Genomic DNA, 114,937 nt, shown 5'->3' with positions numbered 1-114,937 from the left:
GCGCCGACGCCGACGAACATCTCGACGAAATCGGAGCCCGAGATCGAGTAGAACGGCACGCCCGCCTCGCCGGCGACGGCGCGCGCGAGCAGCGTCTTGCCCGTGCCGGGAGGGCCGTAGAGCAGCACGCCCTTGGGGATGCGCGCGCCCACGGCCTGGAACCGAGATGCATCCTGCAGGAAGTCCTTGATCTCGTGCAGCTCTTCCACGGCCTCGTCGGCGCCCGCGACATCGGCGAAGGTGACCTGCGGCATGTCCTTCGACATGAGCTTGGCCTTGTTCTTGCCGAACTGCATGACGCCGCGCCCGCCGCCCTGCATCGACGACAGCATCCACCAGATCAGCAGGCCGATGAGCAGCATGGGCAGCAGGAAGCCGAGCAGGGACCACAGCGGGTTCGGTTGCGGCACCTTGTCGGTGTAGCCGTCTTTCAGCTTCGCGCCGTCGACCGCGGCCACCACGTCCTCGCCGCGCGGCGTGACGTAGAAGAAGTAGACGCTGTCGGTGCCGGCCTTCTTGTCGGCCTTCTCGAGCGTCATGTTGACGCGCTGGTCTCCGTCGACGATCTCGACCTGCTTCACACCGCCGTCGGCGAGCATCTCGAGGCCGCGCTCGGTCGAGATCTCGCGGGTGCTGCCGCCCGAGAGCAGCGACCACCCGATCAGCACGATGAGCGGCGCGAGCACCAGGTAGAGCAGCGGTCCGCGCAGCAGCTTGCGGCTCTTCGAGGGGCTCTTCGTCGAATTCTCTGCCAAGTCGGCGCCTTTCGAGATGGTCGTGCCAGAGGTCTCCGGCTGGTTGATAGCGTAACGAACACCGCTGGCACGAGCCTGATGCGGCGCCCGTGTACGCTCAGGGCGCAGCGGGGCGATCTCGCGGGGGCTGCTCGCCAGGGATCATGGCGCAGCGCCCGCCCCGGGCCCCGTCGCAGCCGCGACGCCGGCTGCTAGCCCTCTTCGGTGTAGACGTGCGGGGCGAGAATCGCGACGTCGCGCAGGTTGCGGTAATCCTCGGCGTAGTCGAGGCCGTAGCCGACGACGAACTCGACGGGGATGTCGAAGCCGACATAGGCGACATCGACCTCGACCTTGAGCGCCTTCGGCTTGCGCAGCATGGTGCAGATGCGCACGGAGCGCGCGCCGCGGCTCTCGAGGTTGTCCTTCAGCCACGAGAGGGTGAGGCCCGAGTCGATGATGTCCTCGACGATGAGCACGTCTCGGCCGGTGATGTCGGCGTCGAGGTCTTTCAGAATCTTCACGACGCCGCTCGATTTGGTGCCGGCGCCGTACGACGAGACCGCCATCCAGTCCATCTGGGCGTGGAAGCGCAGTTCGCGCGCCAGATCGGCCATCACCATGACAGCGCCCTTGAGCACGCCCACGAGCAGCGGCGGGTGCTCCGCGTCGTAGTCGGCCTCGATCTCACGCGCCATCTCCGCGAGTCGCGCATGCAGCTCGGCCTCGGAATGCAGCACGACGGTCAGTTCGTCACCCAGCTGTTTCGAATCCATGCGACTACTGTACTGCCGACTCGGGGTCGGCATCCCGGGGAGATCCTCGTTGTTCATCGAAGATCAGCCGGTCGCCCGAGCGCGACACGCGGATGCCGGGCACGAACACCGGGCCGCGACCCCGCGGTCCGGTGGCGAGCGCGGCGACGGCGAGCACGTGCCCGCGGTCGAGGTGCGCCCCGAAGCCGCGCATGGCGAGCAGACGAACGGCCCGGTTCCTGAGGGCGGCCGGAGCCGCGGCGAGCACCGCCGCCGGCACGGTGAGGCGCTCGGCATCGGAGCATGCCGCGAGGGCCCGCTCGGCGAGCTCTGCCGCGAGCGCGTCGAGCGCGTCGGCGTCTTCGCGGGCGAGGTCGGCCGAACGGGCCAGCCCGGCGGCTGCGCCTGCCCCCAGCTCGTCGGCGAGCACGGGCAGCACGCGGCGCCGTACGCGCACCCGCGCGAAGACGGCGTCGCGATTGTGCGGGTCGCACCACGGTGCGACGCCGAGTTCGCGGCACGCCTGCTCGGTGACCGTGCGCGTGATCTCGGGCGCCTCGCCGAGGAAGGGGCGCAGCACGACGGCGTGTCCCGCCCCTTCTGCGAGCGCCGTGCTCTCCGCGAGCGAACGCGCGTGCGGAATGCCCGCGATGCTGCGAGTACCCGAGCCCCGGGCGAGCGCGAGCAGCACCTGCTCGGCCTGATCGTCACGGGTGTGCGCGGTGAGCACTGCGGCGGCGGCCGTCTCGGCGGCGGCCGCGGTGAAGGCGGCGTACCGCGCGTCGCGCGCGGCGGCTTCGGGTCCGAGCCCGCCGCTGCCGACCGTCACACGGCGCACGAGCACGGGGGCGAGGCCCCACTCCCCCGCAGTCCGAGCCGCGCGCTCCGCGACCTCTGCCGTCTCGGGTTGCAGCCCGTGGTCGATGACGACGGCGCCGGCGCGCAGGCCGAGCTTCGGCGCCTCGGCCGCGGCGGCTGCGGCGAGCGCGAGGGAGTCGGCGCCGCCCGAGAGCGCGACGAGCACGAGGGCGCCGGGAGCGAGCGGTTCGAAAGCGGCGAGCGTCGGCGGTCCCTGCAGCCCGCGCCGCATTGCCGCATCGAGCGCACGCCGCACCGCGAGCCGGGTTTCGAGAATCGCGCGTTGCACCACGCCCCCACGCTACCGCGCCCCGTTCCGCAACCCGTGCCGCAACCCGTCGTTCGGCTCTCACCCGAATTTCGGAGCAGAATCGGCGTTTCGGTCCGAATGACGGGTGAGAGCCGAACGACGGGTGAGGGCTCGGGGCGTCGGGTACCCTGGAACCCGCAATGCATCATCGGCCCGGCGAGGGCCGCCCAACCGAGAGAGCAGGATCATGGCCGCAGCATTCGACGCCGTCATCGAAATCCCGAAGGGGAGCCGCAACAAGTACGAGGTCGACCACGAGACCGGTCGCGTCTACCTCGACCGCGTGCTCTACACGGGCTTCGTCTACCCCACCGACTACGGCTTCTTCGAGGAGACCCTGGGCGAGGACGGCGACCCGCTCGACGTGCTCGTGCTGCTCGACTACCCGGTGTTCCCCGGCGTCGGCATCAAGGTGCGCCCTGTCGGCGTGCTGAAGATGAGCGACGAGGCCGGCGGCGACGACAAGGTCATCGCGGTGCAGCACAAGGATCCGCGCTGGTCGCACATCCAGGACGTCGCCGACATCCCGGAGTACACCCGCAAGGAGATCGAGCACTTCTTCGAGCACTACAAGGATCTGGAGCCCGGCAAGTGGGTCAAGGTCGACGCGTGGGGTTCGGCCGCCGATGCCGAGCAGCTGATCGTCGAAGCTCAGGAGCGCTTGCAGACCGAAGGCCACTGAGCCGCCAGCACTGCTCATCAGCGCTGAGAAGCTGGCAATGTGCAGCTGGCAATGAGTAGCTGACGCCGAGCAGCGACGAGGGGCGCAGGGATCGATGATCCCTGCGCCCCTCGGTCGTTCTGCGGCGTACCCGCCTGACTAGAAGGCGATGTACCAGGCCGGGTCGACGAAGCCGTACCAGCCGTTGTCCTGGTTCGGGCGCATCTCGAAGTGGAGGTGGCAGCCGGTGCTCGCGCCGGTCGTGCCGACGTAGCCGACGATCTGCCCGGCGTACACATACTGGCCCGGAGAGACGCTCGCCCACTGCACCATGTGCGCGTAGCGGGTCTGCCAGCCGTTCGGGTGGTTGATGGTCACCATGTTGCCGCCGGCGCCGTACTCGAAGTAGGTGAGCCCGACGGTGCCTTCGGCTGCGGCGTAGATCGGCGTCCAGCACGCTGTCGCGAGATCGATGCCCGTGTGGTTGCGGGGGTAGAGGCCGAAACCCTCGGAGACGTAGTAGCCGGTCGTCGGGATGACCCAGCCGTTGCTGACGCCACCGCCACCGCCGCCACCGCCGCCACCGCCGCTCGGGGGCGGAGGCGTCCAGCCACCGCCACCGCCACCGCTATTGGCAGCGTCTTCTGCGGCCTTGCGTGCGGCTTCCTCCGCGGCCTTGCGTGCGGCTTCCTCTGCCGCCTTGCGCTGCTCCTCCTCGATGCGCAGGCGCTCCTGGTACCCGGCGACGGTCTTCGTCGTCGTGTCCTTCAGCGCCTCGAGCTTGATCTCGAGGTCGGCCTGCTGCTGCTCCTGCGCCTGCACGAGGGCGCCCTGGGTGCTCACTGCCTCGGCTGCCGCCTGCTCCTTGGCCTCTTTGTCCTGGCGCAGCACCTCGCGCTCCTCGGCCGCGGCCTGCGCCTGCTTGCCGAGCGACTCGGCGGTGTTCTTCGCCTGCTCGGCGGCCTCCGAGATCGTCGTGTTGCGCTCGGTCGCCTTCGACATCGATGCGAGGCGGTCGAGCAGCGCGTCGGCCGTCTCGCCCTCGGTCTCGAGGAAGAGCTCGGCGCTGCGGTCGATGCCGCCCGAGCGGTACATCTGCGCGACGATCGCTGCGGCCTGCTCGGCGGCGACGTCGGCCTCCTCGCGGCTCTTCGCCGCCTGCTCCTCGAGGGTCTTCGCCTTGTCTGCGGCGGCCGCGAGCGCGGCCTCGGCCGCCTGCAGCTCCTGGATGGTCGACGAGTGCAGGTTGCGCAGGCGGTCGAGCTCGACCGCGCCGTCGGCAATGAGCTTCTCGATCTCCTTCACCTTCGCGGCGGCGGCGGCCTCATTGCCCTTCGCCTGCTCGACCTCTTCCCACGTGGGCAGATCGAGGGCGTGCGCCGGGGGCGCCGCGATCTGACCTCCGAGCAGCAGCAGACCCGCGATCAGGGTCGCGCCGACCGTACCGAGCACGCTTCTGCGTCTGTCGATCCGACGGTCGCTCATAGATATCCCCTTATCCCACCGCTTGCAGGTTCTCGAACACGGTAGCACCGTCCGGGCTCCAGAGCACTGAAAGATGCGGTGCTGCGCCCGGATCAGCGAGCTTTCCGCGCTCTTCTGTGCTGCAGACATGGAGAAGCTCTGCGCGCCGATTCCGAACCCTGCGCGGCCGGAGGGCGCCGGCCGGCGACGACCTGCTCGCCGCTACCGGCGCCGCGAACCGAGCACGACCCCGGCACTCGCGACGACGACGAGCAGCATCGCGAGCAGCTGCAGCGGCAGCAGCCGCTGATGCAGCACGACGAGGCCGGCGAGCGCCGCCATGACGGGGCCGAGGCTCGACAGCACTCCGAAGACGCGCGACGACATCCGCTTCAGCGCGATGAAGTCGAGGGCGTACGGAATCACCGAGGTCATCACCGCGAGCAGCAGGAACGCGAGAAGCAGCGCCGGGTCGAGCGCGACGGCCGAGACCGCATCGGCCGCGCCGAACGGCACCACGAAGAGCGCGGCCGCGACGGTGGCCATGACGAGGCCGTCGACGCCGCGCACGCGGGCGCCGAGCTTCGCCGAGCTCAGAATGTACATCGCCCAGAACGCGGCGGCCGTCGCGGCGAACGCGACACCGGCCGCGGTCAGCGTGTCGCCCCCGTCGAGGCCGAGCAGCACCACGCCGAGCACCGCGAGCAGCACCCAGGCCGCGTCGAGAACGCGCCGGATGCCGATGGCCGCCACCGCGAGCGGCCCCATCAGTTCGATCGTGACCGCGACGCCGAGCGGAATCTGCTGGATGGCGAGATAGATGAAGACGTTCATGCCGCCGAGGCCGAGGCCGAGCAGCAGCACCCCGAGCCAGGTGCGGCGATCCCACCCGCGAATGCGCGGGCGCACGAAGGCCAGCAGGATCACGGCCGCGAAGCCGAGCCGGCAGGCAGCCGCGCCGAGCGGCCCGACCGACGCGAAGAGCGACCCGACGATCGCGTTGCCGAACTGCACGCTGCAGATGCCGACGAAGGCGAGCAGGCTCGCGGGCACGCGCTGCAGAGGCGCGGAAGAGTGGGGCACGGAAGAGGATTCTACCCGTGCAACGAAACGAGCCGCCGCCGGGGTCGATCAGAGATCAGCCCCGGGCGGCGGCTCGAGTACAGCAGGCCTTAGAGTGCGCGAATGTTCGCAGCCTGGGGGCCCTTGGGGCCTTCCTCGGTGTCGAACTCGACGCGCTGGTTCTCTTCGAGGCTGCGGTAGCCGGAACCGGAGATCGCGCTGAAGTGCGCGAACACATCACGGGACCCATCATCGGGAGAGATGAAGCCGAAGCCCTTCTCGGAGTTGAACCATTTGACGGTGCCAGTTGCCATAGCGCCTTTCCTTACAGTGTCGTGGACCACGGGAGCAGTCCGGATGACCGCGCCGGCGATGCCGTCGCGGAGTTCATGGCACCGGTGATCCGGTGCGGTGCGGGTTCCGCACGGCCGAGCGTCGAGGTCGAGGAGCCCCGAGAGTCTTGCGTGGAGAAGATGAGAAGTCGATCCGATCGGAACAGCAGCCGAAGCCTGGGGTGAATATTCAAGATGGAGTGCTCGGTCGCCCCTCGGCTCCGGGCATATTGCGGAGGCGGGTGCGGGTGCTGCACTCGAGGCTTCAGTGCTTCGATTTCAAGACTACACGGATGCGGGAGATTTGCACCCCCTCTAACGCGGATTGCCCGGGCACGGGCGAGGCCCCGCCCCGGCGGTCGCCGGAGCGGGGCCTCGCTGCGAGCGACTACTCGCCGAACTTCACCGTGATCGGCTCGAAGCCCGTACCCTTCGTGTCGAAGCCGTCGGCTTCGAGCTCGGAGAGCGCTTTCTCGATGTACTCGTTCGTCCAGGCCGTATCGGCCGGTTTCTTCGTGATCGGGGTCACGCCCTGCTCGTTCTTCGCGATCAGCGCGTTCTCGACCGTCGCATCCCAGGCGGCCTGATCGATCATGCCGAAGCCGCTATCGGCGGGCCAGACGAGCTTGTTGCTCTCGTTGGTCATCCACAGCTCGTGCACCGGGTCCCAGCCCGAGCCCGCATCGATCGTGAACTCCGAAGCCTGCTCGGGGTCCTCGGCCGAGGCCGCCCAGCCCTTCGCGACGGCCTTGAGCAGCTTCACCGCGGTGTCGGCGTACTCGGGCTCGTCGGCGAGGCGCTTCGTGTCGGCCCAGATCGCATCCTGCAGCATCGCGCCGCCGGTGTCGGCGTACGAGATCACGTGGAAGTCCTCCGGCTGGTAGAGCTCGCCGGTCTCGGGGTTCGTGGCCTCGAGCAGCTGCGCGTACTCGTTGTACGTCATCGCCTGGGCGGCGTCGATGTCGCCTTCGAGGAAGGCGTTCATGTCGAACGACTGCGTGATGATGTCGACCGTCGTCGAGTCGAGGCCCTCCTGCGCCATGGCGGCGAAGATCTCCCACTCGTTGCCGAAGCCCCACGAACCGATGCGCTTGCCCTCGAAGTCGGCGACCGACTTGATGTCGCTGTCGGCCCAGGCGACCTGGAGGGTGCCCGAGCGCTGGAAGACCTGGGCGATGTTCGTCAGCTCGGCGTCCGAGGACTCGAGCGTCTGCAGCACCTTCGGCACCCAGGCGATGGCGAAATCGACCTGGCCGGTCGCGAGCGCATCCTGCGGCACGATGTCGCCGCCCGACGGGATGATCTCGACGTCGAGACCCTCCTCTTCGAAGTAGCCGAGCTCTTGCGCCGCGAAGTATCCGGCGAACTGGCCCTGCGGCAGCCACTGGAGCTGCAGGCTGACCGGGGTCAGCTCTCCGCCCCCGTCGCCGCCCGAGTCACCGCTGCCACCGCCGCCGCCGGAGCAGGCGGCGAGCGCGGCGATGGCCGCACCGGCGATGCCGATCTGCGTCCACCGCTTCAGCTTCGATGTGGCCGACGTCTTTGTAAGCCTCATGTTCATTACCTTTCTATTGCCCTGCTGGGAGATTCACTGCGTGATGTATGTCGGAGATGGAATCTAGGGGGTCTTCGCCGGCCTGCCGCGGTTCGCGAGCCGTTCTAGGCCCAGCGTAACGAGGTAAAATAACAGACCGAGAACGATTGAGGCGAGGACGTACGCCCACGCTCTCGCGTACTGGCTCGACGATGCCGCCTGCGAGATGATGCCGCCGAGGCCGCCGCGCGGGCCGCCGAAGTACTCGGCGACGAGCGCCGAGATGACCGCGAGCGACGAGGCGATGCGCACACCGGTGAAGATGAACGGCACCGCGGTCGGCAGGGTGATCGTGCGGAACGTCTGCATGCCACTCGACGCATACGCCCGCATGAGGTCTCGATGCTCGGGGTTCGTCTGGCGCAGGCCGCGCAGGCTCGAGATGAACACCGGAACGAACGAGGCGAGGGCCGCGATCGCCTGGCGGGGGAACTGGGTCGTGCCGAACATGCTGTTCAGGATCGGCGCGAGCGCGACGATCGGAATGACCGCGAGCCCCGCCACGATCGGGTTCACCATGTAGTCGACGGGGCGGATCGCGGCGGCAAGGGCCGCGATGCAGACGCCGAGCACGGTGCCGATGATGAGGCCGATGAGCGAGTTGGAGCCCGTGATCCACGTGCCCTCGACGATCGAGTCGAAGTACTCGCCCGCCTGCTGCAGGATGTCCTGCGGCGTCGGCAGCAGGTAGCTGCTGACGCCGACGACGCCGACGAGGAACTGCCAGAGGGCGAGGATCAGCACGCCGACGATGACCGGCGCGAGGATCTTGCCCCAGGTCTGCGCGCGGGGACTCATCGTGTCTCCACTCCGCGCGCTACGGGGGTGCCCCCGTGCAGGGCTTCGCGCACGGCCGTGATCATCTCGAAGTAGCCGGTGTCCTCGCGCAGCTCTTCGCCGCGCTGGGACGTGTCGGCGAGCTGCATCTGGACGATCTCGGCGATACGGCCGGGGCGCGGCGACATCACGACGACGCGGTCCGAGAGGTACACGGCCTCGGGGATCGAGTGCGTCACGAACACGACCGAGGCCCCGGTCTCGGCGCAGATGCGCAGGAGCTCGGTCTGCATGCGCTCGCGCGTCATCTCGTCGAGCGCGCCGAACGGCTCGTCCATGAGCAGCAGCTTCGGGCGCTCGACGAGGGAGCGGGCGATCGCCACGCGCTGCTGCATTCCGCCCGAGAGCTGATCGGGGAAGTGGTCTCCGAAGTCCTCGAGCGCCACCATCTCGAGCATCTCGGCCACGCGCTGCTTGCGCTCGGCCGCGCCGATGCCGTGCAGTTGGAGGGGCAGGCCGATGTTGTCGCTGACGGTGCGCCAGGGCAGGAGGCCCGCGCGTTGGAACGCGATGCCGTAGTCCTGATCCTTGCGCGCCTGCTGCGCATCCTTGCCGAAGACCTTGAGTTCGCCGCGGGTCGGCGTCTCGAGGTCGGCGATGATGCGCATGAGCGTCGACTTGCCGCAGCCCGACGGGCCGATGAGCGAGATGAACTCGCCGGGTGCGACGGTCAGGTCGATGTTCTGCAGCGCGTTCACCTGGCCGGCCGCCGTGTTGAAGATCTTGTCGACCCCGGAGACCTCGACGGCGGGCGTCGAATCGGTGTCGGGGCGACTGTGTGTGTTCTGCGTCATCGGAATCACGCCTCCGTTCGTCGGTACTTCTTCAATGTGGCGCCGAGCAGGGCGACGGATCCGGCCGAGAGGAGGCCGAGAGCGATCGCTCCGAAGATCGGTGCCCAGGCCTTCGCCGGGTCGCTGCTTGCCTGGCCGGCGTACTGGATGAGCAGTCGGCCGACGCCGCCGCCCATACCGGTCGAGACCTCGGCGACGACGGTGCCGATCACCGCGTTGGCGGCTCCGAGGCGGAGCGCTGCGAGCAGGAACGGAACGGCCGCCGGGAAGCGCAGCACGAAGAGCGTGCGCCACCAGCCCACGGCGTAGGTGCGCATGAGTTCGACGTGCGCCGTCTCCGGGGAGTTCAGGCCTTCGAGCGCGCCGACCGCGATCGGGAAGAAGGCGAGCCACGATGCGATGAGCGCGACCGACATCCAGTCGGTCCATTCGAGCGGGCCGATCTGTATCTGCGCGCCCCACGATCTGACCACGGGGGCGAACGCGATGAGCGGCACGGTCTGCGACAGGATGATCCAGGGCAGCAGGCCCCACTCGGCGAACTTCCAGCGCAGCATCACGAAGGCGAGCAGCAGGCCGATGATGGCTCCGGCCGCCCAGCCGAGCAGCGAGATGCCGAGCGTCACCAGCGACGCCATCATCACGGTGTACCAGAGCGGATCGGCGCGGGACGAACGCGTCGTCCCCTCCATGAGCCGGCTGAACATGTCCCAGATGTGCGGCATCGCGAGATCGGTGGTGCGCGGCAGCACTCTCGTGTCTCCGATGACCAGCCCCTCGGCCGGCCCGAAGGCCTTGTAGCCCTCCCAGAGCACGACGAGCATCAGCAGGCCGACCGCGCCCCAGATCACCATTTTGAAGTCGAACGGTTTGCGCTGCCTGCGCGGTTTCGCCCCAGCCGGTGGCATCGTCGACACCAGCTGAGTGGGGGTGATCGTCATCCCGCGTCTCCCCCCGCTGCGGGCTCCTCGGGCATCGCCCCGGGCTGCAGAGCACGGATCGGCTCGGCGAGGTCGTTCTCGAAGAGTTCGAGGAACCGGCGCTGATCGTGGCCGGGCCCGTGGAACACCAGGTGGTTGAACCCGGCGTCGGTGTACTGCTTGACGGCGGCGACGATCTCGTCGGGGTCGGAGCCGACGATCCACCGCTTCGCGACCTGCTCGATCGGCAGCTCGTCCGCCGCGCGCTCCATCTCGACCGGGTCCTCGATCGAGTGCTTCTGCTCGGCGCTGAGCGAGAGCGGCGCCCAGAAGCGCGTGTTCTCGAGGGCGGCGGCGGGATCGGTGTCGTACGACAGCTTGATCTCGATCATGCGGTCGACGCTGTTCGGGTCGCGCCCGTTGAGCCTCGCCCCTGCGGCGACCGCCGGCATCAGTTTCTCGGTGTAGAGCTCCATGCCCTTGCCCGAGGTGCAGATGAAGCCGTCGCCCGCGCGCCCCGCGTACTTCGCGACGACAGGGCCGCCGGCCGCGATGTAGATCGGCACCTCGGGGGTCGGCCGGTCGTAGATCGATGCGCCGCGGGTCTCGTAGTACTCGCCGTCGAAGTCGACCTGCTCGTCGCGCCACAGCTCACGGATGAGCCTGACGGCCTCGCGCAGGCGGGCGAAGCGCTCCTTGAACTCGGGCCACGGCTTCGCCTGGTCGCCCGCGCCGGCCCAGCCGGTCGCGATCTCGTTGAGCGCTTCGCCGGTGCCGACGCCGAGCATGACGCGGCCCGGGAAGAGCATGCCCATGGTCGCGAAGGCCTGGGCGATGACCGCCGGGTTGTAGCGGTAGTGGGGGGTCATGACAGAGGTGCCCATCATGATGCGCTCGGTGCGCTCCCCCACTGCCGACATCCAGGCGATCGAGAACGGCGCGTGGCCGCCCGTGTGCCGCCAGGGCTGGAAATGATCGGAGACCGTGGTCGAGTCGAAGCCGTGCTTCTCCGCGAGTACTGCGTACTCGACGAGGTCACGCGGCCCGAACTGCTCGGCCGAGGCCTTATAGCCGATACGAATATCACTCATACATTCCTCTCGGGCCGCGTGGCCGGGGCTAGGACTTCGCGAGAATCTGATCGGCGAAGGCAGGGATCACCTTCTCGCCGTACTGGCGCAGCGTCTCTTCCTTGTTGTCGTGCGCGAGGTAGCCGGCGAACTGCGTCATGCCGATGGCTTCGAGCCGGCGCAGCTTCTCCTCGTGCTCCTCGGCAGTGCCGATGAGGCAGAACCGTTCGACGATCTCGTCGGGCACGAAGTTCGCGTGCGAGTTGCCCGCGCGCCCGTGCTCGTTGTAGTCGTATCCCTCGCGGCCCTTGATGTAGTCCGTGAGCGCCTTCGGTACTTCGCTGTCGGCGCCGTAGCGCGTGACGATATCGGCGACGTGGTTGCCCACCATGCCGCCGAACCAGCGCGACTGCTCGATGGCGTGCTTGCGGTTCTCCTCCGTGCCGTCGGTGATGTAGAACGGCGCGGCGACGCAGAACGCGATCTCGTCGGGGTCGCGCCCCGCCTCGACCGCCGCGTTCCGCACCGACGTGATCATCCATTCGGCGATCTCGACATCGGCGCACTGCAGAATGAACCCGTCGCCGACCTGACCGGCGATCGCGAGCGCCCGGGGGCCGTAGGCGGCGACCCAGACGTCGAGCTCGGAGCCCTTGCTCCACGGGAACTGGATGTGCGCGTCGTTGATGAGTGTCGAACGCGAGTTGCCGAGATCCTTGATGACCTCGATCGACCGTTTGAAGTCGCGCAGCGTGACGGGCTTGTCGTTGAGCACGCGCACAGCCGAGTCGCCGCGGCCGATGCCGCAGATGGTGCGGTTGCCGAAGTGGGCGTTCAGCGTGGCGTACGTCGACGCCGTGACGGTCCAGTCGCGGGTGGCGGGGTTCGTGACCATCGGGCCGACCTTGATGCGGGCGGTCTGCTCGAGGATCAGCGAGTACAGCACGTAGGGCTCCTGCCACAGTACGTGCGAGTCGTACGTCCAGAAGTAGTCGAACGAGTGCTGCTCCGCGAGCTTGGCGAGGCCGAGCGTGCGGGCGGCGGGCGGGTTCGTCTGAACAACGGCACCGAATTCCATGTTGTCTCTGTCCTTTCGAAAGCTGCGGGTCGACCTAGATGAGGTACTGGCTCAGGCTGCGCTTGACGAACTGGCCGTGGCTCTTCGAGCCGTGGTATTCGCCGTTCTCGATGAGCACCTTGCCGCGCGACATCGTGACGTCGACGTGGCCGTCGATCTCGAAGCCCTCCCAGGCCGAGTAGTCCATGTTCATGTGGTGGGTCTCGTTGATGCCGAGCTTCGTCTTGCCCTTCGGGTCGTAGACGACGATGTCGGCGTCGGCACCGGGCTGGATGACGCCCTTCTTGCCGTACATGCCGAACATGCGCGCCGGGGTCGTCGAGATGAGCTCGACCCAGCGCGGCAGCGAGATGCGCCCGTCGACGACGCCCTGATAGAGCAGGTCGACGCGGTGCTCGACCGAGCCGATGCCGTTCGGGATGAGGCGGAAGTCGTCGCGGCCGAGCTCCTTCTGATCCTTCATGCAGAAGGGGCAGTGGTCGGTCGACAGGGTCTGCAGGTCGTTGGTGCGCAGGCCCTTCCACATGGCGTCGAGGTGGCCCTCCTCCTCCGAGCGCAGCGGCGTCGAGCAGACCCACTTGGCGCCCTCGAAGTCGCCCCACTCCTCGCTCTTCGCGCCGAGCTGCTGCTCGATCGAGAGGTAGAGGTACTGCGGGCAGGTCTCGGCGAACACGTTCTTGCCCTTGTCGCGCGCCCAGGCGACCTGTTCGAGCGCCTGCTTGGCGCTCAGGTGCACGATGTAGAGCGGCGTATCGGCGACATCGGCGAGCATGATGGCGCGGTGCGTCGCCTCCTCCTCCATCTGCCAGGCGCGTGCGATGCCGTGGTAGTACGGGCTCGTCTTGCCCTTCTCCACGAGCTGCGCGGCGAGCAGGTCGATGGCGGGGCCGTTCTCGGCGTGCATCATCGTGAGCATGCCGAGCTCCTTGGCCTTCTGCATGGCGCGCAGAATCTGCGCGTCATCGGCGTAGAAGACGCCCGGGTAGGCCATGAACATCTTGTACGAGGTGACGCCCTCGTCGACGAGCATGTCCATCGCCTTCAGCGAGTTGTCGTCGACGCCGCCGATGATCTGGTGGAAGCTGTAGTCGATGGCGCAGTTGCCTGCCGCGAGCTCGTGCCAGTGCGCGAGGCCGTCTTCGACGCGCTCGCCGTGGCGCTGGATCGCGAAGTCGATGATGGTGGTCGTACCGCCCCACGCCGCGGCGCGGGTGCCGGTCTCGAAGGTGTCGCTGGCCTCAGTGCCGCCGAACGGCATCTGCATGTGCGTGTGGCCGTCGATGCCGCCGGGCACGACGTACTTGCCGGCCGCGTCGATGATCTTGTCGGCGTCGGCGTTCGAGGTGCCGGGGCTGACGACCGCGACGATCTTCTCGTCCTCGATCAGCACGTCGGCTGCGACCGTGCCGGTCGCGTTGACGACGGTTCCGTTGATGATGAGCGTTTTCATCGGTTGCTACTCCTCTTCATGTGGTCCGTTCAGGCATGCGGTGCTTACGGGGCGACGATCGGGCCGTAGGCGTCGGGGCGGCGGTCGCGGTAGAACTGCCACTCGTCGCGCACCTCGGTGATGAGGTCGAGATCGAGGTCGCGGATCAGCAGCGTCTCGTCGGTGGTGTTCGCGCGTTCGCCGACGAAGTTGCCGCGGGGGTCGACCATGTACGACGTGCCGTAGAAGTCGACGGCGAGCTCGCCGTACTCGTTGTCCTCCTTGCCGACGCGGTTCGGCACGACGACGTAGTAGCCGTTCGCGCCGGCCGCGGTCGGCTGCTCGAGATCCCACAGGCGGTTCGACAGGCCGGGCTTCGAGGCGTTCGGGTTGAAGACGATCTGCGCGCCGCCGAGGCCGAGCACGCGCCACCCCTCGGGGAAGTGGCGGTCGTAGCAGATGGTGACGCCGATCTTGCCGACGGCGGTGTCGAACACCGGCCAGCCCATGTTGCCGGGGCGGAAGTAGAACTTCTCGTAGAAGAAGTCGACGTGCGGGATGTGGTTCTTGCGGTACTTGCCGACGATCGTCCCGTCGGCGTCGACGACGACGGCGGTGTTGTAGTAGACGCCGGGCATGTCCTCTTCGTAGATGGGCAGCACCATGACCATCTGGTGCTCCTTCGCGAGCGCCGCGAAGCGCTGCACGATGGGCCCGTCGGCGGCTTCGGCGTAGCGGTAGTACTTGCGCTCCTCGGTGATGCCGAAGTAGGGGCCGTAGAACAGCTCCTGGAAGCAGATCACCTGGGCGCCCTCTGCGGCGGCCTGGCGCACGAACTCCTCGTGCTTCTGGATCATCGACTCCTTGTCGCCGGTCCACTTCGCCTGTGTCGCGGCTACACGTACGGTAGTCATCAGCTATGTCACTCCCTTGTGCGTGGGGTCCGCTTCGCAGCGCGCCCCGGTTCGGTTGAATATCCACCACCACGTGGCGAGCACTCCGTCCGCCGGTCGCCGATCCGCACCCCGCACATGCCGCCCGCGCGGCGCGACTTCGCTGTCGTGCCCGTTCGGGTCGGTGCGGCGTTCGGAGCGTCCGTCTTCAGGAACCCTCGTTACCGTGGTACCCATGTTGGTCGGCCCCGATGGGGTCCGGCAGGCTCAAGCCGTCAAAGTTGACGTACCGTTTTTTACAATTTGCCAATCCGCCTCTCCGGCCCCACTCCGGTTGAATGAGGGGGTACGCTGGGTGGCTCCCGCAGTACCCGGCGGAGTAGCCCGACAAACGCGAGAGGGGGCGGTGCGGTGCCCGACGAACAGCGACCCGGCGACTGGACGGTCGTGATCCCGATCCGCGACCCCCGCACCGGTAAGAGCCGTCTGCGCGCCGGCGCCGCCGTGAACGCCGCCATCGCCCGCGACACCCTCGCCGCCGCCCGCGCCTGCGGAGCGGTCGGGCGCGTGCTCCTCGTGACCGACGAGACCGATTGGCTCGGCCCCGAACTGCTCGCCTCGTCGAAGGTGCATGTCGTGCAGCAGCACTCCACGGGCCTCGCTGACGCGATCGAGCTGGGCCTCGAACGCGCCGGTCGAGGCCGGGTGGCGGTCATGCTCGGCGACCTGCCGAGCCTCGCCGCGACCGAGCTCGAGGCGGCCCTGCGCGCGGCCGACGACGTGCCGCTCGGCATGGTCACCGACCACTGCGAAACGGGCACGACGCTCATCACCGCGCCCGACGCGGCTGATCACCGGCCGAGCTTCGGCCCGGGTTCGGCGGCGCTGCACCGGGGCCTCGGCTACGAGGAGCTGCCGGTGCCCACGGGGTCGGGCCTGCGCCGCGATGTCGACACCCCGGAGGATCTCGACCGCGCCCTGCGGCGCGGCATCGGCGCCGCGACGAAGCGGGCCGTCGAACGTTCCGAGGCGCTCGCGAGTTGATCGCCGCCCACCGCGCCACCGCGCACCGCACGCACCGCACGCACCAGGAGGCCACTGCATGAAGATCGCCCTGCTCGCCGGAGGCGTCGGCGGCGCCAAGTTCGCCCAGGGCCTGCGCGCCGAGCTGCGCGCGCAACATCCGGAGGCCGAGCTGAGCATCGTCGCGAACGTCGGCGACGACATGTGGCTGAGCGGGCTCAAGGTGTGCCCCGATCTCGATTCGCTGATGTACGCCCTCGCCGGCGCGAACGACGAGGTGCGCGGCTGGGGGCGGGCGGGCGAGAGCGAGCGGGTCAGCGCCGAGATGACCGCGTACGGCGCCGGCTGGCCGTGGTTCACCCTCGGCGACCTCGACCTCGGCACGCACATCGCGCGCACGGGCTTCCTGCGCGACGGTCTCACGCTCACCGAGGCGACAGCGCGGTTGAACGAGCGCTGGGAGCTGGGCGTGACGCTGCTGCCCGCGAGCGACGACGACGCCGAGACCTGGGTCGTGCTCGACCCCGAGCACCCGGGAGCCGCGGGCGAGCCCGAGGCGCTGCACTTCGAGGAGTGGTGGGTGCGCCTGCGCGCCACTGTGCCCGCGGTCCGCTTCGAGCGCCGCGGCCGGGAGGGCGGTGGGGCCGTCGCGAGCCCGACCGCGGTCGCCGCGATCGGCGCGGCCGACGTCGTCATCGTGGCGCCGTCGAACCCGGTCGTCTCGATCGGCACCATGGCGGGCTTCCCGGGCGGGGCGGGCCGCGCGGGCGTCGCGGGCCTGCCAGGGATCGCCGAGGCCCTCCGCGCCTCGGCGGCCCCCGTCGTCGGCGTCTCCCCCATCATCGAGTCGAGCCCACTGCGCGGCATGGCCCGCCAGTGCCTCGAGGCGCTCGCCCAGCCGTGCACGGCCGAGGCAGTCGGTCTCGGCTACGGTGCGCGCAGCCGGGGCGGCATCATCGACGGCTGGCTGGTCGACACGGTCGATGCCGCTGCGCTTTCCGCGCTCGAGGCAGCGGGGCTCGCCGCCTCCGCCGTGCCACTGTGGATGCGCGACGAGGCGACGAGCCGGCGTCTCGCGGCCGATGCCCTCGCCTTCGCGCTGTCGCTCGGAGACTAGCGGGCGCCGAGCCCCACGCTGGCGTTCGCCGCTGCCTCGGCGAGCGCCGCAGCGAGCTCAAGCCACTCGCTTTCGGAGAGCGCACCGCTCGGGGCGGCAGAACCGAGAGCGCCGACGACGTCTCCACGATGCCCCCGCACCGGTGCAGCAGCAGCTGTCACGCCTTCTTCGAGCGTGTCGTGCACCATGGCCCAACCCTTCGCTTGCACTCGGGCGATCGCCTCCTCGAGCTGTTCCTGCGTCGTGGGAGTGCGTGAAGCCCGCTTATCGAGCGGCTTCTCTACTACATGTTCGAACAGCGATGCGTCCGAGAAAGCGAGAAACACCTGCCCGGAAGCGCAGCCATGGTAAGGCAGTGGCGTGCCGGCCGGAATGAACTCACCGCGACCGAATTGCGGCACGCGCAAGGCTTCGAAAACCGCATCGCGGCTCGGCATGTTCAACGTGATCACTACGTGAAATCGTGCGTACAGACTTTCCATGAATGGCCGAGCGACATCGATGAGGCTTGTAGATTCGATCGCGCTCTGCCCGAGGGAGATCGTCATCGGGCCGAGACGGTAGCGCTTGCTGTCTGCCTCCTGTGCGACCAGGTCGTCTTGCATCAAGGTGAAGAGCAGCCGGAAAGTCGTGGACTTGTTCAGTCCGATCCGCTCGGATAATTCCTGCAGAGTCTGCCCGGGTTCAAACATCAAAGCATCGAGCACACGCGCAGCGCGCCTCACCGACTCGATCGTGTAGTCATTCATGGGCTACCTCATTCACCGGCCACACCTGAGGGGCGGCCTTGAAACAGCGCAGCGAATGCGCATTTGGCCGTATTGACGCTGTCTGAACCATCGACTAAATTAAAATGATACTTGATTTCACTTAGTAAAACCAGAAGGGTGGCGAATTCGTCATCCGGAAGCACTGACTTAGAGGATTACGATGAAGAAATCCATGCTCACTCTCGGCATTCTGACCACGAGTCTCCTCGTCGTCACCGGCTGCAGCAGCGCGAGCAGCGAGGAGGCGCCCTCGAAGGCCACCCTGGCTCCTCCTGCGTCGGTCACCGAAGCCGGAGAATTCAAGGTGTGCGCCAATATTGCGTACCCTCCCTACGAGTTCTTCAAGGACGGTACACAGGAGCCCGACGGCTCCGACATCGCCGTCGCTCGAGCGATCGGTGATCTGTGGGGCGTGCCAACGACCCACCTCAATGTCGGTTTTGAAGGCCTGATCGCCGCGGTCCAGACCGAGAAGTGCCAGGTCGCCCTCAGTGGCATGTCGCCGCTCCCCGAGCGCCTCGAGGCGGTAAGCTTCGTCGTCTACCAGCAGAACGGCACACTGATCCTGGTGCCGAAAGGCAACCCCGAGGGACTCGATTCGCTCGAGTCCCTGAGCGGTATGCGCGTCGGCGTCATGCTGGGCAGCTCGCAGGCCAAGGTGCTCGAGGACTTCAACACCGAGCTCGAAACAGCGGGCAAGCCTCCCGTCAAGATCACCACCTATTCGAAAGACACCGACGCGCCGGCCGCTCTCATATCGAACAAGCTGGACGCATACTTCGCGGCAGGCCCCTCGGTCATGCAACGCGTCAAGCAGGCATCGGATCAGCTCGAAGTCACGGGTGAGCTCGTGAACCCCGAACTACTCGCGGTGACGGTACGCAAGGACGACGCCGAGATGCTCGAAGGCCTGAGCGAGGCGATCAAGGAGCTCTACGCGAATGGGACGATGACTCAGATCCTGGAGGAATGGGACATGGACAAGGAGTCACTGCCCGCCGACCAGCAGGGTGAGATCGTCGAGTGATCGCGTTCGACGGCCAGCAGAACTAGGAGCGCACCGACTACCGTGCACGCATTCGACATCCTTCTCGCAGCAGGCCCCGGCGATATCGACTGGGGCCTGCTGGTCAAGCGAATCTTCAACCCTACTCCGGCGTTCTGGTCGGCTCTCGGCCTCACTGTGTCGATCGCCGTGTTCTCGCAGCTGCTCGGGATCATCCTTGGAACGATCTCGGCGCTCATGCAGCGCTCGCGCTTCAAGATCCTGCAGTTTTTCGCAGGCGCCTACATCTATATCGTTCGCGGCACGCCGGTCATCGTGCTGGTGTTCTTCATTTATTACGGCGCGAACATGATCTTCGGTGTCGACCTCTTCCCGGAATCGCTGAATCTCGGACTCTTCGTCATTCCCGGCGCGGTACTCGCCGGCATCGTCGGGCTCGGTATCGCCGAGGGCGCGTATATGAGCGAGATCATCCGCTCCGGAATCGCCTCCGTGGACCTCGGCCAGTTCGAGTCCGCTGCGGCTATCGGCATGACCAAGCGCACCGCCATGCGCCGCATCATCTTCCCGCAGGCCGCCCGCACGATCGTCCCGCCACTCGGCAACCAGTTCAACGGCATGATCAAGATGACCTCGCTCCTCGCGTTCATCGGCATATACGAGATCTTCCTCGATGCCCAGGTCACGTATTCGAACACGTTCAAGCCGGTCGAGGTGTTCATGGCGGTGGCGGTCTGGTACATCGTCGTGACGACGATCTGGAATTTGATCCAGCGGATGATCGAGCGCCGTCTATCGCGCAGCGAACGCGAACCCGCCGAAGACCGCAAGCGTGCTCGGGCCATCGAGAAGCAGAGCAAGGAAGTGATCTGGTGAGCGATCAGAGCAGCCCCGCCGCTGCGACTCCGGTAGTCGCAGCGCAGAATGTGCGCAAGGCGTACGGAGGCAATGTTGTGCTCCAAGACGTCTCCCTGACGGTCGAGTCAGGCGAAGTCATCTGCATCATCGGCCCCTCCGGCTCGGGCAAGACCACGTTTCTGCGCTGCATGAATCACCTTGAGGAGATCGACGGCGGTCGCATCTTCGTCAACGGCGAACTCGTGGGATATGTCGAAGGCCCCGACGGAGGCCTCGTCCGTGACAAGGAGACCAATATCGCTCGAAAACGCCGTGATATCGGGTTCGTCTTCCAGCGCTTCAACCTCTGGCCGCATATGACCGTGATGCAGAACATCATCGAGGGACCGATAAGGCTCCTCGGCGTCTCGAGAGAGGACGCCGAGGCACGAGCCGAGGCCCTGCTAATGAGAGTCAATATGAGCGACAAGCGGCACGCCTACCCGGCGAAGCTCTCAGGCGGTCAGCAGCAGCGAATCGCAATCGCCCGCGCGCTTGCGATGGAGCCCAAGGTCATGCTCTTCGACGAGCCCACTTCGGCCCTCGACCCGGAGACAGTCGGAGAAGTCCTCGCCGTCATGAAGGACCTCGCTTCACGAGGCATGACGATGGTCGTCGTGACCCACGAGATGGCCTTCGCCCGAGAGGTGGCGGACCGCGTCGTCATGATGGACGGCGGCTATGTCATCGAAGAGGGCGCCCCGGAGACCCTGTTCGGAGACCCGCAGCACGAGCGCACCAAGCGCTTCCTGTCGCGGCTGAGCTAGTGCACCTATGAAAGCAAGAAAGGCAATCAACGAATGAATGAGATGACCGCGGCGATCCACGCCGGCGAGAAGGTCGACCCCGCCACCGGCGCGTTGGCTGCACCGATCTATCAGACGGCGACGTTCTCGTTCGAGACCGCGCAGGCCAAGGAGGACGCCGTCGACGCCTCGATGGCCGGCGCCCCCGATGCCTACTTCTACTCGCGCACCTCGAACCCGACGAACCGCGTCTTCGAGGAGAAGGCCGCAGCTCTCGAGGGAGCCGAGGACGCGCTCGCCTGCGCCTCGGGCATGGGTGCGGTCAGCGCTGCACTGCTCAGCCAGCTGAAGGCCGGGGACCACCTCATCATCTCCGACAACATGTTCGTGATCACCGAGATCCTGATCACGCAGACGCTCGGCGGCCTCGGCGTCGAGGTCACCCCGGTCGAGATCACCGATCTCGATGCCGTTCGCGCCGCCGTGCAGCCGAACACCCAGGTGATCTTCACCGAGTCGGTATCGAACCCCTACATGCGCTTCGCCGACCTCGATGCGCTCGCTGCGATCTCGCGCGATGCCGGCGCGAAGTTCATCGTCGACAACACCTTCTTCACCCCGTCGCTGCTCAAGCCGCTCGCCTTCGGCGCGGACATCGTCGTGCACTCGGCGACGAAGTACATCGGCGGCCACGGCGACGCGGTCGGCGGCCTCGTCGCGGGCAGCGCCGAAGACATGGGGCTCGCCCGCATTCAGATGGACGCCGTCGGCGCCGCCGCGGCGCCGTTCAACTCGTGGCTGCTCTCGCGCGGCATGCGCACGATGCCGCTGCGCATGCGCCAGCACTCCGAGAACGGTCAGGCGATCGCCGAGCTGCTGCGCGAGCACCCCGAGGTCGATTGGGTGCGCTACGCGGGGCTCGATACCGACGCGGCCCACGAGGTCGCTTCGAAGTACATGAGCCGCGGCTTCGGCGGCATGATCTCCTTCCACATGACCAAGGGTCAGCCGGCGATGGCGACCTTCTGCGAATCGCTCGAGCTCGCCGGCGTCGCGGTGAGCCTCGGCGATCTGCACACGCTCGCCTACCCGATGCCGAAGCGCGACTTCATGGTGCGCCTCTCGGTCGGCTGCGAAGACCTGCCCGACCTGATCGCCGACGTGAACCAGGCGCTCGCGAAGGTCGCCGCGCTCTGACCCGGAGCTTCGCGGATTCGCGGCAATGGGAAAGCCCCCGCCTCGGCGGGGGCTTTCCCATTGCCGCTAACGACCCAGTACTTCGAATGCGGCATCGACGATCGAGGCCGCGTCGATGCCGTGCAGCGCATAGGCATCCGCGAGGTCGGTGGACTGCCCGAATTCGGTGACGCCGAGGTTGCGCACCCGGTCGCCCCGCGCACCGGCGAGGAACGACAGCGTGTGCGGATGCCCGTCCTGCACCGTCACGAGAGGCGCCGGCGACTCCGACGGGAACAGCGTCGAGATGATGTCGGAGCCCACAGCAGCGTCGATGCGGCCGCGCTGCTGCAGGGACCGGAAGACGAGATCCGGGCTCGTGAGGCACACGACGCCGGCGCGCACGCCCGCCTGCTCGAGCGTCTCCGCCGCGGCGAGCACCTCCGGCATGATCGCTCCCGCTCCGACGAGCGTCACTTCATCGGTCGAGGCGTTCCGCTCCGAAAGACGGTAACCGCCGGCGATCGCCTGCTTGCGTCGCCGCGCGAGGAGCATCTCGTCCTGCGGGAGACGGGCCAGGTTCTGATCGATCGCGCGCGTCGAGAGCCGGAAGTAGGCCGAGGTGCCGCCGGGCGCGCCGATCCGGGACATCGCATGCATGAGGCACCACTCGAGATCGCTCGCGAACGCGGGCTCCCAGGCGATGCAGCCGGGCTGTTCGAGGCCGACCGACGGCGTCATGATGGACTGGTGCGCGCCGCCCTCGGGGGCGAGCGTGACGCCCGAGGGCGTGCCGACGAGGATCGACTGGCCGCCCGCATACATGCCGTACGACCACGGCTCGAGCGCCCGCGTCACGAACGGGTCGTAGAGCACGCCGATCGGGATCAGCGGCTTGTTCCAGCGGCTCCACGTGCTGCCAAGCTCCGCGAGCAGGCCCACGAGGTTGCCTTCCGCGATCCCGAGCTCGATATGCTGGCCGCGTTCGCCCTCCTGCCAGCGCAGCACGCGCTGCGCCTCGTCGGCGAACCAGTCGAGACGATCCTTCACCGACCACACGCCGGTCTTATTGATCCAGCCGCCGAGATTGGTGCTCGACGCCACATCCGGGCTGCAGGTCACCACGCGCTCGGCGATCTCGGGGGCGTCGTAGCGCAAGTTGCCCACGAATCGTCCGAACGCGGCCTGCGTCGAGATCGGTTTGCGCGGCCGACTCACCGGCAGCACGAGTTCGCGGGAGGCGGCGGCCGGTTCGAACGGCTGCCGCGCGAGTTCGGTACGCCGCTGCGCGCAGAGTTCGCCTTCGGGGCTCTCGGGGCCGAAACGCTGCCACGGCTGCTCCAGGCTCATTCCGCTTCGGGCAGCCAGATCGATCATCTGGGCCTCGCTGAGCAGCGCCGAATGATTCGCCGGATGCCCCTCGACCGGCAAGTCGCGGCCCTTCACCGTGTAGGCGAGCACCACGGTCGGCCGTGTCCGGTCAGTGCCGTCGAACGTCTCGACGAGCAGACCGAGGTCGTGCCCTCCCAGATCTCGGACCGCGCGGGCGAGCTCGTCATCGCTCAACGAATCGACGAGAGCCGCGAGCCCGAGCTCCGGTTCGCCGCCGAGCAGCCGACTGCGCACTTCGACGGCGTCGGCCCGCAGCATGCGCTGGTACTCCTCGTTGCCCATGGTCTCCAGCCGCAGCCGCAGCAGGTCTCCGCCCTCGCGCCCGAACAGGGCGCTCACATAGGTGCCCCACTTCAGAGTGATGACTTCCCAGCCCTGCGCTTCGAAGAGGCGCTGCAGACGCAGGCTCTGGATATCGGGTACGACGCGGTCGAGCGACTGGCGGTTGAGGTCGACGACCCACAGCAGCTCGCCGAGCTTCGATACCGCCGGGTCTCCCAGCGCCTCCCAGATCGCGCCCTCGTCGAGCTCCGCATCGCCGACCAGGCTGATGAAGCGGCCGGCCTCGGGAGTCTCCGGATCATGCGCACGCAGGTATCGGTGCGCGATCGCGGCCCACACCGGCGCAGTAGCCCCGATACCGACGGAGCCGGTCGAGAAATCCACTGTGTCCGGGTCTTTCGTGCGGCTCGGGTAGCTCTGCAGCCCGCCCTTCTGACGCAAAGTCGTCATATAACGCTCGTCCAGGTCTCCGAGCAGGTAGTTGATCGCGTGGAGCACCGGCGACGCGTGCGGCTTGACCGCAACACGATCCTCCTGGCGAAGGGCGTGGAACCACAGCGCCACCATGATCTCGACCATGGACGCCGACGATGCCTGGTGCCCGCCGACCTTGAGCCCGGCGGGGTTCGGCCGCACGCGATTCGCGTGGTCGACCATCGCCGTAGCGAGCCACCGCACCCGATCAGCGATCGGGCGCAGCCGTGTCTCCACGGCATGCATCTCTCTGCGAAGCTCCACTGTATGCGTCAACGCGCTACCTCCTGTGCGACAGTGCTCAGATCAAAGAACTCGAGGCCCGAGAGCCTCCGCATCCCCATCCCACCGCACCGAGCGGTCGAACATTCGATTCACGCAAAGGCTGATGCGAATACACTAGAATCAAGCGCGAAGCGCCAGAAATTACTAGACTTTCGTGCACCCAACGCACGAACCGATCGCGAGCAAGATGTCAGACTCCATCGATACCGTCGACCGGCAGATCCTCGCGATCCTGCGCGGCTCCGCCAGGGTTCCCATCAGCGAGATCGCGCGCAGAGTGAACCTCACGCCGGCTCCGGTGCAGCGGCGCATCGAGCGGCTCGAGTCGCTCGGGGTCATCCGCGGCTACACCGCCATCATCGATGAGCACCGCAGCGGCACCCTCGAAGCGTTCGTCGAAGTGCGGCTCAACGGCCAGACCGAGACCGACGAGGTCGCCGACATCGTGCGGCAGATCCCTGAGGCCGAGGAGTTCCACACGCTCTCGGGCGACCCCGATGTACTGATCCGGCTCCGCGCCGACGATGTCGATCATCTGCAGCGGGTCGTCAACGCGATCCGCAGAACCGGCAAGGTCGCCGGCACCAAGACACTCATCGTCATGCACGGATGGACCCGGGGCCGCGGAACTTCCGGTGAGATACCCGCGTAGAAGCGGCGCTACTGCTCGAGCGGCTCCCCCGCGAGCGCACGCCGGTAGCCCTCGGCCATCGCCTCATCGACGCCGAGGCGGAACATGTCGTCCGGGCCCGTGCGCACGATATCGCGGGCACGGCTCGGCGATCCCTCGCTCTGCAGCAGATGGCCAGCCCCGCGCACCACGGCGACCGGCCGGCCGCTCGCCTTTCCCTTCACGAGGTCGGCGGCGGCGGCGAGCTCATCGGCGACGGCGACCTGGGTCGCGTCGAGCGGCCGCCCGCCCGCGTCGATACCGCCACGATGGTCGTGCAGCACCCGGAGCCCGGCGGCGCCGATCGCGATGTCGGTCTGCCCGACCCGCCAGGCGCGCCCCAGCGTATCCGAGACGACAACGCCGATCGCGACGCCGAAGCGTTCGGAGATAGCGTTTCTGATCTGCTCGGCCGACGCATCCGGGTCTTCGGGCAGCAGCAGCACGGTGCCCTCGGCGGTGTTGCTCGCGTCGACGCCGGCCGCAGCGCCGACGATGCCGAGACGGTTCTCGACGATGCGCGTGGAGCCCGGCCCGTTCTTGCGGCGGCGCGATGCGACGACGCGCACCGTCTCGCTGGTGATGGCGGCCTCGCGGTCGTCGGCGTGCACGATACGGCCCTCCGCCTTCGACATGATCTTGCTCGTGATGACGAGGATGTCGCCGTCGCGCAGCCGCCGTTCGGGGCGCGCTTCGGCATCGGCGGCGAGCGCCGCCCCAATCAGCTCGGCCAGGTCGTCGCCGGCACGCACCTCGGGCACGCCCGCGAGCGCCCAGATCGCGAGCCCGTCGTCGCCCGTCCCATGGTCGCCCGGTGAATGTGCACGCATGGCACCATCATCTCAAACTCCGCCGCGAACACCGCCCGGGCCGGGCGCCCGCGCGATCCCTGTCGAGGCCCCCGCGCCCCCGAGCTCCCCGAAGGTGCCCGAAGGTGCCCGTATGCACGAGAGGTGCCCTGATGCACCGCACGCAACAGCACCTCCCGTGCGTAAGGGCACCGCCGATAGCCGCGCCGGGCCGCACCCCATCGAGTACCCTGGGCTGGTGACCCGCATACTCTTCTTCGAGCCCCGCATCGCGGGCAATACCGGCAGCACCATCCGCCTCGCGGCGGGCACCGGCGCCGAACTGCACGTCGTGCGACCGCTGTTCGATTTCGAGGATGCGAAGCTGCGCCGCGCGGGCCTCGACTACCACGACCTCGCCGTGGTGCACGTGCACGATTCGTTCGGGGCGGCGCTCGAGGCGCTGGGGCCGGCGCGCATCTTCGCGTTCACGGCGCAGACCGAGCGGCGCTACACCGACGTCGCATACGAGCCGAGCGATGTGCTCATGTTCGGGCCCGAGCCGACCGGGCTGCCCGACGAGATACTGCATCATGCGGCCGTGACCGACCGACTGCGCATTCCCATGCTCGAGTCGCGGCGCTCGATGAACCTGGCGAACTGCGCGGCGATCGCCGTCTACGAGGCGTGGCGGCAGCAGGGATTCGCGGGCGGCGTCTGAGCCCGCACCGCCCCGGAGCCCGCACCGCCCCGGAGCCCGTACCGCCCGGCTACCCGAGCACCCGCCCGAGCACGCGCGCCGCCTCGGGAAACTCGCCGGGCCGCGGCCCCGAGTAGTTCAGCCGCAGGTAGCGGCCGGTCGGTTCGGCCGGGAACCAGTCGACTCCGGGGGCGACGATGACGCCCTCCGCCTCGCACTCGCGGGTGAGCCGCGCGAGGTCGGTGCCGTCGGGCAGGCGCAGCCAGAGGTTGAGGCCGCCGCGGGGCACTGATTCGAGGTGCGCGGCGGGGGCGTGCTCGCGCAGCGACGCGACGAGCAGGTCGCGGCGGGCCTCGAGCAGCGACCGCAGCGAGCGGCGGTGCGTGCGCCAGCCGGGCCCGGTGACCACGTCGAGTGCGACCGCCTGCAGCGCTCCGCTCACGTACATCGCCTGCGCCTGGGTGTCGGCGAGGATGCGTTCGCGAGCCGGGCCGCGCGCGATGATGCCCGCGACGCGCACCGCCGGGGAGATGCTCTTCGTGAGCGAGCGGATGTACACGGCGTGCCCGCCGTCGTCGAACGCCGACACCGGCACCGGGTCGCTGCTGATGCCGAAGTCGTGCGCCCAGTCGTCTTCGATGAGAAAGGCGCCGTGCTCGCGCACGAGGTCGAGCACCTGCCGGCCGAGCTCGGGCGACCACTGCGCCCCCGACGGGTTCGCGTAGTTCGGTTGCGCGTAGAAGGCGCGCGCGCCGGTCTGCGCGAACGCGCGGCGCAGGTCCTCCGGGTCGGGCCCGTGAGACCCGGTCGCGACAGGGATCAGCCGCACCCCCACCTGCGCCGCCGCCATGATGGCGCCCCAGTAGCTCGGCGACTCGATGAGCATCGGCCGGCCGGCGCCGACGAGGGTGCGGAAGAGGGTACTGAGGCCGCTCTGGCTGCCGGGCAGGATGACGACGTCGCGCGCTTCGGGCGCCGAGAGGCCTGCCGGGGTGAAGCTGCTGAGCTCGGTCGCGAACCAGGCCTGCAGTTCGGGGAGGCCGGCGCTCGGGGTGCGGCTCATAGCCGTCTCGCTGCGGGCTGCACGTGCGAAGGCTGCCCGCACGAGACGCTCGGGCAGCAGCTCCTTGTCGGGGTAGCCCGAGTGCAGGGCGATGACGTCGTTCGGGGCCGTGCGCAGGGCGGCGGTCAGCTGCGGGATGCGGTGCTGCGGGGCGCCGAGGGCCGCGGTCTGCCACCCGTAGTCGTTCGGCTTCGCTCGGCGTACGGCGCGCACGAAGGTGCCGATGCCGGGCCGCGACTCGACGAGCCCCTGCGCGACGAGCACGCGCAGTGCCCGCTGCACGGTGACCGGGCTCGCCTCGAACTGCGTGACGAGGGCGCGGGTCGACGGCAGTTGCGCGCCCGCCGCGGAGTTCGCCACCCAGCTCCGGAGTGCCTGAACGATGCGATCACTGCTACTCTGAGTCATGTCGACACATGATACCGCTACTCTTCAGCTTCGCGAACCGATATCCACGCCGCGCAGCGGCCTGTGGTGGGGGCTGCTCGGAGTCACCGCCTTCTCGTTCACCGTGCCGTTCACGCGCTTCGCGGTCGCGGACGACCTCATGTCGCCGCTCTTCATCGGGGCGGGCCGCGCGGTCGTCGCGGCCCTGCTTGCGGCCGCGGCCCTCTGGTTCACCCGACAGCGCATGCCGCGCGGCCGGCAGTGGCTGCAGCTCGCGGTCGTCGCAGGGGGCGCGGTGCTCGGCTTCCCGCTGCTCACGGCGTTCGCCCTGACGACCGCGCCCGCGAGCCACGGCGCCGTCGTGATCGCACTGCTGCCTGCAGCGACCGCCGTGGTCGCGGTGCTGCGCACGGGCGAGCGCCCGGACCGTTCGTTCTGGGTCGCGGCGGGGCTCGGGGCCTGCGCCGCGGTCGCCTTCGCGGCGCTGCAGGGCGGCGGATTCGGCGGGCTGCAGTGGGCCGATCTACTGCTCTTCGGCGCGGTGGTCTCGTGCGCCGTCGCCTACGCCGAAGGCGGACTGCTCGCGCGCGAGCTGGGCTCCTGGCAGACCATCTCGTGGGCGCTCGTGCTCGCCTTCCCGCTCATGACCGCGCTGACCGTCGTCTCGATCGTGCAGCAGCCGCCGCGCGGCGGCGCCATCGAGTGGGGCGCGTTCGCATACCTCGCGGTCGTCAGCATGTTCCTCGGCTTCTTCGCCTGGTACCGGGGTCTCGCGATCGGACCGATGGCGACGGTCAGCCAGGTGCAGCTGACGCAGCCGGTGATGAGCATCCTGTGGGCCGGGCTGCTGCTGCACGAGCACATCGGCTGGTCGACCGTCGCGGGCGGCCTCGCGGTCGTCGGCTGCGCGCTCTTCGCGGTGCGGGCGAAGAATCGGGTCGGCGCCCGCGGGTGACCGCGGGGCGGGGCTTGCATCTGTATTAATGTAGTAATACAGTGGGACACATCACCGAGCGGTGATCCCTCGCCCGCATCGCAGAAGGAGGCGCCCGTGCAGATCGATGACTCCCGGCCGATCTGGGCGCAGCTCGTCGACGAGTTCCGCCGACGCATCGCCGCCGCCGAATGGTCCGCCGGCGCGAAAGTGCCGTCGGTGCGCGAGCTCGCGCTCGAGCTCGGCGTCAACCCCAACACCGTGCAGAAGGCGCTGACCGAGGTCGACCGCCAGGGCTTCACGACCGCCGAGCGCACTTCGGGCCGCTTCGTCACGAGCGACGACGCCGTGATCGCGCGCTGCCGCGGCGAACTCGCCGCCGCATCTGCCGACGCCTTCGCCGAGGCCGCCTCCGGGCTCGGCATGCCGCTCGCCGATGCCGAGCGGCTGCTCGCCGAACGCTGGGCGCGGCTCGACACCGCACCGCGCCCCTCACCCGAAAGGACGGAACGATGACCAGTACCGCACCGGCCCGCACCGCACCCGCCGTCGAAGTCGCGGGCCTCACCAAGACGTACCGCGGGCGCGAGGCGCTCAGCGGCCTCACCCTCAGCCTCGCCCCCGGCCAGATCGTCGGCCTCATGGGCGACAACGGTTCGGGCAAGACGACGCTGCTCAAGATCCTCGCGGGCGTGCTCGCCGACTGGAGCGGCAGCGTGAGCATCGCGGGCCATGCCCCCGGCCCCGAGTCGAAGGCGCTCGTCTCCTTCCTGCCCGATGCCTCGTTCCTGCCCGACTCGCAGAAACCCGCCGACGCGATCGCGCAGTACCGGCGCTTCTTCGCCGACTTCGACGAGGCGAAGGCTCGCGAAATGGTCGACTTCTTCGGCCTGCCGTGGGATCGCACGCTGCAGGAGATGTCGAAGGGCATGCGCGAGAAGCTGCAGATCTCGCTCGCCATGTCGCGGCGAGCGCACGTCTACCTGCTCGACGAACCGATCTCGGGCGTCGACCCCGCATCCCGCGACGTGATCCTGCGCGGCATCCTGCAGAACTTCGACGAGCACGCACTGATGCTCGTCTCGACCCACCTCATCCAAGACATCGAGGCGGTCGTCGACTCCGTCGTCTTCCTGCGCGGCGGCAGCGTGCTGCTGCAGGGCGACGCCGACGACCTGCGCGCCGAGCACGGGTCGAGCCTCGACGCCCTCTTCCGAAAGGTGTACGCATCATGATCGGCACGCTCTTCGCCCAGGAGTTCCGCACGACCCGCAGAACCCTCTGCACCGCGGTCGGCATCCTCGTGCTCTGCACCGTCGTCGCGCTCGCGGCCGCCGCCCTGCGCATCCCGATACTCGGCACGCTCGGCATCGGCGGCAGCACCATCGCCGCGATCGCCGTACTCCCCCTCGTGCTCGGCATCCTTGCCGCGAGCTACTGGCGCACGATGTACGGCCGCCAGGGGTACTTCACCATGACGCTGCCCGTGCACGGTCGCGACCTCTTCACCGCGAAAGTGCTCTATGCTCTGGCCGCCTCGGTCGCGGCGCTCGTCGTGGCCGCGCTCATCCTCGCCGGGGTCGGCATTGCGGCGGCGCTCGCCGACGGGCTCGGCCCCTTCGACATCGTGCGCGACGTGCTCGTGCAACTCGGCACGGGCATCGAGCTGGTCGGCGTCGGTGTGTCCGTCTTCTTCGCCGGCGCGCTGCTGCTGCAGCTCGTCTCCATCGTCGTCACCGGCGCAGCGCTCATGTCGATCGGTTCGGAGGCCCGCTTCAACCATCTCGGCTTCGGCGCCCCGGTGATCGGTGCGGTCATCACCTACTTCGGCATGCAGGTCCTCGGGCTCGCGGCAACGCTGTTCATCCCGCTCGGCATACGCGTCGACGGCCCCGATACCGGGTCATTCGTCGCCGAGGGCATGCTCTCGGGCTTCGTCGCAGCGGTCTCGGACCCGACCGGCGAGACGCAGCCCGGCGTGCTCGGCGTCGGCATCGTGCTCCTCAGCCTCGTCGTGACGGTGCTGTTCGCCTGGCGCGGGGCGCGCTCGGTCGAGCGACGCACCTCGCTGCGCTGAGGTGCGGGCCAGGGGTCTCCGGCTGCACGCCCGGCGATCCCTGGCCGCGCATGTCAGCGGGCCCGTTTTCGGGGGCCGGAGTCAGCGGCCCGCGATCAGCATCTCCGCGAACCCGGCCGCTTTGAGCCGCAGATCGTCGATGCGGCGCACTCTCGCGGCCGCGACGTCGTAGCCCTCGTACGCCGGGGGCGGGTCGTTGCGCACGTTGCGCGAGCACTGGAACTCGCGGCAGATGAGGGTGCCGACGGTGTTGCCCCGGCGCCCGGCCTCGCCGACGCGCTTCGCACCCCAGAACACGACCTCGTTCGGCAGCCGCACGTCCTGGCACCAGTTGCACATCGCGCGCGAGCGGGGCGAAGCCTCTGCCTGGGTGAGCAGCACGCCCGCCGGTTCGGCGTCGAGCCGCGGCAACACGACGTAAGCGCGACGGGCGAACTTCGGGTCGCGCCAGCCGAAGAAGTCGCGGGCCTCCCAGTCGGCGGCCGTGAGTTCGTCGAATCCGGTCGGGAGCATCAGCTCTTTCACCTCGCGACGCGAGGCGTTGATGAAGGAGGCGCGGATGGTCGATTCGGTCAGGGGTTGCATGAGTCTGCTTTCCGGGGCGTGGTGCGAAGCGCACCGGGCTCGCGGCCCGCGCACTGGCGCTCCCGCCCCTCGTACTGTGTCAAGAAGGGTCGACGGGTCGCCATGCCCGGGGATTCGGCGGGCACGGCGGGCTGCGTCAATCACCGTCGGCGAGCGCTTCGCCGACGACCTCCTGACGCTGGGAGTACAGCTCTCGATAACTCACGCGGTCGAGTGTACCGCTCCGAGCTCCGGCCCGGCCCGGCCCGGCCGACGACCGTGCTCGCCTAGCCTGCGGCGAACGCACCGAGGAACAGCAGCGCGAACACGAAGATCGCGGCGCACAGCACCGCGACGACCGCGCCGATGACGAGGCCGGTGACAGCGAAACCCTTCGGCTGCCGCTGCTTCAGCCCGATGATGCCGAGGATCACGGCGAGCACGCCCGCGACGGCCGCGCCGATGAAGAGCACGACCCCCGCCATGCTCGTATAGAAGACCACCAGGAGCAGCAGACCCGCGAGGCCGGCGATGAGCGAGCCGAGCGCGAATCCCTTCGGCAGCGGTGCACCGGCTGGTGGATACGACATCTCGGTCTCCTTCGCACGCATCGGGCCGCGCCGACGCACGCCCATTGCGGCGCCGAAGCCGACCGCATGGCATCAATATACAGCTGCGGGCATACATCGAACACCCCTGTTCAGCGCGATTCTTCCCGTGGCACGCGAACTGGCCCGACTTTGCATGACTTGGCCCCGATTTCGGGGGCGCGGCAGACCGCTGCTCACTACGCTGTCCCCTGAATGGAGTTCATGTCACCGCCGAGGGGGAACCGTGACCGAAGAGAATCCGAGCCGCACGCTCGCCGATGCACCGCGCGCCGACGAGGGGTACTACGGCCCCGACAGCATGTCGTGGCGCGTGTTCTCAGACCCGGGGTCGATGCTCGGCGCGAAGAACGCCCTCTTCTTGCAGATGCTCGAGCCGGGCATGATGACCCACTTCGAACGGGTCTCGCTCACCAGCGAGGGGGCCGAGCAGATGGCCGCACGCTTCGACCGCACCTCGGCCTATCTGCGCGACGCGGTCTTCGCCGACAAGGCGCACGCCGACGCCGCTGCGGCCCACGTCGACCGCCTGCACGAGCGCGCGTCATGGACGAACCCCGAGACCGGCGAAGTGACGAGCGCGAAGCAGCCGGCGTGGCAGCGGTGGACGTGGTGGACGTACATCTGGTCGGCCGTGCGCGGCTACCAGGAGTTCGGCCCGGGCATGACGACCGCCGAGGCAGACCAGCTCGTACAGGAGTCCCGGCACGGCGCCGAGAGCATCCATGTGCCCGGCCCGTACTTCACCACGTTCGCCGACCTCGACGCGTACATCCGCGAGGAGCTCCACACGAAGGCGCTCACGATCTTCGCGGCCCTCGCCGGCCATTCGCTGCGCCACCCCGATGTGAAGGGCCCCATCGCGAAGTGGGTCGCGCGGCAGATCATCAACGGCGTGCTGTCGTTGCTGCCCGAGACCGCGCTCTACTTCTTTGCGGTCGAAGATCGCAGTGCGAAGGAGCTCGCGCGGGGCGCCCGCTTCACGAAGTGGATCGCGAAGCTCTCGCGCAAGAATCGTTCGGCCGAGCAGCTCATCGCCGACACGATCGGCGAATCGATCGCGAAGCCCTACCAGCGAGTACGCCCGGCGAAGCAGCAGGCCGAACGGCCCGCGAAGCAGCCGGCCGAGCAGCCCGCCGAGCAGCCCGCGTAGAGCGACGGCTTCTGCGCCCGCGTTCGCGGCCCCGGTGTTCTCCCGCCCTCACAGCGCGGTGCCGAAGAAATCGGCGCGACCGACCATCGAGGTCGAAAGGGCGCCTCGAGGGGAGATGAGCACCACGGGCGACGTGCCGATGAATCGTTCGCGCAGAGTGATGACGCTCGACCCGGTCGCCGAGGTCGCCCCACCGGTAGGAATCTCGTCTACGACGATCGAGTCGAGCGATTCGCCTGTTTCGAGGCTCACCGTCGTCAGTCGTGTTCTCGTGCGATCGCTGTAGGAGGATTCGCTGACGACGACGTATCCGCCCGCGGCTCCGATGGCATCGGAGGTGTCGGCAGGGATCAGCGGGTGCGGGTCGACGCCCACCGCTCTGAACTGCTGCGTCGCGCGCACCGGCGGTACCGGGTCGATGACCAGATCACCGCCTTCGAATCGGTGATCGGTGAGCAGTTCGGCGGCCTCGTCCGCGCGCCGCACGGTGATGCCGTCGTCGTCGATCTCGATGAGCGCGTCGCCCGCCGCAGCTTCATCGGCGGTCGGGAAGGTCGCGACGAGATCGTGGTATTCGTCGCCGAACAGCGGTGTCCAGGTGTAGCCGTCCTCCTCGGTCGCCCGGGTCGCAGCCAGTTCGCCCACGCTGATCTGCGCGAGACCGTTGCTCGTCTGCGCGAGGATGCGGTCCGTCGCGCGGTCGTGCACGAAACGACCGACGCCGATGCTCCCTTCGTCGAGCCCCGCGAAATCTTCGGGTGTCACGATAGTTCGCCCGGTTTCCGCATCGAGTACGCGGAGCCCTGCGCCGTACGCGACGTAGACGTACTCCTCGTTCGCGGCGACCACACGAGCGTCGAGAAAGTTGTCCTCCGCGATCCTCGTCGCCCAGAGATGCTGGCCCGTTTCGACGTCGATCGCGACGACGTTCTGCGGGAAGAAGTTTCGAAGCGCGATCTGCAGCATGCCCTGCGGCCCGTAGCGGTCGTAGGCTACATAGGCGACATCCCGTCCATCGCGTTCCACGACCGCTGATCCGCGCGCCCCCTCGCTCGACGGGATCGGGGCCATGAGTAGCCAGGTCAGCCCGAGGAACAGAGCGATGAAGGTCGACAGCGTACGCAGCAACGGGTAGGGATACTCGGGCTTCTCGATGAGCTCGCCGTCGGCGTCTCGCGCGCGTGAGGCGCCCTGCGGCAGCGGCAGCGTGTAATGCGGCAGCCCGACGAACGCCACGATCGCGAGCAGCACGAGCATGACGAGCCACTCGTTGTTCCACGGCATCGTGAACTGCGAGCGCACCGTGGTGAGAATCCACATGAGGACGATGAGCCCGCCCGATACAGCGAGCACCCAGCGCACGGGTGTTCGCGTCATCGGTCACCTCGCCTCCGCCTCGGGTGCCTTCACGCTACTGCATGGCTCGACGCAACGCGCTCATCCGTCACTCGCCCGCTGCTTCGACTCCGACCGTCGCCGGCCGAGTTCGGCATCAGAGAGGCCACCCTACGCGCAAAGCCGCATCTCGCCTCTCCGACGACGCGAGAGGCGTCGACCCGCCTGGATCAACGGGAGTTCGATGAAGCGGTAGAGCACCTCGGCGAGGAGGAGACTCAGTGCCTGAGAGTGCTGCTCCCCGGGGAACTGTCAGCATCGATCACAGCTCACATCACAGATCGCAGGCGTTCGGCAAGCGGCACGGACAGCGTTTCTGCGAAGCGGAGCGCGAGATGATCGCCGTCGATGAACACCGGCAGCCCGCCGATCACCCCGGAGCACATGTCACCGTCGCAGAGCCGGTCGCTGAGGTCTACCACCGGCACTCCAAGCGACACCGCCGCGGCTGCAAGATGGTCGGGCAGCAGTTGCTGACTCTGCGGCGCGACGCAGCCGCGGTCTCGCGATCCGAAGCTGAGGGTGCAATCGGGCCCGAGAGTGCCTCCGCCCTCCGGCACATCGCGGATCACGACGAGTCGGGTGCCAGAAGCTGCCCAGGGTTCAGTAACGCGTTGCAGTGCATCCCTCAGCTGGTCGGGCTGGGAACGCCCTGTCCCATCAGCGACTTCCTTGTTGGCGTGGTTCACCATGAGTACGACATCCGGTTTCATCGCTGTGACGCGTTCGCCTACCTCACCCACCCATGTCACGCACTGCGCCGCGGCATCCGCAGGGAATCTTCCGCCCCGAAGCTTCGTCACAGTGACGTCCAACGGGCTGCAGCCTGCAGCGTAGGTGTGGAAGAAGCGCCATTTCTCCTGCTGGGCAACGGGGAGGAGCGCCCCGACCATATGCGCGGCGTGAGAGTCGCCGACGAGCAGCACGGTGCGCGCATCCGCGGCACCGTCAGTGAAGTCGCAATCGATGATCGGCCCCAGAGAGAGGCCCAGGTCTTCCCGCGGCTCGCATTCATGGCGCGTCGCAAGGAGCGGCTCGTCCCTGCTCCAGTCCGCGAGAGTAGTGGCGGGGCCGAAGGGGTCGACACATCCTCGCTCGGGGTCGAGCGCTGCGGCGCCGACGCAGTTCGGGTCAGCGTGTTTCTGCGCTGCGGCCATCGAACGTTCGATGGCCGCGAGCGAGTTCGGAGCATGCACGACACCCACGTACCCTCCGAGCAGTGCGACCGTGGTGATGCTGGCAATGACGAGCAGGCCTGTCGTTCGCGGGCGGCGCGGAACGAGGAGCCGGTCTCGGAAGCGGTCCTCTACGAACACTTTCGTTGCAGCGGCGAGCGCGATACTGACGAGCAGCAGGATGACCAGATCCTTCGATGTCACCGTCCGTTTCAGTGCATAGGGTGCCACGATGAGCAGGGGCCAGTGCCAGAGGTACAGGGAGTAGGAGATGTCGCCGATGAATTGCACCGGCGGCAGCTCACCGAGTCGGCCCGGATTGAGGGGAGCAATGCCCGGTCCAGCCGCGATGACGAGCGCGGTTCCGAGCACGGGCATCAGCGCCCACGGGCCCGGGAACGCCGTCTCCGCGGTGAAACGCAGCGCTGCATACGCGATCATCCCGTAGCCTGCGAGCTGCGCCACGGCTTGCAGTACGCGATTCAACGGCTTGCTCCTCATAAATACACGGGCCAGGGATCGCACGTGCAGGGCGATCAACGCACCGGTGAGGAGCTCCCAGGCCCGCCCGAAGGTATTGAAATACGCTGCAGGCGACTGCGCAGTCTGGAGCACGCAGTACACGAGAGATGCGGCCCAGAGGGCACCGATGACCGCAGTGAGTTGCGCTCTGCTCGGCGGTGACTGTTTGAGTTTGAGTGTCAGCGCGCACAGCGCGAGCAGCAGGAGCGGCCAGAAGAGGTAGAACTGCTCTTCAACGGAGAGGCTCCAGTAGTGCTGGAACATGGTGGCGCTGTTTTGCTGCGCGAAGTAGTCGACCGCCTGCGAGGCCAACCACCAGTTCTGCACATACGCCGTACTGGTGAGTGCTTCTGTCGCGCCCGCAGCCCAGTTCGGTACGGGAAGCAGGAACACGGTGAGCCCGAGCGAGACGAGCGTTACGAGTAGCGCTGCTGGGAGCAGTCTGTTCGCGCGGCGCTGGTAGAAGCGCGCCAGTCTGATGCGGTGCGTGGATTGGAGTTCAGCGAGCAAATGGGCGGTGATGAGAAACCCGGAGATCACGAAGAACACATCGACGCCGACAAACCCGCCGCTGATTCGAAGCGGCCAGAAATGGTTCAGTACGACCAGCATGACCGCCATGGCGCGGAGCGCTTGGATGTCCTTCCGTCGGCGCGCAGTCTTCACCTGTAAATCCTTCGTAGTCGGCACAGCTGAAACATATGTGCAGCTCTGTTTCTATTGATTGACAGATCTTCTCAACGCGGTTCCACCTGAATGCCTGCTTGCGGGGAACCGCTCAACGCACGGGCAAATGACCGGTCGACCCATTCCCGGTGCCGCTCCGTGTATGCGCGTGCGGTCTCATGCATCTGCCCCAGACCGGAGATGGCGTCTGTCGTGCATCGAGACTTTGAGGCCAAGCTGACCCAGCGGCCAGGCTGAGCACCAGCGCCGCGCCAGCACCCGGCCTCACCCGCTGCAGGGAAACTGCTGCGGTATGGCGCAGATCGATGGGTACGCGCCGAGCTAGCGTGTCCAGAACTCGATCTCTCCGTCGTCGAAAGAGCCTTTCAGCGCGTTACTCATGAGTGCGCTGTCCTCCAAGTCGAGAATGTCGTCCCCATTACCCCGAGTTGAGACGCTCCAGCTCTCGGGGAGAGTGCATTCCTGCCAGCAGTACTCGGTCTTCCACAGCGAGTCCGTGAACCAGAGTTCGCCACCTGCACTGTCGGCGAAGCTCAGAGTCACGCCCTGTTCTCCGTGTGCCGCGAGCCTCACTAGCGGACCGCGGTTTCCGCCACCCGAATTCCACCCGACGCCTTCGCGCATCCCGTCCGGCCCCACCGGCTCCCACGTTTTCGAGTCGCAGGCCCCTGAGCACTTCTCAGTTAGCGTCGCAATGGCCGCCTCAATTTCCTTCAGAGCCCCGTTAGTCTTCTTCCCGCTGGGTTCAAGGTCTCGGATATCGACCGTCAGGCAGTCGTCAGCAGACTTCATCTCTGTGCTTATCGCACCGCTCTCCCCCAGTGTCACTGCTGCGATGCCCGTGCACGTCGGTTCCTCCAGATATTGGGTTGTGAAGCGCCGTTCGACGTCGTATACCCCAGGAACAACAAGCAGCGCGCTTCCGGGCTCCACTTCTTCGCCGTTGATCGAGTACTGGCTGTCCTCGGAGTCGCTGCTGCCCAGCCTCACTACCGGCAGCTCATTCGTAACGACGTAGCTCGGCTCTCCGTCGATCATCACCTGACCCAAAGTGACCTTCGTACTCAGAGCTCTATCACCGAGCTTGTACGTGGCGGCTACCGTCGGGAACCCGTCGGTATAAGACTCCTCACGGATCTGGACGTCTGAGATGCGCTGCTTGGGCGGGTCAACTTGTACCGCGTCACTGGCATCACCATGCAATTCTGTTGCAGTCAACTCCATCACTCGTTCCATGTCGCCCTTTTCCAACGCTTTGAGATACGACTGAGCAACACCGCTCGGCGTATCGGGCTTCGAACCCAGCGAGCAGGCAGTGAGCCCGACGGTCGCGGCCAACAATGCGGCGGGCAGAACGAAGGTAGTCAGTCGGCGCATGAGTTTCACGTCTCTCTCGGGTTGACAGGTACCGGAGTGGCATAGGAACACCACGTTCCTCGCACACCATACCTGAAATAACGAGCCTTAAAGTACCTGTGCTTTATTTACCAATAGCGAAGGATATGCAGAAGGGCAGCACCGATCCCCGATATGCGCGCCCTCGGTATACACATCGTCCTGCTGCGGCGGGGACGGCCCCGGCCGATCGCCGACCTCGCAGAAGCCCAAAGTGTACGCAGAAAGACGATCATCCAGATCGAAGTCGGTCGAGTAGCTGTAGGGGTCTCGACGCTGCACGCCATCGCGCACGCCATCGGCATCCCTTCTATCGAGCTGATCGCTCCCGCCTGCGCACGGCACCAGAAGTCCATTCACCGGCCGACGAAGACAGTCGAACCGCCACGCCAAAGCCGCACCCCACCCGCTGCGGGTAGACTGCGGCGGCATGAAGCAGATCGACGGGCGCACGCTCGGCAAGTGGAGCCTTCGGCTCGACGCGATCTACTGCGCGTTCCTGGGCGCCGCAGTCGCAATCTGTGCGGAACCTATCTCTGCAGCCGTGGCGCTTCCCTTCCCTCTGATCGCCGCCGTCGGCGTCGTCGTCGTACTCTGGGCCGGCATCGTGCTCTGGATGCCGACGAAGCTGCGCCTCCGCACCGCACTGCGGCTCGTGCTGGGCGTGAATATCGTGGCCGCCCTGCTCGTCGCGGTGTGCGCGCTCGCAGCAGCGACCGTACCGGCTGCGATCGCCGTTCTCGCTGTGGCCGCCAGCGTTGCGCTCTTCGCAGCGAGCCAGACCCTCGCGCTCCGCACGCTGCCGACCGCCGCGAACGGCTGAACGCACCAGTTCCGCCCCGAGCTACTGCGCTCGAACCCACCGGCGAGAATGAAAGAACCCCCGCGATGTAGAAGCTACGCGGGGGTTCAGCAACGGTGTAATAGCCGTTACGTGGCTCCGACCGGCATCGATCCGGTGACCTTTCGATTTTCAGTCGAACGCTCTACCAACTGAGCTACAGAGCCGAGCAATCATATGTCGATCGCCAGAGACGAAGAAACCCTTCCGAAGAAGGGCTCTTCATCCAGCGACCCTGACGGGACTTGAACCCGCGACCTCCGCCGTGACAGGGCGGCGCGCTAACCAACTGCGCTACAGGGCCATGATGTATTAAGTTGTGGGCGGTAGTTAGTGACCCCAACGGGATTCGAACCCGTGCTGCCGCCGTGAAAGGGCGGTGTCCTAGGCCGCTAAACGATGGGGCCGAAGCGATTTCCCGCTTGCTACCGAGATGAAATACTACGTGGAGTTCGCGGTGCGGTGCAAATCGGGGCCGAAGTTCACGGTATCCCTGGCGTGTCGCCTCCGTGAACGGGCCCGGAACCGCAGGCGGCGGGCCCGTACGGCCGACGGCCGGCGGGCACGTCTCGCCCGACGGTGTCAGCCGCCGAGTGCCCGCTGCACCCGGGCCAACGAGATGTTCTCGTGCACGAAGACGCCCGAGCTGGTGCGCTGCTCGAAGTGGTAGCCGATGCGACCCTGCGACAGCAGCCCGATGAGGTGCGGTTCGCTCGCGTTCCACATCACCCACGTGGGTTGTCCCTGCGCGTTCGGCCCGAGGAACGTGATCTCGATGTCACGCGCTCCGATGCGCTGCATGCTGGGCATGAGTCGCTCAGTCGAAAGCGCGACGCTGCCCGTTCCCGTGTGCTGCATCTCACTCATAGCTCGATACTAGCGAAATGAGTCTGCCGACGATAGGACCCGAAAATCGCGGTGCCGCGCGACCCCTCGCACCGGAATCCTGCAGGACTCCTCGCCAGGGATCGCGCCGCGCACCGCCGCGCCGTCCGCGCTGTGCGCGGCCTACGCGCCTGCGATGAACGCCGACATGACGCGGGCCAGCCCGTGCAGGTCGTCGACGTGCGCGAGCTCTCGCGCCGAATGCATCGACAGCAGCGGCACGCCCGCGTCGACCGTGCGGATGCCGATGCGCGTCGCGGTCAACGGGCCGATCGTCGACCCGCAGGGCACCGTGTTGTTCGACACGAACTTCTGCGAGGCGACCCCGGCCGCATCGCAGGCCCGCTGCCACAGCGCCGCGCCGTGCGCATCGGTCGCGTAGCGCTGGTTCGCGTTGATCTTCAGCATGGGCCCGCCGCCGGCGACCGGCCGCACGTGCGGGTCGTGCTTCTCGGCGTAGTTCGGGTGCACCGAATGCCCCGCGTCGGCCGAGATGCACCACGAGTCGGCCATCGCCCGCGCCGCCTCGTCGGCGGTCGCACCGAGACCGGCGCGCAGCCGGCGCAGCACGTCCTCGAGAAACGGCCCGCAGGCGCCCGAGCGGCTGTTCGAGCCGAGCTCTTCGTGATCGAAGGCGGCGAGCATCGAGACGGTGCCGTCTGCGGGCTCCGTCGCGAGCAGCGCCACGAGGCTCGCGACGACCGAGCTGAGGTTGTCGAGCCGCGGCGAAGCGTAGAGCTCGCTCGTCGCGCCGATGCGCGCGGGCGGCTGCGTGTCGTGCGTACGCACGTCCATGCCGGCGATGTCGGCGGCCTGCACGTCGGCGGCCGCCGCCAAGAGGCCGAGCAGCGTCGGCGCATCGGGGCCGTCGACCCCGATGACGGGCTGCGTCTGCCGCTGCCGGTCGAGCGCGAGCCCGGTATTGGCCTCGCGGTCGAGGTGGATGGCGAGCTGCGGAATGCGTGCGACGGCCCCCGTGCGCACGAGGTGCTCGTCGCCGCTCGAGGTGACGATGCGGCCCGCGAACTCGAGGTCGCGGTCGAGCCACGACGTCATCAGCGGCCCGCCGTAGATCTCGACGCCGACCTGGCTCCAGCCCTGCGCCGTGAAATCGGCCTGCGGTTTCACGGCGAAGCCGGGCGAATCGGTGTGGCTGCCCATGATGCGCACCGGGCTCGCCGGCCCCACCGAGGCGCCCGCGCGCCACGCGATGAGGGCGCCGTCGCGGCAGACGAAGCCGAGCGAGCCGCCTTCGAGGGCCGCCCACTCCTCCGACTCGTCGTGCCGCACGAACCCGGCGTTCTCGAGCGCCGCCGTGAGCGCCGCGACCGCGTGGTACGACGACGGCGCGTCGGCGATGAAGCTCGAGAGGTAGTCGATGTAGGCGTCGCGCTCCTTCAGCAGGTTCTGCGGCGCACGGGGCGAGCGGCTGCGGCGCGAGCGACGCGACGCGGCCTGCGAGGCTGCGGCGTTCATTCCGCGGTCTCGGCGCTCACGCCGCCGTCTGCCGCTTCGGGCGCCTCGAAGCCGTCGACGAACTCGGCGAGCAGGCGCGCGCCGAAGCCGGTCGACCCGACCGAGCGCCACAGGTCGTCGTTCTCGGCCTGCATGGTGCCGGCGATGTCGAGGTGGCCCCACGGGGTACCGTCGACGAACTCGTTCAGGAACAGCGCGGCGAGGATCGCCCCCGCGTACTGCCCGCCGATGTTCGACAGATCGGCCACGTTCGACTTCAGCTGATCCATGTAGCGGTGATCGAGCGGGAAGCGCCAGATGTTCTCATCGGTCGCGTCGGCTGCGAGCTGCAGCTGCTCGGCGATGCGGTCGTTGTTCGCGAGCATCACCGCGGTGCGGGTGCCGAGCGCGGCCATCGCTGCGCCGGTGAGGGTGGCGATGTCGACGATCGCGTCGGGGCGGCGGCCCGCGACCGACTCGTCCTCGGTGGCGAGCACGAGGCCGTCGGCCATGACGAGGCGGCCCTCGGCGTCGGTGTTCTTCACTTCGACGGTCTTGCCGCCGCGAATCGTGAGCACGTCGCCGAGCTTCGTCGCGCTGCCCGAGGGCATGTTGTCGGTGCACATGAGCCAGCCGGTGACCGCGGTGCTCGCACCGAGGTCGCGCAGCGCCGTCATCGACGAGAAGACGGCGGCCGCGCCCATCATGTCGAACTTCATCGCCGCGTGCATCGCGTTCGACGGCTTCAGGCTGATGCCGCCCGAGTCGTACATGATGCCCTTGCCGATGAGAGCGAGGTGCCCCTCGGGGTCGGCGGGGCGGTACGAGACCTTGATCATGCGCGGCTCTTCGACGCTGCCGGCGTTCACACCGAGGAGCCCCCCGGTGCCGAGCTCAGTCAGCGCCTCGTGATCGAACACCTCGACGTCGAGCCCGAACTCGGGCGCGAGCTGCTCGATGACCTCGGCGAACTTCACGGCGCTGAGGTGGCGCGGCGGGGTGTTCGCGAGGTCGCGCGCGATCGTGGCGGTGCGGGTGAGAATCAGGGCGCGTTCGACGCCGAACGCCGCCGCATCGTGCTCGCCCTCGCCGAGCTGCAGCTCGAGCTCGTCGAGCGCGACGGTCTTCGGGTCGTTCTTCAGCGCGTCGTAGCGGTACCGGGCGAGCACCGCGCCCTCGATGACGGCCTGCACGGCCACATCGGCGTCCCACTCCTCGGCGCCGCTATCACCGCCGGCGATGAGGTCGCGCAGGTCGATGCCGATGGTGCCGGCCTCGCGCGCGGCGCGGCTCACGGCAGCCGCGGCGTCGCGCAGCTGCGCGTCCGTCTCGACGCCGTTCGCGCCGGTGCCGACGAGCACGCGCATCGGCGCTCCGGGCAGCACGAAGGTCTGGTTCTTGGCACCGGTGAAGCCGGCCGCGGCGAGCGCCTCACGGCTGAGCGACGCGTCGCTCAGCGCTGCGGGCAGGTCGCCCTCGGCGGCGACGAATACCGCGATCGCTGCGGCCGAACTCGGCGGTTCGGCCGAGACGCTCACTCGCGGCGAGTGCTGCAGAGAAGGGACAGGATCGAATGCGGGATCAATCACAACGCTCATGCGCTCCACACTACCGTCGGCCCCCGACAACACGTCGGGCCGGTTCGTGAATTCGGCACGGGCGCACCAATACTTCGGCCCTCACCCGTATTTCGGAGCAGAATCGACGAATCGATCCGAAATACGGGTGAGGGCCGAAATTCGGGCGGGGCGGCGCGCAGCAGGGCCCGGGGCCGGCCGCTGGCAGCCGCAGGGCCAGGGATCCCTGGCCGAATGCCCTAGGAGGCGTACGCCCCGACGAGGCGCACGGCGCCGCCGTCGACGCCCTTCGCGCCCTGCTCGAAGCCCTCGAAATCGCGGGCGGACATCGACACGGTGCCGGCGACCCACACGTCGAGCTTCTCGGCGGTGAGGGCCGCGGCCACCTGCGGGGCACGGTCTGCCGCGACGACGGCGAACATGCCGACGCCGAGGTTCCAGGCGCCCTCGAGCGACTCGAGCGAGTGCCCGCCGAGGTCGGCGAGGTGACGGAAGACGGGCAGCGGCGACCAGCTCGAACGATCGACCTCGACCCATGCCCCCTGGGGCAGCACCCGGGCGAGGTTCGCGGCGATGCCGCCGCCGGTCACGTGGCTGAGCGAGTGGATCGCGCCGTCGGTCGCCGGGTCCTCGAGCACGCGCAGCAGCGGCGTCGTGTAGAGCGCGGTCGGGGTGAGCAGCGCCTCGCCGTACGAGGCGCCGAGATCGGCGGCGTGATCGGTGTACGACACCCCGCGCTCGGCGAGGATGTGGCGCACGAGCGAGAAGCCGTTCGAGTGCAGCCCCGAGGCACCCATCGCGAGCACGACGTCGCCGTCTTGCACGAGCGACGGCTGCAGCAGCTTGTCGGCCTCGACGACGCCCGTCGCGGCGCCCGCGACGTCGTAGTCGTCGGGCCCGAGCAGGCCCGGGTGCTCGGCGGTCTCGCCGCCGACGAGCGCGGTGCCCGTGGCCTCGCAGGCCTCGGCGATGCCGCGCACGATATCGGCGATGCGCTGCGGCACGACCTTGCCGCAGGCGATGTAGTCGGTCATGACGAGCGGCTTCGCGCCCACCACGACGATGTCGTCGACGACCATCGCCACGAGATCCTGGCCGATAGTGTCGTGCTTGTCCATCGCCTGGGCGATGGCGACCTTCGTGCCGACGCCGTCGGTCGACGAGGCGAGCAGCGGCCGCTGGTACTGCAGCAGCGCCGAAGCGTCGAACATGCCGGCGAAGCCGCCGACGCCGCCGAGCACCTCGGGGCCGTGCGTGCGCGTCACGGCCGACTTCATCAGTTCGACGGCGAGGTCTCCGGCAGCGGTATCCACTCCGGACTGGGCATAGATCGACGAGTTCTCGGTCACCCCAACATCGTACCGTGCCTGGGGATTGATCCCTGCCGCATATGCGACACTAGACGTTACGCCAGTTCGGCGCTCACCCCATTCCACAGGGAGCGAACAACACAGCATGTGCGGCATCGTCGGAATCGTCTCATCCGAACCCGTCAACCAGCAGATCTACGACAGCCTGTTGCTCCTGCAGCACCGCGGTCAAGACTCGACGGGAATCGCCACGCTCGACGGCGACTTCTTCCACATGGTGAAGACGAAGGGGCAGGTGCGCGAGGCGTACCGCACCCGCGACATGCGCAGCCTGCTCGGCAACGTCGGGCTGGGCCACGTGCGCTATGCGACCAAGGGGTCGGCGGCCACCGAGGAGGAGGCGCAGCCCTTCTACGTCGGTGCGCCCTACGGCATCATCCTCGTGCACAACGGCAACCTCACGAACACGCGCGAGCTGACCGCCGAGCTCTACAACGTCGACCGCCGCCACCTCAACACGCACTCCGACACCGAGCTGCTCTTGAACGTGCTCGCGAACGAGCTGCAGGCGGGTATCACCGGCATCACCCTCGACGCCGACCAGGTGTTCAGCGCCGTCGAGCGCGTGCACGAGCGCGTCGAGGGGTCGTACGCGGCCATCGCGCTCATCGCCGGCTACGGCCTGCTCGCCTTCCGCGACCCGAACGGCATCCGTCCTCTCGTACTCGGCCGCCGCACGGGCGCGACCGGCTCCGACGAGTGGGTCGTCGCCTCCGAGTCGCTCGTGCTCGAATCCGGCGGCTATGAAGTCGTGCGCGACGTCGAGCCCGGCGAGGCGATCCTCATCTCGCCCGACGGGACGATGCAGTCGCGCCAGTGCGCCGCGCAGTCGCGCCTCGCGCCATGCGCGTTCGAATACATCTACCTCGCCCGCCCCGACTCGGTGCTCGACGGCATCTCGGTCTACGAGGCCCGCCTGCGCCTCGGAGACGTGCTGGCCGAAGAGATCGCCGAGCAGCTCGAGGGCGTCGACATCGACGTCGTTATGCCGATCCCCGATTCGGGCCGCCCCAGCGCGATGCAGCTCGCGCAGCGCCTCGGCGCCAACTACCGCGAGGGCTTTTTCAAGAACCGCTACGTCGGCCGCACCTTCATCATGCCCGGACAGTCGGTGCGCAAGAAGAGCGTGCGCCAGAAGCTCAACGCCATGAGCTCGGAGTTCAAGGGCAAGAACGTGCTGCTCGTCGACGACTCGATCGTGCGCGGCACGACCTCGCGCGAGATCGTCGAGATGGCGCGCAGCGCGGGCGCGAAGTCGGTCATCTTCGCGTCGGCGGCACCGCCGGTGCTCTACCCGAACGTGTACGGCATCAACATGCCGTCGACCGGCGAGCTCATCGCGCACGGCCGCACTCCGGCCGAGATCGCCGAGGCGATCAGCGCCGACCACCTCGTCTACCTGAGCGTCGACGGCATGAACCGCGCCATTCTCGAGGGGCAGACCCGCGTCACCGAGCTCGAGCAGAGCTGCTTCACGGGCGAGTACATCGCCGGCGACATCGACGCCGAGTACCTCGCGTGGGTCGAGGCGACGCAGGAGAGCTGACGCTCACCCTCCTTTCGCCCTCCCCTCCGCGCCCTCTTCACCTCCCTCACGGCGACAATGGGTCGCGAATTGGGGTCGTCCACGATCGACACCCCCAATTCGCGACCCTTTGTCGTGCGGGCGGGGCCGGGGGGCAGGCGGGGCCGGGGGCAGACAGGGCCGGCATCTCTCCAGGGATCAACGACAGTGGGCGCCGCACGTTTCCGTGCGGCGCCCACTGCCGTTCCGGCCGGTGCCGGGAAGGCTCTTCCGAGGCTGCTCGGGGAGGCTATTCGCCCGCCTGCGAGCGCTTGTCGGCCTGGGCCTGCAGCTTGAGCGCTTCGAGCTCGGCCTTGGCGGCTTCGGCCTCGGCGCGGGCCCGTGCGATCTCGGCGTCGGCATCGGCGACCGGAGCCGCCGGAGTCGCCGGTGCGGTCGGAGCGACCGGTGCAGCCGGAGCGGCGGCCGCGGGAGCGGTGCCGGCGGTCTCGACGTCGGCGTCGGCCGAGTTCTCGGCCTTGCCGTCCTCGTCGTTACGCACTTCCTTCTTCAGAATCTTCATCGACTGCCCGAGGCTCTTCGCGAGCCCCGGAAGCTTCGGGGCTCCGAACAACAGCAGAATGATGAACAGGATGACGATGAGGTGCCATCCGGTGAGGCCTTGCAGCATGCTGAGTTCTCTCCAGTTTCGTCGAAGTCGGCTAATTATCGCACGTCAGTCTGGATCGCGACCCCGGAGCCGTGCCCCCGTTTGGCCACCGCGGTGAGCACGACCGACAGGATCGCGCCGACACCCAGGCCGACGGCCGCGCCGATCAGCGCCATGAAGCCGACGATCTGCGCCATCGAGTACTCGCTCTCGGGGTCGAGCGGCATGACGAGGCTCGCGAGCGAGAGGATCAGCGCGCCGAGCACGGCGGCGCCGATGAGCACGCGGCCGTAGCGCACCGACCGCTGCAGTTCGACCGTCTGCTCGCTCGTGACGATGACTGGCTCGTGCGGGGCCGGCGAGGCGTCTGCGGCGTCCGCGGCGTCCGCGGCGGTTCTGGCGCTCTCGACGGTGTCGGCATCCACCGCCGGAGTCGGGGTGTTCGTCGGGTTCTCCGCGGCTGCGGCGCTCTCGCCGGCTGCGGTGCTCGCTGCGCCCTCGGGGCGCGCGGCGGGGTCGGAATTGCTCATGCCTCTATTGTCTCAGCCCGCACCTGAGTGCCGGGCCGCGTCCGCGCACATCACGCCGCGGGTTCGTCACGCACCGGGATGGGTTTGGTGCACTATCGCCGCCGAATAGTGCACCGAACTCATCCCGCTGTCTCAGGGCGGTGCGGCACGGGGCGCACGAGGGGCAGCAGGCCGTCAAGGCTCGCCCGCGACCCCGACGCGGTCGCCCGCGCTTCGGCGAGGGCGTCGCTCCAGGCGAGCTGCCCTGCGGCGAGCGCGATCCACGTGGCGGGGTCGGTCTCGACGACGTTCGGCGGGGTGCCGCGGGTGTGCCGCGGCCCGGTGACGCACTGGGTCGCTCCGAACGGCGGCACCCGCACTTCGAGGGTGTTGCCCGGCGCGCGCTCGGCGAGTTCTTCGAGCAGGTAGCGCACGGCGGTCGCGAGCTCGGGGCGCGCCGCATGCTCTGCGCCGACGGCGAGCACGGCCTGCAGCGCTTCGCGCCCGGCATCGACAGGGATCCTCCGCTTCGCCATGCCCCCACCCTATCGAGCGCCCCGCTCCTCTTCCCCTTCCTCGCCAGCAGGCATCCGCGCCCAGCACGAGAACCCGCACCGTCCGACCGACGCGAGCGGCACGTCAGCGGTCCGGAGGCGGGTTCCGTCCGATTTGCGGCCGAGAGATGTGCAATAAGCGAAGCGGCACATCTCGAGAACGCAATTACCGGACGGAATCTCGCCTCCGGACCGCTGCCGTGCCGCGTCCCCGACTATCCTGAAACGGTGAAGATTCTCGTACTGGGCCCGGGCGCCCGCGAACACGCTATTGTCCTCGCGCTCCTCGAAGAGGGCGCCGATCACGAGATCGTCTGCGCTCCCGGTAACGCCGGTATCGCGGCGAGCGGCGTCGAGACGCCGGCGCTCGACTACACCGATCCGGTCGCGGTCGCGGAGTTCGTGAACGCGCGCGACGGGTTCGATCTCGTCGTCATCGGGCCCGAAGCGCCGCTGGTCGCGGGGGTCGCCGATCCGCTGCGGGCGGCGGGCGTGCCGGTGTTCGGTCCGGATCGGGCTGCGGCGCAGCTCGAGGGGTCCAAGGCGTTCGCGAAGCGCATCATGGATGAGGCGCAGGTGCCGACGGGCCGTGCCGTGCGGGTCGAGTCGGCCGCGGATGCGGGTGCGGTGCTCGACGAGTTCGGGGCGCCGTACGTGGTGAAGGCCGATGGGCTGGCTGCGGGCAAGGGCGTGCTCGTGACCGAGGATCGCGATGCGGCGCTCGAGCATGTCGCGACGTGGGCTCCGCACGGCGATGTGCTCGTCGAGGAGTTCCTCGACGGCCAGGAGGTGTCGCTGTTCTTCTTCGCCGACGGGCACGATGTCGTGGCGCTGACGCCGGCGCAGGATTACAAGCGCATCTTCGACGGCGATGAGGGCCCGAACACGGGCGGCATGGGCGCGTATTCGCCGCTGCCGTGGCTGCCGGGCGGTGTCGATGCGTTCGTGCAGGAGGTCGCCGAGACCGTGGCGCTGCCGACGGTGCGCCGGTTGGAGGCCGAGGGCACTCCGTTCGTGGGGCTGCTCTACTGCGGTCTGATCGTCACGTCGAAGGGGCTGCGCGTCATCGAGTTCAACGCCCGGTTCGGCGACCCCGAGACGCAGGTGGTCCTGGCGCGGCTCGAGTCGCCGGTCAGCGCGTATCTGCTGGCGGCGGCCCAGGGATCGCTGGCCGAGCTGCCCGCTCCCGTGTTCTCGGAGGAGCCCGCGGTGATCGTGGTCGTCGCGAGCGAGGGCTACCCGGGCGATGTGGTCACGGGCCGTCAGATCACGGGGCTCGAGGCCGCGGCCGAGGTGCCGGGCGTGCACCTGGTGCATGCGGCGACGCGGCGCGATGCCGACGGCGGCTGGGTCGCGACGGGCGGGCGCGTGCTCGGCGTGGTCGCGCGCGGGGCCGATTTCTCGCAGGCGCGCGCACGCGCCTATGAGGCGGTCGCGCAGATCGATCTCGAGGGGTCGCAGAACCGCACCGATATCGCGGCGCGCGTCGCCTGACGCTGCCGCCGCAAACGGCACGGGCCCGCAGAACTTTCGCGTTCTGCGGGCCCGTGCCGTTTGCGGGCTCCGAGTCGGGGCGCCGGCCTATTCGAGCGAGTCGCCGCGGATGAGGGCGTCGAAGTCGGGGTCGCCCGTGAGCGATTCCTCGGCGTCCCCCTCGTTCAGCTCGTCGGCGTCGTCGGCATTCTGCTGCACGCCCGGCGGGCCGGGCAGCACGAGCGGCACGATGCCGGCGTCCGGGTCCTCCTCTGCGGCGACCGGCTCTGCGGCGTCCGCCGCATTCGACGCCTCGGCGCGAGCAGGCTCCGCACTCGCGGACTCGGCGTCCTCGGGCTCGGCCGGCATCGTCGCCACTTCGATCACGACGGTGTCCGCGGAGGCGTCGTCGGTCTCCGGTTCGGAGTCGGTCTCCTGGCCGCCCGCGTCAGATTCGGCTCCGCCGTCCGCGCCGCCGCGCGTCTCCGCGGCCGATCCCGGCTCCGGAGCCGGGACCGGATCCGACTCCGGGCCGGAAGACTCGACCTCGGCGCTGCCGGCAGTGGCCACGGCGCCCCCGGCGACGCCGGCGGCCGCGGCCGCGGCGGGCGAACCGGCGTCGGCGATCCCTGGCTCGAATGCATCGACGGCCGCGACGAGCGCGGCGAGCAGCCCCTGCCAGCGCTCGGTCGCCGCCGCAGCGCGCTCGGCGGACTGCGGCAGCGCGTCGAAGCCCGTCTCGGTGACCGTCACGCCGGTGTCGACGCCCTGGGCGCGCAGCGTGAACAGCACGGCCGTCGGCCGGGAGCGCGACCCGTCAGCCGAGCCGTCGGTCGAGCCGTCGGTGCCGTCCGCTGCGGAATCGGCAGCGGCCACGGGAAGCGCCGCCCATCGGAACCCCAGAGCATGCCCCTCGACGAATACGTCGACGTCGCCCGCTGCGGAGCCGTCTCCGACGCTGCCGCCGAGCACGGCATCGAGTGCGGCAGTCGGCCACCAGCGCTCCCGAAGCGCGGGGTCGACCAAGTGTTTCCAGACGACCGCCCGTTGCGCGCGCACCCGTGCGCGTGCGACTACTGGCCCTAGCGGAATCATAGAATCTCCTCAGCCTTCGACTGGCCGGCGGAGCAGCACCACATACGCTCGCTCCCCCTCATCATGACTGTACTCGGTCTCCCATGTGCAGATGCATCGACTTCGCAGCATGTCGGCAGGCCGTGGAAGAATGGTCGCGTGACCTCTCATTCTGCTCCCGCTCAGCTCGCCGGTTGGCGCCACATCTACTCGGGCAAGGTGCGCGACCTGTACGCGCCCGAGAGCGGCTCCGACGACTACCTGCTCGTCGTCGCCTCGAACCGGGTGAGCGCGTTCGATTTCGTGCTCGACCCCGAGATTCCGGGCAAGGGCGCCATGCTGACGAAGCTGTCTCGCTGGTGGTTCGAGCGCATCGATCTGGCGAATCATCTGGCCGACGGCGCGAGCGACGCCCCGGCCGTGCCGGCCGAGGTCGCCGACCGCTCGATGCTGACCCGCAAGCTCGAGATGTACCCGATCGAATGCGTGGTGCGCGGCGCCATCACCGGCTCGGGCCTCATCGAGTACCGCGAGACGGGCGCGGTATGCGGCATCGAGCTGCCCGCGGGCCTCGAAGACGGCGATCTGCTCGACGCGCCGATCTACACGCCGGCCTACAAGGCGCCGCTCGGCGAGCACGACGAGAACATCACCTTCGAGCGCTCGGCCGAGATCGTGGGCGGCGAGGTCGCCGAGGCCCTGCGCGAGGCCTCGCTGCGCATCTTCACGCAGGCCAGGGATCTCGCGGCGGCCCGCGGCGTCGTACTCGCCGACACGAAGTTCGAATTCGGGCGCGACCCGCGCACCGGCGAGCTCGTGCTCGCCGACGAGGTGCTGACGAGCGACTCCGCCCGCTACTGGGATGCCGCGCTCTACGGCGACGAGTCGCTGCCGCGCACGGAGCGCCTCGCCTCGTTCGACAAGCAGATCGTGCGCAACTGGCTCGCCGCGCACTGGGACAAGCAGGGCACCCCGCCCCGCCTGCCCGACGAGATCGTCGCGCAGACCTACGCCCGCTACGCGGAGCTCTTCGACCGCCTCGCCGGCTGACGGGCCGCGCGCCTTGCGCGGCCCGCGGTTCGCGCGCATGCTGGGGTGATGGACCAGCGCGTCAGCTTCATCACGCTCGCGGTCGACGACGTCGCCCGCAGCCGCCGCTTCTACGTCGACGGGCTCGGCTGGGCGCCCATGTTCGAGGCGGATGACGTCGTCATGCTGCCGGTCGGCGAGCACCTGATGCTCTCGCTGTGGAGCATCGACGGCTTCACCTCCGAGATCGGGGCGCCGCCGGCGCGCGGTCTCGCACCGATCACGCTCGCCCACAACGTGCCGACGGAGCCCGAGGTCGACGCCGTGCTCGAGCTCGCCGCCTCGCTCGGCTCCGCCGTGCACCGGGCCGAGCACCGCGAATGGGGCGGCTACTCCGGCTACTTCGCCGACCCCGACGGCTTCCGGTGGGAGGTCGCGGTGAACCCCGGGCCCACCGGCGCGTACGTGCTCCCCTGATCGGAGCGCGCCACGGCCGCCGGTACCCGGCAGCTCAGCGACAGACAGGAATAGCGGTGCGACCCCGCGCGTTCTCCCGAGCATGCAGCACCTCGACGACCTCCTGCCCGATGCGACCGGCATGGGCGCCGTGACCCTCGCGGTCGCCGACCTCGACCGCATGCTCGCCTTCTACCACGGCGCCCTCGGGCTGCAGGTGCTCGCGCAGCGCCGGGGCGGCGCGGTGCTCGGCCGGGGCGGCGTACCGCTGCTCGTGCTCGATCAGGACGGCGCGCTCGCGCATGCCCCCGCGGCGGCGGCCGGGCTCTACCACACGGCGTTCCTCTTCGACACGGCCGAGCACCTCGCCTCGGCTGTCGCCTCCGTCGCCCGCGGCTACGGCGACCGCTACCAGGGCGCGAGCGACCACGTCGTCTCCGAGGCGTTCTACTTCGCCGACCCCGAGGGCAACGGCGTCGAGCTGTACGTCGACCGCCCGCGCGAGACGTGGACGGTCGCCGATGGCGGCGAGATCACGATGGGAACGCTGGCCCTCGACCCGAACCGCTACCTGCGCGAGCACCTCACCGACGCCGGCGCGACCGCCGTCGCGGACACCCCGGCGGTGGTCGGCCACGTGCACCTCAAGGTCGGCGACATCGCCACGGCGCGCGGCTTCTACGTCGACGCGCTCGGCTTCGGCGTCACCGCCACGTTCCGCGATCAGGCGCTCTTCGTCTCGGCCGGCGGCTACCATCACCACGTCGGCATGAATACGTGGGAGTCGCGCGGCGCCGGCGCGCGCACCCCCGCGCTCGGCCTCGGCGAGGTGACGATCGCGCTGCCCGATACCGACGCGCTCGGCGCCCTCGACGAGCGCCTCGCGCACCGGGGCATCGCCCGCGAGTTCGACGGGCGCGAGATCACGGTGCTCGACCCGTGGCGCAACCGGGTGAAGGTCGGCGTCGCGAGCGACCGCGCCGCTGCCGCGATCTGAGCACCCGATTCGGCGCCTGAGCCCGCCTCGCCAGGAGGTAGACTTGAACGAGGAGCGCGCGAGCCGCGCCCGCCTCACACTTCAGCCGCACTGAAACCGGAGTCACCTGTGCCCACGATTGTTGTTGATGTCATGCCCAAGGCCGAACTGCTCGACCCCCAGGGCAAGGCGACCACGGGCGCCCTCGCCCGCCTCGGTCACGGCAAGTTCGAGAACGTGCGCGTCGGCAAGCGCTTCGAGTTCACCGTCGAGGGCGATGTCACCGATGAGGTGCTCGCAGAGGTGCGCACGGTCGCCGACGAGATCCTCTCGAACTCGGTGATCGAAGACGTCGTGGCGATCAGCGTCGACGGCGAGGCCCGCTGATGGCGACCCGCATCGGCGTCGTCACCTTCCCCGGCTCCCTCGACGACCGCGACGCGCAGCGCGCGATCCGCATCGCCGGCGCCGAACCGGTCGCGCTCTGGCACGCCGACCACGACCTGCAGGGCGTCGACGCGATCGTGCTGCCCGGCGGCTTCAGCTACGGCGACTACCTGCGCCCCGGCGCGATCGCCGCGGTCTCGCCCATCATGAGCGAGGTCGTCGACGCTGCGAACAAGGGCATGCCCGTGCTCGGCATCTGCAACGGCTTCCAGGTGCTCGTCGAATCGCACCTGCTACCCGGCGGCCTGATCCGCAACGCGCACCAGCAGTTCATCCGCCGCGACCAGAAGCTCGTCGTCGAGAACGCCGACACCGCCTGGACGCACCTGTTCGAACCGGGCGAAGAGATCGTCATCCCGCTGAAGAACGGCGACGGCGGGTTCATCGCGAGCGTTGAAGACCTGAAGCGCCTCGAGGGCGAGGGCCTCGTCGCCTTCCGCTACCGCGGAGTGAACCCGAACGGCTCGCTCGACGACATCGCCGGCCTCACCAACGAGCGCGGCAACGTGGTCGGTCTCATGCCGCACCCCGAGCACGCGGTCGAGCCCGGCTTCGGCCCCGACATGCCCGCAGCCATGCGCTCAGGGGTAGACGGCCTGCGCTTCTTCGAGAGCGCCGTCGCAGCGCTCGCCGCACGGGTGTAACCCGCGCGCCGCGGCCGACGTCGACGAACGGGGGCCTGCAGGGATCATCGATCTCCGCAGGCCCCCGTTCCATTTCCCGGCGCACGGGCCGCGGAGTCACGGCCGGTAGTAGATCGCGACCCGCCGGCCCGCGTGCTCGACCACGTCGACCGGGGTCTCGAAGACCCGCTCGAGCACTTCCGAGGTGATGATCTCCTCGGGCGTCCCCGAAGCCACTACGCGCCCTTCCGCGAGCGCGACGATGCGGTCGGCGTAGGCCGCGGCGAAGTTGACGTCGTGGATGACGAGCACGACGGTCTTGCCGAGCGCGTCGGCGGCGGCGCGCACCTGCCCCATCATGGCGACTCCGTGGCGCATATCGAGACCGGTGAGAGGCTCGTCGAGCAGCACGTAGTCGGTGTCCTGCGCGAGCACCATCGCCACGAAGGCGCGCTGCCGCTGCCCGCCCGAGAGCTCGTCGATGAAGCGGTGCTCGAGGCCCGCGAGGTCGAGGAAGGCGATGGCCGCATGGATGGCGCGCTCGTCGGTCTCGGTGAGACGACCGGCGGAGTGCGGGAAGCGGCCGAAGGCGACGAGCTGGCGCACCGTGAGGCGTGCCATGAAGTGGTTCTCCTGCTTCAAGATCGATACGACCCTCGCGAGATCCTTCGACTTCGCCGACCGCACATCGAGGCCGCCGACCGTGACCCTGCCGCTGTCGGGTTCGAGCAGTCGGCCGATGATCGTGAGCATGGTCGACTTCCCGGCCCCGTTGGGGCCGATGAGCGCCGTCACTCCCCCGCGTTCGATCGTGAGGTCGACCGGCCCGAGCACGGGCCGTCCCGAGTAGACCTTCTCGACGCCCGCGAGGGCGATGCCCGGAGCAGCATCTGCGCGAGGCGCGGCGGCCGCAGCGGCTCCGACGACGGGCTCGGCGGATAGTTCGGAAGCGGTGCTCATCGGAGCCCCTTTCTCAGCAGGACGATCAGGAACAGCAGTCCGCCGGCGAACTCGATGATCACGGTGACGAGGCCCGCGGCGGCGAAGACGTGCTTGAGCACGAGGGTCGCACCGAGCAGGGTGACGAGGCCGATGCCGATCGCGAGCGGCACGATCTCGGAGTGCGCATCGCCTCGCGCGAACTGGTAGGCGAGGGTCGCCACGAGGAAGCCGTAGAACGTCATCGGGCCGACCATCGTGGCCGAGACGGAGACGAGAACCGAGACGAGCACGAGCACGATGACGACCTCGCGCCGGTAGTTCACCCCGAGGCTCACGGCGACGTCGCGACCGAGCGCGACCACATCGTAGCGACGGCGGCGCAGCCAGACGAACATCAGAATGGCGAGCACGATGACTGCGGCGATCGGCAGATAGCCGGGATTGGCCTTGCCGATGCTGCCGAAGAGCCTGGCGCTGAGCACGTCGAACTCGCTCGGTGTCAGCGTGCGCTGCATGAACGCCGAGATCGACCCGAAGCCGATGCCGAGCACCACCCCGACGAGCAGCAGCAGGTGCAGGTTCGCTCGCCTACCCGAGAACAGCCAGCCGTAGAGCAGCGAGGCGAACATCACCATGATGATGCTTTGCGCGATGATCTTCGGGATGCCCTCCATGCAGGCCGCGGCAGTGCCGAATACGAACACGAGCGCGGTCTGGATCAGCACGTAGAGCGCGTCGAAGCCGAGGATCGACGGCGTGAGGATGCGGTTCGAGGTCGCGGTGTGGAAGAGTACCGTCGCGAGCGACTGAGCGACCGCGACGAACGCGATCGTGCCGAGTGAGACGAGGCGGGTCCCGACGATGATCCAGAACCCGGGGCTGCCGGCGGGCGCAGGGTTGTCGATGACGAGGATCGCGACCGCGAGTGCGAGCGCGACCGCGTACACGATGATGATCGGCAGGGCTCTGCGCGAGCGACCGCACTGCGCTGCTGCAGGCGTCGGCGGGGCGCCCGTGCTGCTGAGATTGAGAATGCTGCTCATGGGCGTCACCCCAGGGTCTTCCGCTGGCGCAGCAGCAGTGCGATGAAGACGACCGAGCCGACGAGCCCGAGCACCATCGATACCGGGATCTCGAAGGGCATGATGACAGTGCGGCCAAGGAGGTCGCACGCGACGACGAGCGCGATGCCGCCGAGGCACACCCACGGCAGATTGCTGCGTACGTTGTCGCCACGGGCGAGCGAGACGATGTTCGGCACGACGAGGCCGATCAACGGCAGGAAGCCGACGACCACGGTGGTGACTCCGGCTGCGACCGCGACGAGCGCCGTGCCGCCGATGAGGATCGCTTCGTAGCGCACGCCCACGCTCGTGGCGACGTCCTTGCCCAGGCCGGCGACCGTGATGCGGTCGGCCATGACGAACACGAGCAGGGTGACGATCGCGACGACCCACAGCACCTCGTAGCGGCCGCGCACAACAGCGGTGAAGCTGCCCATGAACCAGGTACCGAGCATCTGCAGGAGGTTGAACTGCGCCGCGATGAAGGTCGTCAGCGAACTCACGACGGCGCCGAGCATGATGCCGATGAGCGGCACCACGAGCGTCGTACGGATCACGATGCGGCGCAGGATCAGCAGGAACGTCATCGCTCCGACGAAAGCGAAGACGCTCGCCACGATCATCTTGCCGGTCAGGCCGAGCCCGGGCACGACCAGTGTCGCGACGAGCAGGCCGAGCGCCGCCCATTCGGTGGTGCCCGAGGTCGTCGCATCGACGAAGCGGTTCTGCGTGAGCATCTGCATGACGAGACCGCTCGTCGCCATCGCGGCGCCGGAGAGCAGCAGGGCGATGGTGCGGGGCACGCGGGTGATCCAGAACATCTCGGAGCCGAAGTCGCTGCCGGCGACGTCGTAGACGCCGACCGCCAGCGACACCGCGAGCAGCGCCGCGACGAGCACGACGGCCGTCGCGAGCGCCCAGGGGCGGCGTCGCGGCGGCCGGGCTTCGGGGGCGATCGCCCGCCCCCGAAGCGTCATCGAGGTTTCCGAGGTCATGCGTCGGCGAACGCCGCCTGCAGCTGGTCGAACATCTCGATATAGGCCTGGATCCCTTCGGTGAGATAGAAGTTCGGGTCGAGGATCACGATCTGGTCCTGCTGCACTGCGGTGACGTTCTGCAGCGCTTCGCTGTGCTTGAGCAGTTCATCGGCCGGCTGGGAGCCCGCTTCGCGATCGGCCGGTGCGAAGGCCGCGTCCCGATCGAGCGCGACGATCCAGTCGGGGTTCGACTGCGCGATCGCTTCGACGCTGACCTCGTCGCCCTGGTGGTCGTCGGTCGCGCCTTCCACCTCGAGCGCCGGCTGCCAGCCGAGTGCCGGGAAGACGGGCCCGAGCGAGCGCCCCACCACGGGCGCGAGGTAGCCGATCTTGCCGGCGGAGGTATTGACCGCCATCACGGTCCCGTTGTCGCCGTACGCCTGCTTGGCGTCGGCGATCGAGGCGTCGAGGGCGTCGTTGAGGGCGGCGGCTTCTTCTTCATGGGCGAAGATCTCGCCCAGGATCTCGGTCTGCCGCTGCAGCTCCGAGAAACGGTCCTCGCCATCGCGCGGGTTGATCTCGATGACGGCCGCCTGCGGGTTCTGCTCTCTGATCTGCTCGTAGTAGTCGGCGAAACGGTAACCGGCGATGATGAGGTCGGGCTGCTCAGCGACGATGGTCTCGAGATCCGGCTCGCGATGGTTGCCGACGTTCGCGACCGCCTCGTCGTCGGTGTATTCGGGCCACACGTCGCCCATGACGTCCTTGGGCACGGCGGCGAGCTCGACCCCCCACTCGCTGAGCGTGTCGAAGGCGGTGTTGTCGAGGGCGACCACGGTCGCGGGGTTCACCGGGACGTCGATCTCGCCGTGGTTGTCGGTGATGGTGACGGTGCCGGCCTCGGCCGGCTCGGAGTTCTCGCTCGGTGCGCTGCCGGAACAGGAGGCGAGCAGCAGAGCCGCGCCCACGGCGAGCGCCGCCGCGGGAACGATGCGACGCGAACGACGGCTCGTCGGGTCGGCGCCGCTGCGGCTGGTGAACGGGCTGAGGGTCGGGCGAAGGCTCACTGTGGTTCCTCACGGGATCGGCTGACACGGAACAGCGTCGGCGGGGCGACCCGTATCGACGCTCCAATTAGCCTAGACTTACCTTCATCTGATGTTCAAATGATGAACGAAGAACCCCTGATGGTGTCGGAGTTTCGACCCCACGCAGCACCGCCCGCTCGCCTGGAGTGGACGAGCGGGCGGTGCGGTCGCGTTGACCGTTACCGCTGGGTCGCCGAGAAGTCGGGCTGCCCGTCGGGGCCCGCCGGCAGCGGGGTGCCGTCTGCGAACGTCGGCCACGGCAGCAGCGGCTGCGCGGCCTGGGCCTGGGCCTGGAACTGCGCGGCCTGCGCTTGAGCGATCTGCGCCTGCTGCACGCGGGCCTGCTCGGCCGCCGCCTGCTGCTGCAGGTGCTGGGCGGCGCGCGCCTCGCGCGCGGCGTCTCGGCGGTCGGCGCCGTAGAACCAGCGCAGCAGCAGCGTGATCGACAGCGCGAGCGCCGTGAGGATCAGCAGGGAGGTCGCGATGCGCCAGTACAGGTCGGGGATGGTGAGGTCGAACGCCTCGACGCCGACCGGTGCGGTGAAGAGAATGCCGCACAGCACCGCGAGCACGCTCGTGATGAAGGCGAAGCGGGTGACCGCCACCGGCTGCTCGTCGCTCGAACGCAAGAGCAGCTGGCAGCACAGAATCACGAGGCGGGTCGAGACGATGACGAACAGCGACTTCCAGAAGATCTCGAACATGAGCCCGAAGGGCGTGAAGCTCGTCATCCAGATGACGATGAGCAGCAGCGCCAGGATGTACGAGTTGGCGATGAGCGCGACCGGGGCGTACCACTCCGACTTCTGCTCGCGGCGCGTATCGAGCGCGGTGAACAGCACGAAGACGGCGAAGAGCGCGAAGGTCGAGAAGACGCGCTCGAACTTGCCCTCGAAGTCGCCGATGAACAGCAGCGAGATCGAGGCCACCGTGAGGCCCGCGAGCAGGATGATGCTGACCTTCAGGAAGGTCGAGAGCCTGCGCACCCCGGGCTGCTGCGCGCCGGGGTGCGTGCCGGGCTGCCCGACGGCGTGCGGGCCGGGCTGGGGGCCGGGCACCGGCTGACCGGTCGGCGCCTGCATGACGGGAGGATTCTGGTCGCTCATGCTGCAAGTCTTCCGTGTCTGCCTGTGAATCGCCACCCGCGGCGCGGCTCGCGGCACCTCCGCCGCGCGGCGACCGCCCTCCCGCGCAGCGAGCGGCGACCCGCCGCAGAACGGCGTAGACTGAAGCCTGCATGTTCTCGGCCGATTCGGCCGAACCCGATCCCTCACCAACGGAGCACATCGAGCGTGACTGACATCGCCGCAACCGGCCCCCGCCCCGATACCGTCGCCGACGCGATTGCGACGCCCGAGAAGGAGCAGCCGTACGGCGCGCTCGGCCTCAAGCCCGACGAGTACGAGCAGATCCGCGAGATCCTCGGCCGCCGCCCGACCTCGGGCGAGCTCGCCATGTACTCGGTCATGTGGTCCGAGCACTGCTCGTACAAGTCGTCGAAGACCTACCTGCGCCAGTTCGGGGGGAAGGTCAACGACAAGATGCGCGAGCGCCTGCTGGTCGGCATGGGACAGAACGCCGGCGTCGTCGACGTGGGCGAGGGCTGGGCGGTGACCTTCAAGGTCGAGAGCCACAACCATCCGTCGTACATCGAGCCGTTCCAGGGCGCTGCGACCGGCGTCGGCGGCATCATCCGCGACATCATCTCGATGGGCGCGCGCCCCGTCGCCGTGATGGATCAGCTGCGCTTCGGCGCCATCGACCACGCCGACACCGCCCGCGTGGTGCACGGCGTCGTCTCGGGCATCTCGTCGTACGCGAACTGCCTCGGCCTCCCGAACCTCGGCGGCGAGACCGTGTTCGACGGCGTCTACCAGGCGAACCCGCTCGTCAACGCCCTCGGCGTCGGCGTGCTGCGCCACGAGGACATCCACCTGGCGAACGCTTCGGGCCCCGGCAACAAGGTCGTGCTCTTCGGCGCGCGCACCGGCGGCGACGGCATCGGCGGCGCGTCGATCCTCGCATCTGACAGCTTCAGCGAGGGCGGCCCCACGAAGCGCCCCGCAGTGCAGGTCGGCGACCCGTTCGCCGAGAAGGTGCTCATCGAGTGCTGCCTCGAGCTCTACTCGGGCGGCCTCGTCGAGGCGATCCAGGATCTCGGCGCTGCCGGCATCTCCTGCGCGACGAGCGAGCTCGCCGCGAACGGCGACGGCGGCATGTTCATCGAGCTCGACAGCGTGCTGCTGCGCGACCCCTCGCTCACCGCCGAAGAGATTCTGATGTCGGAGAGCCAGGAGCGCATGATGGCCATCGTGCGCCCCGAGAAGCTTGACGAGTTCCTCGCCGTCACGGCGAAGTGGGAGGTCGAGACGAGCGTGCTCGGCGAGGTCACCGACACCGATCGCCTCGTCATCAACTGGCGCGGCGAGGAGATCGTGAACGTCGACCCGTCGACCGTCGCGGTCGACGGGCCCGTCTACGAGCGCCCCGTCGCCTGCCCGAGCTGGATCGACGCTCTGCAGGCCGACAGCGTGAACGCCGCCGGCCTCGCCCGCGCCGCGTCGGGCGAGGAGCTGCGCGACCAGCTCGTCGCCATCGCCGCTTCGCCGAACCAGGCCTCGGTCGACTGGGTGACCAACCAGTACGACAAGTATGTGCAGGGCAACACGGCGCTCGCGTTCCCCGACGGCGCCGGCATGATCCGCGTGAACGAGGAGTCGGGGCTCGGCATCGCGATCGCGACCGACGCCAACGGACGCTACTGCCAGCTCGACCCCTTCGTGGGCGCGCAGCTCGCCCTCGCCGAGGCGTACCGCAACGTCGCCACCTCGGGCGCCGTGCCCACGGCCGTCACCGACTGCCTGAACTTCGGCAGCCCCGAGAACCCCGAGGTCATGTGGCAGTTCTCGCAGGCCGTCGAGGGCCTGTCCGACGCGTGCCTCGCGCTCGAGGTGCCCGTCACCGGCGGCAACGTCTCGCTCTACAATCAGACCGGCGACACCCCGATCCACCCGACGCCCGTCGTCGGCGTGCTCGGCATCATCGACGACGTCGCACGCCGCATCCCGTCGGGCTGGCAGGATCAGGGCGAGCACCTGTACCTGCTGGGCGTCACCCGCGACGAGCTCGACGGCTCGGCATGGGCCGAGACGGTGCACGAGCACCTCGGCGGTCGCCCGCCCGTGGCGGACCTCGCTGCGGAGCGCTCGCTCGCCGAGCTGCTGCACGCGGCATCGCAGGGCGGCATCCTCTCGGGCGCGGTCGATCTGTCGGAGGGCGGCCTGGCCCAGGCGCTCACCGACGGCGCGCTGCGCTTCGGCGTCGGCGCCCGCGTGTGGATCGACGAGATCATGTCGCGCGACGGCGTCGACGCGACGGCGGCGCTCTTCTCGGAGTCGCAGGCGCGCGTGCTCGTCGCCGTGCCGCACGAGGAGGACGTGAAGTTCCGCGGTCTCTGCTCGGGCCGCGAGTTCCCGGTGCTGAAGATCGGCGTGACCGACGGCGCGGGCGAGAACGCCGCGATCGAGGTGCAGGATCGCTTCACGCTGCCCCTCGCCGAGCTGCGCGCCGCCTCGCAGGCGACGCTGCCCTCGTACTTCGGCAAGGTGGTCAGCGAAGAGGCGTAGCCTCTGCGCACTCCCCTTTCGACGTGCTGGGGGCCGGGGATCGGCGATCCCTGGCCCCCATCACGCATTTCGGGCCCGGTCGCACCCCGCCGCACCGCAGCTGGTCAGCAGATGCTCCCGGAACGCGAACGGCGAGCATCTACTGACGAGCTGCGCAGGGAACTGCGTGAAGAGCCTCGCGTCGGAGATCAGGTGCGCGGCGACGAGCACCCCGGCCCGGAGATTATTAGGCCGGGCGCTTCCCTCGTGGTGGTGGTGTTCGGCGGGAAGCGGCCCGGCCTAAGTCTGTGTGCGGAGCGTCAGCCGATGAGCGCCGGCTCCTCGGCATCGGCGCCGGCGGCGGTCGTCGCCGATCCCTCGCCCTCGACCTCGCCGTCGGCACCGGTAGCACCGCGGGCGATGCTGCCGCGGCTGAGCACCGTGTAGATGACCGCGCCGAGCACGGCGCCGATCAGCCAGGTGAAGGGCACGAGCGAGCTGAACACGGGGGCGAAGCTCACGATGATGGTGATGAGGCCCGTGATCGCGAGCGACCAGATCGCCTTGGGGTTATAGCCCTTGCGGTAGTGGTAGCGGCCGCGCGGGTCTTCGGTGAAGAGGTCGTCGGTGGTGAGGCGGCGGCGCTGGATCAGGTAGTAGTCGGCGACGATGATGCCGAACAGCGGGCCGATGAGCGCGCCGATCGAGCCGATGAGCTGGTTCACGATGACGGGGTTCGAGAACAGGTTCCACGGGGTGATGACGATCGACAGGATGCCGACGAGCGCGCCGGCCTTGCGGAAGGTGAAGAGCTTCGGCCACACGTTCATGAGGTCGTAGACGGGCGCGACGTAGTTGCAGATGATGTTGACGCCCGCGGTCGAGATGCTGATCGCGATGATCGCGACGAGCAGCAGGGTGATGCTGTCGATGTCGGCGAGCAGGGCGATGGGGTCGTGGATGGCCTCGCCGTAGACCTCGACCGAGGCGAGCGCGATGACGACCGAGACGATGCCGAACGCCGAGGCGTTGAGCAGCAGGCCGTAGGCGTTGCCCGTGCGCACCGACTTCTCACTGGGGGCGTTGCGGGTGAAGTCCGAGAAGTTGAGCGAGGGGCCCGCGAAGTACGAGACGACGATGAACGCGGAGGCGAGGATGCCGTAGATCTGCATGCCGGCGCTGGGCGTGAAGTCGGTGAGCGAGACGCCGAGGTCGATGTTCCAGTCGGCGCGGGCGAGCATCCAGATCGCGAGGGCGAGCAGGGCGACCCAGATGGTGGGGCCGGCGAAGTCGGAGAGCTTGCGCACCGATTCCATGCCCATCATGAGCACGAGCAGTTGGAGGCCCGAGAGCGCGACGAAGCAGATCCAGCCGAGGGCCGAGAGCCCGAGGAACGAGGTCTCGGCGAGCGGTGCGGTGGCGGGCACGACCTTCATGAGCAGCAGCATGATCGCGGCTGAGGCGAGGTAGGTCTGGATGCCGTACCAGAAGACCGCCACGATGGCGCGGATGATGGCGGGGATATTCGCACCGAAGACGCCGAACGCTCCGCGCGCGAACACGGGGAAGGGCACCTTCTCGCGCTGGCCGGCGACGCCGGTGAGGTTGTTCACGAGGTAGAGCACCGCGACGCCGATGACGAACGCGAAGATGAGCTGCCAGCCGGTGATGCCGAACATGAACAGGCCGATGGCCATGGTGTAGCCGCCGAGGCTGTGCCAGCCCGACATCCACCAGTTGAAGAGGTTGCGCGCCTTCCAGCTGCCGGTCGCCGATTCGGGCGCCAGGTCTTTGTTGTACAGCCGCTCCGAGCGCTGCTTCGGCGCCTGCGTTGCTGTCTGCTCCACTGCGGACAAGAGATCTCCTCGGGACTCGCCCGCGCCCACCTTCGGACGCGCCGGGGTACGGTTCGCCGCGAGTCGCACGTGGTGACCGCGTCGTCATCGGAACCCATATTGAAAATTCTGAAATTGCCTACCGAGGTCATCTTCTTCCTCGATGACGGCCTCGGTGACATCGTATGGGCGCTCGTGCCCCGTGCGCCAACGGAAATAACTGAAATGGCTCATCGAGAGAATCGATGAGCAGTGATTACAGCAACGCTTTTCGGGTTGAGCAGTGCGTGAGGGATCACCGACCGCCCGCATTCGCGATCACGGCGCCCCGCCGGCCCCCTGCTGCCGCTGACGATACAGCCCCTCGCAGACCTCGGCGAACGCCCGAGCGCGACGCGTCAGGCGCATCTGCCCGGGCCAGGCGAGCACGACCTCGATCGGCGGAAAGTCGTCGGTGAGGGGCAGCGAGGCGGTGAGCGCGCCGGCGTAGGTCTGCGGCACGTGCCACTGGTTCAGCAGGGTATAGCCGTGCCCCATGCCGACGAACGAGCGCACCGTCTCATAGCCGGTGAACGAGTGCCGCAGCTTCGGCCGCACCCCGGCGATGCCGAACAGGTCTTCGTAGTACTTGCGGGAATGCGGCAGGTCGAGCCTGATGTAGGGCTCATCGGCGAAGTCGGCGAGACTCACCGATCTGCCGCGCCGTGCGGCCGCGTGTTCGGCCGAGACGAGCACGTGCGGGGGCACCTGATCGAGCAGACGCGCCTCGAACTCGGGGCCGAGCCCGTGCGCGTACATGAGCGCGATCTCGCACTCGCCGCTGAGCAGCGCCGTCTGCAGAGTGGCGAGGTCGGCCTCGAAGAAGTCGACCTGCACCTCGGGGTACTGCTGTTCGAATTCGACGAGGATGCCGGGCAGGCGGAACGGGGCGATCGGCGCGTAGATGCCGACCCGCACCGACCCGGTCAGCGCATTGCTCACGCCCTGCGCCGAAGCGTAGAGCGCGTCGGCGTGGTCGAGGAACGCGCTGTTCTCGGCGGCGAGGCGCCGACCGGCCGACGAGAGCACGAGCGTGCGATTGGGCTGCCTGATGAAGAGCTGCACCCCGAGCGACTCCTCGAGCAGCCCGAGGGCAGTCGAGACGGTCGACTGCGCCACGTTCAGGCGCGCCGCGGCCTCGGTGATGCTCTCGCAGTCGGCAACGGCCTCGAAGTAGCGCAGCTGCGCGAGGGTGAATGCGCGGGTCATGCTGCACATTCTGGCACGGGTCGTGCAGCGCAGGGCGCCCTGCGGCCGCGGTTACCCGCCGAGGCGGTCGAGCAGCAGCACCGATGAGAGGATCGTCAGCCGCTCCCCCATGAGCGGCCCGCCGATCGCGGCCTCGCAGCGCTGGATGCGGCTGTAGAGCGTCGGCCGGCTGATGTTCAGGTAGCGCGCGAGCTCGGTCTTGTTCTCGCCCACGGCGACGTACGCCTCGACGAGGTCGCGCATCTCGGGCCCGTCTTCACCGCGGAAGAGGGCCAGGTGGTGGTCGAGGTACCAGTCAGCGCGGCCCGGCGCCGCGGTGGGCGGCAGCAGCTGCACGAGCAGACCGGCGAGCCCGAGGTCGGCGACGCGCCAGAACCCCTTCTCGCGCACGGACTCCGCGGGCGCGTAGCGGGCGCCCGAGGAGCCTCGGCGCACGCTCAGCCGCGCACCGGCCTCGGCGACCGCGGCGGCGCTCTCGAGGGCGGCGGGAATGTCTCGCCAGAGCACGCGGTCGCGCCCGTTCACCGTGCCGACGCCGACGGTGTAGCTCGGCACGATCTCGTAGCTGCGACGTCTCGCCGCCTCGTCGCGCACGGCCGCGCAGAACCGCTCGGGCGCGTTCTGCGGCAGGATGACGGCGAGCTCGGTGCCCGTGTGGTTGCCGATGAGCGCCGGTAGCCGCAGGCTGTGGCTCGCCGCGCGGATGAGCGCCGAGAGCACCTGGGGGTGCTGGTTGGTGACGTGCTTGGCCGCATCGACGCGGAACACCATGGCGGTGAGGAAGCCCGCGCCGGTGCCCGCCTCGGGGAGGCCTGCGGTCGAGGGCAGACCGAGCGCTGCGGCGCGCTCGATCGTCTCGTCGTCGCTCAGCCCGCTCGACGATGAGAGGTCTTCGAGCAGGTTGGTCGTCGCCCGCCCGAGCGGGTCGCGCAGACGCAGCGTCTCGCTGTGGATCTCGATGTCGTTGACCATCAGGTCGCGCTGCACCGACTCGGTGATGCGCACGAAGCGCACCTCGCGCCGGAACAGGAAGATGGGGAGCTTGCCGGCCTGGAACTTCTCGCGCTCGGTGGCGACCTCTCGGATCGCGGAGATGAGGTGGCGGCGATTCGAGAACACCTCGACCATGAGCGCGGCGGCGCCGACGTAGTCGAGGTCGTTCAGGAACTCGTGGAGCGCACCGGCCGGGTCGGGGTGGTTCTCGTCGATGCCGCCGAGCGTCGACAGCACGAGCTCGCCGCCGTAGAGCATGTTGCCCGGGTGCGGGATGCCGATGACGTGCGCCCAGCGCACGGGCACGTCGAGGGGCGTCGAGGGGGTCAGCAGTTCGGGCTCCCCCGCGGCGATGGCCGACATGTCGAGCACATCCTCGAGGGTGAAGCTCGCCGAGGCTGACGAGTTGGCGTTCACAGGGCGAGCCTATCGGCCGCTTTACAAATTGCAAAGCGGCGCGATCAAGGCCCGACAGGGATCACGCAGCCGGGCTATGCCCGGGGCTGCCATCGCAACAACAGCAAAGTTGCCTCAATGTCGTTTTGAAGCAACTTTACGGCGAGAAAGTTTCATCAATAACAGCGGGGCACCCCGAACGAGGAAAGCGCCTGCAGACTGGCGCTACCGCTAGCACAGCCTGTGACAGATGAGTCAGTGCGAGAGGAGCGACGATACCCGCGCGATGATCTGCGCGTTCAGCTCGTCGGCCGGACGCGCCGCGTCGAGCACGAGGAAGCGGTCGGGCTCGGCCTGCGCGAGGCTTCTGAACCCCGCGCGCACGGCGGCGTGGAATTCGGCCGCCTCGGCCTCGAGCCGATCCGCTTCGCCGCCCCGAGCCCTGCGGCGCTCGGCCGCCGTCTCGGGGTCGATGTCGAGCAGCACCGTCAGATCGGGAGAGAGCCCCTCGGTCGCCCATTCGCTCAACCGGCGCACGTCGTCGACGTCGAGCACACGACCGGCGCCCTGGTAGGCGAGCGACGAGTCGATGTAGCGATCCTGCACCACGACCGCGCCGCGCTCGAGCCCGGGCCGCACGACCTTGGCGACGTGCTGGGCGCGATCGGCGGCGTAGAGCAGGGCCTCGGCGCGGGCGTCGACCGCGCCGATCTCATCGCCGCCGTGCAGCAGCAGGCGCCGCACTTCGACGCCGAGGCGGGTGCCGCCCGGCTCGCGGGTGCGTACCACCTCATGGCCGCGCTCTGCGAGCCAGACCTCGAGCAGCTCGGCCTGGGTGGTCTTGCCCGCGCCGTCGCCGCCCTCGAGCGTGATGAAGAGACCGGTCATGCGTCGGCGGCTCCGGCGGCCGCCTCGGCGGCCTTCTTCGCGGCATTCGCCTTGCGGGTCTCGGCCGCCTTCTTCGCCGCAGCCGAGCGCGCCGGATCGACGGCTTTTTTCGCCGCGGTCTTCTTCGCCGCGGGCTTCTTGGCCGCAGGCTTCTTCGCGGCCGCCTTGCGGGCCGGCGCCTTCTTCTTCGCGGGGCCCTTCGCCCGCTTGATGGCCAGCAGCTCGACGGCGCGCTCGAAGGTGATGTCTTCGACGCTGTCGCCGCGGGGAATGGTCGCGTTCATCTCGCCGTCGGTCACGTACGGGCCGAAGCGGCCGTCGCGTACCTTGATCGGCTTGCCGCTCACGGGGTCGGCGTCGAACTCCTTGAGGGCGCTCGAGGCGCGACGGGCGCCGTACTTCGGCTGCGCGAAGAGCTCGAGCGCGCCGGCGAGATCGATCGAGAAGATCGCGTCCTCGCCGGGCAGCGACCGGGTGTCGGTGCCCTTCTTCAGGTAGGCGCCGTAGCGGCCGTTCTGCGCGGTGATCTCGGCGTTCGATTCGGGGTCGACGCCGACGATGCGGGGCAGCTCGAGCAGCGCGACGGCGGTGTCGAGGTCGACGGTCGCCGGGTCCATGCTCTTGAAGAGCGACGCTGTGCGGGCCTTCACGCCCTTCGGCAGCTCTTCGCCCTCGTCGGGCAGCTCGGTCACGTAAGGGCCGAAGCGGCCGTTCTTCGCGACGATGCGCTTGCCCGTGCTCGGGTGCAGGCCCACGACGCGGTCCTCTGCCGGCTCGGCGTCGGCCAGCTCGTGCGCCTTTTCGGGGGTGAGCTCGTCGGGCGCGAGGCCGTCGGGGATGTTGACGCTGCGCGGCTTCAGCGCGCCGTCTTCGCCGACCTCGGACTTCTCGTCGAACACTTCGAGGTAGGGGCCGTACTTGCCGTTGCGCAGCGAGATCGAGTCGTCGATCTTGATCGTGTTGATCGCGCGCGCGTCGATCTCTCCGAGGTTGTCGACGACGCCGCGCAGACCGGGGTGCGAGTCGGTGCCGAAGTAGAACTCGCCGAGCCACTTCGAACGCGCTTCTTCACCTGCGGCGATGCGGTCGAGGTCGTTCTCCATCTCGGCAGTGAAGTCGTAGTCGACGAGGGCGCTGAAGTGCGCTTCGAGCAGGCGCACGACCGAGAAGGCGATCCAGCTCGGCACGAGGGCCTGCCCCTTCTTCGTGACGTAACCGCGATCCATGATGGTGCTGATGATGGCGGCGTAGGTCGAGGGCCGGCCGACGCCGAGGTCTTCGAGCCGCTTCGTGAGGCTCGCCTCGGTGTAGCGCGGCGGCGGGCTGGTCTCGTGCCCCTTCGCCTCGGCCTCGGAGACGGCGAGGCCCTGACCGGCGACGAGCTGTGGCAGCGCCACGTTCTGGTCGGAGCCCTGCTTGTCGCCCCGCTTCTCGTCGCGCCCCTCTTCGTAGGCGAGCAGGAATCCGGGGAAGGTGATGACGGTGCCGCTGGCGGTGAACTCGGCGGTGACCGTACCCCCGTTCTCGGCGACCGGGGCAGAGAGCGTGACGGTGTCGGTCGAGCCCTTCGCGTCGGCCATCTGGCTCGCGACGGTGCGCTTCCAGATCAGTTCGTAGAGCGCGTACTCGCCCTGCGTCAGGCGGCCCTTGAGTTCGCTCGGGCGCTGGAACACGTCGCCCGCGGGGCGGATGGCCTCGTGCGCCTCCTGGGCGCCCTTCGCCTTGCCGGTGTACACGCGCGGCTTGTCGGGCACGGTCTGCGCGCCGTAGAGCGCTGCGGCCTGCGAGCGCGCGGCCGAGATCGCCTGCTTCGAGAGCGTCGGCGAGTCGGTACGCATATAGGTGATGTGTCCGTTCTCGTACAGCGACTGCGCGAACGACATCGTCTGGCGCGAGCTGTAGCGCAGCTTGCGCGAGGCCTCCTGCTGCAGCGTGGAGGTCGTGAACGGCGCTGCCGGTCGGCGCGTGTGCGGCTTCGTCTCGACGCCGACGACCGAGGCGCGGCCCTGCTCGGCGAGGTCGGCGGCGATGGCGCGAGCGCGCTCGGCGCTGAGCATCAGCACGCCCGCTTTCTCGGCCTTCTGCGTGAGCGCGCCGTCGTCGCCGAAGTCGCCGCCGGTGGCGAGGCGCTGCGCGTCGAGGCGCACGAGGCGCGCTGCGAACGCGGTCGTATCGGCCGCATCGGCCGCGGGCGTGAAGGTTGCGGTCAGATCCCAGTATTCGGCGGTGCGGAAGGCCAGCCGCTCGCGCTCGCGCTCGACGACGAGGCGGGTCGCCGCCGACTGCACGCGGCCCGCCGAGAGTCGGGGCGCGACCTTGCGCCAGAGCACCGGCGAGATGTCGTAGCCGTAGAGGCGGTCGAGGATGCGACGGGTCTCCTGCGCGTCGACGAGCGCGATGTCGAGGTCGCGCGTGTTGGCCTTCGCCTCTTCGATCGCATCCTTGGTGATCTCGTGGAACACCATGCGGCGCACCGGCACCTGGGGCTTCAGCACCTCGAGCAGGTGCCACGCGATGGCTTCGCCCTCGCGGTCCTCATCAGTGGCGAGCCAGAGCTCGTCCGCTCCCTTCAGGGCCCGCTTGAGTTCGGAGACCGTCTTCTTCTTGTTGTCGTTCACGACATAGTAGGGAGTGAAGCCGTTGTCGACGTCGACTGCGAATTTGCCGAAGGCGCCCTGCTTGAGCTCGCTCGGCAGCGCCGAGGGCTCGGCGAGGTCGCGGATATGGCCGACCGATGCGATCACTTCATAGTCGTCACCGAGATAGCCACTGATCGTCTTCGCCTTGGTCGGCGACTCGACGATTACGAGTTTCTTCGCGCCCGCCACGGGTCTCCTTCAATAAGAATGAATGAAATCGGTGCCGACTGCACCTGAAGCCGTGCGGGGCCGCTGGGTCACCCTGAGGATCTCGCGGGGCCGGCCGACTGTTCTGCACCGACACGATACACAGTATGACGTAAAAAACCCTCCTCGATCTCACATGGCTCGCGCTGCGGATCTTCAGGGCGGTCCCAGATATTCGTACGGATCGATATCGGCGGACGCGTTGCTCGGGGTCGACGACAGAGTGAAATGGGAGTGGATTCCCGAGGTGCATCCGCTCATCCCGGCGGCCGCGACGGCCTGACCGGCGAGCACCGGGCTGCCCGCGCGCACGCCGAGGGATTCGGGCGAGCCCGGCGCGATGTGGTTGTGCGAGCTGTACACCTTTCTCCCGGCGACGTCGTGGGCGATGACGACCGTGTGGTTGGTGCCGCGCCACCACTCCGGGTTCGACCGGCATGCCGCCGGAACACCGCCGCCGTCGCCGCCCACCCGCACGACGGTGCCGTCGTAGGGCGCGTAGAGCAGGCCGTCGTCGCCGACCGCGAGATCGATGGCCGTGCCGTCGTGGTGGCCCTGGGTGACGGCGCGCGCCCCGGAGGGCCAGGCCCACCCGTTCGCCCCCGGCACCCCGGCCAGCACGATAGCGGGGCCCGCCTCCGGCGCGGCGCGCGCCCGGGCCAGTACGCCGCCGAGCACGGTGCCGATGCGCACGGTGACGCGGGCCTCGCCGCGCAGCGCATCGACGTCGCACGCATAGATGCTCGTGCCGACGGCGGCCGCGACCTCCGCCGCGACCTCGCACGGCTCGGCGACGAGGAACCCGTTCACCGCGTCGGCTGCGGCGAGCGCCGCTGCATCGGCGGCGCCGGCGGCGCGGTGCCGGGCCTCGAGGTGCGCCCCGGCGGAGAGCACGGGGAGACCGAGCACGAGCACGGCGAGGGCGCACGAGAGCGCTGCGGGTGTACTCAATCGTTGGCCCCTTTCTCTGTATATTTCTTCGCGGGCAGTTCGGCCGCAGCCGCTTCAGTCGTCGATCGCGGCGACGTCGCTGACCGCCGCGCACGACGCCCCGCGCACCGTGATCGACGAGAGCGGGCCGCCGATCGGCGCCGCGGCGAGCGCGACGCAGTGCAGGCCCTGCTCGGTGGTGCGCTCGATCGTCACGCCGGTGCCGAGCCGTTCGAGGGCCGGTGCCGCGGATTCGCCGCGCGCTTCGAGGCGGGCGGCGTCCGCGGCGGCCGAAACGAGCACGATGCGGTGGGCGGCGAGCGCGACGCCGCCGATGACGAGGCCGAGCACCACCAGCACGGCGGGCAGCACGATCGCGAACTCGGCGGTCGCCGTGCCGCGGTCGTCGTGCCGCAGCGCAGGCCGCGCGGGCTGCCGGGGGTCGGGGTTCGGCCTCGTCGTCGGGTCACCCGGCGGCACCGAGCGCATTCTCGACCAGTTGCACGAGCATCGCGCGAATCTCGCTCGAGCGCATGATCGCGACGAGGAGGCCGGCGAACGCGACGGCCGCCATGATCACGATGGCGTACTCGGCGGTCACTGCGCCGCGTTCGTCTCGGCGCAGGCTGCGTCGCGGTGCCGCGAATGGAATCGGGGCGACGGCGGCCGCGGCACCGCCCACGCCGCCGGTGTCGGCCGTAGCGACGGCGAGGGCGGTTCGTCGTGCGGCCCTGGCCGGGTGCCCGTCGGCGACCGGCTCGCCGACGGCGGCGCCGCGATCGGAGACGAGATGGAGTTTGCTGGTCATCGGTGTCTTCCCTTCGTCGGGCACGGCGCCGGCGCTCGCCGGTCGAACCATGCTGCGCAAGCGGTGCGGCGAAGGGAAGCCGGTTTCCGCGATTGTGGACAAGCTCTGCCGGGATCACGATGCGCGACGGTTGGGGAGGAAGGTCGGTCGCGCGCTCGGTCGGATCTGAGAGATCAGTCGGACGTTTCGGCCCATTCCCATCCGAACGAGCTCTCGAATCCGAGCGAGCCCGCACCGCACTACCCGACCCCGCCGAGCATCGACAGCAGCACGGGCATGACGCCGAGCGCGATGAAGGCGGGCAGCACGCACACGCCGAGCGGTACGAGCACGCGCACGCCCAAGCGCTCGGCCTCGCTCTCGAGGTCGGCGAGGGCCCGGCCGCGCACGGCCTCGGCCTCCTCGAGCAGCAGCGTCGCGACGGGCACTCCGGCGCGCGCTGCTCCGGCGAGCGTGCGCCGCAGCGGCCGCCCGGCGCACAGCTCGTCGAACCTCACCCAGGCGACCCGCAGATCCGACACGCAATCGGCGACGCGCACGAGCGCCTCCCCCGGGCCGGCGCCTCCCGAGAGCACGATCCAGACGAGCTCGAACTCGACGGCCGCGACGCGATCCCGGTCGGCGACCGTGCGCGTGAGCGAGCGCGCCCAGGCGATGCCCGCGACCAGCAGCGCCGTGCCCACCGCGAGCAGCAGGGCACCCGCGGGGCCGACGAGCACCGGTATCGGATCGAATCCGAGTGCGGCGCCGAGCAGCAGGGCGAGCGGGGGCAGCGACGCCACCATGCGCACGGTCATGCGCGGCCCGGCGAGGAGCGTCGCACGGCGCCCCCGCATGCGCACGAGATCGTGCAGCGCCGCCGAGATGCGTTCGAGGGCCGGGGCGAGCGGCGCACCGCTGCGCTCGGCAAGAGTCCAGGCCGCGGCGACGAGCCGCCAATCGGGGTCGGCCGTCGCCGCGCGGAGCGCCTCGGCCGCCGATGCGCCTCGATCGAGGTGGCCGATGAGCTCGATCGGCGCTCCGGGCGTCTCCAATGCGGCTGCGCGGAGAGCCCGGTCGGGAGCGAGCCCGCCCCGCAAGAGCACCGCGCAGCGGCCCGCGAACTCTGCGGCGGCGAGAGCGCCCCCGCGCGCATCGGCGGGCCCGGCACGAGCCCGCACGGCCCGCATGGCCCGCACCAGGCCGCACACGGCACCGCTCTGCACCACGCTGTCACTCCCCGTCACGGCCGATCGAGCCGGCCGACGACCCACCGGATGAGCCGCCCGACGAACCGCCGAACGATCCGGCCGCACCCACGGCACGGATCGCGAGCCCACCGCGTTCGAGCACGGGCCGCCCGACGGCGGCGACGCGGTGCCCGAGCGGGCCGCGCTCGAGATGCACGACGAGGTGCAGGGCTGCGACGACCTGCCGCGCGGTCGCATCGGCGTCGAGCCCTGCGAGCGCGCCGAGCGCCTCGAGCCGGGCGGGCACATCGGCGAGCGCGCTCGCGTGCAGCGTACCGGCCCCGCCATCGTGGCCCGTGTTGAGAGCGGTCAGCAGCGTCATCACTTCGGCGCCGCGGCACTCGCCGAGTACGATGCGGTCGGGCCGCATGCGCAGCGCCTCGCGCAGCAGCCGGTCGAGCGAGACCTCGCCCGCGCCTTCGCTGTTCGCCTGCCGGGCCTCGAGCGCGATGACGTGCCGGTGCTGCAGGCGCAGTTCGGCGACGTCTTCGATCGAGATGATGCGCTCGCCTGCCCCGGCGAGGTCGAGCAGCGCCCCGAGCACCGTGGTCTTGCCGCTCGCGGTCGCGCCGGTGATCAGCAGGTTGCGGCGGGCGGCGACGGCCTCGGCGAGCAGCCGCGCGACGCCCGCGGTGCACAGCCCGGTCGCGACGAGCTCCGAGAAACCGAGCGGCGCGGGCCGCGGCACGCGGATCGAGACCGCCGCGCCCGAAACGGCGACGGGCGGCAGCACGGCGTGCACGCGGATGCCGTCGCCGAGCCGCGCATCGGCGAAAGGGTGCAGCTCGTCGAGGTGACGCCCGCCCGCCGCGATGAGGGCGACGCCGAGCCGCGAGACGGCGTCGGGCTCGGCATGCCAGCCGCGCATCTGCTGCAGCCCGGCGCCGCGGTCGAGCCACAGCTGCGCTTCGCCGCCGCGCGCCTGCAGCAGCAGGTCGCGCAACTCGGGGTCGTCGAGCAGGGGCAGCAGGCCGCCGAATGCGCGCCGGGCGCGCAGGTCGAGGGCGGCGGTGCGGATCCCTGTCGAGGCCATGACCCCAGCCCACCGGGTTTCGGCCGATCTGTCGCCCCCTGAACCGCGAATGTGAATAAGTCGCCCGAAAATCACGAAAACGACGGCCTGTGAGCGACGAGACAACCGATTCGCACATCGGTAGCGCCCGAATCGCTCGAAACAGCAGGTCTCACCGCCCGGTCACCGCCGAGATGCGCCGCGAGCATGGGAACGGGCGGGTTTCGCGAAACGCATCAGGTATACCCTGAAGAGTGCCCAGGCTTCGTCACAGCAGACGAATCATCACGATGAAGATTGGATAACGACGTCCACATGAGCGATCAGCATGGCACCATCGAGAGCTACCCGCTCGACAGCGAGACCTACCCGCCGTCGGCAGAGTTCAAGGCAGCGGCGAATCTCACCGACCCGTCCGTGTACCCGCGCGCAGCCGAAGACCCCGAGGGGTACTGGGCCGAGCAGGCCGAGAAGCTCGCCTGGACCAAGCCGTTCGAGGAGATCCTGGACTGGTCGAACCCGCCGTTCGCGAAGTGGTTCCAGGACGGCGAGCTGAACGTCGCCGCGAACTGCCTCGACCGGCACATCGCGAACGGTCTCGGCGATCGGGTCGCGTTCTACTTCGAGGGCGAGCCCGGCGACACCCGCACCATCACCTACGCGGAGCTCACGAGCGAGGTGAAGCGCGCCGCGAACATGCTCACGAGCCTCGGCGTGAAGGCCGGCGACCGCGTCGCGATCTACCTGCCGATGATTCCCGAGGCCGTCATCGCGATGCTCGCCGTCGCCCGTCTGGGTGCGGCGCACTCGGTCGTGTTCGGCGGGTTCAGCGCCGAGAGCCTGCGCGCCCGCATCGAAGACGCGGCCGCCGAGGTCGTCATCACCGCCGACGGCGGCTACCGCAAGGGCCGCGTGTCGGCGCTGAAGCCGACGGTCGACGACGCGCTGCGCGAAGACGGCCACCCCGTGCGCAAGGTGCTCGTCGTCAGGCGCTGCGAGAACGACGTCGAGATGGTCGACGGCCGCGACCTGTGGTGGCACGACGAGATCGTCACCTACGACGACCAGCACGAGGCGAAGGGCTTCCCGGCCGAGAACCCGCTGTTCATCCTGTACACCTCGGGCACCACCGGCAAGCCGAAGGGCATTCTGCACACAAGCGGCGGCTACCTCACCCAGGTCTCGACGACGCACCGCGACGTGTTCGACCTGAAGCCCGAGACCGACGTGTACTGGTGCACCGCCGACATCGGCTGGGTCACCGGCCACAGCTACGTCGTCTACGGGCCCCTCGCGAACGGCGCCACGCAGGTCATCTACGAAGGCACCCCCGAGACCCCCGATTGGGGCCGCTGGTGGTCGATCATCGAGAAGTACCGGGTGTCGCTGTTCTACACCGCCCCGACCGCGATCCGCGCGTGCATGAAGGTCGGCCGGCAGATTCCCGAGCAGTACGACCTGTCGTCGATCCGCGTACTCGGCTCGGTGGGCGAGCCCATCAACCCCGAGGCGTGGCGCTGGTACCGCGAGGTCATCGGCTCGGGCACCGCCCCCATCGTCGACACCTGGTGGCAGACCGAGACCGGCGCGTTCATGATCGCCCCGCTGCCCGGCATCACGGCGCTCAAGCCCGGCAGTGCGCAGGCGGCCCTGCCCGGCATCGACGTGAATATCGTCGATGACGAGGGCAACCGCGTCGATCGCGGCCAGGGCGGCCTGCTCACGATCCGGCGGCCGTGGCCGGCGATGGTGCGCACGATCTGGGGCGACGACCAGCGCTTCATCGACACGTACTGGGCGAAGTTCGGCGACCAGTACTTCGCCGGCGACGGCGCCCGCGTCGACGAGGACGGCGATATCTGGCTGCTCGGCCGCGTCGATGACGTCATGAACGTGTCGGGCCACCGTCTCTCGACGGCCGAGATCGAGTCGTCGCTCGTGGCGCACAACGCGGTCGCCGAGGCCGCGGTCGTGGGCGCGAGCGATGAGACGACCGGTCAGGCCGTCGTCGCGTTCGTGATTCTGAAGTCGCAGCAGACGCTGGTCACGCCCGAAGAGGCCGAGGTCGAGCTGAAGAAGCACGTCGCCGGGCAGATCGGCGCGATCGCGCGCCCCCGCCAGGTGTTCGTGGTGACCGAGCTGCCGAAGACCCGCTCGGGCAAGATCATGCGCCGCCTGCTGAAGGATGCGGCCGAGGGCAAGGTCATCGGCGACACCACGACGCTCGCCGACACGATGGTGATGCAGACCATCTCCGACCGGGTCAACGCCGAGAAGAACGCCCGGGGCTGACGGGCGCCGCTGCAATGCGCTGAGGGCCAGGGATCGCCGATCCCTGGCCCTCGATCATGTCTTGCGCGGTATGGCGCAGTCGGCCACTCGGAACACGAACTCGATCTCGACGGGCGCGCTGGAGCTCAGAGCGAGGCCCATTTCTGGGCCTCGCCGCGACGCCAGCGCAGAGGCTGTCTCGGCCTCTGTCGGAACCGTGATCAGTCGGCCACCCGGAACACGAACTCGATCTCGACGGGGGCGTCGAGCGGCAGCACCGCGACGCCCACGGCCGAGCGCACGTGGATGCCGAGGTCGCCGAAGACGCGGCCGAGGAAGACGGAGGCGCCGTTGGCGACCGCGGCCTGGCCGGTGAACGACGGGTCGGAGGCGACGAACGCGGTCACCTTCACGACCTGGCTGATCTTGTCGAGCGAGCCGAGCACGCCGCGCGCCGCTGCGAGACCGTTCAGCGCGCACAGGCGCGCGAGCTCCTCCGCCTGCTCGGCCGAGACGAGCCCCTCGCCGTCGCCGACCTTGCCGGTGAGAGGCAGCTTGCCGTCGACGACGGGCAGCTGGCCGGCGGTGTAGATGTAGTCGCCGTCGCGCAGCGCGGGCACGTACGCCGCGACGGGGGCCGCGACCTCCGGCACCTCGTAGCCGAGCTCCTTCAGGCGTGCTTCGATGACTGACATATCAGGCTTTCCTCTTCTTCATGTATGCGACGTTGCCGCCGGCGGGGCCTTCGATGATCTGCACGAGCTCCCAGCCCTGGGCGCCCCAGTTGTTGAGAATCTGGGCCTCCTTGTGCAGCAGCAGCGGTGTGACGAAGTACTCCCAGACGGAGCCCTCGGACGAATCGCTCACGTGCGATCTCCTCTCGAATTCGGTGCGGCCGGTGGGTGCGCGAAGCGACCCGAACGGCAGGGCAGAGGCATGCGCTGCGGAATATTTCCAGCAACGTCGCCTAGTCTTGATTCTATGACCCCACAGACATCCAAGTCTTCGCGCGTGCGCACTTTCAAGCCGCGCAGCGCAGGTGGAGCCCTCGGAGGCATCATCGGAGCCGTCGCCATGAGCGCGGTCGCAGGCATTCTGATCACCGCAGCGGTGACCCCCGTGGTCGCGGTGAGCGGGGCCGCGGCGTCATCGGCCGTCAAGATCTTCCAGGATCTTCCCGACCACCTGAACCCCGGCCGTCTCGCCGAGCCGTCGACGATCTATGCGACAGGCGCGGATTCAACGGTCTACCCGATCGCGACGTTCTACGACCAGGACCGCGAGATGGTCGCGTGGGACGACATCTCGCAGTACGTGAAGGATGCAGCGGTCGCCGAGGAGGACCCGCGCTTCTACACGCATGGCGGCGTCGACGCCCTCGCGACGACGCGTGCGGCCCTGCAGAACGCGGTCGGCACCGGCTTCTCGGGCGCCTCGACCATCACCATGCAGTACGTGCGCAACGTGCTCATCCAGGATGCGATGTCGATTGCCGATGAAGAGAAGCGCGACGCGGCCTACGACGACGCGATGCGTCAGGACATGGACCGCAAGCTCAAGGAGATGAAGCTCGCGCTCGGGGTCGAGAAGAAGTACACCAAGGACGAGATTCTGCTCGGCTACCTGAACATCGCCCTCTTCGGCCGCCAGATCTACGGCATCGAGTCGGCGGCGCAGTACTTCTACGGCAAGAGCGCGAAAGATCTGTCGCTCGCCGAGTCGGCGAGCCTCGTCGCGACGGTGAACAACCCGTCGAAGCTGCAGATCGACCTGCCCGAGAATCTCGAGGCGAACAAGCAGCGCCGCGACAAGATTCTCGGCAGCATGCTCAATCACGGCCGCATCACCCAGGCGCAGTACGACGAGGCGGTCGCGACCGAGATCGCGCCGCAGATCACGCCGCGCATCCAGGGCTGCGCCGCTGCCGAGACGAACTACGGCCTCGGCAACTTCTGCGACTACGTGCAGCGCTACATCAAGCACGACCCGAACTTCGGCGACACCCAGGCCGAGCGCGAATTCAACTTCAGCCGCGGCGGCTACGACATCTACACGACCATCGACCTCGATATCCAGGCGGCCGGCACCGAGGCCATGCGCGGCACCGTGCCCTCGTACATGGACGGCATCAACGTCGGCGGCGCGAGCGTCAGCACCGAGGTCGGCACCGGGCGCGTGCTCGCCATGGTGCAGAACCGGCTGTACAGCAATGACCCCGCAGTGACCGAGTCCGACCCGAACTTCACCGCGATCAACTACAACACCGATTTCGACTACGGCGGCTCGAACGGCTTCCAGGTCGGTTCGACCTTCAAGTCGGTGACTCTCGCCGAGTGGATCCGCACCGGGCACTCGGTGCGCGAGGTCGTCAACGTCAACGGCCGCACGGTGCAGGAGAACTCGTTCCGGGCATCGTGCATGCCCGACGGGGTCTACGGCTTCGGCTCGTTCGCGTTCACGAACGACAACGAGGGCACGAAGGGCAACCAGCCCGTGCTCACCGCGATCGCCAACTCGGTCAACGGCGGTCTCGTCTCGATGCAGCAGAAGATGGATCTCTGCGAGACCTTCGCGACGGCGAAGAAGCTCGGCATCCACCGCGCCTCGCCCCAGACGAACCCCGACCTGCCGAACTACGACACCACCGAACTCACCATGGTGCCGTCGAACGTGTACGGCGGCATCGACGAGATCGCCCCGATCACCATGTCGCTCGCCTTCGGCGCCTACGCCGGCAACGGCACCGTCTGCACGCCCGTGCCGATCGACTCGATCATCGGGCCCGACGGCGAACCCGTGCCGTTCAAGAAGGCGGACTGCACCGAGGCGCTGCAGCCCGAGGTCGCAGCCGGCGTCGCGTACGCCCTGCAATACACCGTGAACAACGGCCTCGCACGCCACGCTTCGTCGGCCTACGGCATTCCGCATCTCGCGAAGACCGGTACGACCGATGACGTCGTCGACAACTGGACGGTCGGCGCGAGCAGCCGCGTCGCGACCGCGACGTGGGTCGGCAACGCCGGCCCGGTACAGTTCCCGGACGGCACTTGGAGCCGCGTCTCGACGCAGCCCTTCGGCGGCCTTATGTACGCCGACCAGACGATCTGGCCGGCCATGATGAACGTCGCAGACGCGAAGTACGGCGGCGAGGCGTTCCCCGAGCCGTCCTCTGCGGCGACCCGCGTGACGATGGTGGCCGTGCCCGATCTCAAGGGGCAGACCTTCGAAGAGGCGTCGGCGACGCTCACGCAGCTCGGCTTCTCGCCGGTCGACGGCGGCGAAGTCTCGTCGTCGGTGCCGCAGGGCCGCGTGGCCGCCACCAGCCCCGCGGGCGGCGATGAAGCGCCCCTCGGTTCGGGCATCAGCATCTACCGCAGCGACGGAAAGGCGCAGCCCGTGCCCGACGTCATCGGCTCGAGCTTGAAGGATGCGCAGAAGAAGCTCGAGGGCTCCGGCTTCGACGTCAACGCCAGCTGTGCTGCCGGTGACAAGAAGCCCGGCGGCAACGACAAGGTGACCGCGATGGACCCGGCAGCCGGCACCGAGCTGGCCCCGACGAGCATCATCTCGCTCACCGTGGATTGCAGCTAGGCGCACGATGGGATTCGCGTCGCGCCACCCTGCGGTGACCGCTCTCGGAGCGGCCGCCGCAGGGGTCGCCGTCTGGTCGACCGTGATCGAGCGCAGGCTCTTCACGATCCGACGGCACGCGCTGCCCGTGCTCGCCGAGGGCGCGGCGCCGATCCGCGTGCTGCAGCTCTCAGACCTGCACCTCGCCCCCTGGCAGACGAACAAGATCAACTGGGTGCGATCCCTGGCCGAATTGCGGCCCGACCTCGTCGTGCTCACCGGCGACCTCATGGGCCACGTGCAGGCGCGCTCGTCGCTGCTCGAGGCCCTGCGGCCGCTCGCGCGCAGCGGCGCCGAGCTCTGCTTCGTGCACGGCTCGAACGACTACTACGGCCCCATCGCGAAGAACCCGATGCGGTACCTCATGGAGCCGAGCCGCAAAAGCAGCCGCGAGCCCGACATCGATAACGTCGCGCTCACCCACGGCCTCGAGGGCCTCGGCATGATCAACCTCAACAACTCGGCGGCCCGCCTCGAACTGCGCGGCACCACGGTCGAGCTGCTCGGGCTGAACGACCCGCACATCCGCTACGACGACGCGAGCGCCATGCGCGAGCAGTTGACCGCGCTCGTCGCCGAAGACACCTCCGGCGACGAAGACTCGGCTGACGAGGCCGAGGGCTCCCCCGCTGCCGCCGGCGACCGCGACGCGCTGCGCATCGGCGTCGTGCACGCCCCCTACCAGCAGGCGCTCGGCGAACTGCTCGACGACGGGGCGTCGGTGATTCTCGCGGGCCACACGCACGGCGGCCAGGTGCGCATGCCGGGCGTCGGCGCCCTCACCTCGAACTGCGACCTGCCCGTGTCGCAGGCGCGCGGCCTGAGCGTCTGGTTCGACGCGCACCGCGCCGCCTACCTCAACGTCAGCGCGGGGCTCGGCAACTCGATCTACGCGCCGGTGCGCTTCGCGTGCCGCCCCGAGGCCTCCCTCATCACGCTCGAAGCCGCCCGCTGAGCCTCAAGCCCGCCGACCCGTCTGCGCGGGGCGCTCAGGCGCGCCCGGGTCAGCAGCCCGCGCGCCCAGTCCCACCGCCCGCGCGCCCGGCCCGCCGCCCGCGCGCCCGGCCTCACACGCGCACCACCGTATAGACGAAGCACGCCCGTATAGGCAAATCACGGTGCTCGAGGTACACGCTCGTCATTCGGGTGTCCGAAAGACGAAGAGTGGTTCCGACGAGAACGGCGGCGGAGCGGCGGAGCGGCGGAGCGGCGGAGCGGCGGAGCGGCGGAGCGGCGGAGCGGCGGAGCGGCGGAGCGGCGGAGCGGCGGAGCGGCGGAGCGGCGGGGACCGACGTGCAGACGGACGCACGAACGACACGGGGGCCAGGGATCCGCGATCCCTGGCCCCCGTGCCCGCGATTCGGCGGGTCAGGCTGCGATGAGCTTTCGCGCCACGATCTCCGCGATCTGCACGGCGTTGAGCGCCGCGCCCTTGCGCAGGTTGTCGTTCGAGATGAACATCGTCAGGCCGCGGCCCTCGGGGGCCGACTGGTCGGCGCGGATACGGCCGACGAACGACGCGTCGCGGCCGGCGGCCTCGAGCGGGGTCGGCACATCGCTCAGTTCGACGCCGGGAGCCTCGGCGAGCACCTCGCGCGCGCGGTCGGCCGAGATGGGCCGCGAGAACTCGGCGTTGATCGCGAGCGAGTGGCCCGAGAAGACGGGCACGCGCACGCAGGTGCCCGAGACGAGCAGCTCGGGCAGTTCGAGAATCTTGCGGCTCTCGTTGCGCAGCTTCTTCTCTTCGTCGGTCTCGCCCTGGCCGTCGTCGACGATCGAGCCGGCGAGCGGCAGCACGTCGAACGCGATGGTCTTCGTATAGACCTCGGGGGCCGGGAAATCGACGGCCTCGCCGTCGGTGACGAGGTCGGTGAGCTTGCCCGACTCGACGGCCGCGGTCGCCTGCGAGGCGAGCTCGCGGGCGCCGGCGAGGCCCGAGCCCGACACGGCCTGGAAGGTCGTGACGATGAGGCGTTCGAGGCCCGCTTCGCCGTCGAGCACCTTCATGGCGGGCATGGCGGCCATGGTGGTGCAATTCGGGTTGGCGATGATGCCGTGGCGCGCCGAGATGATCTCGTCGATCGCGTGCGCGTTGACCTCGCTCACGACGAGCGGGATGGTGGGGTCGCTGCGCCACGCGCTCGAGTTGTCGATCACGATCGCGCCGGCTGCGGCGAACTCGGGGGCGTACTGCTTCGACGGGCCGCCGCCGGCCGAGAAGAGCGCGATGTCGATGCCCGAGCGGTCGGCGGTCGCGACGTCTTCGACGGTGATCTCCTCGCCGCGGAATTCGAGGGTGGTGCCCGCCGAGCGCGCGCTCGAGAGGAAGCGGATGCTCGCAATCGGGAAGTCGCGCTCCACGAGCAGTCGGCGCATGACGGCGCCGACCTGGCCGGTGGCGCCGACGACGGCGACGTTGAGACCCTGCTGATCTGCCATGGTGGTGAACCTCTTCTGTCTTGCATGCGGGGCGGGGCGCCCGGAAAGGAGTGGCGCGATGCGCCGGGATGAGCGCGATGCGCCCGGAGCGTGTGCGCCTAGCGGCCAGTGCCGGCGTAGACGGTGGCCGTCTTGTCGGCGTCGAGCTCGAAGGCGGAATGCAGCACCTGCACGACCTTCTCCATGAGGTCGGCGCGGGTGACGACCGAGATGCGGATCTCGGAGGTGGAGATCATCTCGATGTTGATGCCGGCCTCCGAGAGGGCGCGGAAGAGCTGGGCCGAGACGCCGGTGCTCGTGCGCATGCCCGCGCCGACGACAGCGATCTTCGCGATCTGGTCGTCGTACTGGAGGCTCTCGAAGCCGAGGACCTCGCGCTCGGCCTCGAGCGCTTCGATGACCCGGCGGCCGTCGGCGACCGGAATCGTGAACGAGATGTCGGTGCGGTTCGTATCCGCGGCCGAGACGTTCTGCACGATGATGTCGACGTTCGCGTTCGTCTTGGCGACGATCTCGAAGATGTGCGCGGCCTTGCCCGGCGCATCGGGCACACCGCTGACGGTGACCTTCGCCTCATCCTTCTCGGCGGCGATACCAGTGATGATCGGCTCTTCCACCTGATCTCCCTTCGGGTGCCCCTTGGCGGGGTCGTAGACGATGGTGCCCTCTTCGCTCGAGAACGAGGAGCGGACGTGCAGTACGACGCCGTGGCGGCGCGCGTATTCGACGGCGCGCAGGTGCAGCACCTTCGCGCCCGAGGCGGCGAGCTCGAGCATCTCTTCGAGCGTGATCGCATCGATCTTGCGCGCGAGGGGCGCGATGCGCGGGTCGGTGGTGAAGATGCCGTCGACGTCGGTGTAGATCTCGCAGACGTCGGCGCCGAGCGCCGCGGCAAGGGCGACGGCGGTCGTGTCCGATCCGCCGCGGCCGAGCGTAGTGATGTCGCGGGAGTCGCGGCTGAAGCCCTGGAAGCCGGCGACGATGGCGACGGCGCCCTCGTCGAGCGCTTCGCGCACGCGGCCCGGGGTCACGTCGACGATCTTCGCGTGGCCGTGCTCGGACGTGGTGATCATGCCGGCCTGGCTGCCGGTGAACGAGAACGCCTCGATGCCCATGCCCTTGATGGTCATGGCGAGCAGCGCCATCGAGATGCGCTCGCCCGCGGTGAGCAGCATGTCGAGCTCACGAGGGGCAGGGATCGGCGTGCACTCCGCTGCGAGGTCGAGCAGCTCGTCGGTCGTGTCGCCCATGGCGCTCACTGCGACGACGACATCGTTGCCCGCACGGCGGGTCTCGACGATGCGCTTGGCGACCCGCTTGATGCTTTCTGCATCCGCGACGGATGAACCCCCGAACTTCTGCACGATCAACGCCACGCGGGTCCTCCTCTGACCAGTCCTACTCCAAGGGTCCAGTCTAGCCGCATCGCCTCCGAATGCTCCTGCGGGTTCGCCGCGTTACGCCCGATTGCGGGGCGAGGCCGTCACGCGCCCTCGAGCAGGCCCGCGGCCCAGATGCTGATGAGCGAGATCGCGGCCACGCTCAGCAGGCAGGCCATGAGCAGCCGGAGGCGCAGTATGCGGCGCGCGACGGCGAAGCGCAGCGCCAGCATGGCCGCGTACAGCGCCACGATGACGACTGCCGTCGCGAGCGCCAGCTCGGCGGACGGCCCGCCCTTCACGATGAGCAGCACGAACGGCACGAGCGCCGCCGCGGCGAAGAGCCCGCCCATGACGAGCCAGATCGCGCCCTGCGAGGTGCGCAGCGCCGGCTGGTCGAGCACCTTCGTCGGGTCGGGTCGCTTCCCGCCACGACCAGAGCGGTCGGTGCCCATGGCGCCCCCAGGTTCAGGCCCGATCGACGAGCCGCTGCTCGCCGCCGCGTTCCTCGTCGCTCGGCACGACGCGGGCGCAGTGCGCGCAGCAGTAGATGGCACCGTCGACCTCTGCGCCGTGGCCGAGGATGCGGCAGCCGCAGTGCGCGCAGCTCGGCGCGATGAGGTGCACCGCGCACTCGAAGCTGTCGAAGGTGCCGATCGCACCGCCGACCCCCGCCATCGTGACGGTGAAGGTCTTGTCGTATTCGTTGCCGCAGGTGTCGCAGACGCCCATCGTTCTCCCCTTTGCCTCACCCGTGCCGCAGGGTCGCGGCGAGGGTCGCACGCGAACGGACGGCCTGCTCGGCGACGGGTTGCATCCATCGTCGCCGGGAGATCGCAGGCGCGGCAGAGGGTGGCCAGGGCGCCGCCGGAGCGGTATCCTCGGCGCGCTCGGCTCTCGTGGGCGTGCTCGGGCACGCTCGCGAACGCCGGCGGGGGCCTGGTCGCGGTGAAGCGGCCGGACTACTCGACCTTGGTGCGGCCCTCGAACGCCCGCCCGAGAGTGACCTCGTCGGCGAATTCGAGGTCGCCGCCGACGGGCAGCCCCGAGGCGAGGCGCGACACGGGCACCTCGATGCTGTTCAGCAGGCGCGAGAGGTACGCGGCGGTGGCCTCGCCCTCGAGATTCGGGTCGGTCGCGAGAATCACCTCTTTCACGTCACCGTCGCCGATGCGGCGCATGAGCGACGGGATGCTGAGGTCGTCGGGGCCGATGCCGTCGATCGGGCTGATGGCGCCGCCGAGCACGTGGTAGAGGCCGCGGTACTGGCGGGTGCGCTCGATCGCGACGACGTCTTTCGGTTCTTCGACGACGCAGATGAGGCCCTGGTCGCGGCGCGGGTCGCGGCAGATGGAGCAGCGCTCCGATTCGGTGATGTTGCCGCAGACCTCGCAGAAGCGCACCTTCTCGCGCACTTCCGAGAGCAGCTCGGCGAGGCGCGTGACGTCGAAGTTCTGCGTCTGCAGAATATGGAACGCGATGCGCTGCGCCGATTTCGGGCCGATGCCGGGCAGTCTGCCGAACTCGTCGATCAGGTCTTGAACGATGCCGTCGTACACGGGTTAGACCTCCGGCCTGGATGGGAGCGGGCGCTCCTCGATGAATCGGGCACCGAGCACTTCGCGCACGATGGCTTCGCCGTAGCGGTTGAACGAGGGCGCCGAGCGGCGGCCCTGCTCGGGTTCGGGAGCCTGCTCGGGCTTCGGTTCGGGACGCGCCGCTGCGGTCGCCGACTGCGGCCGAGCCGGCGCGGGCGGTGCCGGTGACGCCGGCGCACCCTCGCCAGGGATCGCCGCGCGCTCGCCCGACCCCGCGTAGGGGTCGCCCTGCCCTTCGGCGTACGCCCCGTACTCGGAATCGTCGCTCGGGCCGTCGCCGTAGTCGCCGGCGTCGTAATCGCCGGCACCGGTGTCGGCATCTGTCTCGGCCTCAGCGGCGGGCTCGGGTTCGGCCGCAGCGGGCGCGACGGCGGCGGGCTCGACCACGCCGGGTGAGACCACGGCGGGCGCGACCTCAGCGACTACGGGGGCGCCGAGAGCTGCGGGCCCCGCAGTGTGCTCGAGATCCGCAGTGTGCCCGGGCTCCGCAGTGTGTTCCGGTTCCGCGGTGTTCCCAGTCTCCGCGGTGTCCGTCGGCTCTGCCGGCTCTGCCGGTGCAGCAGGTTCGGCGGGAGGCGCGGGCTCGGTCGGAGCCTGGGGCACCGGGTCAGCCCACGCCGGGGCGGCGAGGGCGGGGCCGAGCACGCTCAATCGTGCGGCGGCACGCGCGACAGGGTCGTTCGGGTCATCGGGATCGACTGCGGAGCCGGCTGCGGGGGCCGCCGCGGATGCACCCGGGGAGGCCGGGGCCGATGCGCGTGGGCCGCCTCGATGGGGCTCCTCGGAGTCGGGCTCACCCGGCTGCGGTCGCTGCGGCATGCCGGGCTCGCGCTGCGCGGCGGCGCCCGGTTCGATGCGCTTCGGCACGTACTTGACGCTCAGGCCGGTCGCTTCGTTGATCGCCTCGCGCAGCGGGCCGGCGCCCGAGCTCTTGAAGACGGCGAGGTCGGAGCTCGAGGCGAGGCCGACGGCGAGCACGTCTCCGTCGAGCGCCAGCGGCTGCACGACGCGCACGGCGTTCCAGGCGTCGCGGTCGCTGTGCTGCAGTTCTTCGAGCAGTTCGGGCCACAGCTCGAGCAGGTCGTCGAAGCCGGCAGGCTGGCCGTCGTCGTGCTGCTCGGACTCGGCCTGGGCTGCGGGCCCGGCAGCCTCTGCGGGCGCGGTCGGTATGCCGGTAGCGGAGGCCGCTCCCCCGTCGGAGTCCTGGCTGTCGCCGGGTGCCGCGGGCTGCGCCGCAGTCTGCGGCTGCTCCGGGATGTCCGAAGCGGGCGCGCTCGGCGCGGGCGCTTCCTCGGCCGGTGCGCGGAAGGCCGCGTCGCTGCCCATGCTCGAGAGCTGCGCGCCGCTCAGCACGTCGGAGATCGGTCGCCCGAACGATGCCGCACCGGAGTTCGGGTGCGGGGTACCTGCAGAGGAGGCCTGAGGAGTCGCGGCCGCGGCCGGTGCGACGCGCTCGCTGGGTTGCTCGGGCTCCGCGGCACGCTCAGGCTCCGCCGCGCCCTCATTCTCGGCCTGCTGGGGCGCTGCCGAGGAAGCCGGGGCTTCGTCGGCGGGAGTACCGGCGGTGTCTTCGCGCAGGAAGTCGCGCACCGACGCCGCTGTCTCGGCCGCATTCGGCGGGGCGGGAGCCGCAGGAGCTTCGGGCACCGCAGCAGCGGTGGGCGCAGGCACAGCAGCCGGTGCAACCGGTGCAGCCGCAGCAACCGGTGCAGCCGCAGCCGGGGGGCCGTCGAAGACCGCGCCGCGCGCCGCGGCGAGCGCCGCCAGCGGATCGGCCTTCGGCGCAGCGGGCGCAGCGGCGGGAGCCGCAGCGGCCGGGGCGGGCTGACGCCCCTGGGGCGCCTGCGCACCCGAAGCGACGGCCCCGGCGCCCCGGGGCGCGGCAGCGGCCTGAACGGAGCCGGCCGCGGCCTGCGGGGGCTGCCCCGCGGGTGCGCCGGCGCCGACCGCGGCGCCCTGCAGCAGGGCGCGCGCGATCATGAGTTCGAGCTGCAGGCGCGGTGCGGTTGCGCCCGCCATCTTGTCGAGCGCGCCGCTGACGGTGTCGGCGATGGCCGAGAGCTCGCCGCGGGCGAAGGCCTGCGCCTGCTCGTACATGCGCGTGAGCTGGTCTTGCGGCACGCCGCGGAACACCGCTGCCGCCCCTTCGACCGTGGTCGCGCTCACGACGATGAGGTCGCGCAGGCGCTCGAGCAGGTCTTCGACGAAGCGGCGCGGGTCTTGCCCCGTCTGCACGACCCGGTCGGTCGAGCGGAACGCGGCCGCTGCGTCGTGCGCTCCGAGCGCGGTCACGACGTCGTCGATGAGTTCGGTGTGCGTGAAGCCGAGCAGCCCGGCGGCGCGGTCGGCGGTGACGGTGTCGCCCTCCGAGCCCGCGATCAGCTGGTCGAGAATCGAGAGGGTGTCGCGCACCGAGCCGCCACCCGCGCGAACGACGAGGGGCAGCACTCCCGGCTCGACCCGTACGCCCTCGCTGTCGCAGAGCGACTGCACGTAGTCGATGAGGGTGCCGGGAGCGATGAGCCGGAACGGGTAGTGGTGGGTACGCGAACGGATCGTGCCGATCACCTTGTCGGGCTCGGTCGTCGCGAACACGAACTTCACGTGCGGCGGCGGCTCCTCGACGATCTTCAGCAGCGCATTGAAGCCGGCAGCCGTGACCATGTGGGCCTCGTCGATGATGAAGATCTTGAAGCGATCCCGGGCCGGAGCGAAGGCCGCCCGCTCGCGCAGGTCGCGCGCGTCGTCGACACCGCCGTGGCTCGCGGCGTCGATCTCGACGACGTCGAGCGATCCGCCGCCGTCGCGGCTCAGCTCGACGCAGCTCGGGCAGACGCCGCACGGCTGGTCGGTCGGCCCCTCGGCGCAGTTCAGGCAGCGGGCGAGAATGCGCGCCGACGTGGTCTTGCCGCAGCCGCGCGGGCCGCTGAACAGGTAGGCATGCCCGATGCGACCGGTGCGCAGAGCCGTCATCAACGGCTCGGTCACCTGGGATTGACCGATCATCTCGGTGAAGGTCTCGGGCCGATAACGGCGATACAGTGCGGCAACCACGGGTCCATGCTACCGGCGGGCTCTGACATTCGCGCCCAGGGGCGGTTCGGCACCGGGAGGCGGCGATCCCTGGCCCGGCCGTGGCTCAGACTCCGATAAGCCGGCCCGTCTGCGAGGCGATCTCGGCTTCTTCGTCGGTGGGCACCACGAGCACCGCGATGCGCGAGTCGTCGCTGCTGATGCGGCGGGGCGAGTCGGGGCCCGCGGCGGCCGCGTTGCGCTCCGCGTCGATCTCGATGCCGAGCGCTTCGAGCCCGGCGCAGGCCTCGGCCCGCACGGCCGCGTGGTTCTCGCCGACACCGGCCGTGAACACGATCGCGTCGGCCCCGCCGAGCACCGCGAGGTACGCCCCGACGTAGTGCCGCAGACGGTGCACGTAGACGTCGATCGCGAGCCGCGCCTCGACGTCGCCGCCCGCGGCCGCACCCCAGACATCGCGGAAGTCGTTCGAGCCCGCCAGCCCCGCGAGCCCTGAACGGCGGTTCAGCACCGTGTCGAGATCGTCGGCGTCGAGGCCGGCGCGCATCAGGTGCAGCAGCGCCCCCGGGTCGATATCGCCACCGCGCGTGCCCATCATGAGGCCTTCGAGCGGGGTGAAGCCCATCGAGGTGTCGACCGAGCGTCCGCCGTCGATCGCGCAGGCCGAGGCGCCATTGCCGAGGTGCAGCACGATCTGCTTGAGCGCATCGAGCGGGCGCCCGAGAAACTCGGCGGCCCGACGCGACACGACCTGGTGAGAGATGCCGTGGAATCCGTAGCGACGAATGCCGTGCTCGGCGGCGAGGCCGCGGTCCATCGCATAGGTGTGGGCGTGCGGCGGCATCGTCTGGTGGAAGGCCGTGTCGAACACGGCGACGTGCGGCACATCGGCGAAAGCCGCGCGGGCGGCGACGATCGCCTGGTACTGGCCGGGGTTGTGCAGCGGGGCGAGGGCCCCGAGCTCGAGGATGCGCTCGGCGACCGCGTCGTCGATGAGCGTCGGCTCGACGAAGGCCCCGCCCTGCACGACGCGGTGCCCCACGGCGCGCACGTCGAGCGCCCCGAGCGGGGCCCCGGCCCCGGCGAACGCCTCGATCATGGCTGCGAACCCGGCCGCGTGATCGGGCACCGGGAGATCCCGCTCCACACGCGCACCGGCACCGGCACCAGCACCAGCACCAGCACCGTCGCCGGCGGCGCCCCGGTGCACGATGCGGCCGAGGGCGCTCGCTTCGCCGATGCGTTCGATGAGCCCCGAGGCGATCCGTCGCCCGTCGGCCGCATCGATCAGCTGGTACTTGATGGACGAGGAGCCTGCGTTAATGACGAGGATGTGGGCCACGGTACTGCCTTCTTCGGGGTTCGGTTCGGGAGCTGGCTACGCGTCGGTCGTGATCTTCTGCACCGCCGTGATCGCGACGGTGTTGAGGATGTCTTGCACGGTCGCGCCGCGCGAGAGGTCGTTGACCGGCTTGTTCAGGCCCTGCAGCACCGGCCCGACGGCCACGGCGTTCGCCGAGCGCTGCACCGCCTTATAGGTGTTGTTGCCGGTGTTGAGGTCGGGGAAGATGAAGACGGTCGCGTGGCCCGCGACCTGCGAGCCGGGCATCTTCGACGCGCCGGTCGTGGGGTCGCTCGCCGCGTCGTACTGGATCGGGCCATCGATGAGCAGGTCGGGCCGGGCGGCTCGGGCGAGCGCCGTCGCCTCGCGCACCTTGTCGACGTCGGCGCCCGAACCCGAATCGCCCGTCGAGTACGACAGCATCGCGATGCGCGGTTCGACGCCGAACTGCGCTGCGGTCTCGGCCGACGAGATGGCGATGTCGGCGAGCTGCGCGGCGTTCGGGTCGGGGTTCACGGCGCAGTCGCCGTAGACGAGCACCCGGTCGGCGAGGGCCATGAAGAACACGCTCGACACCACCGAGACGCCGGGCTTCGTCTTCACGAATTCGAGCGCGGGGCGAATGGTGTGCGCGGTCGTGTTCGCCGCGCCCGACACCATGCCGTCGGCGAGGCCGAGCTGCACCATCATCGTGCCGAAATAGCTGCCGTCGGCCATCGTGTCGCGCGCCTGCTCGAGCGCGACGCCCTTGTGGGCGCGCAGCCGCGCGTACTCCTCGGCGAACTGCTCGCGCAGCGGCGAGGTCTCGGGGTCGATCACCGTCGCCGCATCGATCGCGAGGCCGAGCTCGCCGCCGCGCTTGCGAATAGCCGCCTCGTCGCCGAGCAGCGTGAGCCTCGCGGTGCCGCGGGCGAGCAGGGTGCTCGCGGCGCGGAGGATGCGGTCGTCGTCGCCCTCGGGCAGCACGATATGGGCGTCGGCTGCGGCGGCCCGTTCGAAGAGCTCGTACGAGAACATGACGGGGGTGCGAATGCCGCCGCGGTGCAGGCGCAGGCGTTCGCGCAGCAGTGCGGTGTCGACGTGCTGCGCGAACAGGGCGAGCGCCGTGTCGAACTTCGTGGGCGACTCCTCGGTGAGCAGGCCGCGGGTCTGCGTGATGCGGCGCACGGTGTCGAACGTACCGTGGCCCGTGCGTACGACGGGCAGCGTGGAGTCGATGCCGTCGAGCAGCCGCTCCACGTCGTCGGGCACCGCGAAATCGCCGTTCAGCACCACGGCGCCGATGGTCGGGAAGGTCGGGGCCTCGTGCGCCATCGTGACGGCGAGCAGCGTCTCCGAGCGGTCGGCGGCGATGACGACGACGGAGCCCTCGATGAGGCGCGGCAGCACGTTCACCATCGACATGCCGGCGACGACGACCTCGCTGATCTCGCGCGCGAGCAGCTGCGCACCGCCCCGCACGAGGGTGCCGTTCACGGCCTCGACGACGGCCGACACGGGCGGCGCCACGAGCTTGAGCTCTTCAGGGATCGCCCACACCGGCACGTCGTCGGGCAGTTTCGCGGCGACCACCGTCGCGATCTCGTCGAGCAGCTCGGGCTCGGCGCGGTTCACAAGGGCGGCGAGCACGGTCGCGTGCTCGGCATGCAGTTCGGCGAGGCCGAGCTCGGCCATCTGGGCGATGTCGAGCGGGCGCCGGGCCGGCAGCTGGCCGAGCAGCTCGGCGTCTTCGTTCGACCGGCCGCTCAGCACGAGCAGCACGGGCACGTCGAGGTTCGCGGCGATGCGCGCGTTGTACGACAGCTCGGTCGGGGCCGCGACATCGGTGAAGTCGGAGCCGACGACCACGACCACGTCGCAACGCGACTTCAGCTCGTGGAAGGCCGCGACGATGCGGGTCATCGCCGCTTCGGGGTCGGCGTGCGCCTCTTCGTAGGTGACGCCGACGCACGCCTCGTACGGCACGTCGGCCGTGGAGCGGCGGCGCAGCAGCTCGAGCACCCGATCCGGGCCGGTCGAGCGGATGAGCGGTCTGAATACGCCGACGCGCGGGGCCTCGGCCCGCAGCGCGTCGAGCACGCCGAGCGCCACGGCGCTCTTTCCGGTACGGCCTTCGGCCGAGGTGAGGTAGATGCTCGCTGCCACCCCTCCAGCCTAGGGCTCGGGCCTGGGCGTCGGCGATCCCTCACCCTGCCGATGCGAACGGCCCCGAAAACGGGAGCAGGGGCCCCGCCGAAGCGGAACCCCTGCTCTGTATGCGGTGGGACTTAGAAGTCCATGCCGCCGGTCGGGTCGCCGGCCGGAGCCGCAGCGGGCTCGGGCTTGTCGGCGACGACGGCCTCGGTGGTGAGGAACAGGCCGGCGATCGAAGCCGCGTTCTGCAGCGCCGAACGGGTCACCTTGGCCGGGTCGAGGATGCCCTGGGCGACCAGGTCGCCGTAGTCGCCGGTCGCGGCGTTGAGGCCGTGGCCGACAGGCAGGTTCGCGACGCGATCGGCGACGACGCCGGGCTCGAGGCCCGCGTTCGCAGCGATCTGGCGCAGCGGCGCCTCGATGGCGGCCTTGACGATCTTGGCGCCGACGGCCTCGTCGCCCGCGAGCTCGAGCGAGTCGAACACGGTGGCGCCGGCCTGGATGAGTGCGACGCCGCCGCCGGGCAGCACGCCCTCCTCGACAGCCGCCTTCGCGTTGCGCACGGCGTCCTCGATGCGGTGCTTGCGCTCCTTGAGCTCGACCTCGGTCGCAGCGCCGGCCTTGATGACGGCCACGCCACCGGCGAGCTTCGCGAGGCGCTCCTGGAGCTTCTCGCGGTCGTAATCGCTGTCGGTCGACTCGATCTCGCGGCGGATCTGGGTCACGCGGCCCTGGATCGCCTCTTCTTCGCCGCCGCCCTGGACGATGGTGGTCTCGTCCTTGGTAATGATGACCTTGCGCGCGGTGCCGAGCATGTCGAGCGTCGCGTTCTCGAGCTTGAGGCCGACCTCTTCCGAGATGACCTGGCCGCCGGTGAGGATCGCGATGTCCTGCAGCATGGCCTTGCGGCGGTCGCCGAAACCGGGAGCCTTAACGGCTGCCGACTTGAAGATGCCGCGGATCTTGTTGAGCACGAGCGTCGCGAGAGCCTCGCCCTCGACGTCCTCGGCGATGATGAGGAGCTGCTTGCCCGACTGGATCACGGGATCGACGACGGGGAGGAGGTCCTTGATGTTCGAGACCTTGCCGTTGACGATGAGGACGTAGGGATCCTCGAAGACTGCCTCCTGGCGGTCGGCGTCGGTGACGAAGTAGGCCGAAAGGTAGCCCTTGTCGAAGCGCATGCCCTCGGTGAGCTCGAGCTCGGTGCCGAAGGTGTTCGACTCCTCGACGGTGACGACGCCCTCCTTGCCGACCTTGTCGATGGCCTCGGCGATGAGTGCGCCGATCTGCTCGTCGGCGGCCGAGATCGAAGCGGTCGCCGCGATCTGGTCGGTGGTCTCGATCTCGTTGGCGTTCTCGAGGAGCTGGGCCGAGACGGCTGCGACGGCCTTCTCGATGCCCTTCTTGATCGCGATGGGGTCGCTGCCGGCCGCGACGTTGCGCAGGCCCTCGCGCACGAGCGCCTGGGCGAGAACGGTAGCGGTGGTGGTGCCGTCGCCTGCGACGTCGTCGGTCTTCTTCGCGACCTCCTTGACGAGCTCGGCGCCGATCTTCTCGTAGGGGTCGTCGAGCTCGATCTCCTTGGCGATGGAGACGCCGTCGTTGGTGATCGTGGGGGCGCCCCACTTCTTCTCGAGCACGACGTTGCGGCCGCGCGGGCCGAGCGTCACCTTGACGGCATCGGCGAGGACATTGAGACCCCGCTCGAGACCGCGACGTGCTTCCTCATCAAAAGCAATCATCTTTGCCATGTAATTCGCCCCTCCCGGACGTCTAGTGGTTCGTGGGAACCGGGTGCTCGGGGTGACCCGAACGCTCGGTTGCTTAGCACTCAGTCGCTTCGACTGCTAACCCCAATCTTGGCACTCAGACCCTGAGAGTGCAAGAAATCATGCTCGCGTACAGCGAACAGCGCCGGCACGGGCGCGGGCGCGCCCGGACGAGCCGCCGAGCACGCATCGGTTCGACCGGTCGCGCGCACGGCGGAGCGGGCCGTCGAGCGACCGGTCGGGACTCGCGCGTCGGGTCAGGCCTCGGGCTGCTGCGGGTCGGTCGCCGCGGGATCGACCACTGCGCCGTCGACGGAACCGTCTGCGGGCGGCACCTCGGCATCGCCCGCGGCGGGCTCTTCGACCGGAGGCTCGACGGGCTGCTCGACCGCACCCGAGTTCGGACCGGCGTAGTCGGCGCCGAGCAGCACGATGAGGCGCGCGTCGTACTCGGCGTAGTCCTCGGTCAGGTAGGTGGAGACGCCGCCGAGCTGCTCGGCGAGGCCGCGGGCGGCGGATTCGTCGGCCGGGTCGCGGTAGAAGACCGCGGAGATCGGCACATCGCTCTCGGCGAGGTTCTCCGAGAAGAGCACCTGGCCCCAGCCCTCGGCCGTGATGGAGCCGGAGACGCCGGCGCCGAGGTTCGTGTCGGTCGTGCCGTTGAACACGGCGATCGTCGCGGCGGGGTCGAGCACGGCCGGCACCTCGGTCGAGGTGGGCTGCTGCTCGGAAGTCGGAGTGGGGCTCTTCCCGCCGACGCTCTGCACCACGAGCACGCCGATGCAGGTGAGCAGCACGAAGCCCAGCACGCCCGCGACGAGGTACCACCAGAAATGACGGGGCTTCGCAGTGACGCGGTGCGCGCCGACGCGGCCGCTGCGGGTGACCCGATCGAAGCGATCCTCCGGGTAATCCTGGCTGCGGCGCTGCGTTTCGGCACCGTGGTTGCTCTGCGCCAATCTCGTCCCCTCGCCCGTCATGAAATGCTGCATCGTTCTCGCGACGCCGTACTAGAGTACCCGACGCGCCGAGCCGAACCTGGGATGGCGCGGCCGCTCAGCCGGCCCGCTCGAGCGAATCGGGAGAGTAGATCGCGCGGGCGAGTCCGTCGATCACATCGGGGATGCGCGTACCGCCCGCGAAGAGCACGGCGTCGTCGATGTCGACGATGCGCCGGTTCTCGCCGGCGGTGGTGAGGGCGACGCTCGGCTGGGCCTGCAGCAGGCCGTCGACCCCGCCGGCGCTCTCGAGCCCCTTCGTCATCACGACGATGATGTCGGGGTCCATCCCGATGAGGGCTTCCTCGGTCATGGGCTTCTCGCCCTCGAGCCCGATCTCTTCAGCGACGTCGATCGCGCCGACCGAGCGGATGAGGCTGTCGACGCCGGTGCCCTCGCCGAAGAGGTAGAAGACGCCGGCGGTGCCGCGGATGTAGAGGAAGGCGACGCGCGGCAGCTTCTCGGCATCGGCCGGCAGCAGCTGCGCGACCTCCGCCTCCTTCGCGGCGATGGCCTGCTGCAGCTGCTCGATGAGCGCGGGGGCGGCCTCGCCGACGCCGAGGGCATCGGCGACCTGCTGCATCGTCAGGTAGCTCGACTCGGCGTCGACCGCGCGGTCGACGGTGACGACCGGCACGCCCGCGTCGCGCAGCTGCAGCACGACGTCGGTCGGGCCGATCGACCCGTCGGTGAGGATGAGGGTCGGGTCGAGGGCGAGCACGCCCTCGGCATCGATCGAATGGCCGTCTTTCGTGACAACCGGGATGTCTTCGGAACCGGGGAAGTTCGTCGAGACGTCACGGCCCGCGATCGAATCGCCGAAGCCGAAGGCGTGCACGAGTTCACCGACCGAGCCGCTCATCGAGAGCGGCACGATGCGCGCGGTGTCCTCCACCGTGATCTGCGTGTCGCCGCCGCGGTCGTGTGAGGCGACGGTGACGGGCAGTTCGCTCTTCGGGGCCTCGGCGAGGGGCGCGATCGACGGCCCGCCGACGACGGCGTGGGTGCTGCCGACGAACGCGGTCGGGTCGTCGAGGGGGGTGAGCTCGGAGAGCGGAGGCAGGTCGACCGCTTCGAGCGCGGCGGCGCTCTTGACGTCGGGGCCGGTCTGGCAGCCGACGAGCCCGAGCCCTGCAAGGGCGAGCACTGCGACCGCGGCGATCCTGCGCACCCGACCTGCCGTCATAACCCGAACGTCCCTTCATCAGATGTTTAACGGAATTAGCCTACCCTAACAACGGTAAGATGTTCCCTGGACTTCGAAGATCCAGCACATCGCCGCGCGTTCCGGGTGCGCCTCCAGCGGCACCCCGGTCTCAGCTCGCGCGTTCACGAAGGCAGAGCTCACCCACGCATGACCCCCTCCACGTCACCGTCGGCGAAACGCCACACGACCGCGAAGATCACGCTCTTCACGGTGCTGACCGTGGCGCTCGTGGCGTCGATCCTCGTCTCCGCAGGCACCGGCCAGCTCCCAATCCCTCCCCAGGAGGTGCTCGGATCCCTGCTCCACAAGATCGGCATCGACTGGCTGCCGCTGCCGACGCACCCCACGGGCGATGCGACCCTGTGGGCGATCCGCTTCCCCCGCGTCGCCATGGCCGCCCTCGTCGGCGCGGGGCTCTCGGTCGCCGGCCTCATCATGCAGGCGATCTTCGGCAACCCGCTCGCCGAGCCCGGCGTCATCGGCATCTCGTCGGGCGCCGCGGTCGGTGCGGGCCTCGCCATCGTGTTCGGCCTGAGCTTCTTCGGCGAATGGACCATCGCCGCCCTCGCATTCGCCGCGGGCCTCGCCGCCACCCTCATCGTCTACGCGATGAGCCGCGCCGACGGCCGCACCGAGGTCGTCACCCTCGTGCTCACCGGCATCGCCGTCAACGCGATCGCGGGCGCCGGCATCGCCCTGCTCACCTTCCTCGGCGACACGCAGTCGCGCGAGCAGATCGTGTTCTGGCAGCTCGGCAGCCTCGCCGGCAGTCGCTGGTCGCAGGCCCTCATCGTCGCCCCCATCATCGCGCTCGGGCTCGCCGCCTCCTACTTCGCCGCCCGCAAGCTCGACCTGCTCGCGCTCGGCGAGCGCAACGCGCGCCACCTCGGCGTCAACGTCGAAGCGCTGCGCATCATCATGATCTTCATCGTCGCGCTCTTGACCGGCGTCTCGGTCGCGTTCGCCGGCATCATCTCGTTCGTCGGCCTCGTCATCCCGCACCTCATGCGCATGATCCTGGGGCCCGCGCATCTGCCCCTCGTGACCGCGTCGGCGCTCGGCGGCGCGCTGCTGCTCACCCTCGCCGACCTCGGCGCCCGCACGATCGTACCGAACGCCGACATGCCGATCGGCATGCTCACCGCCCTCGTCGGCGGCCCCTTCTTCTTCTGGCTGCTGCGGCGCACCCGCAAGCGCAGCGGGGGGTGGGGATGATGGCCGCGCGCTACTTCGAGGCCCCGACCCGCACCGCGCCCGGCGATGTCGTCTGCGCTGCCGAATCGGTCTCGCTCATCAGAGGCGGCCGCAAGCTGCTCGACGAGGTGTCGCTCGAGCTGCGCGCCGGCGAGGTGCTCGCGCTGCTCGGCCCGAACGGCGCCGGCAAGTCGACGATGCTGAGCATCCTCTCGGGCGATGTCGCCCCCGATCAGGGGTCGGTGCGCTTCGGAGACCGCGACATCTCGGACTGGTCGCTGCCCGACCTCGCCCGGCGCCGCAGCGTGCTGCTGCAGGACAACCAGCTGCTGTTCCCGTTCACAGTGCACCAGGTGGTCGAGATGGGGCGCGCGCCGTGGCGGCGCACACCGCTCGAGGATCAGGACAACGAGGCGATCTCGGAGTCGATCAATGCGGCCGATATCGCTCATCTCGGCAACCGACGCGTGCCGTCGCTGTCGGGCGGTGAGCGGGCGCGCGCCGCGTTCGCGCGCGTCATGGCCGGGCGCACGGGCGTGCTCATGCTCGACGAGCCGACCGCGGCGCTCGACCTCGGCCACCAGGAATCCGTGCTGGGCCTCGCCCGCGCCCGCGCGAAGGCCGGCGACGCCGTGCTCGTCGTGCTGCACGACCTCAACCTGGCGAGCGCGTTCGCCGACCGCGCGGCGCTGCTGCGCGACGGGCAGATCGTGGCGTGCGATGCGCCCGAGCGGGTGCTGACCGCCGACATCGTCTCGGACGTGTACCGCACGCCGGTCGAGGTGATCCCTCACCCTGTGACCGGCCGCGGCATCATCATGCCGATGCGGCCGCTCGCCTGAGCGCTGCACGCCCGGGCGCCGTCGGCCCGCGCCGCACGCCGGGCACAGGGTGACGCCGAGTGCCTGCCTGGCGCCCGAGTACCTGCGTTCATCGCGTTATGAACGCAGGTACTCGGTGATTCGATGCGCAGTCGCGAACTCGGCACCGAGCGCGCGGGCCTATTCGGTCGGCGGCTCAGGATCCGCGGCGTCGGCCGGCTTCTTGCCCTTGCCGCGGCCCGCGATGAGCATGCCGCCTGTCACGCCGATGACGAGCAGCGCGACGCCGCCCACGACGATGGGCACCCAGGGCACCTCGGTCGCGGTCGGCTCGGGGGTCGCGGTCGGCTCGGCGGGGGCGTCGGGCTCGGGGGTCGCGACGGTCTCGCCGAGCTCGCACCCGGCGGCCGTGGCGGTCAGATTGATGGGGTCGAGCTCGTCGCCGGCGACGTAGCTGCCGTACTCGCCGTTGAACGCTGCGGCGCCCTCGGAGGTGAGGCGCGGCACAGCGCCCGCGATCTCGAGCTCGCCGCCGCTCGTCGAGAGAGCGCCCGCGAGATCCATCTTCGCGACGCGCACCGACTGCGCCTGCACGGCCGCGGCGTCGCCGTCGTCGGTCGCGCCGATCGTGAGCCCGAGGTAGGCGGTGTCGCCGCCCTCGATCTCGATGGTCGGGTCGCTCAGATCGAACTGGAGCGCACCGTCGTGGCCGGTGAAGTGCACCGCCCCGGTGAAGCCGATGCTGCCCGAGATCGGCGACGCCTGGAGTTCGCCCTGGGCCGCATCCCAGATGAAATCGGGCGTCTCGTACCGCATGTCGTCGCTCACGGTCCACTCGCCGTTCGCGATGCTGCCGCTGACGTACGAGCGGAAGCTCTCTTTCACGCCCCAGCGCAGCTCGGCCGACCCGACCGCGCAGGTGCCGCTCGTCTCGGTGGCCTCGGTGGCGCTCGGAGCAGCGGTCGCCGCGGTGGCGGGGGCTGCGAGAGCAAGAAGGGCCAGGGATCCCGCCGCGGCGAGGCGCCTCCACGCGCGTGCGGGGCGGTGGTGTTGCGACGCTGTTGCGTTCATGGAGCGGGCCTTCCTGGGGGTCTGCAAAGCATTCATTCTAGGAGTCTCGGTCGAGAAGCAGCCGGGGCAGGCCCCGAGCATTGAGGGGAAGAGGGCCCGCCTGGGCCGGTCTGTGCGCGGCCTGGGTCGCGGTCAGTCGCTGCCGGCGCCGCGGCGCTGGGCCACGACGAGCCCGGTGGTGCCGCCGGCGATGAGCAGGAGGAGGAGCGAACCGGCCCACCATACCCACATCGGGGTGCCGGTGTCGCTGAGGCCCGCGGCCTGCAGCTGACCCGATTCGGCCTCGGCGGCGATCGCCGCGACCTTCTTCTTCGCATCCTTCTTCTTCGCGTCGGCCTGCTTCTTGTCGAGCACCGTGATCTTCGCGCCGGCATCGGTGCTGCCCTGCAGAGTCAGCGTGTGCTCGCCCGGCTCGATGTCGTCGGGCAGGGTGCCGATCCACCGCACCGTACCGGCCTTGTTCGCGCCGGCGTTGTCGTCGAGCACGGTCGGTTCGGAGTACAGCACGACCAGGATGTCGCGCTCGCTCGCCTCGAAGCCGGTCGCCTCGAGCTCGATCTCGCCGCCGGGCACGATGTCCTGGGCGTCGGTGAGAATCGTGATGCCGGTCGTCGCGGGCGGGGTGGCCGCTGCCGTGCGCTTCTGGCCGACGGTCGAGGCCACCGTGGTCGAGCCGAAGCCCGCATGGTTGACCGCTCCGACAGTGAAGGTGACGGGATCGATGCCGAACGATCCACCGCCGGTGCCGCTGCTTCCGCTGCCGCCGCCGCTGATCGCGCCCGAGACGGGCACACCGCTCCAGGTGACCTCGCCGTTCGCACCGACCGACTTGCCCGCCGCACCGAGGTTCAGCGTGAAGGTGCTGCCGCCCGCCGAGATGGTGCCCGAGGTCGCGCTCGACACGGTGATGACCGGGTTGCTGAAGGTCTCGCTCATGAGGCCCTTATGTCCGGTGAAGGTGACGACCCCCGAGTACTGCACGGAGCCCGTCTGGCTCGCCGCATCCCACGAGCTGCTGGCCTGCGGGAAGACATAGCCGCCGCTGCCGCCGCCGACACCGCTCGTGCTCACGGAGCCCTTGGCGATCGGGCCGGTCGCATAGTTCGCGAAGCCCGACGAGACGCCCCAGATCAGCGAACCGGGCTGCTGCTGCCCCGGAGTCGGAGCGACCGGAGTCGGGGTCGGCTTCGGCTCGGGTTCGGGCTTCGGCTGAGGCTTCTCGGGGTCGGTAGGCTTGGCGTCGCTCGCCTCACCCACAGTGAAGGTGACCGCGTCAAGTACTTCGCCGACCTCGTACTGCTGGAACACCGGCACGCCTTCGGCACGGAGCGTCGTTCGTACGCCCTTCCAGGTGACCGCGCCATTGCCGGCGACGCTGCGCACCGACTCACCGAGGTGCAAGTCGGCAATCGCCGTCTGCTTGCCGGCGTACGTCGCATACAGCACTGCCGTGCGCGCGTCGGAGACCTTGATCACGGGGTCGGCGAGCGAGAAGCTCAGCGCACCACCGTGCGCGCTGAACGAGACCCCGCCTGCGTAACGCACTTCACCGGTCTCGGCACGGCTGTTCCATTCGCCTCCCGCGAGCTGGGGGAAGTTGAAGATGTTGCCGGTGCGGGTCGCGTTGCCGCTCAGCCCCACCTTGCCGTCAGAGTTGCTCTCGATGTACGAGCGGAACGAATCCTTGATGCCCCACTGCAGGCCTCCCGTAGTCGGCTTCGGGTCGGGGTTCTCGGGTTCTGTCTTCGACTTGAAGTTCACGACCGTGCGCAGCTCCTGAGCCGGGTTCGCCGTGTTGACGCCGCCGGCATAGCTGTAGATGCCGAACTTACCGCCCTTCACGAGCTCGGCCGGCTGCTTCAGCGTGACGGTCCAGGTGAATGATCCCGTCGCAGGATCGAGCTCGACCCACTGCCCGCGGACTTCTTCACGGAACGCATCCGGAACATCGTTTTCGAGCGTGTCCGCTGCCAGCGCCCAGCCGCGGTTCGACTTATCCATCTTGCGCTGGTCGCTCTTGACGCCTTCCGACGGCTTCCACTGCTCAGCGAAGTTGCCGAACACTACGAAAGTGCCCTGCGGCTTGTCCGCAGGAATCGGCTGTCCCAGCCCGCCGAGGTTCGCGTACGGGTCGAACCCGGTTCCCTTGACGACGAGCGTGTCGCCCTCTGTCACCTCGGTGTTGCCGAGCTCGGTGACGCCGTCCGCCTGATAGACCGTGATCGACGGCTCGAAGTCGGCACCGTTCGGGCGTTCGGTGTCGGTGTAATCCAACCCGAGCTTGAATTCTTGCGCCTGGTTATTCACACCACCGGCACCATAGGTATACACGCCGTAGTCACCCGAGATCGTCGCAGCATCCTTCGGCTCGGCGAGCGTCAGCTCGGCGGTCCAACTGCCATCCGCCGCAAGCGGCACCCACTGATTGCGCACCATCGCCTGGTACTGCGCGGGCACCTGGTCGAGCACGTTCTCCGCGAGCACCCACCCCTGCGGACCGACCTTCCGATCCTTCGACGACACCCCATCAGCCGGGCTCCACGCGGCAGCGAACTTGCCGAACACCACATATGATCCCTGCGGCAGCGTGCTGGGAATCGGCATTCCCCGACCACCGATGTTCGCTTCGGGATCGAACCCGGTGCCCTTCACCGTCAGCTTGTCACCCTTGTACACCTTCGCCCCCGCAGCCAACGGCGTCACCGAATCTCCCAGGAACACCCGCACCTCAGGCGACCATCCCTTCGGGCGTTCGGTGTCGGTGTAATCCAACCCGAGCTTGAATTCTTGCGCCTGGTTATTCACACCACCGGCACCATAGGTATACACGCCGTAGTCACCCGAGATCGTCGCAGCATCCTTCGGCTCGGCGAGCGTCAGCTCGGCGGTCCAACTGCCATCCGCCGCAAGCGGCACCCACTGATTGCGCACCATCGCCTGGTACTGCGCGGGCACCTGGTCGAGCACGTTCTCCGCGAGCACCCACCCCTGCGGACCGACCTTCCGATCCTTCGACGACACCCCATCAGCCGGGCTCCACGCGGCAGCGAACTTGCCGAACACCACATATGATCCCTGCGGCAGCGTGCTGGGAATCGGCATTCCCCGACCACCGATGTTCGCTTCGGGATCGAACCCGGTGCCCTTCACCGTCAGCTTGTCACCCTTGTACACCTTCGCCCCCGCAGCCAACGGCGTCACCGAATCTCCCAGGAACACCCGCACCTCAGGCGACCAGGTCACGTCGGGAATTTCCGGGGTCGTCGCTGCCGGAGTGGAGAACGAGAGCGAGTCGGCGGCCTGCCCGCCGTACTGGCCGAGCTCGGCGGGGATGATGGTGTCCGCGAAAGTGCCAGCGACGTCGCTCCATGCGCTGAGACCGTCGGCCTCGGTTGCTGCTCCAGTGGCGGCGATCGTCGCAATAACGACGCGCTGCAGGGCTTCGGCGCCGGGAGCCGCATCAACACTCATCTCCGCGCTCAGGACGGCTGAGCCATCGGCCGCTATCTCGATGCGCGGGTTCTGCATCACGATGCTGAAGCCGTGCGCCTCGTTCAGAAAGTTCACACCACCGGTGTAGGCGATGGTGCCCGTGCCTGCGGCCGGGTCGAATGTCGACTCGGCCGACTCCGGATAGTGCACAATGCCTTCGTCCGACAGCGTCGCGCCGCCGAAGACCATTTGCGCACCGCCGGCGAATCGCAGATAGTTGCGCCAGCTGGCCTTGAAGCCCCAATCGAGCGCGCCGCCGTCCTCGCGAATCGTCTCGAGAACCGCCGGGAGCGCGGTGGGGGCTACCGCAGCCTGCGCCTCTGCGGTGCTGGAGTCCTCTGCCGTAGCGTCGGCCAAGGGCTTCCCAGCATCCGCAACCGGAGCATCGGCAGGAGCATCGTCCGGCGCTTCCACAGAAGCATCGGCTTCGACCGCTGGCGCTTCCACAGAAGCATCGGCTTCGACCGCCGGCGCTTCGGCGCCTTGCAGTTCGACCTGCTCGGCTGCGGGATCCGCCGGAAGTTCTTCCGCATAGGCCGCGCTGCCGCCGATGAATGCACCTCCCGCCACAAGTGCGGTCGCCAGTAGTGCGGCGATCGATCCGCGGGTGCGTCGGCGTGCAAACATGCGCAAGCTGCTCCTTGACAGTGTGGGTGATGACAGCCGCCGCGAGCGAATCGCGACATGAGATCAGATCCAAGTAAGGCGTGCCTTACTGAACGGCCATGCAATAGTCTGACGAATATCATCTGATGATGCAAGTCGGGCCCTGTCCACAAGAATTTCTCACGGGTCGGCCAGGGTCTTCTCAGCACCGCAGCGCGCCCGGAACGTGCCGCACCCCGGGCCGTTGTTGCAGAAGCGTTGCCGCCGGATCGAAGTGTGCGGTGCGAGCTCGTTCGGACGTGCGAGCTCAATCGGAGCTTCACAGCGCATTCCATCCGAGGGAGCTCGCACGTCCGAGGGAGCTCACGGATCGGGCGCGCGACGCATCCGACACCGCAACCCGCGAAGACGCCGGAACGTTCGCTCCCGGCACCATCCGGCCCCGGGCCTGCGCGCGTAGACTCGAAAGGCATGCGCAGACGAGTGCTGCGCCCGAGCAGACTCCCCGAAGGAGGCCCCGATGAGCACCCCCATCACCCCCGACAGCGGCCACGACTTCGCCCTGAGCGACGCCGAGTGGCGCGACCGCCTCTCCCCCGACGAGTACGCCGTGCTGCGCCAGGCCGGCACCGAGCGACCGGGCACCGGCGAGCTGCTCCACGAGGAGCGCGCGGGCCTCTACACCTGCCGCGCCTGCGGTAACGAACTCTTCGTCGCGGGCACCAAGTTCGATGCGGGCTGCGGCTGGCCGAGCTTCTACGAGAGCGTGCGCCCCGAAGCGGTCGAGCTGCTCGAGGATGCGAGCATGGGCATGGTGCGCACGGAAGTGCGCTGCGCCCGATGCGGGTCGCACCTCGGCCATGTCTTCCCCGATGGCTTCGGCACGCCGACCGGCAACCGATACTGCATGAACTCCCTCGCGCTCGAGTTCGCCGAGGGCGCCGAGCCCTCCGAGACGCAGACGACCGAGGGCAAGGGATCGACGTCTTGACCGCCACTCCCCTGCCTGCACGCGAGGCGATCCGCCTCCGTCGTTCGCACTCGAAGCTGACCGGCGAGGCTCCGTCGACCGCCGAACTGCTCGATATGCTCAGCGTGCTGTCGTCGGTCGCAGATCATTCGGGGCTGCGCCCGTGGCGCATCATCGAGCTGCGCGGCGACGCCCGCGACCGGCTCGGCAAGGGGCTCGCGAAGGCCGCCGGCGAGGACCGCGAGAAGTACATCTCGAAAGCGCACCGCGCCCCGCTGGTGCTCGCTATCGTGGTGAGCCCGGTCGCGAGCGAGAAGGTGCCCGTGTGGGAGCAGGAGGCCGTCGCGAGCGGCGTCGCGCACACCCTCGGGCTGCTGCTGCACGAGGCGGGGTGGGGTTCGATCTGGCGTACGGGCAAGCTCACCCGCGAGAAGCCGGTGCGCAAGGCGCACCTGCTCGAGAAGGGCGAGTACCTGCTCGGCTGGCTCTACGTCGGCGGCATCCCCGAGAGGGATCAGAAGCACAAACCGCGCCGCCCGCTCGACGCGCGGCGCCATCTCAGCGCACTGTAACGAGGCTGCCGCGGGTCGGCTCGGGCCGACCATTGTCGTGAAGCGCCACCGTTCACGAACGCAGGCTTCTCCGGCGCCATATCGGGCCTGCAGCTGCCCCGGTACGCGCTATGGCCCCGGCGATCAGTGCGTCGTGCGCGGCCTACCGGGCAGCGCGGCGACCGCGACCGCGACGAGAGCGACGAGCGTGCCGATGAGCATACCGATACTGACACCGCCCGCGAGCGGCACCCCCGCTTCGAGCATCACCGAAGCGATCAGCTGACCGGCGACGTTCGCCATGCTGATCAGCAGCACACCTGCGACACGCACGAGCAGCGTGATGATCGCGATGAAGATCGCGCCGAGGATGCCGCCGATGTACAGCACCGGTTCGCTCGGCCAGTGCTGCGGCCACCCGTTCAGCGCGATCGAGACGGCGGCGAGCACCGCGAGCACCACGGTGCCGACGACGAAGCTGACGAAAGTCGCCGACAGCACGCTCTCCATCGCCGACCGCAGCAGCCCGTTGACCGCGGACTGCCACGAGACGCCGAACCCGGCGATGAGCGGCACGATGACGAACCAGGGGGAGCCCTGGAGCACCCCGCCCGAAATGCTGCCCGCGACCGAGATCACGACCGCGACGATCACGAGCCCCGTGCCGATGAGGCGAGTCAGCGTGGGCGCGACCTTGCCGGCCGGGCCGAGGCCCGCCTGGTCGAGCACGAGCCCGCCGATGACCTGGCCGGCAACCACGCCGACCGTGAACAGGGCGACCCCGATCAGGGGCGCGACGAGCGACTGACCGAGTACGAATACCGCGCCGGCGGCCCCGCCGAGCGTCGCCCAGAGCGGGAAGCGGCCCGAACGCAGTTCGGTCTTCAGCTTGCCGAAACCGCGCCTCGCCCGCGCCGAACAGATCGTGATGACCGCGACCAGCACGAGGCCCGAAGCGAACGAATAGCAGGCGGCGACGAACCCGCCGCCGAGCTCCTGACTGAGGCCCCCGTTGACGCGCGATTGCGCCGCGACCAGCATGCCCGCGATGCATGCGCCGAAGAGCGCGGCCGGGATGCGCAATTTGTCGTGCATTCGCACCACTCTATCGACCCGTGCCGAACTCGCGTGCGGGATCTGGTGCACAATTCTCGACTGATTCTGCACTTATCTCCGCACGCGGCGGGAAGAACGCTTCACCGGGCCGGTTCAGAGCCCCCCGCCGGACTTGCTTTCGGCGCTCAGGGCAACGCGTCAGCGTTGCGCGCCGGAAGCCGGTGAAGCCGTGCTTCGCCGGGGCCGGTTCAGAGTCCGGCGCGGGGGCGAAGACGAAAGCGGCCCGGGGTTTCCCGGGCCGCTGAGGCAGAGCCCCCCGCCGGACTCGAACCGGCCACCTGCGGTTTACAAGGCCGCTGCTCTACCAGATGAGCTAGGGAGGCGTGGGCGGCGAAACCGCCCCCAGGCAGTCTACTAGACGGAAACGCCCACGGATCACCGTGCGGGACCCGTGGGCGTTTCCGTCGACGCGGGTCAGCCGGCAGTTGCGGCGTCGGCTTCCTTCGCGGCGTCAGCGTCCTTCGACTCGTCCTTCGCGGCGTCCTTCGACGCGTCGCCGCCCTTCGCGGCCTTCTCGACCTCGGCCTTGACCTTGAGCAGGTAGTTCTCGAGGTCGCCGTCGCGGCCCGAGAGCCACTGCTGGCCGTTGACGATCACGAGCGGGGTCGAGATGAGACGCTGCGGTTCGCCTTCCGGCTGCAGCTCCTGGCCGGTCTGATCGAGCGCGATCTGGGCGCCCTCTGCGAGACCGACGACGCCGGTCTCGGTCGCGGCCTTCGTGTTCGAGGCGACGAAGTCGGCGAAGCGGCGATCCTTGACGCACTGCTTCAGCTCCGTGTCGACGTTCGCCCCGGCGGCCTTGGCCTGGTCGAGCAGCTCGTCGTCGGTGAGGCCCTGCGTGTTCTCGGACGGCTGCACCTCGGCGCTGAGCAGCGCATTGTGCAGCTTGAAGGCGGCATCGGGCTGCTGCTCGACGACGCAGCCGAACAGGTTCGCGGCGCGGGTCGAGTACTTGGTGCCGAGCGATGCCGGGTCGAGGAAGTTGAGGGGGTACACCTGCAGGGTGATGTCGCCGCTGCCGACGTAGTTCTCGAGCATGGTGCCGTTGGCCTGCTCGAAGGCGCCGCAGGCGGGGCACATGTAGTCGGCGTAGACGGTGACGTCGAGCGGCAGCTCATCGCGGTTCACCTCGGGCGCCTTGCGCGTCTCGTCCGACTGCAGTGCGGCGGTCTTCTGCACCTTCAGGTCCTTGCCGAAGACGACACCGCCCGAGGCCATGTTGGCGGGGCCGGGGCCGGCGGGAGCGGTCGCCTGCTGGACGACGAGCCCGACGATGGCGAGGATCGCCACGATGCCGAGCACGATGCCGCCCTGGATGAAGAGGCGGTTGCGCTTCTCGCGCTTCTGCTCCTGCTCGCGGGCGGCGCGGGCCTGCTCGCGAGCCTGCTGGCGGCGTTCGTTCTTGGTAGGACGAGCGTTCGATTCATTCGACATGGCTGTGGAAGTTTTCTCTCGTGATGTGATCGCGGGGTCGGGCCGCGCTACTTCTTCTTGTTGGCGCGGCGAGCAGCGCGGTTATTGCCCTCTGCGGGCACCTGCTGGCCGAATGCGCCGCGCTCGGTGGGAGCCTGCTGCGCCTGAGCGGCACGGCCGCCTGCGGCGGCACGGGCCCCGGCACCGCCCGACCCGGCGTTCGCGCCCGAGACCTCGGGGTCGCCGTCTTCATCGGGGGCGCTGTAGCTGAGCTTCGACTGGTCGGTCGCCTGCTCCGTTTCGAGGCCGCCGCCTTCGAGGTGCACGTGATCCTGCGGGCCTTCGGCCGGGCGCACTTTGACCTCGAGGTTGTAGAGCAGACCCATGGATTCCTCCTTGATCTGCCCCATCATGCCCTCGAACATGGTGTAGCCCTCGCGCTGGTATTCGACGAGCGGGTCGCGCTGGGCCATGGCGCGCAGGCCGATGCCCTCCTTGAGATACTCCATCTCGTAGAGGTGGTCGCGCCAGCGTCGGTCGATCGTGGTGAGCACGACGCGGCGCTCGAGCTCGCGCGTCGCCTCCTCGCCGAGGGCGGCCTCGCGGTTCTGGTAGGCGACCTCGGCATCGGAGAGGATCTCGCGGCGCAGGAACGCCTTGTCGATCTTCGAGCTGCCGGCTTCGGCGAGCAGCTCGTCGACGGTGATGCTCACGGGGTAGACCTGCTTGAGGTCGCTCCAGAGGGCGTCGAAATCCCAATCCTGGTCGGTGCCGTGCGAGTCGAGGATCGCGTCGATCGTCTGCACGCGGAAGGCGTCGATGCGGTCCTCGATGGTGCCGCCGTCGAGGATCTGCTGGCGGTCGGTGTAGATCGCCTTGCGCTGGCGGTCGAGCACGTCGTCGTACTTCAGCACGTTCTTGCGGATCTCGGCGTTGCGCTGCTCGACCTGGCTCTGCGCGCTCTGGATGGCGCGGGTGACCATCTTCGATTCGATCGCGAGGTCGTCGGGGAAGCCGTCGCGGTTCATGAGCGATGCGGCCGCGCCCGAGTTGAACAGGCGCATGAGATCGTCGGCGAGCGACAGGTAGAAGCGGCTCTCGCCGGGGTCGCCCTGACGGCCCGAGCGGCCGCGCAGCTGGTTGTCGATGCGGCGCGATTCGTGGCGCTCGGTACCGAGCACGTAGAGCCCGCCGGCGGCGGCGACCTTGTCGGCCTCCTCCGAGACGGCCTCCTTCACCGCAGCGAAGACGTCGTCCCAGGCGGCCTCGTAGGCGTCCGGATCGTCTTCGGTCGAGAGGCCGCGCGCGGCCATCTCCTGCACCGCGAGGAACTCGGCGTTGCCGCCGAGCATGATGTCGGTACCGCGGCCGGCCATGTTGGTGGCGACGGTGACGGCGCCGAGTCGGCCGGCCTGCGCGATGATCGCGGCCTCGCGCGCGTGGTTCTTCGCGTTGAGCACCTCGTGGCGCACGCCCTTCTTCGCGAGCAGGCGCGAGATGTACTCGCTCTTCTCGACGCTGGTCGTGCCGACGAGCACGGGCTGGCCCTTCTCGTGGCGCTCGGCGATGTCTTCGACGGCCTGCGTGAACTTCGCCTCCTCGTTCTTGTAGACGAGGTCGGGCTGGTCCTTGCGGATGAGGGGTTTGTTCGTCGGGATCGGCACGACACCGAGCTTGTAGGTCGACATGAACTCGCCGGCCTCGGTCTCGGCGGTGCCGGTCATGCCCGAGAGCTTCTCGTAGAGGCGGAAGTAGTTCTGCAGCGTGACGGTCGCGAGCATCTGGTTCTCGGCCTTGACCTGCACGCCTTCCTTCGCCTCGATGGCCTGGTGCATGCCCTCGTTGTAGCGGCGGCCGGCGAGGATGCGGCCGGTGTGCTCGTCGACGATGAGCACCTCGCCGTTCAGCACGACGTAGTCCTTGTCGCGGGTGAAGAGGGCCTTCGCCTTGATCGAGTTGTTGAGGAACGAGATGAGGGGGGTGTTCACCGACTCGTAGAGGTTGGTGATGCCGAGGTGGTCTTCGACCTTCTCGATGCCCGGCTCGAGCACGCCGATGGTGCGCTTCTTCTCGTCGACCTCGTAGTCGACCTCGGGCTGCAGCTTGCGCGCGACGCGGGCGAACTCGGCGAACCAGCGGTTGGCTTCGCCCGAGGCGGGGCCCGAGATGATGAGCGGGGTGCGGGCCTCGTCGATGAGGATCGAGTCGACCTCGTCGATGATGGCGAAGAAGTGGTCGCGCTGCACACGCTCGGCGGCGCTCGAGGCCATGTTGTCGCGCAGGTAGTCGAAGCCGAACTCGTTGTTCGTGCCGTAGGTGACGTCGGCGTTGTACTGCTCTCGGCGCACGGTCGGGTCCTGGCCCGCGATGATGCAGCCGGTGGTCATGCCGAGGGCGCGGAAGACGCGGCCCATGAGCTCGCTCTGGTAGGTGGCGAGGTAGTCGTTGACAGTGACGATGTGCACGCCCTTGCCGGCGAGCGCGTTCAGGTACGCGGGCAGGGTCGCGACGAGGGTCTTGCCCTCACCGGTCTTCATCTCGGAGATGTTGCCGTGGTGCAGGTTCGCGCCGCCCATGACCTGCACGTCGAAGGGGCGCAGGCCGATAGTGCGCTTCGCCGCCTCGCGCACCGCGGCGAACGCCTCGGGCAGCAGGTCGTCGAGGGTTTCGCCCTTGGCGAGACGCTCGCGGAACTCCGCGGTCTCCTCGCGCAGCTCCTCATCGCTCAGGTCGGCGAATGACGGTTCGAGATCTGCGACCGTCTTCGCGATCCGCTCCATCTTCTTCAGCGTGCGGCCTTCGCCGACGCGAAGAAGCTTCTCGAGAACTGTCGCCACGTTGTTACTCCTGATACGGTTTGCCCGGCAGATCCGTCGATTCCATGAATCGCCGCCGTTGCCAAATTGAGACAACAACTCAGCTTAGCAATGCCGATCTCGGGGCTCACTGTGGATTCCAAGAGTGCCCGCCGGCGGTCTCCGCGCTCCGGCTGCGCCTGCGACACCTCCGAACGAGATCTTTTTTGAATCATTCAAAATAACGAGTAGACTGTCGGCATGACCTCCACCGCTACCCCGCCCGACGCCGCCGCGCGTCTCGGCGCCGCGGGCCTGCGCTCGACCGCGCCCCGTCGGGCCGTGCTCGAGGCGCTCTCGCGGGGCGGTCATCTCGATGCGAGCGACGTGTTCGACGCGCTCAAGCACGACCTGCCGGGCACCTCGCTGCAGGCGATCTACATCGTGCTCAGCGCGCTCACGAACGCGGGCCTGCTGCGCAAGATCGAGTCGACCGGCGGCCCGGCCCGCTACGAGGCCCGCATCGGCGACAACCACCATCATCTCGTCTGCCGCGCATGCGGCCGCATCGAAGACGTCGACTGCGTCATCGGCGCTGCCCCGTGCCTGACGCCGAGCGACACGGCGGGCTTCACCGTCGAGCAGGCCGAAGTCGTCTTCCACGGCATGTGCGCCGCTTGCTCGCGCGACGCTCGCGCAGACAGCGCTGTCGGCGCGAACTGATCCCTGCCGACACCCCCGAGCCACCATTCACCGCAACGCACCACCGCAACCCGAAAGGATCACCATGTCAGAGCAGAAGCTGACGACGACCCAGACCGGCACGCCCATCGCCAGCGACGAGCACTCGCTCACCGTCGGCGCCGACGGGCCCACCGTGCTGCACGACCGCTACCTGGTCGAGAAGCTCGCCGCATTCAACCGCGAGCGCGTGCCCGAGCGCAACCCGCACGCGAAGGGCGCCGGCGCGTTCGGCGAGTTCGTCGTCACCGAGGACGTCTCGCAGTACACCCGCGCGGCCGTCTTCCAGAAGGGCGCCAAGAGCGAGACGCTGCTGCGCTTCTCGTCGGTCGCGGGCGAGCAGGGCTCCCCCGACACGTGGCGCGACGTGCGCGGCTTCTCGCTGCGCTTCTACACGACCGAGGGCAACCTCGACATCGTCGGCAACAACACCCCGACCTTCTTCCTGCGCGACGCGATCAAGTTCCCCGACTTCATCCACTCGCAGAAGCGTCTCGGCGACTCCGGCCTGCGCGACGCCGATATGCAGTGGGACTTCTGGACCCTCTCGCCCGAATCGGCCCACCAGGTCACCTACGTGATGGGACCGCGCGGCCTCTCGAAGTCGTGGCGCCACATGAACGGCTACGGCTCGCACACCTACCAGTGGATCAACGCCGACGGCGAGCGCTTCTGGGTGCAGTACCACTTCCTCTCGCAGCAGGGCGTCGTGCCCATGTCGCCCGAGGATGCGGAGCGCATCGCCGGTGAAGACGCCGACTACTACCGACGCGATCTCTTCGACTCGATCGCGCAGGGCGACTATCCGTCGTGGGACGTCTACGTGCAGGTCATGCCGTACGAGGAGGCGAAGACCTACCGCTTCAACCCCTTCGATCTCACGAAGACCTGGCCGAAGGCCGACTACCCCCGCATCAAGGTGGGCACCTTCACGCTGAACCGCAACCCGCAGAACTTCTTCGCCGAGATCGAGCAGGCCGCCTTCTCGCCCGGCAACCAGGTTCCCGGCACCGGCATCTCGCCCGACAAGATGCTCATGGCCCGCGTGTTCTCGTACGCGGACGCGCAGCGCTACCGCATCGGCGCGAACTACAACCAGCTGCCGGTGAACCAGCCGCACGCCACCGAGGCGAACCACTACATGCACCAGGGCAACATGCAGTACCACTTCCCGCCCGCATCGCAGCGCGTCTACCACCCGAACTCGTTCGGCGCTGCCGGCGGCCCGGCGGTCAACCCGTCGGCGGGCGTCGAAGCGACCTGGGAGGCCGACGGCGAGCTCGTGCGCTCTGCGGCGACGCTGCGCGCGGATGACGGCGACTTCGTGCAGCCCGGCATCCTCTACCGCGACGTGTTCTCGGACGAGGAGCGCGCCTACCTCAAGGCGAACCTCGAGGGCCAGGCCAAGGCGATCACCATCGACGAGATCCGTGAGCGCTTCTTCCAGTACTGGACGAACGTGGACGCGGGCCTCGGCCAGCACCTGCGCGACGCGTACGCCGCCGGCGCGGGCGACCGCGCGACCGACGTGCACGAGGGCTGATTCCTCTCGCGAGCGGTGAACCGGGCCGGTCTTCTCACTCGAGAAGGCCGGCCCTTCACTGTTCCCGGTGCACTCGTGATGCCGGCTCGCCCCACGGGCCCGGGCGCGCCGACGGCGCGCCCGCCCGCGACTCCTCGCGACCGCTCAGCCGCGGGATGCCAGGATGGAGAGGTGAGCGGCAATCTCGGCGCGGGCTCCCTCGTGATCCTGCCCACCTACGACGAGCGCGAGACCCTGCCCGCCACGATCGCCGGTGTGCGCGAGCATCTGCCCGGCGCCGACATCCTCGTCATCGACGATGCGAGCCCCGACGGCACGGGCGTTCTCGCCGACGCGATCGCGGCCGAATCGACCGGTGTCGCCGTGCAGCATCGCAGCGGCAAGCTCGGACTCGGCACCGCCTACCTCCAGGGGTTCCGCCACGCGATCGACCACGGTTACCGCTTCGCGATCGAGATGGATTCGGACGGGTCGCACCGCCCCCGCGATCTCCCCGCACTGCTCGTCGCGGCGGAGGACGGCGCGGGCCTCGCGATCGGGGCGCGCTGGGTACCCGGCGGCGAGATCGTGGGCTGGCCCCGCTATCGGCGCTGCATCTCGCGCACCGGCACCGGAGTGGCCCGGGTCGCGCTGCGCTCGCAGCTGCACGACCTGACGAGCGGGTTCCGCGTCATCGATACGGCATGGCTCGCCCGGCTCGATCTCGAGTCGATCGATTCGCAGGGGTACGGGTTCCAGGTCGAGACGGCGTGGCGGCTCGAGACGATGGGGTGCCCGATCGCCGAGGTGCCGATCGTGTTCGTCGAGCGCGCGGGCGGGCGGTCGAAGATGTCGTGCGCGATCGTGCTCGAAGCGCTCTACGGGGTGCTGCGCTGGGGGTGGCGGCTGCGCTTCCCGCGCCGCGAGCCGGCGTAACGCGTGCGGGCGTAACGCGTGCGGGCGTAACGCGTGCGGGCGTAACGCGTGCGGGCGTAACGCGTGCGGGCCCGCGCCCCCGAACCGGTCGGGGTGCGCGGGCCCGCACGGGGTGTTCGCTCAGTCGTCGCTGAGCGAGATCACACCGTAGTTCCATCCCTTGCGACGGTAGACGACGCTCGGCTTCTCGGAGCCGGCTTCGACGAAGAGGAAGAAGTCGTGGCCGACGAGCTCCATCTGGTCGACGGCCTCTTCGACCGACAGCTTCTCAGCCGGGAACTCCTTCGTACGGATGACGACGGGGCTGTAGTCCTGTTCTTCGTCGGTGCCGACGACGGGCACCGCACCGGTCGCCACCGCGTTCAGCACCTCGGCGGGTGCGGGAGTGATGTCGACTCCCGCGAAGTCTTCTGCCGACGCATCGGCGAGCGAGGTGCGGCCGCGACCGCGGCGATCCTGGCGCTTGTCCTTCATGCGACGGATGCGTTCGAGCACGCGCCCGTAGGCCATGTCGAAGGCCGTGTACTTGTCGCCGCCCACGGATTCTGCGCGAATCACGGGGCCCGGGCCGATGAGCGTGATCTCGACGCGATCGCCGTGCTTGGGGCTGCGATCGGTCTGCCTGGAGACCCTGACCTCGAGCGCCTGCGCCTTGGGCAGCAGGCCCGCCACCTTCTCCGTCTTCGTTTCGACGTAGTTCTCAAACCGATCGGTGATCCCGACGTTCTTGCCGCGGATGTTCACGTCCATAGTGACCTCCCAGGTGACTCAGGCGGGTGGGCCAGTGCGGCGCACCGTTACGCCTTTGATCGAACTCTACCGCGTGCGGGGCGGCCGGTTCCACCTGTTCCGCGTCTGCTGATGAAACTCCGAGCCCGCCGCCTCGGTCGTCGTGTCGGGGCACCGCGCACACGACGGCCGCGGCGACCACCCGGGCGCCCGCGATTTCCAGGCGCTCCGCGGCGGCGCGCAGCGTCGCGCCCGTCGTGACGATGTCATCGACGAGCACGACCTCTCGCCCGCGAAGAAGTTTTTCGCACGACCGTTTCACGGCGACCCTCCGGGCGTTTCGCTCGCGCTCACGGGAGGCGAGCCCGACCTGCGCGATGCGCCCGGGGAGGGCCCGCAGCGCCGGCAGGCGCATCGCGGCGATGCGGCGCCCGCGAAGGCCGTTCGCGGCCCGCTCCCCCGGCGCTCCGCGCCGCAGCGCGCGGGCGATCAGCAGCTCGACGTGCCGGTAGCCGCGCCGGCGCACCTGCGCCCGTCGCGACGGCACGGCGACGACCAGAGGCGCGCCGGGCCCCCGGCATTGTGCGAGCGCGGCGCGCAGCGGGGCGCTCAGACGCGGCGCGAGCTCGCGGGCGAACCGCGCCCGCCCCGCGTGCTTGTACAGCACGAGCATCGCGCGCACGGGTCCGTCGTAGACTCCGGCCGCGAAGCACGGCAGGCCGATGTCGCGCTCGACCAGCGTCGGCGGGGCGCGCACCTCGGCGAGGCACGCGTCGCAGCAATCGCGATCAGCAGCGCCGCAGCCGAGGCACGCGGTGGGCCAGAGCAGGGCGAGCAGGTCGAGCCCGAGCTCTCGTATCGCCGGCATCATCACGCGCATGGCCCCAGGCTCGTCGCAGAACACCGCGCGCACCACCGCAGAATGGCGAATGTGCGAAAGCAGGCGCCGATGACGTCGCGGGCCGCCCTGTGGAGGAAGGACCGCAGGGCGGTGCCACGCGATCCCTGTCGAGCCCGGCCCGGGTCACTCCTGCTTCGCGAGCACCGAGATGTCACCGATCGAGCGCTGCCAGCCGCCGCCCTGCGAGGCGTAGAGCTCGCCGTCGGCCGCGCGCACGCGCAGTTGGGCTCGGCTGCCGCCGCTCGCGATCTGCACGCCGCCCGGCACCGACCCCTGCTCGTTCCAGAGCAGACCGACGCCGCCGACGCCGACATTGCCCGCGCCGCCCTCGCGCGTCAGCGTCGCGAAGCGCGTCGAGTCGATCCAGTCGAAGTCGATCGCATCGCCCTCTGCCCACATGCGCACATCGGCTTCGGAGGTCGTGCGCACCGGGGCACTGGCCTCGTCGCGCACCACACCGGCGACGGCGACGACGCTGTAATCATCGCCGCTCTGCGCGAGCGCCGCGATGCGGCTGCCGTCGGGCGACACCTGCACGACCGACGCCCCGAAGCCCGCCAGCCAGGGCGCCGGCAGCGCGTAGCCCGTTCCGTTCGCGCCCGAGACCCAGATCTCGCCCGCCGCGTTCGTGCTCCAGGTGTAGCCGTAGAGGTCGAGGTCGGGGGCGAGCAGGTTCGGGCGCTCGTCGACGACGGTGCGCGACCCCGCCACGATCCGGCTGACGCCGTGCGCGCCGAGCGACGCGGCCAGCGAACCGTCGTCGGAGAGCATGATCGCCGTCGGCCCGTCTTCGACGAGCGCACCACCGAACTGCGCATTCTCGACGAACTCGCCGTGCTCGATCGTGCCGAAGGCGCCGTCGCGGATCACGGAGGGATTCAGCGTCTCGACCACCG

Annotated in this window: 100 protein-coding genes and 4 tRNA genes (2 of these 104 cut by a window edge); 33 read left to right on the top strand and 71 right to left on the bottom strand. The window is 69.2% G+C overall.

Annotated elements, in window-relative coordinates; translation table 11 throughout:
• The 3 genes from ftsH to tilS all read right to left on the bottom strand — a co-directional run.
• Positions 1–755: the 5' portion of an ATP-dependent zinc metalloprotease FtsH gene (gene ftsH / locus ACUYTF_RS07695; RefSeq protein ID WP_434144358.1), read on the bottom strand. The gene continues 1,483 nt to the left of window position 1, outside the view; the window shows 755 of its 2,238 coding nt (coding positions 1–755); the start codon lies at positions 753–755; its stop codon lies beyond the left edge, outside the window.
• Between the two features lie 191 nt (positions 756–946).
• Positions 947–1,510, bottom strand: coding sequence for a hypoxanthine phosphoribosyltransferase (gene hpt / locus ACUYTF_RS07690; protein ID WP_434144360.1), 564 nt, complete (start codon positions 1,508–1,510; stop codon positions 947–949).
• Between the two features lie 4 nt (positions 1,511–1,514).
• Positions 1,515–2,579 (bottom strand): tRNA lysidine(34) synthetase TilS, encoded by a 1,065-nt coding sequence (gene tilS, locus ACUYTF_RS07685; protein ID WP_434144363.1) that lies wholly within the window; start codon positions 2,577–2,579, stop codon positions 1,515–1,517.
• 265 nt (positions 2,580–2,844) lie between these two features.
• On the opposite strand from tilS, the gene ppa reads away from it, so the two are divergent.
• A complete protein-coding gene (ppa, locus tag ACUYTF_RS07680) occupies positions 2,845–3,339 on the top strand; it encodes an inorganic diphosphatase (protein ID WP_434144362.1) in 495 nt (164 codons plus the stop codon).
• Between the two features lie 138 nt (positions 3,340–3,477).
• Here ppa and ACUYTF_RS07675 read toward each other — a convergent pair whose 3' ends face one another.
• The 11 genes from ACUYTF_RS07675 to ACUYTF_RS07625 all read right to left on the bottom strand — a co-directional run bounded on the left by ACUYTF_RS07675 (position 3,478) and on the right by ACUYTF_RS07625 (position 14,812).
• Entirely contained in the window at positions 3,478–4,803 is a 1,326-nt protein-coding gene (locus ACUYTF_RS07675; protein ID WP_434144481.1) for a peptidoglycan DD-metalloendopeptidase family protein, read from the bottom strand.
• Positions 4,804–5,004: 201 nt separating this feature from the next.
• A complete protein-coding gene (locus tag ACUYTF_RS07670) occupies positions 5,005–5,865 on the bottom strand; it encodes an EamA family transporter (protein ID WP_434144483.1) in 861 nt (286 codons plus the stop codon).
• Positions 5,866–5,954: 89 nt separating this feature from the next.
• On the bottom strand, positions 5,955–6,158 hold the full coding sequence (cspE, locus tag ACUYTF_RS07665; RefSeq protein WP_434144485.1) for a transcription antiterminator/RNA stability regulator CspE: 204 nt from the start codon (positions 6,156–6,158) through the stop codon (positions 5,955–5,957).
• Between the two features lie 406 nt (positions 6,159–6,564).
• Positions 6,565–7,731 carry an ABC transporter substrate-binding protein gene (locus ACUYTF_RS07660; protein ID WP_434144487.1) on the bottom strand — a complete coding sequence of 389 codons (1,167 nt, stop codon included), beginning with the start codon at positions 7,729–7,731 and terminating at the stop codon, positions 6,565–6,567.
• Between the two features lie 63 nt (positions 7,732–7,794).
• Complete coding sequence (locus tag ACUYTF_RS07655) at positions 7,795–8,568, bottom strand: ABC transporter permease subunit (RefSeq protein WP_434144488.1); 774 nt, start codon at positions 8,566–8,568, stop codon at positions 7,795–7,797.
• The gene (locus ACUYTF_RS07650) at positions 8,565–9,401 is read right to left on the bottom strand and encodes an ATP-binding cassette domain-containing protein (protein ID WP_434144490.1); all 837 of its coding nucleotides are present in this window, start codon (positions 9,399–9,401) and stop codon (positions 8,565–8,567) included. Before ACUYTF_RS07650 ends, ACUYTF_RS07655 begins: the two co-directional genes overlap by 4 nt.
• 5 nt (positions 9,402–9,406) lie before the next feature.
• On the bottom strand, positions 9,407–10,342 hold the full coding sequence (locus ACUYTF_RS07645) for an ABC transporter permease subunit (RefSeq protein ID WP_434144492.1): 936 nt from the start codon (positions 10,340–10,342) through the stop codon (positions 9,407–9,409).
• Positions 10,339–11,412: a glucose-6-phosphate dehydrogenase (coenzyme-F420) gene (fgd, locus tag ACUYTF_RS07640; protein WP_434144493.1), complete on the bottom strand. Its 1,074-nt coding sequence runs from the start codon at positions 11,410–11,412 to the stop codon at positions 10,339–10,341. Before fgd ends, ACUYTF_RS07645 begins: the two co-directional genes overlap by 4 nt.
• Positions 11,413–11,440: 28 nt before the next feature.
• Positions 11,441–12,469 (bottom strand): TIGR03842 family LLM class F420-dependent oxidoreductase, encoded by a 1,029-nt coding sequence (locus ACUYTF_RS07635; protein WP_434144495.1) that lies wholly within the window; start codon positions 12,467–12,469, stop codon positions 11,441–11,443.
• A gap of 34 nt (positions 12,470–12,503) precedes the next feature.
• Entirely contained in the window at positions 12,504–13,919 is a 1,416-nt protein-coding gene (gene hydA / locus ACUYTF_RS07630; RefSeq protein ID WP_449279566.1) for a dihydropyrimidinase, read from the bottom strand.
• A gap of 44 nt (positions 13,920–13,963) precedes the next feature.
• Positions 13,964–14,812 (bottom strand): nitrilase-related carbon-nitrogen hydrolase, encoded by an 849-nt coding sequence (locus ACUYTF_RS07625; RefSeq protein ID WP_434144499.1) that lies wholly within the window; start codon positions 14,810–14,812, stop codon positions 13,964–13,966.
• A gap of 390 nt (positions 14,813–15,202) precedes the next feature.
• On the opposite strand from ACUYTF_RS07625, the gene ACUYTF_RS07620 reads away from it, so the two are divergent.
• Positions 15,203–15,835 carry a 2-phospho-L-lactate guanylyltransferase gene (locus tag ACUYTF_RS07620; RefSeq protein WP_434144501.1) on the top strand — a complete coding sequence of 211 codons (633 nt, stop codon included), beginning with the start codon at positions 15,203–15,205 and terminating at the stop codon, positions 15,833–15,835.
• 58 nt (positions 15,836–15,893) lie between these two features.
• A complete protein-coding gene (cofD, locus tag ACUYTF_RS07615) occupies positions 15,894–16,931 on the top strand; it encodes a 2-phospho-L-lactate transferase (protein ID WP_434144502.1) in 1,038 nt (345 codons plus the stop codon).
• Here the strand turns inward: cofD and ACUYTF_RS07610 are convergent.
• A complete protein-coding gene (locus tag ACUYTF_RS07610) occupies positions 16,928–17,680 on the bottom strand; it encodes an IclR family transcriptional regulator domain-containing protein (protein WP_434144504.1) in 753 nt (250 codons plus the stop codon). The genes cofD and ACUYTF_RS07610 overlap by 4 nt on opposite strands.
• Positions 17,681–17,861: 181 nt before the next feature.
• Between ACUYTF_RS07610 and ACUYTF_RS07605 the strand changes: the two genes are divergently transcribed.
• Genes ACUYTF_RS07605 through ACUYTF_RS07590 form a run of 4 tightly spaced genes read left to right on the top strand, consistent with a single transcriptional unit; the run spans position 17,862 to position 21,547 of the window.
• Positions 17,862–18,728: an ABC transporter substrate-binding protein gene (locus tag ACUYTF_RS07605; protein WP_434144506.1), complete on the top strand. Its 867-nt coding sequence runs from the start codon at positions 17,862–17,864 to the stop codon at positions 18,726–18,728.
• 42 nt (positions 18,729–18,770) lie between these two features.
• Positions 18,771–19,583: an ABC transporter permease subunit gene (locus tag ACUYTF_RS07600; RefSeq protein ID WP_434144508.1), complete on the top strand. Its 813-nt coding sequence runs from the start codon at positions 18,771–18,773 to the stop codon at positions 19,581–19,583.
• Entirely contained in the window at positions 19,580–20,371 is a 792-nt protein-coding gene (locus ACUYTF_RS07595) for an ATP-binding cassette domain-containing protein (RefSeq protein ID WP_434144510.1), read from the top strand. Before ACUYTF_RS07600 ends, ACUYTF_RS07595 begins: the two co-directional genes overlap by 4 nt.
• 33 nt (positions 20,372–20,404) lie before the next feature.
• Positions 20,405–21,547 carry an aminotransferase class V-fold PLP-dependent enzyme gene (locus ACUYTF_RS07590; RefSeq protein WP_434144512.1) on the top strand — a complete coding sequence of 381 codons (1,143 nt, stop codon included), beginning with the start codon at positions 20,405–20,407 and terminating at the stop codon, positions 21,545–21,547.
• Between the two features lie 66 nt (positions 21,548–21,613).
• Here the strand turns inward: ACUYTF_RS07590 and ACUYTF_RS07585 are convergent, their stop codons facing one another.
• The gene (locus ACUYTF_RS07585) at positions 21,614–23,920 is read right to left on the bottom strand and encodes a transketolase-like TK C-terminal-containing protein (RefSeq protein WP_434144549.1); all 2,307 of its coding nucleotides are present in this window, start codon (positions 23,918–23,920) and stop codon (positions 21,614–21,616) included.
• A gap of 226 nt (positions 23,921–24,146) precedes the next feature.
• On the opposite strand from ACUYTF_RS07585, the gene ACUYTF_RS07580 reads away from it, so the two are divergent.
• Positions 24,147–24,611 carry an Lrp/AsnC ligand binding domain-containing protein gene (locus ACUYTF_RS07580; protein ID WP_434144514.1) on the top strand — a complete coding sequence of 155 codons (465 nt, stop codon included), beginning with the start codon at positions 24,147–24,149 and terminating at the stop codon, positions 24,609–24,611.
• A gap of 8 nt (positions 24,612–24,619) precedes the next feature.
• On the opposite strand, the gene ACUYTF_RS07575 is transcribed toward ACUYTF_RS07580, so the two are convergent.
• A complete protein-coding gene (locus ACUYTF_RS07575) occupies positions 24,620–25,459 on the bottom strand; it encodes a coenzyme F420-0:L-glutamate ligase (RefSeq protein ID WP_434144516.1) in 840 nt (279 codons plus the stop codon).
• A gap of 217 nt (positions 25,460–25,676) precedes the next feature.
• Between ACUYTF_RS07575 and ACUYTF_RS07570 the strand changes: the two genes are divergently transcribed.
• Positions 25,677–26,138, top strand: a complete 462-nt coding sequence (locus ACUYTF_RS07570) for a TrmH family RNA methyltransferase (RefSeq protein WP_434144518.1) — start codon at positions 25,677–25,679, stop codon at positions 26,136–26,138.
• Between the two features lie 49 nt (positions 26,139–26,187).
• Here the strand turns inward: ACUYTF_RS07570 and ACUYTF_RS07565 are convergent, their stop codons facing one another.
• Positions 26,188–27,588, bottom strand: coding sequence for an aminotransferase class I/II-fold pyridoxal phosphate-dependent enzyme (locus tag ACUYTF_RS07565; RefSeq protein ID WP_434144519.1), 1,401 nt, complete (start codon positions 27,586–27,588; stop codon positions 26,188–26,190).
• Here ACUYTF_RS07565 and ACUYTF_RS07560 point away from each other — a divergent pair.
• From ACUYTF_RS07560 to ACUYTF_RS07545, 4 genes are all read left to right on the top strand, one after another.
• Positions 27,587–28,522 (top strand): EamA family transporter, encoded by a 936-nt coding sequence (locus tag ACUYTF_RS07560; protein WP_434144521.1) that lies wholly within the window; start codon positions 27,587–27,589, stop codon positions 28,520–28,522. The genes ACUYTF_RS07565 and ACUYTF_RS07560 overlap by 2 nt on opposite strands.
• Positions 28,523–28,618: 96 nt before the next feature.
• A complete protein-coding gene (locus tag ACUYTF_RS07555) occupies positions 28,619–29,017 on the top strand; it encodes a GntR family transcriptional regulator (protein WP_434144523.1) in 399 nt (132 codons plus the stop codon).
• The gene (locus ACUYTF_RS07550; protein WP_434144525.1) at positions 29,014–29,736 is read left to right on the top strand and encodes an ATP-binding cassette domain-containing protein; all 723 of its coding nucleotides are present in this window, start codon (positions 29,014–29,016) and stop codon (positions 29,734–29,736) included. Before ACUYTF_RS07555 ends, ACUYTF_RS07550 begins: the two co-directional genes overlap by 4 nt.
• The gene (locus tag ACUYTF_RS07545) at positions 29,733–30,578 is read left to right on the top strand and encodes a hypothetical protein (protein ID WP_434144526.1); all 846 of its coding nucleotides are present in this window, start codon (positions 29,733–29,735) and stop codon (positions 30,576–30,578) included. Before ACUYTF_RS07550 ends, ACUYTF_RS07545 begins: the two co-directional genes overlap by 4 nt.
• Before the next feature lie 81 nt (positions 30,579–30,659).
• Here the strand turns inward: ACUYTF_RS07545 and ACUYTF_RS07540 are convergent, their stop codons facing one another.
• Both ACUYTF_RS07540 and ACUYTF_RS07535 read right to left on the bottom strand, forming a co-directional pair.
• Positions 30,660–31,163: an FBP domain-containing protein gene (locus tag ACUYTF_RS07540; protein ID WP_434144528.1), complete on the bottom strand. Its 504-nt coding sequence runs from the start codon at positions 31,161–31,163 to the stop codon at positions 30,660–30,662.
• A 266-nt stretch (positions 31,164–31,429) separates the two neighbouring features.
• A complete protein-coding gene (locus ACUYTF_RS07535; RefSeq protein ID WP_434144530.1) occupies positions 31,430–31,732 on the bottom strand; it encodes a hypothetical protein in 303 nt (100 codons plus the stop codon).
• A 244-nt stretch (positions 31,733–31,976) separates the two neighbouring features.
• On the opposite strand from ACUYTF_RS07535, the gene ACUYTF_RS07530 reads away from it, so the two are divergent.
• Positions 31,977–32,903, top strand: a complete 927-nt coding sequence (locus tag ACUYTF_RS07530; protein ID WP_434144532.1) for an oxygenase MpaB family protein — start codon at positions 31,977–31,979, stop codon at positions 32,901–32,903.
• Positions 32,904–32,951: 48 nt separating this feature from the next.
• Here the strand turns inward: ACUYTF_RS07530 and ACUYTF_RS07525 are convergent, their stop codons facing one another.
• The 3 genes from ACUYTF_RS07525 to ACUYTF_RS07515 all read right to left on the bottom strand — a co-directional run bounded on the left by ACUYTF_RS07525 (position 32,952) and on the right by ACUYTF_RS07515 (position 38,059).
• Positions 32,952–34,280 carry a PA2928 family protein gene (locus tag ACUYTF_RS07525; RefSeq protein ID WP_434144533.1) on the bottom strand — a complete coding sequence of 443 codons (1,329 nt, stop codon included), beginning with the start codon at positions 34,278–34,280 and terminating at the stop codon, positions 32,952–32,954.
• A gap of 287 nt (positions 34,281–34,567) precedes the next feature.
• A complete protein-coding gene (locus tag ACUYTF_RS07520; protein ID WP_434144534.1) occupies positions 34,568–36,661 on the bottom strand; it encodes an acyltransferase family protein in 2,094 nt (697 codons plus the stop codon).
• Between the two features lie 342 nt (positions 36,662–37,003).
• Positions 37,004–38,059, bottom strand: coding sequence for a hypothetical protein (locus tag ACUYTF_RS07515; RefSeq protein WP_434144537.1), 1,056 nt, complete (start codon positions 38,057–38,059; stop codon positions 37,004–37,006).
• 448 nt (positions 38,060–38,507) lie between these two features.
• Between ACUYTF_RS07515 and ACUYTF_RS07510 the strand changes: the two genes are divergently transcribed.
• On the top strand, positions 38,508–38,900 hold the full coding sequence (locus ACUYTF_RS07510; protein ID WP_434144539.1) for a hypothetical protein: 393 nt from the start codon (positions 38,508–38,510) through the stop codon (positions 38,898–38,900).
• 112 nt (positions 38,901–39,012) lie between these two features.
• Here the strand turns inward: ACUYTF_RS07510 and ACUYTF_RS07505 are convergent.
• The 7 genes from ACUYTF_RS07505 to purM form a co-directional block, all read right to left on the bottom strand.
• Positions 39,013–39,085: transfer RNA gene (locus ACUYTF_RS07505), tRNA-Phe, on the bottom strand.
• Positions 39,086–39,148: 63 nt separating this feature from the next.
• Positions 39,149–39,222, bottom strand: a tRNA-Asp gene (locus ACUYTF_RS07500).
• Between the two features lie 30 nt (positions 39,223–39,252).
• Positions 39,253–39,325 (bottom strand) — tRNA-Glu (locus ACUYTF_RS07495).
• A gap of 175 nt (positions 39,326–39,500) precedes the next feature.
• A complete protein-coding gene (locus tag ACUYTF_RS07490; protein WP_434144541.1) occupies positions 39,501–39,785 on the bottom strand; it encodes a hypothetical protein in 285 nt (94 codons plus the stop codon).
• Positions 39,786–39,926: 141 nt separating this feature from the next.
• Positions 39,927–41,279, bottom strand: a complete 1,353-nt coding sequence (locus tag ACUYTF_RS07485; protein WP_434144543.1) for a M18 family aminopeptidase — start codon at positions 41,277–41,279, stop codon at positions 39,927–39,929.
• Positions 41,276–42,856, bottom strand: a complete 1,581-nt coding sequence (locus tag ACUYTF_RS07480; protein ID WP_434144545.1) for a M17 family peptidase N-terminal domain-containing protein — start codon at positions 42,854–42,856, stop codon at positions 41,276–41,278. Before ACUYTF_RS07480 ends, ACUYTF_RS07485 begins: the two co-directional genes overlap by 4 nt.
• A gap of 218 nt (positions 42,857–43,074) precedes the next feature.
• Positions 43,075–44,184: a phosphoribosylformylglycinamidine cyclo-ligase gene (gene purM, locus ACUYTF_RS07475; RefSeq protein WP_434144546.1), complete on the bottom strand. Its 1,110-nt coding sequence runs from the start codon at positions 44,182–44,184 to the stop codon at positions 43,075–43,077.
• A gap of 106 nt (positions 44,185–44,290) precedes the next feature.
• Between purM and purF the strand changes: the two genes are divergently transcribed.
• The gene (gene purF, locus ACUYTF_RS07470; protein ID WP_434144548.1) at positions 44,291–45,751 is read left to right on the top strand and encodes an amidophosphoribosyltransferase; all 1,461 of its coding nucleotides are present in this window, start codon (positions 44,291–44,293) and stop codon (positions 45,749–45,751) included.
• A gap of 268 nt (positions 45,752–46,019) precedes the next feature.
• On the opposite strand, the gene tatA is transcribed toward purF, so the two are convergent.
• From tatA to ACUYTF_RS07455, 3 genes are all read right to left on the bottom strand, one after another.
• A complete protein-coding gene (tatA, locus tag ACUYTF_RS07465) occupies positions 46,020–46,400 on the bottom strand; it encodes a twin-arginine translocase TatA/TatE family subunit (protein WP_434141686.1) in 381 nt (126 codons plus the stop codon).
• Between the two features lie 35 nt (positions 46,401–46,435).
• Entirely contained in the window at positions 46,436–46,909 is a 474-nt protein-coding gene (locus ACUYTF_RS07460) for a hypothetical protein (RefSeq protein WP_434141687.1), read from the bottom strand.
• Between the two features lie 119 nt (positions 46,910–47,028).
• Positions 47,029–47,424, bottom strand: coding sequence for a sterol carrier family protein (locus ACUYTF_RS07455; RefSeq protein WP_434141688.1), 396 nt, complete (start codon positions 47,422–47,424; stop codon positions 47,029–47,031).
• Positions 47,425–47,670: 246 nt separating this feature from the next.
• On the opposite strand from ACUYTF_RS07455, the gene purD reads away from it, so the two are divergent.
• Entirely contained in the window at positions 47,671–48,936 is a 1,266-nt protein-coding gene (gene purD / locus ACUYTF_RS07450) for a phosphoribosylamine--glycine ligase (RefSeq protein ID WP_434141689.1), read from the top strand.
• An 87-nt stretch (positions 48,937–49,023) separates the two neighbouring features.
• Here the strand turns inward: purD and ACUYTF_RS07445 are convergent, their stop codons facing one another.
• Positions 49,024–50,010 (bottom strand): hypothetical protein, encoded by a 987-nt coding sequence (locus ACUYTF_RS07445; RefSeq protein ID WP_434141690.1) that lies wholly within the window; start codon positions 50,008–50,010, stop codon positions 49,024–49,026.
• Positions 50,011–50,148: 138 nt separating this feature from the next.
• Between ACUYTF_RS07445 and ACUYTF_RS07440 the strand changes: the two genes are divergently transcribed.
• The 5 genes from ACUYTF_RS07440 to purQ all read left to right on the top strand — a co-directional run bounded on the left by ACUYTF_RS07440 (position 50,149) and on the right by purQ (position 53,541).
• Positions 50,149–51,039 carry a phosphoribosylaminoimidazolesuccinocarboxamide synthase gene (locus tag ACUYTF_RS07440; protein ID WP_434141691.1) on the top strand — a complete coding sequence of 297 codons (891 nt, stop codon included), beginning with the start codon at positions 50,149–50,151 and terminating at the stop codon, positions 51,037–51,039.
• A 48-nt stretch (positions 51,040–51,087) separates the two neighbouring features.
• Positions 51,088–51,495 carry a VOC family protein gene (locus tag ACUYTF_RS07435; RefSeq protein ID WP_434141692.1) on the top strand — a complete coding sequence of 136 codons (408 nt, stop codon included), beginning with the start codon at positions 51,088–51,090 and terminating at the stop codon, positions 51,493–51,495.
• 82 nt (positions 51,496–51,577) lie between these two features.
• Entirely contained in the window at positions 51,578–52,471 is an 894-nt protein-coding gene (locus ACUYTF_RS07430; protein ID WP_434141693.1) for a VOC family protein, read from the top strand.
• 108 nt (positions 52,472–52,579) lie between these two features.
• Complete coding sequence (gene purS, locus ACUYTF_RS07425; protein ID WP_434141694.1) at positions 52,580–52,837, top strand: phosphoribosylformylglycinamidine synthase subunit PurS; 258 nt, start codon at positions 52,580–52,582, stop codon at positions 52,835–52,837.
• Positions 52,837–53,541 (top strand): phosphoribosylformylglycinamidine synthase subunit PurQ, encoded by a 705-nt coding sequence (gene purQ, locus ACUYTF_RS07420; RefSeq protein WP_434141695.1) that lies wholly within the window; start codon positions 52,837–52,839, stop codon positions 53,539–53,541. Before purS ends, purQ begins: the two co-directional genes overlap by 1 nt.
• Positions 53,542–53,637: 96 nt before the next feature.
• On the opposite strand, the gene ACUYTF_RS07415 is transcribed toward purQ, so the two are convergent.
• The 5 genes from ACUYTF_RS07415 to ACUYTF_RS07395 all read right to left on the bottom strand — a co-directional run bounded on the left by ACUYTF_RS07415 (position 53,638) and on the right by ACUYTF_RS07395 (position 58,697).
• A complete protein-coding gene (locus tag ACUYTF_RS07415; RefSeq protein ID WP_434141696.1) occupies positions 53,638–54,480 on the bottom strand; it encodes an ATP-binding cassette domain-containing protein in 843 nt (280 codons plus the stop codon).
• The gene (locus tag ACUYTF_RS07410; protein ID WP_434141697.1) at positions 54,477–55,505 is read right to left on the bottom strand and encodes an iron chelate uptake ABC transporter family permease subunit; all 1,029 of its coding nucleotides are present in this window, start codon (positions 55,503–55,505) and stop codon (positions 54,477–54,479) included. The genes ACUYTF_RS07415 and ACUYTF_RS07410 overlap by 4 nt, the downstream gene beginning before the upstream one ends.
• Positions 55,506–55,510: 5 nt before the next feature.
• On the bottom strand, positions 55,511–56,521 hold the full coding sequence (locus tag ACUYTF_RS07405) for an iron chelate uptake ABC transporter family permease subunit (protein ID WP_434141698.1): 1,011 nt from the start codon (positions 56,519–56,521) through the stop codon (positions 55,511–55,513).
• On the bottom strand, positions 56,518–57,495 hold the full coding sequence (locus tag ACUYTF_RS07400) for an ABC transporter substrate-binding protein (protein WP_434142179.1): 978 nt from the start codon (positions 57,493–57,495) through the stop codon (positions 56,518–56,520). Before ACUYTF_RS07400 ends, ACUYTF_RS07405 begins: the two co-directional genes overlap by 4 nt.
• Positions 57,496–57,770: 275 nt before the next feature.
• Positions 57,771–58,697, bottom strand: a complete 927-nt coding sequence (locus ACUYTF_RS07395; RefSeq protein ID WP_434141699.1) for a hypothetical protein — start codon at positions 58,695–58,697, stop codon at positions 57,771–57,773.
• A 186-nt stretch (positions 58,698–58,883) separates the two neighbouring features.
• On the opposite strand from ACUYTF_RS07395, the gene purL reads away from it, so the two are divergent.
• Entirely contained in the window at positions 58,884–61,217 is a 2,334-nt protein-coding gene (gene purL, locus ACUYTF_RS07390; protein WP_434141700.1) for a phosphoribosylformylglycinamidine synthase subunit PurL, read from the top strand.
• A gap of 299 nt (positions 61,218–61,516) precedes the next feature.
• Here the strand turns inward: purL and ACUYTF_RS07385 are convergent, their stop codons facing one another.
• The 10 genes from ACUYTF_RS07385 to ACUYTF_RS07340 form a co-directional block, all read right to left on the bottom strand.
• Positions 61,517–63,043 carry an NCS1 family nucleobase:cation symporter-1 gene (locus ACUYTF_RS07385; protein ID WP_434141701.1) on the bottom strand — a complete coding sequence of 509 codons (1,527 nt, stop codon included), beginning with the start codon at positions 63,041–63,043 and terminating at the stop codon, positions 61,517–61,519.
• Between the two features lie 306 nt (positions 63,044–63,349).
• Positions 63,350–64,279 (bottom strand): LysR substrate-binding domain-containing protein, encoded by a 930-nt coding sequence (locus ACUYTF_RS07380; RefSeq protein WP_434141702.1) that lies wholly within the window; start codon positions 64,277–64,279, stop codon positions 63,350–63,352.
• A gap of 51 nt (positions 64,280–64,330) precedes the next feature.
• Positions 64,331–65,689, bottom strand: a complete 1,359-nt coding sequence (locus ACUYTF_RS07375) for a PucR family transcriptional regulator ligand-binding domain-containing protein (protein WP_434141703.1) — start codon at positions 65,687–65,689, stop codon at positions 64,331–64,333.
• Between the two features lie 234 nt (positions 65,690–65,923).
• Positions 65,924–66,556, bottom strand: a complete 633-nt coding sequence (tmk, locus tag ACUYTF_RS07370) for a dTMP kinase (RefSeq protein ID WP_434141704.1) — start codon at positions 66,554–66,556, stop codon at positions 65,924–65,926.
• Positions 66,553–69,384, bottom strand: a complete 2,832-nt coding sequence (gene topA, locus ACUYTF_RS07365) for a type I DNA topoisomerase (protein WP_449279565.1) — start codon at positions 69,382–69,384, stop codon at positions 66,553–66,555. The genes tmk and topA overlap by 4 nt, the downstream gene beginning before the upstream one ends.
• A 174-nt stretch (positions 69,385–69,558) precedes the next feature.
• Positions 69,559–70,353: an Rv3654c family TadE-like protein gene (locus ACUYTF_RS07360; protein WP_434141706.1), complete on the bottom strand. Its 795-nt coding sequence runs from the start codon at positions 70,351–70,353 to the stop codon at positions 69,559–69,561.
• 54 nt (positions 70,354–70,407) lie between these two features.
• Complete coding sequence (locus ACUYTF_RS07355) at positions 70,408–70,812, bottom strand: TadE/TadG family type IV pilus assembly protein (protein ID WP_434141707.1); 405 nt, start codon at positions 70,810–70,812, stop codon at positions 70,408–70,410.
• The gene (locus ACUYTF_RS07350; RefSeq protein WP_434141708.1) at positions 70,799–71,140 is read right to left on the bottom strand and encodes a DUF4244 domain-containing protein; all 342 of its coding nucleotides are present in this window, start codon (positions 71,138–71,140) and stop codon (positions 70,799–70,801) included. The genes ACUYTF_RS07355 and ACUYTF_RS07350 overlap by 14 nt, the downstream gene beginning before the upstream one ends.
• 239 nt (positions 71,141–71,379) lie before the next feature.
• A complete protein-coding gene (locus ACUYTF_RS07345; protein WP_434141709.1) occupies positions 71,380–72,348 on the bottom strand; it encodes a type II secretion system F family protein in 969 nt (322 codons plus the stop codon).
• Positions 72,349–72,352: 4 nt separating this feature from the next.
• Positions 72,353–73,402, bottom strand: coding sequence for an ATPase, T2SS/T4P/T4SS family (locus ACUYTF_RS07340; protein ID WP_434141710.1), 1,050 nt, complete (start codon positions 73,400–73,402; stop codon positions 72,353–72,355).
• 294 nt (positions 73,403–73,696) lie between these two features.
• On the opposite strand from ACUYTF_RS07340, the gene acs reads away from it, so the two are divergent.
• Positions 73,697–75,673: an acetate--CoA ligase gene (gene acs, locus ACUYTF_RS07335; protein ID WP_434141711.1), complete on the top strand. Its 1,977-nt coding sequence runs from the start codon at positions 73,697–73,699 to the stop codon at positions 75,671–75,673.
• Positions 75,674–75,873: 200 nt separating this feature from the next.
• Here the strand turns inward: acs and ACUYTF_RS07330 are convergent, their stop codons facing one another.
• Positions 75,874–76,347: a RidA family protein gene (locus ACUYTF_RS07330; RefSeq protein WP_434141712.1), complete on the bottom strand. Its 474-nt coding sequence runs from the start codon at positions 76,345–76,347 to the stop codon at positions 75,874–75,876.
• A 1-nt stretch (position 76,348) separates the two neighbouring features.
• Positions 76,349–76,519 (bottom strand): DUF4177 domain-containing protein, encoded by a 171-nt coding sequence (locus tag ACUYTF_RS07325; RefSeq protein ID WP_434141713.1) that lies wholly within the window; start codon positions 76,517–76,519, stop codon positions 76,349–76,351.
• 114 nt (positions 76,520–76,633) lie between these two features.
• Here ACUYTF_RS07325 and ACUYTF_RS07320 point away from each other — a divergent pair, with 114 nt between their 5' ends.
• A complete protein-coding gene (locus tag ACUYTF_RS07320) occupies positions 76,634–79,243 on the top strand; it encodes a transglycosylase domain-containing protein (protein ID WP_434141714.1) in 2,610 nt (869 codons plus the stop codon).
• Positions 79,244–79,250: 7 nt separating this feature from the next.
• Positions 79,251–80,237: a metallophosphoesterase gene (locus tag ACUYTF_RS07315; RefSeq protein ID WP_434141715.1), complete on the top strand. Its 987-nt coding sequence runs from the start codon at positions 79,251–79,253 to the stop codon at positions 80,235–80,237.
• A 413-nt stretch (positions 80,238–80,650) separates the two neighbouring features.
• Here the strand turns inward: ACUYTF_RS07315 and ACUYTF_RS07310 are convergent, their stop codons facing one another.
• From ACUYTF_RS07310 to ACUYTF_RS07260, 11 genes are all read right to left on the bottom strand, one after another.
• Positions 80,651–81,721, bottom strand: coding sequence for an aspartate-semialdehyde dehydrogenase (locus ACUYTF_RS07310; RefSeq protein WP_434141716.1), 1,071 nt, complete (start codon positions 81,719–81,721; stop codon positions 80,651–80,653).
• A gap of 98 nt (positions 81,722–81,819) precedes the next feature.
• The gene (locus ACUYTF_RS07305; RefSeq protein ID WP_434141717.1) at positions 81,820–83,097 is read right to left on the bottom strand and encodes an aspartate kinase; all 1,278 of its coding nucleotides are present in this window, start codon (positions 83,095–83,097) and stop codon (positions 81,820–81,822) included.
• 107 nt (positions 83,098–83,204) lie between these two features.
• Positions 83,205–83,555 (bottom strand): hypothetical protein, encoded by a 351-nt coding sequence (locus tag ACUYTF_RS07300; RefSeq protein WP_434141718.1) that lies wholly within the window; start codon positions 83,553–83,555, stop codon positions 83,205–83,207.
• Between the two features lie 13 nt (positions 83,556–83,568).
• Positions 83,569–83,832: a hypothetical protein gene (locus ACUYTF_RS07295; protein WP_434141719.1), complete on the bottom strand. Its 264-nt coding sequence runs from the start codon at positions 83,830–83,832 to the stop codon at positions 83,569–83,571.
• Positions 83,833–84,062: 230 nt separating this feature from the next.
• Entirely contained in the window at positions 84,063–84,659 is a 597-nt protein-coding gene (gene recR, locus ACUYTF_RS07290; protein WP_434141720.1) for a recombination mediator RecR, read from the bottom strand.
• Positions 84,660–84,662: 3 nt separating this feature from the next.
• The gene (locus ACUYTF_RS07285; RefSeq protein ID WP_449279592.1) at positions 84,663–87,704 is read right to left on the bottom strand and encodes a DNA polymerase III subunit gamma and tau; all 3,042 of its coding nucleotides are present in this window, start codon (positions 87,702–87,704) and stop codon (positions 84,663–84,665) included.
• 133 nt (positions 87,705–87,837) lie between these two features.
• Positions 87,838–89,073, bottom strand: a complete 1,236-nt coding sequence (locus ACUYTF_RS07280) for an acetate/propionate family kinase (protein WP_434141722.1) — start codon at positions 89,071–89,073, stop codon at positions 87,838–87,840.
• A gap of 36 nt (positions 89,074–89,109) precedes the next feature.
• Positions 89,110–91,218 carry a phosphate acetyltransferase gene (gene pta, locus ACUYTF_RS07275; protein WP_434141723.1) on the bottom strand — a complete coding sequence of 703 codons (2,109 nt, stop codon included), beginning with the start codon at positions 91,216–91,218 and terminating at the stop codon, positions 89,110–89,112.
• A 122-nt stretch (positions 91,219–91,340) separates the two neighbouring features.
• A complete protein-coding gene (groL, locus tag ACUYTF_RS07270) occupies positions 91,341–92,960 on the bottom strand; it encodes a chaperonin GroEL (RefSeq protein ID WP_434141724.1) in 1,620 nt (539 codons plus the stop codon).
• A gap of 275 nt (positions 92,961–93,235) precedes the next feature.
• Complete coding sequence (locus ACUYTF_RS07265) at positions 93,236–93,937, bottom strand: LytR C-terminal domain-containing protein (RefSeq protein WP_434141725.1); 702 nt, start codon at positions 93,935–93,937, stop codon at positions 93,236–93,238.
• 97 nt (positions 93,938–94,034) lie between these two features.
• Complete coding sequence (locus tag ACUYTF_RS07260) at positions 94,035–95,162, bottom strand: ABC transporter substrate-binding protein (RefSeq protein WP_434141726.1); 1,128 nt, start codon at positions 95,160–95,162, stop codon at positions 94,035–94,037.
• A gap of 168 nt (positions 95,163–95,330) precedes the next feature.
• Between ACUYTF_RS07260 and ACUYTF_RS07255 the strand changes: the two genes are divergently transcribed.
• Positions 95,331–96,398, top strand: a complete 1,068-nt coding sequence (locus tag ACUYTF_RS07255; RefSeq protein WP_434141727.1) for an iron chelate uptake ABC transporter family permease subunit — start codon at positions 95,331–95,333, stop codon at positions 96,396–96,398.
• Entirely contained in the window at positions 96,398–97,219 is an 822-nt protein-coding gene (locus ACUYTF_RS07250) for a heme ABC transporter ATP-binding protein (RefSeq protein WP_434141728.1), read from the top strand. Before ACUYTF_RS07255 ends, ACUYTF_RS07250 begins: the two co-directional genes overlap by 1 nt.
• 159 nt (positions 97,220–97,378) lie before the next feature.
• On the opposite strand, the gene ACUYTF_RS07245 is transcribed toward ACUYTF_RS07250, so the two are convergent.
• Both ACUYTF_RS07245 and ACUYTF_RS07240 read right to left on the bottom strand, forming a co-directional pair.
• Positions 97,379–98,269, bottom strand: coding sequence for an HtaA domain-containing protein (locus tag ACUYTF_RS07245; RefSeq protein ID WP_434141729.1), 891 nt, complete (start codon positions 98,267–98,269; stop codon positions 97,379–97,381).
• Positions 98,270–98,401: 132 nt separating this feature from the next.
• Positions 98,402–102,388, bottom strand: coding sequence for an HtaA domain-containing protein (locus ACUYTF_RS07240; RefSeq protein WP_434141730.1), 3,987 nt, complete (start codon positions 102,386–102,388; stop codon positions 98,402–98,404).
• Between the two features lie 499 nt (positions 102,389–102,887).
• Between ACUYTF_RS07240 and msrB the strand changes: the two genes are divergently transcribed.
• Both msrB and ACUYTF_RS07230 read left to right on the top strand, forming a co-directional pair.
• Entirely contained in the window at positions 102,888–103,358 is a 471-nt protein-coding gene (gene msrB, locus ACUYTF_RS07235) for a peptide-methionine (R)-S-oxide reductase MsrB (RefSeq protein ID WP_434141731.1), read from the top strand.
• Positions 103,355–103,909, top strand: coding sequence for a nitroreductase family protein (locus ACUYTF_RS07230; RefSeq protein ID WP_434141732.1), 555 nt, complete (start codon positions 103,355–103,357; stop codon positions 103,907–103,909). The genes msrB and ACUYTF_RS07230 overlap by 4 nt, the downstream gene beginning before the upstream one ends.
• A gap of 123 nt (positions 103,910–104,032) precedes the next feature.
• Here the strand turns inward: ACUYTF_RS07230 and ACUYTF_RS07225 are convergent, their stop codons facing one another.
• From ACUYTF_RS07225 to secA, 4 genes are all read right to left on the bottom strand, one after another.
• Complete coding sequence (locus ACUYTF_RS07225) at positions 104,033–104,983, bottom strand: DMT family transporter (RefSeq protein ID WP_449279564.1); 951 nt, start codon at positions 104,981–104,983, stop codon at positions 104,033–104,035.
• 271 nt (positions 104,984–105,254) lie between these two features.
• Positions 105,255–105,327, bottom strand: a tRNA-Thr gene (locus tag ACUYTF_RS07220).
• Between the two features lie 91 nt (positions 105,328–105,418).
• Positions 105,419–106,438 carry a DsbA family protein gene (locus ACUYTF_RS07215; protein WP_449279563.1) on the bottom strand — a complete coding sequence of 340 codons (1,020 nt, stop codon included), beginning with the start codon at positions 106,436–106,438 and terminating at the stop codon, positions 105,419–105,421.
• Positions 106,439–106,485: 47 nt separating this feature from the next.
• Positions 106,486–109,254 carry a preprotein translocase subunit SecA gene (secA, locus tag ACUYTF_RS07210; RefSeq protein WP_449279562.1) on the bottom strand — a complete coding sequence of 923 codons (2,769 nt, stop codon included), beginning with the start codon at positions 109,252–109,254 and terminating at the stop codon, positions 106,486–106,488.
• 219 nt (positions 109,255–109,473) lie between these two features.
• Between secA and ACUYTF_RS07205 the strand changes: the two genes are divergently transcribed.
• From ACUYTF_RS07205 to ACUYTF_RS07195, 3 genes are all read left to right on the top strand, one after another.
• A complete protein-coding gene (locus tag ACUYTF_RS07205; RefSeq protein ID WP_449279561.1) occupies positions 109,474–109,935 on the top strand; it encodes a Fur family transcriptional regulator in 462 nt (153 codons plus the stop codon).
• A gap of 64 nt (positions 109,936–109,999) precedes the next feature.
• Entirely contained in the window at positions 110,000–111,496 is a 1,497-nt protein-coding gene (locus ACUYTF_RS07200) for a catalase (protein WP_449279560.1), read from the top strand.
• Between the two features lie 171 nt (positions 111,497–111,667).
• Positions 111,668–112,411 (top strand): polyprenol monophosphomannose synthase, encoded by a 744-nt coding sequence (locus ACUYTF_RS07195; RefSeq protein ID WP_449279559.1) that lies wholly within the window; start codon positions 111,668–111,670, stop codon positions 112,409–112,411.
• 120 nt (positions 112,412–112,531) lie between these two features.
• Here ACUYTF_RS07195 and hpf read toward each other — a convergent pair whose 3' ends face one another.
• The 3 genes from hpf to ACUYTF_RS07180 all read right to left on the bottom strand — a co-directional run.
• A complete protein-coding gene (hpf, locus tag ACUYTF_RS07190) occupies positions 112,532–113,161 on the bottom strand; it encodes a ribosome hibernation-promoting factor, HPF/YfiA family (protein WP_434141739.1) in 630 nt (209 codons plus the stop codon).
• Complete coding sequence (locus tag ACUYTF_RS07185; RefSeq protein ID WP_449279558.1) at positions 113,112–114,056, bottom strand: ComF family protein; 945 nt, start codon at positions 114,054–114,056, stop codon at positions 113,112–113,114. Before ACUYTF_RS07185 ends, hpf begins: the two co-directional genes overlap by 50 nt.
• A gap of 108 nt (positions 114,057–114,164) precedes the next feature.
• Positions 114,165–114,937, bottom strand: the final stretch of a protein-coding gene (locus ACUYTF_RS07180; RefSeq protein ID WP_449279557.1) for an LpqB family beta-propeller domain-containing protein. 895 nt of this gene lie beyond the right edge of the window; the window shows 773 of its 1,668 coding nt (coding positions 896–1,668); its start codon lies off the right edge, out of view; the stop codon is at positions 114,165–114,167.

Source organism: Leucobacter sp. GX0328 (genome assembly GCF_053567315.1).
The sequence above is the reverse complement of the archived record's forward strand: the minus strand, read 5'-3'. Positions and strand labels throughout refer to the sequence as shown.

Excerpts from the sequence above, each read along its gene's own strand:
- ACUYTF_RS07625 (WP_434144499.1), bottom strand. The coding sequence starts at position 14,812 with ATGACTACCGTACGTGTAGCCGCGACACAGGCGAAGTGGACCGGCGAC.
- ACUYTF_RS07525 (WP_434144533.1), bottom strand. The coding sequence starts at position 34,280 with ATGACGCGAACACCCGTGCGCTGGGTGCTCGCTGTATCGGGCGGGCTC.
- groL (WP_434141724.1), bottom strand. The coding sequence starts at position 92,960 with ATGGCAAAGATGATTGCTTTTGATGAGGAAGCACGTCGCGGTCTCGAG.
- ACUYTF_RS07565 (WP_434144519.1), bottom strand. The coding sequence starts at position 27,588 with ATGACTCAGAGTAGCAGTGATCGCATCGTTCAGGCACTCCGGAGCTGG.
- ACUYTF_RS07480 (WP_434144545.1), bottom strand. The coding sequence starts at position 42,856 with ATGAGCGTTGTGATTGATCCCGCATTCGATCCTGTCCCTTCTCTGCAG.
- ACUYTF_RS07285 (WP_449279592.1), bottom strand. The coding sequence starts at position 87,704 with ATGATCGGTCAATCCCAGGTGACCGAGCCGTTGATGACGGCTCTGCGC.
- ACUYTF_RS07350 (WP_434141708.1), bottom strand. The coding sequence starts at position 71,140 with ATGACCAGCAAACTCCATCTCGTCTCCGATCGCGGCGCCGCCGTCGGC.
- ACUYTF_RS07410 (WP_434141697.1), bottom strand. The coding sequence starts at position 55,505 with ATGAGCAGCATTCTCAATCTCAGCAGCACGGGCGCCCCGCCGACGCCT.
- ACUYTF_RS07315 (WP_434141715.1), top strand. The coding sequence starts at position 79,251 with ATGGGATTCGCGTCGCGCCACCCTGCGGTGACCGCTCTCGGAGCGGCC.
- ACUYTF_RS07545 (WP_434144526.1), top strand. The coding sequence starts at position 29,733 with ATGATCGGCACGCTCTTCGCCCAGGAGTTCCGCACGACCCGCAGAACC.
- ACUYTF_RS07310 (WP_434141716.1), bottom strand. The coding sequence starts at position 81,721 with ATGGCAGATCAGCAGGGTCTCAACGTCGCCGTCGTCGGCGCCACCGGC.
- tilS (WP_434144363.1), bottom strand. The coding sequence starts at position 2,579 with ATGCGGCGCGGGCTGCAGGGACCGCCGACGCTCGCCGCTTTCGAACCG.
- ACUYTF_RS07225 (WP_449279564.1), bottom strand. The coding sequence starts at position 104,983 with ATGCACGACAAATTGCGCATCCCGGCCGCGCTCTTCGGCGCATGCATC.
- ACUYTF_RS07540 (WP_434144528.1), bottom strand. The coding sequence starts at position 31,163 with ATGCAACCCCTGACCGAATCGACCATCCGCGCCTCCTTCATCAACGCC.
- ACUYTF_RS07460 (WP_434141687.1), bottom strand. The coding sequence starts at position 46,909 with ATGAGCAATTCCGACCCCGCCGCGCGCCCCGAGGGCGCAGCGAGCACC.
- ACUYTF_RS07445 (WP_434141690.1), bottom strand. The coding sequence starts at position 50,010 with ATGATTCCGCTAGGGCCAGTAGTCGCACGCGCACGGGTGCGCGCGCAA.
- ACUYTF_RS07605 (WP_434144506.1), top strand. The coding sequence starts at position 17,862 with ATGAAGAAATCCATGCTCACTCTCGGCATTCTGACCACGAGTCTCCTC.
- ACUYTF_RS07550 (WP_434144525.1), top strand. The coding sequence starts at position 29,014 with ATGACCAGTACCGCACCGGCCCGCACCGCACCCGCCGTCGAAGTCGCG.
- ACUYTF_RS07655 (WP_434144488.1), bottom strand. The coding sequence starts at position 8,568 with ATGAGTCCCCGCGCGCAGACCTGGGGCAAGATCCTCGCGCCGGTCATC.
- ACUYTF_RS07485 (WP_434144543.1), bottom strand. The coding sequence starts at position 41,279 with ATGAACGCCGCAGCCTCGCAGGCCGCGTCGCGTCGCTCGCGCCGCAGC.
- ACUYTF_RS07490 (WP_434144541.1), bottom strand. The coding sequence starts at position 39,785 with ATGAGTGAGATGCAGCACACGGGAACGGGCAGCGTCGCGCTTTCGACT.
- tmk (WP_434141704.1), bottom strand. The coding sequence starts at position 66,556 with ATGACCGGTCTCTTCATCACGCTCGAGGGCGGCGACGGCGCGGGCAAG.
- ACUYTF_RS07300 (WP_434141718.1), bottom strand. The coding sequence starts at position 83,555 with ATGGGCACCGACCGCTCTGGTCGTGGCGGGAAGCGACCCGACCCGACG.
- cofD (WP_434144502.1), top strand. The coding sequence starts at position 15,894 with ATGAAGATCGCCCTGCTCGCCGGAGGCGTCGGCGGCGCCAAGTTCGCC.
- ACUYTF_RS07240 (WP_434141730.1), bottom strand. The coding sequence starts at position 102,388 with ATGTTTGCACGCCGACGCACCCGCGGATCGATCGCCGCACTACTGGCG.
- msrB (WP_434141731.1), top strand. The coding sequence starts at position 102,888 with ATGAGCACCCCCATCACCCCCGACAGCGGCCACGACTTCGCCCTGAGC.
- ACUYTF_RS07405 (WP_434141698.1), bottom strand. The coding sequence starts at position 56,521 with ATGACCTCGGAAACCTCGATGACGCTTCGGGGGCGGGCGATCGCCCCC.
- purF (WP_434144548.1), top strand. The coding sequence starts at position 44,291 with ATGTGCGGCATCGTCGGAATCGTCTCATCCGAACCCGTCAACCAGCAG.
- cspE (WP_434144485.1), bottom strand. The coding sequence starts at position 6,158 with ATGGCAACTGGCACCGTCAAATGGTTCAACTCCGAGAAGGGCTTCGGC.
- ACUYTF_RS07250 (WP_434141728.1), top strand. The coding sequence starts at position 96,398 with ATGGCCGCGCGCTACTTCGAGGCCCCGACCCGCACCGCGCCCGGCGAT.
- purQ (WP_434141695.1), top strand. The coding sequence starts at position 52,837 with ATGGCGACCCGCATCGGCGTCGTCACCTTCCCCGGCTCCCTCGACGAC.
- ACUYTF_RS07435 (WP_434141692.1), top strand. The coding sequence starts at position 51,088 with ATGGACCAGCGCGTCAGCTTCATCACGCTCGCGGTCGACGACGTCGCC.
- ACUYTF_RS07650 (WP_434144490.1), bottom strand. The coding sequence starts at position 9,401 with ATGACGCAGAACACACACAGTCGCCCCGACACCGATTCGACGCCCGCC.
- ACUYTF_RS07660 (WP_434144487.1), bottom strand. The coding sequence starts at position 7,731 with ATGAGGCTTACAAAGACGTCGGCCACATCGAAGCTGAAGCGGTGGACG.
- ACUYTF_RS07295 (WP_434141719.1), bottom strand. The coding sequence starts at position 83,832 with ATGGGCGTCTGCGACACCTGCGGCAACGAATACGACAAGACCTTCACC.
- hpf (WP_434141739.1), bottom strand. The coding sequence starts at position 113,161 with ATGGACGTGAACATCCGCGGCAAGAACGTCGGGATCACCGATCGGTTT.
- ACUYTF_RS07320 (WP_434141714.1), top strand. The coding sequence starts at position 76,634 with ATGACCCCACAGACATCCAAGTCTTCGCGCGTGCGCACTTTCAAGCCG.
- ACUYTF_RS07675 (WP_434144481.1), bottom strand. The coding sequence starts at position 4,803 with ATGAGCGACCGTCGGATCGACAGACGCAGAAGCGTGCTCGGTACGGTC.
- ACUYTF_RS07395 (WP_434141699.1), bottom strand. The coding sequence starts at position 58,697 with ATGAGCGACCAGAATCCTCCCGTCATGCAGGCGCCGACCGGTCAGCCG.
- ACUYTF_RS07635 (WP_434144495.1), bottom strand. The coding sequence starts at position 12,469 with ATGGAATTCGGTGCCGTTGTTCAGACGAACCCGCCCGCCGCCCGCACG.
- ACUYTF_RS07215 (WP_449279563.1), bottom strand. The coding sequence starts at position 106,438 with ATGTCGAATGAATCGAACGCTCGTCCTACCAAGAACGAACGCCGCCAG.
- ppa (WP_434144362.1), top strand. The coding sequence starts at position 2,845 with ATGGCCGCAGCATTCGACGCCGTCATCGAAATCCCGAAGGGGAGCCGC.
- ACUYTF_RS07645 (WP_434144492.1), bottom strand. The coding sequence starts at position 10,342 with ATGACGATCACCCCCACTCAGCTGGTGTCGACGATGCCACCGGCTGGG.
- fgd (WP_434144493.1), bottom strand. The coding sequence starts at position 11,412 with ATGAGTGATATTCGTATCGGCTATAAGGCCTCGGCCGAGCAGTTCGGG.
- ACUYTF_RS07205 (WP_449279561.1), top strand. The coding sequence starts at position 109,474 with ATGACCTCCACCGCTACCCCGCCCGACGCCGCCGCGCGTCTCGGCGCC.
- ACUYTF_RS07340 (WP_434141710.1), bottom strand. The coding sequence starts at position 73,402 with ATGGCCTCGACAGGGATCCGCACCGCCGCCCTCGACCTGCGCGCCCGG.
- ACUYTF_RS07585 (WP_434144549.1), bottom strand. The coding sequence starts at position 23,920 with ATGCATGCCGTGGAGACACGGCTGCGCCCGATCGCTGATCGGGTGCGG.
- hpt (WP_434144360.1), bottom strand. The coding sequence starts at position 1,510 with ATGGATTCGAAACAGCTGGGTGACGAACTGACCGTCGTGCTGCATTCC.
- acs (WP_434141711.1), top strand. The coding sequence starts at position 73,697 with ATGAGCGATCAGCATGGCACCATCGAGAGCTACCCGCTCGACAGCGAG.
- ACUYTF_RS07200 (WP_449279560.1), top strand. The coding sequence starts at position 110,000 with ATGTCAGAGCAGAAGCTGACGACGACCCAGACCGGCACGCCCATCGCC.
- ACUYTF_RS07255 (WP_434141727.1), top strand. The coding sequence starts at position 95,331 with ATGACCCCCTCCACGTCACCGTCGGCGAAACGCCACACGACCGCGAAG.
- ACUYTF_RS07380 (WP_434141702.1), bottom strand. The coding sequence starts at position 64,279 with ATGACCCGCGCATTCACCCTCGCGCAGCTGCGCTACTTCGAGGCCGTT.
- ACUYTF_RS07415 (WP_434141696.1), bottom strand. The coding sequence starts at position 54,480 with ATGAGCACCGCTTCCGAACTATCCGCCGAGCCCGTCGTCGGAGCCGCT.
- ACUYTF_RS07245 (WP_434141729.1), bottom strand. The coding sequence starts at position 98,269 with ATGAACGCAACAGCGTCGCAACACCACCGCCCCGCACGCGCGTGGAGG.
- ACUYTF_RS07455 (WP_434141688.1), bottom strand. The coding sequence starts at position 47,424 with ATGGCGAAGCGGAGGATCCCTGTCGATGCCGGGCGCGAAGCGCTGCAG.
- ACUYTF_RS07260 (WP_434141726.1), bottom strand. The coding sequence starts at position 95,162 with ATGACGGCAGGTCGGGTGCGCAGGATCGCCGCGGTCGCAGTGCTCGCC.
- ACUYTF_RS07560 (WP_434144521.1), top strand. The coding sequence starts at position 27,587 with ATGTCGACACATGATACCGCTACTCTTCAGCTTCGCGAACCGATATCC.
- ACUYTF_RS07330 (WP_434141712.1), bottom strand. The coding sequence starts at position 76,347 with ATGTCAGTCATCGAAGCACGCCTGAAGGAGCTCGGCTACGAGGTGCCG.
- ACUYTF_RS07510 (WP_434144539.1), top strand. The coding sequence starts at position 38,508 with ATGAAGCAGATCGACGGGCGCACGCTCGGCAAGTGGAGCCTTCGGCTC.
- ACUYTF_RS07580 (WP_434144514.1), top strand. The coding sequence starts at position 24,147 with ATGTCAGACTCCATCGATACCGTCGACCGGCAGATCCTCGCGATCCTG.
- tatA (WP_434141686.1), bottom strand. The coding sequence starts at position 46,400 with ATGCTGCAAGGCCTCACCGGATGGCACCTCATCGTCATCCTGTTCATC.
- ACUYTF_RS07590 (WP_434144512.1), top strand. The coding sequence starts at position 20,405 with ATGAATGAGATGACCGCGGCGATCCACGCCGGCGAGAAGGTCGACCCC.
- ACUYTF_RS07575 (WP_434144516.1), bottom strand. The coding sequence starts at position 25,459 with ATGCGTGCACATTCACCGGGCGACCATGGGACGGGCGACGACGGGCTC.
- ACUYTF_RS07430 (WP_434141693.1), top strand. The coding sequence starts at position 51,578 with ATGCAGCACCTCGACGACCTCCTGCCCGATGCGACCGGCATGGGCGCC.
- hydA (WP_449279566.1), bottom strand. The coding sequence starts at position 13,919 with ATGAAAACGCTCATCATCAACGGAACCGTCGTCAACGCGACCGGCACG.
- ACUYTF_RS07535 (WP_434144530.1), bottom strand. The coding sequence starts at position 31,732 with ATGTCGTATCCACCAGCCGGTGCACCGCTGCCGAAGGGATTCGCGCTC.
- ACUYTF_RS07515 (WP_434144537.1), bottom strand. The coding sequence starts at position 38,059 with ATGCGCCGACTGACTACCTTCGTTCTGCCCGCCGCATTGTTGGCCGCG.
- ACUYTF_RS07610 (WP_434144504.1), bottom strand. The coding sequence starts at position 17,680 with ATGAATGACTACACGATCGAGTCGGTGAGGCGCGCTGCGCGTGTGCTC.